Origin of the sequence: Candidatus Rhabdochlamydia oedothoracis, assembly GCF_019453995.1 — a bacterium.
Taxonomy (GTDB): Bacteria; Chlamydiota; Chlamydiia; order Chlamydiales; family Rhabdochlamydiaceae; genus Rhabdochlamydia; species Rhabdochlamydia oedothoracis.
In genome coordinates, this window is the sequence record NZ_CP075587.1 from 916481 (window position 1) to 1031016 (window position 114536).

General features: G+C 35.6%; 110 protein-coding genes, 2 tRNA genes and 16 pseudogenes (3 of these 128 only partly in view). 65 read left to right on the forward strand and 63 right to left on the reverse strand.

Features of this window, described 5'->3' with window-relative positions:
- The 5 genes from rpmI to RHABOEDO_RS05090 all read left to right on the forward strand — a co-directional run.
- Positions 1-108, forward strand: the 3' portion of a protein-coding gene (gene rpmI, locus RHABOEDO_RS05070; RefSeq protein WP_215216445.1) for a 50S ribosomal protein L35. The gene continues 90 nt to the left of window position 1, outside the view; 108 of the gene's 198 nt are visible here — the last part of the coding sequence; the start codon falls outside the window, past its left edge; its stop codon occupies positions 106-108.
- Between the two features lie 39 nt (positions 109-147).
- Positions 148-504 (forward strand): 50S ribosomal protein L20, encoded by a 357-nt coding sequence (rplT, locus tag RHABOEDO_RS05075; RefSeq protein ID WP_215216446.1) that lies wholly within the window; start codon positions 148-150, stop codon positions 502-504.
- A gap of 62 nt (positions 505-566) precedes the next feature.
- Positions 567-1589, forward strand: a complete 1023-nt coding sequence (gene pheS, locus RHABOEDO_RS05080; RefSeq protein WP_215216447.1) for a phenylalanine--tRNA ligase subunit alpha — start codon at positions 567-569, stop codon at positions 1587-1589.
- A gap of 38 nt (positions 1590-1627) precedes the next feature.
- Positions 1628-1712: transfer RNA gene (locus RHABOEDO_RS05085), tRNA-Ser, on the forward strand.
- A 440-nt stretch (positions 1713-2152) separates the two neighbouring features.
- The gene (locus RHABOEDO_RS05090; RefSeq protein ID WP_215216448.1) at positions 2153-2737 is read left to right on the forward strand and encodes a thymidine kinase; all 585 of its coding nucleotides are present in this window, start codon (positions 2153-2155) and stop codon (positions 2735-2737) included.
- Here RHABOEDO_RS05090 and tgt read toward each other — a convergent pair.
- Together tgt and RHABOEDO_RS05100 are read right to left on the reverse strand one after the other, a co-directional pair.
- Entirely contained in the window at positions 2720-3847 is a 1128-nt protein-coding gene (gene tgt / locus RHABOEDO_RS05095; protein WP_215216449.1) for a tRNA guanosine(34) transglycosylase Tgt, read from the reverse strand. The two genes, RHABOEDO_RS05090 and tgt, sit on opposite strands and share 18 nt — an antisense overlap.
- Positions 3831-4478 (reverse strand): queuosine precursor transporter, encoded by a 648-nt coding sequence (locus tag RHABOEDO_RS05100; protein ID WP_220017842.1) that lies wholly within the window; start codon positions 4476-4478, stop codon positions 3831-3833. Before RHABOEDO_RS05100 ends, tgt begins: the two co-directional genes overlap by 17 nt.
- Before the next feature lie 188 nt (positions 4479-4666).
- Between RHABOEDO_RS05100 and RHABOEDO_RS05105 the strand changes: the two genes are divergently transcribed.
- Positions 4667-5296: a MarC family protein gene (locus RHABOEDO_RS05105; RefSeq protein WP_215216451.1), complete on the forward strand. Its 630-nt coding sequence runs from the start codon at positions 4667-4669 to the stop codon at positions 5294-5296.
- Here the strand turns inward: RHABOEDO_RS05105 and RHABOEDO_RS05110 are convergent.
- Together RHABOEDO_RS05110 and RHABOEDO_RS05115 are read right to left on the reverse strand one after the other, a co-directional pair.
- A complete protein-coding gene (locus RHABOEDO_RS05110; RefSeq protein ID WP_220017843.1) occupies positions 5279-6202 on the reverse strand; it encodes a hypothetical protein in 924 nt (307 codons plus the stop codon). The two genes, RHABOEDO_RS05105 and RHABOEDO_RS05110, sit on opposite strands and share 18 nt — an antisense overlap.
- Complete coding sequence (locus RHABOEDO_RS05115) at positions 6174-6998, reverse strand: hypothetical protein (RefSeq protein ID WP_215216453.1); 825 nt, start codon at positions 6996-6998, stop codon at positions 6174-6176. The genes RHABOEDO_RS05110 and RHABOEDO_RS05115 overlap by 29 nt, the downstream gene beginning before the upstream one ends.
- 206 nt (positions 6999-7204) lie before the next feature.
- Between RHABOEDO_RS05115 and RHABOEDO_RS05120 the strand changes: the two genes are divergently transcribed.
- Positions 7205-8188, forward strand: a complete 984-nt coding sequence (locus RHABOEDO_RS05120) for an inorganic phosphate transporter (protein ID WP_215216454.1) — start codon at positions 7205-7207, stop codon at positions 8186-8188.
- A gap of 171 nt (positions 8189-8359) precedes the next feature.
- Here RHABOEDO_RS05120 and RHABOEDO_RS05125 read toward each other — a convergent pair whose 3' ends face one another.
- Positions 8360-8626, reverse strand: a complete 267-nt coding sequence (locus tag RHABOEDO_RS05125) for a hypothetical protein (RefSeq protein WP_215216455.1) — start codon at positions 8624-8626, stop codon at positions 8360-8362.
- A gap of 336 nt (positions 8627-8962) precedes the next feature.
- Between RHABOEDO_RS05125 and RHABOEDO_RS05130 the strand changes: the two genes are divergently transcribed.
- Positions 8963-11011, forward strand: a complete 2049-nt coding sequence (locus RHABOEDO_RS05130; protein WP_215216456.1) for a hypothetical protein — start codon at positions 8963-8965, stop codon at positions 11009-11011.
- On the opposite strand, the gene RHABOEDO_RS05135 is transcribed toward RHABOEDO_RS05130, so the two are convergent.
- The 10 genes from RHABOEDO_RS05135 to RHABOEDO_RS05180 form a co-directional block, all read right to left on the reverse strand.
- Positions 11008-11580 carry a YqgE/AlgH family protein gene (locus RHABOEDO_RS05135; protein WP_215216457.1) on the reverse strand — a complete coding sequence of 191 codons (573 nt, stop codon included), beginning with the start codon at positions 11578-11580 and terminating at the stop codon, positions 11008-11010. The two genes, RHABOEDO_RS05130 and RHABOEDO_RS05135, sit on opposite strands and share 4 nt — an antisense overlap.
- 9 nt (positions 11581-11589) lie before the next feature.
- Positions 11590-12786, reverse strand: coding sequence for an MlaD family protein (locus RHABOEDO_RS05140; RefSeq protein WP_215216458.1), 1197 nt, complete (start codon positions 12784-12786; stop codon positions 11590-11592).
- Positions 12779-13519 carry an ABC transporter ATP-binding protein gene (locus RHABOEDO_RS05145; protein ID WP_245397577.1) on the reverse strand — a complete coding sequence of 247 codons (741 nt, stop codon included), beginning with the start codon at positions 13517-13519 and terminating at the stop codon, positions 12779-12781. The genes RHABOEDO_RS05140 and RHABOEDO_RS05145 overlap by 8 nt, the downstream gene beginning before the upstream one ends.
- Positions 13520-13557: 38 nt before the next feature.
- Positions 13558-14334 carry an MlaE family ABC transporter permease gene (locus RHABOEDO_RS05150; RefSeq protein ID WP_245397578.1) on the reverse strand — a complete coding sequence of 259 codons (777 nt, stop codon included), beginning with the start codon at positions 14332-14334 and terminating at the stop codon, positions 13558-13560.
- A gap of 179 nt (positions 14335-14513) precedes the next feature.
- The gene (locus RHABOEDO_RS05155) at positions 14514-14990 is read right to left on the reverse strand and encodes a hypothetical protein (RefSeq protein ID WP_215216460.1); all 477 of its coding nucleotides are present in this window, start codon (positions 14988-14990) and stop codon (positions 14514-14516) included.
- A 38-nt stretch (positions 14991-15028) separates the two neighbouring features.
- Positions 15029-15703 carry a hypothetical protein gene (locus RHABOEDO_RS05160; RefSeq protein ID WP_215216461.1) on the reverse strand — a complete coding sequence of 225 codons (675 nt, stop codon included), beginning with the start codon at positions 15701-15703 and terminating at the stop codon, positions 15029-15031.
- On the reverse strand, positions 15704-16135 hold the full coding sequence (locus RHABOEDO_RS05165) for a hypothetical protein (protein WP_215216462.1): 432 nt from the start codon (positions 16133-16135) through the stop codon (positions 15704-15706). It lies immediately after the preceding gene.
- A gap of 4 nt (positions 16136-16139) precedes the next feature.
- Entirely contained in the window at positions 16140-16772 is a 633-nt protein-coding gene (locus tag RHABOEDO_RS05170; RefSeq protein ID WP_215216463.1) for a hypothetical protein, read from the reverse strand.
- A gap of 179 nt (positions 16773-16951) precedes the next feature.
- Positions 16952-20419: a translocation/assembly module TamB domain-containing protein gene (locus RHABOEDO_RS05175; RefSeq protein WP_220017844.1), complete on the reverse strand. Its 3468-nt coding sequence runs from the start codon at positions 20417-20419 to the stop codon at positions 16952-16954.
- 70 nt (positions 20420-20489) lie between these two features.
- Positions 20490-22175 carry an autotransporter assembly complex protein TamA gene (locus RHABOEDO_RS05180; RefSeq protein ID WP_220017845.1) on the reverse strand — a complete coding sequence of 562 codons (1686 nt, stop codon included), beginning with the start codon at positions 22173-22175 and terminating at the stop codon, positions 20490-20492.
- Positions 22176-22353: 178 nt separating this feature from the next.
- On the opposite strand from RHABOEDO_RS05180, the gene hemL reads away from it, so the two are divergent.
- Entirely contained in the window at positions 22354-23640 is a 1287-nt protein-coding gene (hemL, locus tag RHABOEDO_RS05185) for a glutamate-1-semialdehyde 2,1-aminomutase (protein WP_215216466.1), read from the forward strand.
- 233 nt (positions 23641-23873) lie between these two features.
- Here hemL and RHABOEDO_RS05190 read toward each other — a convergent pair.
- Positions 23874-24072, reverse strand: a pseudogene (locus RHABOEDO_RS05190) (IS5/IS1182 family transposase); the annotation flags it as partial.
- A gap of 440 nt (positions 24073-24512) precedes the next feature.
- On the opposite strand from RHABOEDO_RS05190, the gene RHABOEDO_RS05195 reads away from it, so the two are divergent.
- The 4 genes from RHABOEDO_RS05195 (at position 24513) to RHABOEDO_RS05210 (ending at position 26915) form a co-directional block, all read left to right on the forward strand.
- Positions 24513-25079 carry a hypothetical protein gene (locus RHABOEDO_RS05195; protein WP_220017403.1) on the forward strand — a complete coding sequence of 189 codons (567 nt, stop codon included), beginning with the start codon at positions 24513-24515 and terminating at the stop codon, positions 25077-25079.
- A gap of 123 nt (positions 25080-25202) precedes the next feature.
- On the forward strand, positions 25203-25670 hold the full coding sequence (locus RHABOEDO_RS05200; protein WP_215216468.1) for an NfeD family protein: 468 nt from the start codon (positions 25203-25205) through the stop codon (positions 25668-25670).
- Positions 25663-26643 (forward strand): flotillin-like protein FloA, encoded by a 981-nt coding sequence (gene floA / locus RHABOEDO_RS05205; protein WP_215216469.1) that lies wholly within the window; start codon positions 25663-25665, stop codon positions 26641-26643. The genes RHABOEDO_RS05200 and floA overlap by 8 nt, the downstream gene beginning before the upstream one ends.
- Positions 26643-26915 (forward strand): hypothetical protein, encoded by a 273-nt coding sequence (locus tag RHABOEDO_RS05210; RefSeq protein WP_215216470.1) that lies wholly within the window; start codon positions 26643-26645, stop codon positions 26913-26915. The genes floA and RHABOEDO_RS05210 overlap by 1 nt, the downstream gene beginning before the upstream one ends.
- Here RHABOEDO_RS05210 and RHABOEDO_RS05215 read toward each other — a convergent pair.
- Positions 26912-27319, reverse strand: coding sequence for a flagellar biosynthetic protein FliO (locus RHABOEDO_RS05215; protein WP_215216471.1), 408 nt, complete (start codon positions 27317-27319; stop codon positions 26912-26914). The two genes, RHABOEDO_RS05210 and RHABOEDO_RS05215, sit on opposite strands and share 4 nt — an antisense overlap.
- A gap of 79 nt (positions 27320-27398) precedes the next feature.
- Here RHABOEDO_RS05215 and RHABOEDO_RS05220 point away from each other — a divergent pair, with 79 nt between their 5' ends.
- Entirely contained in the window at positions 27399-28250 is an 852-nt protein-coding gene (locus RHABOEDO_RS05220; RefSeq protein ID WP_215216472.1) for an HAD-IIB family hydrolase, read from the forward strand.
- Here RHABOEDO_RS05220 and RHABOEDO_RS05225 read toward each other — a convergent pair.
- Complete coding sequence (locus RHABOEDO_RS05225) at positions 28231-29145, reverse strand: enoyl-[acyl-carrier-protein] reductase (protein WP_215216473.1); 915 nt, start codon at positions 29143-29145, stop codon at positions 28231-28233. The genes RHABOEDO_RS05220 and RHABOEDO_RS05225 overlap by 20 nt on opposite strands.
- Positions 29146-29594: 449 nt before the next feature.
- Here RHABOEDO_RS05225 and RHABOEDO_RS05230 point away from each other — a divergent pair.
- From RHABOEDO_RS05230 to RHABOEDO_RS05255, 6 genes and pseudogenes are all read left to right on the forward strand, one after another.
- Positions 29595-30216, forward strand: a pseudogene (locus tag RHABOEDO_RS05230) (integrase core domain-containing protein); the annotation flags it as partial.
- A gap of 166 nt (positions 30217-30382) precedes the next feature.
- Positions 30383-31177: pseudogene (locus tag RHABOEDO_RS05235) on the forward strand (IS5 family transposase).
- A 228-nt stretch (positions 31178-31405) separates the two neighbouring features.
- On the forward strand, positions 31406-31765 hold the full coding sequence (locus RHABOEDO_RS05240; protein WP_215217673.1) for an OsmC family protein: 360 nt from the start codon (positions 31406-31408) through the stop codon (positions 31763-31765).
- A complete protein-coding gene (gene holA, locus RHABOEDO_RS05245) occupies positions 31762-32766 on the forward strand; it encodes a DNA polymerase III subunit delta (protein ID WP_215217674.1) in 1005 nt (334 codons plus the stop codon). The genes RHABOEDO_RS05240 and holA overlap by 4 nt, the downstream gene beginning before the upstream one ends.
- Before the next feature lie 22 nt (positions 32767-32788).
- Positions 32789-33484, forward strand: a complete 696-nt coding sequence (locus RHABOEDO_RS05250; RefSeq protein ID WP_220017404.1) for an SAM-dependent methyltransferase — start codon at positions 32789-32791, stop codon at positions 33482-33484.
- A gap of 472 nt (positions 33485-33956) precedes the next feature.
- Complete coding sequence (locus RHABOEDO_RS05255; RefSeq protein ID WP_220017405.1) at positions 33957-34142, forward strand: hypothetical protein; 186 nt, start codon at positions 33957-33959, stop codon at positions 34140-34142.
- Here the strand turns inward: RHABOEDO_RS05255 and RHABOEDO_RS05260 are convergent.
- Positions 34139-34504, reverse strand: coding sequence for a DUF4277 domain-containing protein (locus RHABOEDO_RS05260; RefSeq protein WP_215217745.1), 366 nt, complete (start codon positions 34502-34504; stop codon positions 34139-34141). The genes RHABOEDO_RS05255 and RHABOEDO_RS05260 overlap by 4 nt on opposite strands.
- Before the next feature lie 401 nt (positions 34505-34905).
- Here RHABOEDO_RS05260 and RHABOEDO_RS05265 point away from each other — a divergent pair, with 401 nt between their 5' ends.
- The 3 genes from RHABOEDO_RS05265 to RHABOEDO_RS05275 all read left to right on the forward strand — a co-directional run bounded on the left by RHABOEDO_RS05265 (position 34906) and on the right by RHABOEDO_RS05275 (position 36047).
- Positions 34906-35097 carry a hypothetical protein gene (locus RHABOEDO_RS05265; protein ID WP_138106279.1) on the forward strand — a complete coding sequence of 64 codons (192 nt, stop codon included), beginning with the start codon at positions 34906-34908 and terminating at the stop codon, positions 35095-35097.
- A 106-nt stretch (positions 35098-35203) separates the two neighbouring features.
- Positions 35204-35467, forward strand: a complete 264-nt coding sequence (locus RHABOEDO_RS05270; protein WP_215217746.1) for a 2Fe-2S iron-sulfur cluster-binding protein — start codon at positions 35204-35206, stop codon at positions 35465-35467.
- A gap of 13 nt (positions 35468-35480) precedes the next feature.
- A complete protein-coding gene (locus RHABOEDO_RS05275; protein WP_215217747.1) occupies positions 35481-36047 on the forward strand; it encodes an iron-sulfur cluster assembly accessory protein in 567 nt (188 codons plus the stop codon).
- 474 nt (positions 36048-36521) lie between these two features.
- Here the strand turns inward: RHABOEDO_RS05275 and RHABOEDO_RS05280 are convergent, their stop codons facing one another.
- Complete coding sequence (locus tag RHABOEDO_RS05280) at positions 36522-37553, reverse strand: IS110 family RNA-guided transposase (RefSeq protein ID WP_220017406.1); 1032 nt, start codon at positions 37551-37553, stop codon at positions 36522-36524.
- Positions 37554-37843: 290 nt separating this feature from the next.
- On the opposite strand from RHABOEDO_RS05280, the pseudogene RHABOEDO_RS05285 reads away from it, so the two are divergent.
- The 7 genes and pseudogenes from RHABOEDO_RS05285 (at position 37844) to RHABOEDO_RS11105 (ending at position 41392) form a co-directional block, all read left to right on the forward strand.
- Positions 37844-38338, forward strand: a pseudogene (locus tag RHABOEDO_RS05285) (transposase).
- 58 nt (positions 38339-38396) lie between these two features.
- Positions 38397-38606: pseudogene (locus RHABOEDO_RS05290) on the forward strand (helix-turn-helix domain-containing protein); the annotation flags it as partial.
- 40 nt (positions 38607-38646) lie between these two features.
- A complete protein-coding gene (locus RHABOEDO_RS05295; RefSeq protein WP_281069573.1) occupies positions 38647-39348 on the forward strand; it encodes an IS630 family transposase in 702 nt (233 codons plus the stop codon).
- 73 nt (positions 39349-39421) lie between these two features.
- Positions 39422-40327, forward strand: coding sequence for an IS630 family transposase (locus RHABOEDO_RS05300; RefSeq protein ID WP_220017409.1), 906 nt, complete (start codon positions 39422-39424; stop codon positions 40325-40327).
- A gap of 45 nt (positions 40328-40372) precedes the next feature.
- Positions 40373-40741: an IS630 transposase-related protein gene (locus tag RHABOEDO_RS05305; protein ID WP_215216866.1), complete on the forward strand. Its 369-nt coding sequence runs from the start codon at positions 40373-40375 to the stop codon at positions 40739-40741.
- A gap of 5 nt (positions 40742-40746) precedes the next feature.
- The gene (locus RHABOEDO_RS05310; RefSeq protein ID WP_245397582.1) at positions 40747-41232 is read left to right on the forward strand and encodes an IS630 family transposase; all 486 of its coding nucleotides are present in this window, start codon (positions 40747-40749) and stop codon (positions 41230-41232) included.
- Between the two features lie 31 nt (positions 41233-41263).
- Entirely contained in the window at positions 41264-41392 is a 129-nt protein-coding gene (locus tag RHABOEDO_RS11105; protein ID WP_256439920.1) for a hypothetical protein, read from the forward strand.
- A 32-nt stretch (positions 41393-41424) separates the two neighbouring features.
- On the opposite strand, the gene lpdA is transcribed toward RHABOEDO_RS11105, so the two are convergent.
- From lpdA to RHABOEDO_RS05330, 4 genes are all read right to left on the reverse strand, one after another.
- Entirely contained in the window at positions 41425-42807 is a 1383-nt protein-coding gene (gene lpdA, locus RHABOEDO_RS05315) for a dihydrolipoyl dehydrogenase (RefSeq protein ID WP_215217432.1), read from the reverse strand.
- A gap of 7 nt (positions 42808-42814) precedes the next feature.
- Positions 42815-43915, reverse strand: a complete 1101-nt coding sequence (sucB, locus tag RHABOEDO_RS05320) for a dihydrolipoyllysine-residue succinyltransferase (protein ID WP_215217431.1) — start codon at positions 43913-43915, stop codon at positions 42815-42817.
- Positions 43916-43934: 19 nt separating this feature from the next.
- Positions 43935-46583, reverse strand: a complete 2649-nt coding sequence (locus RHABOEDO_RS05325) for a 2-oxoglutarate dehydrogenase E1 component (protein ID WP_215217430.1) — start codon at positions 46581-46583, stop codon at positions 43935-43937.
- A 215-nt stretch (positions 46584-46798) separates the two neighbouring features.
- Positions 46799-47890 carry a hypothetical protein gene (locus tag RHABOEDO_RS05330; protein ID WP_215217429.1) on the reverse strand — a complete coding sequence of 364 codons (1092 nt, stop codon included), beginning with the start codon at positions 47888-47890 and terminating at the stop codon, positions 46799-46801.
- 141 nt (positions 47891-48031) lie between these two features.
- Between RHABOEDO_RS05330 and RHABOEDO_RS05335 the strand changes: the two genes are divergently transcribed.
- Complete coding sequence (locus RHABOEDO_RS05335; protein WP_220017411.1) at positions 48032-48871, forward strand: ISAs1 family transposase; 840 nt, start codon at positions 48032-48034, stop codon at positions 48869-48871.
- Between the two features lie 129 nt (positions 48872-49000).
- Here the strand turns inward: RHABOEDO_RS05335 and RHABOEDO_RS05340 are convergent, their stop codons facing one another.
- Complete coding sequence (locus RHABOEDO_RS05340) at positions 49001-49153, reverse strand: hypothetical protein (RefSeq protein ID WP_215217743.1); 153 nt, start codon at positions 49151-49153, stop codon at positions 49001-49003.
- Between the two features lie 247 nt (positions 49154-49400).
- Positions 49401-49682: pseudogene (locus tag RHABOEDO_RS11455) on the reverse strand (hypothetical protein); the annotation flags it as partial.
- 178 nt (positions 49683-49860) lie between these two features.
- Between RHABOEDO_RS11455 and RHABOEDO_RS05350 the strand changes: the two are divergent.
- A pseudogene (locus RHABOEDO_RS05350) lies at positions 49861-50124 on the forward strand (transposase); the annotation flags it as partial.
- Between the two features lie 58 nt (positions 50125-50182).
- Here the strand turns inward: RHABOEDO_RS05350 and RHABOEDO_RS05355 are convergent.
- Complete coding sequence (locus RHABOEDO_RS05355) at positions 50183-50719, reverse strand: hypothetical protein (RefSeq protein WP_215217741.1); 537 nt, start codon at positions 50717-50719, stop codon at positions 50183-50185.
- A gap of 84 nt (positions 50720-50803) precedes the next feature.
- Here RHABOEDO_RS05355 and RHABOEDO_RS05360 point away from each other — a divergent pair, with 84 nt between their 5' ends.
- On the forward strand, positions 50804-51226 hold the full coding sequence (locus RHABOEDO_RS05360; protein ID WP_215217740.1) for a YidH family protein: 423 nt from the start codon (positions 50804-50806) through the stop codon (positions 51224-51226).
- A 2-nt stretch (positions 51227-51228) separates the two neighbouring features.
- Here the strand turns inward: RHABOEDO_RS05360 and RHABOEDO_RS05365 are convergent, their stop codons facing one another.
- The 4 genes from RHABOEDO_RS05365 to RHABOEDO_RS05380 all read right to left on the reverse strand — a co-directional run bounded on the left by RHABOEDO_RS05365 (position 51229) and on the right by RHABOEDO_RS05380 (position 55002).
- Positions 51229-51744 carry a transposase gene (locus RHABOEDO_RS05365; protein WP_220017412.1) on the reverse strand — a complete coding sequence of 172 codons (516 nt, stop codon included), beginning with the start codon at positions 51742-51744 and terminating at the stop codon, positions 51229-51231.
- Positions 51701-52054, reverse strand: a complete 354-nt coding sequence (locus RHABOEDO_RS05370; RefSeq protein ID WP_220017413.1) for a transposase — start codon at positions 52052-52054, stop codon at positions 51701-51703. The genes RHABOEDO_RS05365 and RHABOEDO_RS05370 overlap by 44 nt, the downstream gene beginning before the upstream one ends.
- Before the next feature lie 94 nt (positions 52055-52148).
- Positions 52149-54263 (reverse strand): hypothetical protein, encoded by a 2115-nt coding sequence (locus RHABOEDO_RS05375; RefSeq protein WP_215216582.1) that lies wholly within the window; start codon positions 54261-54263, stop codon positions 52149-52151.
- A gap of 4 nt (positions 54264-54267) precedes the next feature.
- Complete coding sequence (locus tag RHABOEDO_RS05380) at positions 54268-55002, reverse strand: adenylate/guanylate cyclase domain-containing protein (protein ID WP_215216581.1); 735 nt, start codon at positions 55000-55002, stop codon at positions 54268-54270.
- 608 nt (positions 55003-55610) lie between these two features.
- Here RHABOEDO_RS05380 and RHABOEDO_RS05385 point away from each other — a divergent pair.
- Positions 55611-57092 carry a ubiquitin carboxyl-terminal hydrolase gene (locus tag RHABOEDO_RS05385; RefSeq protein WP_215216580.1) on the forward strand — a complete coding sequence of 494 codons (1482 nt, stop codon included), beginning with the start codon at positions 55611-55613 and terminating at the stop codon, positions 57090-57092.
- A gap of 236 nt (positions 57093-57328) precedes the next feature.
- Here RHABOEDO_RS05385 and glmS read toward each other — a convergent pair whose 3' ends face one another.
- Positions 57329-59158, reverse strand: coding sequence for a glutamine--fructose-6-phosphate transaminase (isomerizing) (gene glmS, locus RHABOEDO_RS05390; protein ID WP_215216579.1), 1830 nt, complete (start codon positions 59156-59158; stop codon positions 57329-57331).
- A gap of 99 nt (positions 59159-59257) precedes the next feature.
- On the opposite strand from glmS, the gene RHABOEDO_RS05395 reads away from it, so the two are divergent.
- A complete protein-coding gene (locus tag RHABOEDO_RS05395) occupies positions 59258-59764 on the forward strand; it encodes an acyl-CoA thioesterase (RefSeq protein WP_215216578.1) in 507 nt (168 codons plus the stop codon).
- Here the strand turns inward: RHABOEDO_RS05395 and RHABOEDO_RS05400 are convergent.
- Positions 59761-60528 (reverse strand): class I SAM-dependent methyltransferase, encoded by a 768-nt coding sequence (locus RHABOEDO_RS05400; protein WP_215216577.1) that lies wholly within the window; start codon positions 60526-60528, stop codon positions 59761-59763. The two genes, RHABOEDO_RS05395 and RHABOEDO_RS05400, sit on opposite strands and share 4 nt — an antisense overlap.
- Positions 60515-61936, reverse strand: a complete 1422-nt coding sequence (locus RHABOEDO_RS05405) for an amino acid permease (protein ID WP_215216576.1) — start codon at positions 61934-61936, stop codon at positions 60515-60517. The genes RHABOEDO_RS05400 and RHABOEDO_RS05405 overlap by 14 nt, the downstream gene beginning before the upstream one ends.
- A 76-nt stretch (positions 61937-62012) precedes the next feature.
- Here RHABOEDO_RS05405 and RHABOEDO_RS05410 point away from each other — a divergent pair, with 76 nt between their 5' ends.
- Positions 62013-63284 (forward strand): alkaline phosphatase family protein, encoded by a 1272-nt coding sequence (locus RHABOEDO_RS05410; protein WP_215216575.1) that lies wholly within the window; start codon positions 62013-62015, stop codon positions 63282-63284.
- A gap of 44 nt (positions 63285-63328) precedes the next feature.
- On the opposite strand, the gene RHABOEDO_RS05415 is transcribed toward RHABOEDO_RS05410, so the two are convergent.
- Positions 63329-65149 (reverse strand): hypothetical protein, encoded by a 1821-nt coding sequence (locus tag RHABOEDO_RS05415; protein WP_215216574.1) that lies wholly within the window; start codon positions 65147-65149, stop codon positions 63329-63331.
- Between the two features lie 298 nt (positions 65150-65447).
- Between RHABOEDO_RS05415 and RHABOEDO_RS05420 the strand changes: the two genes are divergently transcribed.
- The 3 genes from RHABOEDO_RS05420 (at position 65448) to RHABOEDO_RS11110 (ending at position 66641) form a co-directional block, all read left to right on the forward strand.
- Entirely contained in the window at positions 65448-66065 is a 618-nt protein-coding gene (locus RHABOEDO_RS05420) for a hypothetical protein (RefSeq protein WP_215216573.1), read from the forward strand.
- Positions 66066-66339: 274 nt separating this feature from the next.
- Positions 66340-66510, forward strand: coding sequence for a helix-turn-helix domain-containing protein (locus RHABOEDO_RS11460; RefSeq protein WP_350339710.1), 171 nt, complete (start codon positions 66340-66342; stop codon positions 66508-66510).
- A complete protein-coding gene (locus RHABOEDO_RS11110) occupies positions 66507-66641 on the forward strand; it encodes a hypothetical protein (protein WP_256439896.1) in 135 nt (44 codons plus the stop codon). Before RHABOEDO_RS11460 ends, RHABOEDO_RS11110 begins: the two co-directional genes overlap by 4 nt.
- A gap of 280 nt (positions 66642-66921) precedes the next feature.
- Here the strand turns inward: RHABOEDO_RS11110 and RHABOEDO_RS05430 are convergent.
- Positions 66922-67002: transfer RNA gene (locus tag RHABOEDO_RS05430), tRNA-Leu, on the reverse strand.
- A 114-nt stretch (positions 67003-67116) separates the two neighbouring features.
- On the opposite strand from RHABOEDO_RS05430, the gene RHABOEDO_RS05435 reads away from it, so the two are divergent.
- The 3 genes from RHABOEDO_RS05435 to RHABOEDO_RS05445 are packed head-to-tail and all read left to right on the forward strand — an operon-like array spanning position 67117 to position 70352.
- The gene (locus tag RHABOEDO_RS05435; protein WP_215216572.1) at positions 67117-68730 is read left to right on the forward strand and encodes a diphosphate--fructose-6-phosphate 1-phosphotransferase; all 1614 of its coding nucleotides are present in this window, start codon (positions 67117-67119) and stop codon (positions 68728-68730) included.
- 1 nt (position 68731) lies between these two features.
- A complete protein-coding gene (locus RHABOEDO_RS05440) occupies positions 68732-69709 on the forward strand; it encodes an MBL fold metallo-hydrolase (protein ID WP_215216571.1) in 978 nt (325 codons plus the stop codon).
- 7 nt (positions 69710-69716) lie between these two features.
- Complete coding sequence (locus RHABOEDO_RS05445; RefSeq protein WP_215216570.1) at positions 69717-70352, forward strand: class I SAM-dependent methyltransferase; 636 nt, start codon at positions 69717-69719, stop codon at positions 70350-70352.
- Between the two features lie 306 nt (positions 70353-70658).
- On the opposite strand, the gene RHABOEDO_RS05450 is transcribed toward RHABOEDO_RS05445, so the two are convergent.
- Complete coding sequence (locus tag RHABOEDO_RS05450) at positions 70659-71930, reverse strand: replication-associated recombination protein A (RefSeq protein WP_215216569.1); 1272 nt, start codon at positions 71928-71930, stop codon at positions 70659-70661.
- A 65-nt stretch (positions 71931-71995) separates the two neighbouring features.
- Complete coding sequence (locus RHABOEDO_RS05455) at positions 71996-73408, reverse strand: amino acid permease (RefSeq protein WP_215216568.1); 1413 nt, start codon at positions 73406-73408, stop codon at positions 71996-71998.
- Between the two features lie 583 nt (positions 73409-73991).
- On the opposite strand from RHABOEDO_RS05455, the gene RHABOEDO_RS05460 reads away from it, so the two are divergent.
- From RHABOEDO_RS05460 to RHABOEDO_RS05470, 3 genes are all read left to right on the forward strand, one after another.
- A complete protein-coding gene (locus RHABOEDO_RS05460; RefSeq protein ID WP_215216567.1) occupies positions 73992-74534 on the forward strand; it encodes a peptidylprolyl isomerase in 543 nt (180 codons plus the stop codon).
- Between the two features lie 110 nt (positions 74535-74644).
- Positions 74645-74845, forward strand: coding sequence for a hypothetical protein (locus RHABOEDO_RS05465; RefSeq protein ID WP_215216566.1), 201 nt, complete (start codon positions 74645-74647; stop codon positions 74843-74845).
- Positions 74846-75792: 947 nt separating this feature from the next.
- The gene (locus RHABOEDO_RS05470; RefSeq protein WP_215216564.1) at positions 75793-75957 is read left to right on the forward strand and encodes a hypothetical protein; all 165 of its coding nucleotides are present in this window, start codon (positions 75793-75795) and stop codon (positions 75955-75957) included.
- A gap of 56 nt (positions 75958-76013) precedes the next feature.
- On the opposite strand, the gene RHABOEDO_RS05475 is transcribed toward RHABOEDO_RS05470, so the two are convergent.
- Complete coding sequence (locus tag RHABOEDO_RS05475; protein ID WP_215216563.1) at positions 76014-76613, reverse strand: nitroreductase family protein; 600 nt, start codon at positions 76611-76613, stop codon at positions 76014-76016.
- Positions 76614-76658: 45 nt separating this feature from the next.
- On the opposite strand from RHABOEDO_RS05475, the pseudogene RHABOEDO_RS10795 reads away from it, so the two are divergent.
- Positions 76659-76861, forward strand: a pseudogene (locus tag RHABOEDO_RS10795) (hypothetical protein); the annotation flags it as partial.
- Here RHABOEDO_RS10795 and RHABOEDO_RS05480 read toward each other — a convergent pair.
- A complete protein-coding gene (locus tag RHABOEDO_RS05480; RefSeq protein WP_215216562.1) occupies positions 76829-77158 on the reverse strand; it encodes a TMEM14 family protein in 330 nt (109 codons plus the stop codon). The pseudogene RHABOEDO_RS10795 and the gene RHABOEDO_RS05480 overlap by 33 nt on opposite strands.
- Before the next feature lie 163 nt (positions 77159-77321).
- Here RHABOEDO_RS05480 and RHABOEDO_RS05485 point away from each other — a divergent pair, with 163 nt between their 5' ends.
- A complete protein-coding gene (locus tag RHABOEDO_RS05485; protein WP_215216561.1) occupies positions 77322-78272 on the forward strand; it encodes an L-threonylcarbamoyladenylate synthase in 951 nt (316 codons plus the stop codon).
- Between the two features lie 62 nt (positions 78273-78334).
- Here RHABOEDO_RS05485 and RHABOEDO_RS05490 read toward each other — a convergent pair.
- From RHABOEDO_RS05490 to RHABOEDO_RS05505, 4 genes and pseudogenes are all read right to left on the reverse strand, one after another.
- A pseudogene (locus RHABOEDO_RS05490) lies at positions 78335-79228 on the reverse strand (IS5 family transposase).
- 383 nt (positions 79229-79611) lie between these two features.
- A complete protein-coding gene (locus RHABOEDO_RS05495) occupies positions 79612-79938 on the reverse strand; it encodes a DMT family transporter (protein ID WP_215217653.1) in 327 nt (108 codons plus the stop codon).
- Between the two features lie 68 nt (positions 79939-80006).
- Complete coding sequence (locus RHABOEDO_RS11465; protein ID WP_215217655.1) at positions 80007-80342, reverse strand: histidine phosphatase family protein; 336 nt, start codon at positions 80340-80342, stop codon at positions 80007-80009.
- On the reverse strand, positions 80257-80586 hold the full coding sequence (locus RHABOEDO_RS05505; RefSeq protein WP_215217652.1) for a histidine phosphatase family protein: 330 nt from the start codon (positions 80584-80586) through the stop codon (positions 80257-80259). The genes RHABOEDO_RS11465 and RHABOEDO_RS05505 overlap by 86 nt, the downstream gene beginning before the upstream one ends.
- Before the next feature lie 197 nt (positions 80587-80783).
- On the opposite strand from RHABOEDO_RS05505, the gene RHABOEDO_RS05510 reads away from it, so the two are divergent.
- Positions 80784-81263, forward strand: a complete 480-nt coding sequence (locus RHABOEDO_RS05510) for an SET domain-containing protein-lysine N-methyltransferase (RefSeq protein WP_220017414.1) — start codon at positions 80784-80786, stop codon at positions 81261-81263.
- Here RHABOEDO_RS05510 and bamJ read toward each other — a convergent pair.
- Positions 81260-81889 carry a BamJ family beta-barrel-assembly machinery protein gene (gene bamJ / locus RHABOEDO_RS05515; RefSeq protein WP_215217650.1) on the reverse strand — a complete coding sequence of 210 codons (630 nt, stop codon included), beginning with the start codon at positions 81887-81889 and terminating at the stop codon, positions 81260-81262. The genes RHABOEDO_RS05510 and bamJ overlap by 4 nt on opposite strands.
- A 188-nt stretch (positions 81890-82077) precedes the next feature.
- Here bamJ and RHABOEDO_RS05520 point away from each other — a divergent pair, with 188 nt between their 5' ends.
- Both RHABOEDO_RS05520 and RHABOEDO_RS11740 read left to right on the forward strand, forming a co-directional pair.
- Positions 82078-82926 carry an RluA family pseudouridine synthase gene (locus RHABOEDO_RS05520; protein WP_215217649.1) on the forward strand — a complete coding sequence of 283 codons (849 nt, stop codon included), beginning with the start codon at positions 82078-82080 and terminating at the stop codon, positions 82924-82926.
- A gap of 41 nt (positions 82927-82967) precedes the next feature.
- Positions 82968-83120: pseudogene (locus tag RHABOEDO_RS11740) on the forward strand (transposase family protein); the annotation flags it as partial.
- On the opposite strand, the pseudogene RHABOEDO_RS05525 reads toward RHABOEDO_RS11740, so the two are convergent.
- A pseudogene (locus RHABOEDO_RS05525) lies at positions 83107-83613 on the reverse strand (IS5 family transposase); the annotation flags it as partial. The pseudogenes RHABOEDO_RS11740 and RHABOEDO_RS05525 sit on opposite strands and share 14 nt — an antisense overlap.
- 154 nt (positions 83614-83767) lie before the next feature.
- Between RHABOEDO_RS05525 and RHABOEDO_RS05530 the strand changes: the two are divergent.
- Entirely contained in the window at positions 83768-84307 is a 540-nt protein-coding gene (locus tag RHABOEDO_RS05530) for a DUF2059 domain-containing protein (RefSeq protein WP_215217774.1), read from the forward strand.
- A gap of 357 nt (positions 84308-84664) precedes the next feature.
- Here the strand turns inward: RHABOEDO_RS05530 and RHABOEDO_RS05535 are convergent, their stop codons facing one another.
- A complete protein-coding gene (locus RHABOEDO_RS05535; protein ID WP_220017415.1) occupies positions 84665-85678 on the reverse strand; it encodes an IS30 family transposase in 1014 nt (337 codons plus the stop codon).
- Positions 85679-85747: 69 nt separating this feature from the next.
- Here RHABOEDO_RS05535 and RHABOEDO_RS05540 point away from each other — a divergent pair.
- Positions 85748-86158: pseudogene (locus RHABOEDO_RS05540) on the forward strand (transposase family protein); the annotation flags it as partial.
- 424 nt (positions 86159-86582) lie between these two features.
- Here the strand turns inward: RHABOEDO_RS05540 and aroC are convergent.
- The 4 genes from aroC to aroB are packed head-to-tail and all read right to left on the reverse strand — an operon-like array spanning position 86583 to position 90522.
- On the reverse strand, positions 86583-87677 hold the full coding sequence (aroC, locus tag RHABOEDO_RS05545) for a chorismate synthase (protein ID WP_215217350.1): 1095 nt from the start codon (positions 87675-87677) through the stop codon (positions 86583-86585).
- Entirely contained in the window at positions 87667-88209 is a 543-nt protein-coding gene (locus RHABOEDO_RS05550) for a shikimate kinase (RefSeq protein ID WP_215217351.1), read from the reverse strand. Before RHABOEDO_RS05550 ends, aroC begins: the two co-directional genes overlap by 11 nt.
- The gene (gene aroA / locus RHABOEDO_RS05555; RefSeq protein WP_215217352.1) at positions 88206-89486 is read right to left on the reverse strand and encodes a 3-phosphoshikimate 1-carboxyvinyltransferase; all 1281 of its coding nucleotides are present in this window, start codon (positions 89484-89486) and stop codon (positions 88206-88208) included. Before aroA ends, RHABOEDO_RS05550 begins: the two co-directional genes overlap by 4 nt.
- Positions 89461-90522 (reverse strand): 3-dehydroquinate synthase, encoded by a 1062-nt coding sequence (gene aroB, locus RHABOEDO_RS05560; RefSeq protein WP_220017416.1) that lies wholly within the window; start codon positions 90520-90522, stop codon positions 89461-89463. The genes aroA and aroB overlap by 26 nt, the downstream gene beginning before the upstream one ends.
- A 93-nt stretch (positions 90523-90615) precedes the next feature.
- Here aroB and RHABOEDO_RS05565 point away from each other — a divergent pair, with 93 nt between their 5' ends.
- The 6 genes and pseudogenes from RHABOEDO_RS05565 (at position 90616) to RHABOEDO_RS05590 (ending at position 94109) form a co-directional block, all read left to right on the forward strand.
- Positions 90616-92055 (forward strand): type I 3-dehydroquinate dehydratase, encoded by a 1440-nt coding sequence (locus tag RHABOEDO_RS05565; RefSeq protein WP_215217354.1) that lies wholly within the window; start codon positions 90616-90618, stop codon positions 92053-92055.
- 85 nt (positions 92056-92140) lie between these two features.
- Complete coding sequence (locus RHABOEDO_RS05570) at positions 92141-92374, forward strand: hypothetical protein (protein ID WP_215217355.1); 234 nt, start codon at positions 92141-92143, stop codon at positions 92372-92374.
- Positions 92371-92784, forward strand: a complete 414-nt coding sequence (locus tag RHABOEDO_RS05575; protein WP_215217356.1) for a type II toxin-antitoxin system death-on-curing family toxin — start codon at positions 92371-92373, stop codon at positions 92782-92784. Before RHABOEDO_RS05570 ends, RHABOEDO_RS05575 begins: the two co-directional genes overlap by 4 nt.
- Before the next feature lie 519 nt (positions 92785-93303).
- Positions 93304-93558, forward strand: a complete 255-nt coding sequence (locus RHABOEDO_RS11745) for a helix-turn-helix domain-containing protein (protein ID WP_220017417.1) — start codon at positions 93304-93306, stop codon at positions 93556-93558.
- Positions 93559-93798 (forward strand): annotated as a pseudogene (locus RHABOEDO_RS05585) (IS5/IS1182 family transposase); the annotation flags it as partial.
- 134 nt (positions 93799-93932) lie between these two features.
- Entirely contained in the window at positions 93933-94109 is a 177-nt protein-coding gene (locus RHABOEDO_RS05590) for a hypothetical protein (RefSeq protein ID WP_220017418.1), read from the forward strand.
- A 711-nt stretch (positions 94110-94820) separates the two neighbouring features.
- On the opposite strand, the pseudogene RHABOEDO_RS11750 reads toward RHABOEDO_RS05590, so the two are convergent.
- Positions 94821-94928, reverse strand: a pseudogene (locus RHABOEDO_RS11750) (transposase); the annotation flags it as partial.
- 227 nt (positions 94929-95155) lie between these two features.
- A complete protein-coding gene (locus RHABOEDO_RS05600) occupies positions 95156-95521 on the reverse strand; it encodes an IS110 family transposase (protein WP_220017420.1) in 366 nt (121 codons plus the stop codon).
- A 607-nt stretch (positions 95522-96128) separates the two neighbouring features.
- On the opposite strand from RHABOEDO_RS05600, the gene RHABOEDO_RS05605 reads away from it, so the two are divergent.
- Positions 96129-96584, forward strand: a complete 456-nt coding sequence (locus RHABOEDO_RS05605; RefSeq protein WP_350339711.1) for a hypothetical protein — start codon at positions 96129-96131, stop codon at positions 96582-96584.
- Positions 96574-97710, forward strand: a complete 1137-nt coding sequence (gene hemW, locus RHABOEDO_RS05610) for a radical SAM family heme chaperone HemW (RefSeq protein ID WP_220017421.1) — start codon at positions 96574-96576, stop codon at positions 97708-97710. Before RHABOEDO_RS05605 ends, hemW begins: the two co-directional genes overlap by 11 nt.
- Positions 97711-97978: 268 nt before the next feature.
- Here the strand turns inward: hemW and RHABOEDO_RS05615 are convergent, their stop codons facing one another.
- Entirely contained in the window at positions 97979-99985 is a 2007-nt protein-coding gene (locus RHABOEDO_RS05615) for a glycogen debranching protein (protein WP_215217239.1), read from the reverse strand.
- A 308-nt stretch (positions 99986-100293) separates the two neighbouring features.
- Here RHABOEDO_RS05615 and RHABOEDO_RS05620 point away from each other — a divergent pair, with 308 nt between their 5' ends.
- Positions 100294-100788 carry a CesT family type III secretion system chaperone gene (locus RHABOEDO_RS05620; protein WP_215217240.1) on the forward strand — a complete coding sequence of 165 codons (495 nt, stop codon included), beginning with the start codon at positions 100294-100296 and terminating at the stop codon, positions 100786-100788.
- Here RHABOEDO_RS05620 and RHABOEDO_RS05625 read toward each other — a convergent pair.
- From RHABOEDO_RS05625 to RHABOEDO_RS05640, 4 genes and pseudogenes are all read right to left on the reverse strand, one after another.
- The gene (locus RHABOEDO_RS05625) at positions 100778-102205 is read right to left on the reverse strand and encodes a DnaA ATPase domain-containing protein (RefSeq protein ID WP_245397595.1); all 1428 of its coding nucleotides are present in this window, start codon (positions 102203-102205) and stop codon (positions 100778-100780) included. The genes RHABOEDO_RS05620 and RHABOEDO_RS05625 overlap by 11 nt on opposite strands.
- Before the next feature lie 68 nt (positions 102206-102273).
- Positions 102274-103980: pseudogene (yidC, locus tag RHABOEDO_RS05630) on the reverse strand (membrane protein insertase YidC); the annotation flags it as partial.
- Between the two features lie 417 nt (positions 103981-104397).
- Positions 104398-105411, reverse strand: coding sequence for an IS30 family transposase (locus RHABOEDO_RS05635; RefSeq protein ID WP_215216525.1), 1014 nt, complete (start codon positions 105409-105411; stop codon positions 104398-104400).
- A 303-nt stretch (positions 105412-105714) separates the two neighbouring features.
- Positions 105715-107736 (reverse strand): TPR end-of-group domain-containing protein, encoded by a 2022-nt coding sequence (locus RHABOEDO_RS05640; RefSeq protein WP_215217307.1) that lies wholly within the window; start codon positions 107734-107736, stop codon positions 105715-105717.
- 260 nt (positions 107737-107996) lie between these two features.
- On the opposite strand from RHABOEDO_RS05640, the gene RHABOEDO_RS05645 reads away from it, so the two are divergent.
- Entirely contained in the window at positions 107997-108422 is a 426-nt protein-coding gene (locus RHABOEDO_RS05645; protein WP_215217306.1) for an acyl-CoA thioesterase, read from the forward strand.
- On the opposite strand, the gene RHABOEDO_RS05650 is transcribed toward RHABOEDO_RS05645, so the two are convergent.
- Genes RHABOEDO_RS05650 through menB form a run of 4 tightly spaced genes read right to left on the reverse strand, consistent with a single transcriptional unit; the run spans position 108334 to position 112350 of the window.
- Entirely contained in the window at positions 108334-109731 is a 1398-nt protein-coding gene (locus RHABOEDO_RS05650) for an AMP-binding protein (RefSeq protein ID WP_215217305.1), read from the reverse strand. The genes RHABOEDO_RS05645 and RHABOEDO_RS05650 overlap by 89 nt on opposite strands.
- Before the next feature lies 1 nt (position 109732).
- A complete protein-coding gene (locus RHABOEDO_RS05655; protein WP_220017423.1) occupies positions 109733-110656 on the reverse strand; it encodes an enolase C-terminal domain-like protein in 924 nt (307 codons plus the stop codon).
- Positions 110644-111513: a 1,4-dihydroxy-2-naphthoate octaprenyltransferase gene (menA, locus tag RHABOEDO_RS05660; RefSeq protein WP_215217303.1), complete on the reverse strand. Its 870-nt coding sequence runs from the start codon at positions 111511-111513 to the stop codon at positions 110644-110646. The genes RHABOEDO_RS05655 and menA overlap by 13 nt, the downstream gene beginning before the upstream one ends.
- A 3-nt stretch (positions 111514-111516) precedes the next feature.
- Positions 111517-112350, reverse strand: a complete 834-nt coding sequence (gene menB, locus RHABOEDO_RS05665; RefSeq protein WP_215217302.1) for a 1,4-dihydroxy-2-naphthoyl-CoA synthase — start codon at positions 112348-112350, stop codon at positions 111517-111519.
- A gap of 246 nt (positions 112351-112596) precedes the next feature.
- Between menB and RHABOEDO_RS10805 the strand changes: the two are divergent.
- Positions 112597-112758: pseudogene (locus RHABOEDO_RS10805) on the forward strand (IS481 family transposase); the annotation flags it as partial.
- 122 nt (positions 112759-112880) lie between these two features.
- Positions 112881-113258, forward strand: a complete 378-nt coding sequence (locus tag RHABOEDO_RS05670; protein ID WP_215217300.1) for a helix-turn-helix domain-containing protein — start codon at positions 112881-112883, stop codon at positions 113256-113258.
- A gap of 275 nt (positions 113259-113533) precedes the next feature.
- Here the strand turns inward: RHABOEDO_RS05670 and RHABOEDO_RS05675 are convergent, their stop codons facing one another.
- Positions 113534-114536, reverse strand: partial view of an IS30 family transposase gene (locus RHABOEDO_RS05675; protein WP_215216525.1) — the 3' portion only. Its footprint extends 11 nt past the window's final position; 1003 of the gene's 1014 nt are visible here — the last part of the coding sequence; the start codon falls outside the window, past its right edge; its stop codon occupies positions 113534-113536.
- A protein-coding gene (locus RHABOEDO_RS05680) for a hypothetical protein (protein WP_215216524.1) crosses the window boundary here: on the forward strand, positions 114534-114536 show its 5' end (the start). It continues 678 nt past the right edge of the window; 3 of the gene's 681 nt are visible here — the first part of the coding sequence; it begins with the start codon at positions 114534-114536; the stop codon falls past the right edge of the window. The two genes, RHABOEDO_RS05675 and RHABOEDO_RS05680, sit on opposite strands and share 14 nt — an antisense overlap.

The window sequence follows — 114536 nt, forward strand, 5'->3', positions numbered from 1 at the left end:
CATATACTGACAAAGAAATCTTCCAAACGCAAACGCAAATTACACCGCCCTACATTAGTAGATCAAGGGCAGGTAAAAATGTATGCTCGTTTAATGGGAGTGGGGTGAGTTACCCTTTAGAATTTAAAAAAATAATGGAGAATCTATATGGTTAGAGTCACAAACTCTGTGGCTTCCAAGCGTTCCCGCAAGAGACTATTCAAGCGTGCTAAGGGATTTGTTGGAGACCGCAAAAATCACCTTCGTTTGACAAAGGACGCCGTATTATCAGCAGAGGCTTTTAATTATCGTCATCGTAAGCTGAAGAAAAGAGAATTCCGCAGCTTATGGATTACTCGTATTAGTGCAGGGGCAAAGATAAACGGGATTTCTTACAGTAAGCTCGTTCATGGCATGTCACTGGCTAATTGTCGGATTAACCGCAAAAGACTTGCTGAAATGGCAGAAAGCGATCCTAAAGGATTTACTGCGATTGCAAATGTTGCTAAGCTTGCATGTTGTTAGGTTTTTATTTTTTCTTAAAAGCGCTTGTTTATAAACAAGCGCTTATTTAGAAGGATTTTTTTGTGCGCGATACAATTTCTTCTATTCAAAAGCAATTTCAATCTGATTTATCACAAATTAAAAATAGCAAAGATGTTGAGCTGCTGAAGGTAAAATACCTTGGAAAAAAGGGTTTGATCCAACACATAATGCAACAACTGAAAGAGGTTTCTAAAGATCTTCGACCTCAAATAGGAAAAGAGATTAATGATCTTAAAGAAGAAATCTTACAACTTTGTCAAAACGGACTTGAAAGCTTTCTAAACGTAGAACAAACCAAACGTTTATCTGAAGAAAAAATAGATGTGACAATTCCTGGAAGAAGGAGATTCATCGGCAGACGACATCCACTGCAATTAACCTTAAATAAGGTTATAGATTTGTTCTGTAATATGGGTTTTTCTGTACAATATGGTCCTGATATAGATAGTGATTACTACAACTACGAAGGATTAAATTTTCCTCCAGATCATCCAGCTCGAGATACGCAGGATACTTTCTACATTACAAAAGATCTATTATTGCGCTCACATACCTCTAATACGCAGCTACGTGTAATGCAAGAAAAAACACCGCCTATTCGAATTATTGCTCCAGGAACCGTTTATCGCAATGAAACAATTAGCAGTAGATCACATGTGTTTTTTCATCAAATAGAAGGTTTGTATATTGATCGCAAAGTCACATTTGCAGATCTATTAGCTACGATGGACGAATTTTGGAAAAAGCTCTTTGGTCCATCTGTTCAAACACGCTTTCGCCCTAGTTATTTTCCCTTTGTAGAACCAGGCCTTGAAGTAGATATTGCTTGTACTTCCTGCAAAGCGCAAGGGTGTAGATTGTGTAAACATACAGGCTGGTTAGAAGTTGCAGGAGCCGGTATGGTGCACCCACAAGTTCTTAGGAATGCGAATATTGATCCAGAAGAATATTCCGGATATGCCTGGGGAATGGGTATTGAAAGAGTCGCTATGCTGCTTTACGGGGTTAAGGATATTCGATTGTTTACCGAAAACAATTTGCGGTTTTTAAATCAGTTTGCTTGAAAATTAAAACCTATTCGTTATACTTTTTAAATCCTTAAGGAGGAGTGGCAGAGTGGCCGATCGCGGCTGTCTTGAAAACAGCAGTCGGGCAACCGACCGTGGGTTCGAATCCTACCTCCTCCGTTTTTATAAAGCGTTAATAGTCTATGAACATATATTAAATTTATTATTTAAAAAATGTACGCCGACTTAAAAAATTCATTCAATAGCCCAGCAATCCAAACAGTAACAGTCCATTCCAATATGTTACCTTTCTTTCCCAGCGCACTGTATGGCGTTGCAAGCATGTCTTTAACTAAGAAATTGTTCTTTCCAATATCCAGCGCTGCTTTTTAAGGTGAGAGATACCTTGTTGTATTTTATATCCCTTGTTTTGGCGCACCCATGTAATATTTATTTCATAATGTTTTCTTTGATGCTAAATGTTCATAGCATATAGTGGTTCCGATTCAATATATGGAATTCATTTGTTGTTTCTAGGGTTTTTATTCTAAAAAAATAGAGCGGAAATTCTCTAAAATCCTGTAAATTATGGAATCAGGAAACTTAAAAGAGAGTTCAAAATGGCAAAGCTGTATTTTCGCTATGGTACTGTAGGGAGTGCAAAGACATTAAATTTATTAGCCGTGGCTCATAATTATAGAAGCCAAGAAAAAAAAGTTTTGCTGATTAAGCCAAGGATTGATGATCGATTTGGTCAAGAGCAGATTAAATCGCGAGCTGGTCTTGAAATGAAAGCAGATATTTTATTAGATGAAAATACAGCGCTTTTAAAGTATAACTGGGAAGGTACTAGTTGTATTTTAGTAGACGAGGCTCAATTTCTCTCTGCTTTACATATTGAAGAGCTAAGACACTTAACCGTTACACAAAATATTCCTGTGATTTGTTACGGATTGAGAACAGATTTTCGCGCACAGTTGTTTGAAGGGTCTTTGCGTTTAATGGAATTAGCAGATCGCATTGAAGAAGTAAAGGCAACTTGTCACTATTGTCATTCTAAATCCATCATGAATTTAAGACATGTAAATGGACAAGCTTGTCTAGATGGTCCTAGTATTCAACTAGGAGCGGAAGAATCTTTTTATCCCACTTGCTATGCTTGTTATATCGAGCAATTATCCTTTATTTCAAATGTCGTTGTGTAAAATTTTAGTACGATAATTCTGCATAAGTTGAACCATGAAGTGCAAATTGTGGATGGTGGCTAAAATCATACAGGTAGCTTCTTTTGCCTTAAATAAATGATGTAGATAAGCTAAACTGAATCTAGTACATGTAGAGCAAGAGCAGTTTTTTTCAGGTGGAGAAAACATGTGAGCATGAGAGTTTCTGCCAATTTTTACATGCCCTTCTTGAGTTAATAAAATGCCGTGACGAGCAGCCCTTGTGGGATAAGAAGAGTCAAAAGTATCAATTCCCATGGGTACGCACATTTCAATAGAGGTTAAATCTCCAATTCCTAATAAATGATTGGGCTTTTCAAGCGGCAGGTGTGACATAGTAGAGCGTAGAACCTCAAACATTTCTTGTTTGGTTCTGCCCATACTTCCTCCAATAGCAAAACCATCAAAGGGGAGCTTTGTTAAGTAACAGCAGCTTTTTTCTCTTAAAATAGCATCAATGCCACCGTGAATCACAGCGTATATCGCTTGGTTATTAGGGTTTTTTAAATGTGTATGTAAAGAGCGCTCTTCCCATCTATGCGTACGCGCTAAGGAAGCCTCCAAGGCATTTTTCTCGATATGATAAGGAGGGAGTTCATCGAGGGGAATAATAATATCAGCACCTAGGTCTTTTTGCGCTTCAATCGAGCTCTCTGGAGTGAGTAAGACTTTTTGTCCATCGCGATAGGAACGAAAAATTACACCTTCTTCAGAAATTTTTAATACATGCCCTGCTTGTTTTTTAGTCCCTTTGCCTTTTAATTCATCTGCGATAGAGCCATAGGCTAAGCTAAACACTTGAAATCCACCTGAGTCGGTGATAATGGGTAAACTGCGATTGATAAAACTATGCAACCCTCCAGCTTGTTTAACGATAGAAGTTCCTGGTTGAAGCAATAAATGGTAGGTATTGCAAAACATGAGCTGCAGACCTATCTCATGGACTGCTTGATTGTCAAGAGCCTTAATAGTCCCATTTGTACCCACTCCTACAAAGTTAGGGGTATCAATGATTCCATGAGGAGTATAGATTTTTCCTATTCTAGCTTTAGATGTAGTAGAGGTATGAATGAGTTCAAAGCGAAATGTCATGAGAGTCTCTTGGGGTTTGAGGAATCAACCATTTTATACAAGCCGTTAGAGGAGCTAATAAGGCAATGATGATAATCTTTACAAAATAACTGACTAAGATAATATCGGTTAAACAGGCAACAATACAAAAGAGACCTAAAAAAGAAAATAAAACGGTATCAAGCAGTTGTGCAATTGTTACGCAAATAGCATTGCGCATCCAAAAATGAATAGAGAGTTGCTTTTTTAAAAAGCCAAATAATCTTATGTCTAATTGCTGAACAATCATAAGAGTGGTTAGTGAAGCCAATAGCAGCCTGGGCGTTGGTGTTAAGATTTGAAGGAAAGCAGAGTGTGTGGTATCAAATGCAGAGGGTAGATAAAATAGGTGTATTTGAGACATTAGAGTAAAAAAAATCATAGCAAAGAAAGATACCCAAATGGCTTTTTTCGCCAGTTCTAAACCAAAATATTCCCTTAATAAATTTAAAGAAAAAATGCTGCCAATAGCAAAAACATCGCTGCATGTGATTTCCCATCCAAACCAAGAAATTTGTTTGATAACAAATAGATTAGCAAGAACTGCTTGCATAGCAATCGATGCAATTACTGCTTCTTTACCTAATTTTAAAGAAATTAGGACAAATAGCATTACAATCAAAAGGTGTGAAAAGAAAAGAATTTCGTTCATTAAAACTAAAAAAGTTAAAGAAAATAGAATACCATATTTTGGTAAATAAATAAAAGCCTTGTGCTTATTAAAAATAGAAACACTGATATTTTATTGCTAAATTTAGATTTTTTAGATATATCTGACCTATTTTTTATTATTGGAGGATTATGAACTTTACACAGATTGTTAACTATTTTATTTCTTTACTTGTCATCTGTAGTCCTTTTGCAGCTCTTCCTGCTTTGTTAAATTTGACGCAAGGAATGACATTAAAGGAAAAAAAAAATACAGGTCTAATTGCCGCTTTAGCAGTGGGGATAATTCTTATTTCCATAACTTGGATTGGGAGCTCTTTTTTAAGTTTTTTAGGAATTACTATACCTGCTTTTCAAATAACAGGTGGAATAGTGGTATTTTTGTTGGCTTTTTCTATGCTAAACGCACAGGTTAGCCGTATGAAGCAAACTATAGAAGATCAAAAAGAAGCGCAAAAAAAAGATTCAGTGGCTATTGTGCCTTTAGCTATTCCTATTACAGCAGGCCCCGGAGCTATCAGCACGGTAATTATAGCTAATGCTACTCATCCAGGCGTGACCAACCAGGTATACATGACGATCTGTGCAGCTTTAGTGGCTTTAGTGATAGGAGTTACCTTATATTTTGCTGGAAATATTGAGAAATTTTTAGGACAAACAGGCATTAATATTTTTAATCGAGTTGCTGGACTAATTTTAGCGGCAATGGCTATACAAATGCTGGCACAAGGAGCCATAGGTCTTTTAACAATCTTTTGGTAAACGCTGGTTTAAATAAACCGCAAGAGAGGGGTGGTGTATATTTAACCATTCCTGCAAAGGGGTAATTATTCTTTTGATTTCTTGATGTATGATCTTAGGATTTCTTTGATTAGAATCCCGGCAGAGACGCCCTAAATCAATCTGCATAGCTTGAGAGCCTACCAACCCAAGATTTTTATTGATTTTAGGATCTAAATCAAGAATGCCTTTTTTGCCCCTTTGTATAAAAAACTCGATTAAATTATCAATGACCACCTGAGCTCCTTTTTCTCCTTCTGTCTGAATGATCTGAGAAAGGCCTGGATAAATAAGTGAGGCTTTTTTTTGTACAATGCACACAACTTGATCTAAGAAAACCCAGTGGGCCATACCTATTTTATCGATTACTGTGACATAGCGGCTTAGGGGATAATTTTTTTGCAGCCTAGCAAAGATTAATCCACTTTCTTTAGAGAGATCTTCGCAAGCGATTTGATAGCTTTTACATTCTTTTTCAATCCGTTTTCTTAAACGTAATAGTTTTTTAAGGTATTGTTTTTGGAAACAAGGAAGCATAGAAAGCAGCTTTAGAGAAAAAGAAGGGTTAATTTTTCTAAATTTTAAAAATTTAATAACGTAATTTTTGTCTTTTGAGATAAAGGCATATGCTTGTCCTCCTTTTTCTAAGAAATAGAAAGGCTGGTCTAAGCAAGAGAGATCTGCATTTTGAAATAAAGCATCTATCTTCCATTCTTCTGTATCTGGGATAGAGCCTTGAATTTTTTCTACGCGAAAACCAGAGGTTTGATTATCGCAAAATGTTTTAATCAGAAAAAAACAGAAAGTAATAAGCCCCATGTTTAATAGCATTTCGCTTAATTTTAGTAATTTCATCCATTTATTGAATGTTAAATCTGCGCTCGACATTATTAAATATTCCAGGAACTAATTGATTGTTAGAATCTAAAAGCTGTAATCGAATATGATGAGCTCCTCTCTTAAGACCATATATATAATAAGGTTGCCACGAGGTAAGGATCTCTTTTGTAGCGTGATCGATTTCTACAGATACTTTATAGCCATCTCGGGATAGCTGGCAGTTGGTAATATAGAAGTCTAGTAAAATGGGTTGTGGATTACAGCCTTGTTGGCCACAACCTTGCTGAAAATACGTTCCTTGAGGTTCATTGTAAGTTAAGTAGGGTTTACATAAATCTACAAAAAAGCGCTGGTCGTGGTTTTGATGGTAAAAGGTTCTTACTGCAAAGCAACCTTTATCTTTTAGGCTTTCTTTAAAGGAACGAGCAGGAAAAACACGCATAACATGCATGCCAGGACGAAGCGCAAAAGGTATATCGAATAAAGCAATTTCATTGCTATTTTCATCAATTCCTCTCCATGCGTCCATATCCGATTCAGTAATGGTAAAATAAGGTTGATTATCAATGATCATATGGAGGGTTTGTCCTTTTGGATCATTGAAAATCTCTTTTTTGCGTGGAAATTCACTATCTACTCCCAGAGCAAGTCCTGTAATGCGAATTTGTCCTCTACTATCAGAACGACATAGCTTCTTTTCTGAAGGATAAATCACTTTTAAATTTACATGATCGGGTTCTGGAGTGGCAGACACAGGTACAATTCGCATAGAGGATTCAGAACAAAGATCTAAAGAAGAGCAAAGGGCTAAAGCAAATACAGTAGATATAAATAGTCTTTTCATATATCCCTCTTAAATTATAGGTTATAATTAATTTTTTTGTATATAAATGTCTAGATTATAACAAGGTCAAAATTGTTATATAGTAGTGCCAATTCAAACGGCTAGCTTAATGGGATTCAAGTCAAAGACTTGAAACTTGTCGTTAATCCTATATTTTTCTATACGATTGAATCGGAACCACTATATATTTAAGAATTGGGATTGATATGGATTTTGTTCTTGTTATTTGCATTGTAATTTTGGGGCTTATTTTTGATTATACCAATGGTTTTCACGATGCAGCAAATGTAGTCTCTACTGTCATAGCAACCCGTGTATTAACACCACTTGTAGCCATTTGTATGGCCTCGGCATTAAATGTGGTAGGAGCGACGCAAATTAGTGGTGTTGCTCAGACGATTGCATCTGGATTAGTAGATCCAAATTATACCTCTTCTATCACAATCATTGCTGCTTTATTAGGAGCCATCATTTGGAATGTTTTAACTTGGTTTTTAGGGATCCCCAGTAGTTCTTCTTATGCTTTGATCGGAGGTTTAATCGGCGCTGTCTGGGCACAAACCGGAGTACAAGCTATTTATTGGTATCCCTTAATAAAAAAGGTAATCATTCCGATGGTTCTTTCACCTTTAATTGGTTGCTTGTTTAGTTTTTCTTTTCTAAAGATATTACAATTTTTCCTAAAGCGTTTCGATAAATTTACTCGTTTATTTGCTTGCTTACAAATTGCTTCTTCTGCTCTTGTGGCTTTAGCTCATGGTTTAAATGATGCACAAAAAAGCATGGGAATCATTACCCTTGGACTTTTTAGTGCAGGCGTTATTTCCACAAATACTATCCCTCTTTGGGTGATTTTATCTTGTGCTTTGGTTATTGGGATTGGAACTGCCTCTGGAGGTTTTAGGATTATTCATACAGTAGGGTTTCGGATTACAAACCTTAAGTCTTATCAAGGATTTGCAGCAGAAAGCAGCTCTTCTTTCATTATTTTATTTGCTAGTTTTTTAGGAATGCCCATTAGTTCAACGCAGATGATTGTAGGTAGTATAACAGGAGTTGGTTTAGCAAAAGAGAAGCCTAGCGTGGAGTGGAAAACAGCCCGCAGGCTTGTTTTAACATGGGTTCTAACTCTGCCGCTTGCCGCTGGTTTTTCCTATCTGATTTTTATGTTATTTAAAGTTTTTATTTAAAAAAAGTAATAAGAATCGACCTCTTCATTTTTTTTAGGTCTTATAATACTCCAATGCAAATGAATACCATCTGATTTAAGATACATTTTTCCTATGTAAGTATCTCTTCCACATATATGAGGCTGTAAAGAGGTTAGCAGGTGATTGCTCAATCGATCCCATGATGGGCTTTTACGCGCTTTTTTTACGTTTCATCTGCTCTTCAAGAATCGCATCTTCGAGCTTTTTACCCGTTGCTAACCAAAACATACGCTCTTCAAGTTTATTTACTCTAGCATCAAGGCGCTCTTCGAGCTTATCCATTCTAGTTTCTAATCTATCGATGTGGTTATTGATGTCTACTTTGATTTCCGCTTTAAAGTTTTGTAAGAAGCCATAAATAACACCAATAACGGTTGCAGTAGCAGCTAACGATGTTAGAATCATGGATAGATCCATTTGATTTACCTTTAATTTTATGCTTAAGATTCCAATTAAGTACTTCAAGATAGGATGATTCCTGCTTTTAAGTGTAGCAGATTAAAATCTAAGAATGCAAGCTGATGTTAAATCTGAGACACTTATCAAAAGCAATTTCTTAGAAGTTAAAACCAAAGCCCTCTTATCTTGAACAGTTAGCACTAAGTCTTCCATTCTTAAGCATTTATTTATAATAAATAGATATTTTTGAAATTAAATTATTATTAAAATGATATATTTTATACTAATTGAATTATAATTGGATTATTATTAATAATAAGGCTATATTTAATAATACTATAAATAGGTGTTTGTATGGCTTCTAAAGCTGTTTCTGAATCTGAATTTATTGAAGCGGTAAATTATTTATCGCATCTTATTGAATTAAAGCCTTTTGAAAAAGAAGCTGCAATGAAACATGGTTTTAACGAACAAGATGATTTGTTAAAAAGAGAAAAGGTTCAGCAAATTTTCCGTACGATTTTAAATTATTTACGAAAAGTATATGAATCAGACCGAGAGTATTTCCATCCTCAGCAAATGGAAAAATCGGTTTATGCTGTTATGGCTCTAGCAGATGAAGCTGTGAAAAAATGGGATAGATATACTTTGCTTTTTAAGAAAACACAAGACAGGGAAAGCGTACAGCTTTTAAAAGAATACCGAGATCTAAAGCAGTTTTTTAAATCAAAGATCGTTCGTTTTAATAAAAAAGCTCTAGAAGTAGGGGTAGAGGAGCAGCGCATTACAAATAATGGTTTCTTAATCAAGGATTTAGAAACCATACGCTCAGATGTTGATTATGAGCTATTATTGCTACGTAAAGAAGAGGGGGGGTATTTTGCACCTTCTGCTTTATTAAGACATATCCTATTAGTAGGACAAAGCGATGAGCTTTTATTGCATTCTGAATATCAAGAACTTGTTTCTCATTTAAAAGCTACAAAAGATCTGCAAGCTCATATGATAGCTCAAAAGATGTTGAAACAGAGCCTATCTTCTATAGATGATTTTTTTAAACAGGTAAAAGAGTTTAAAACAGAAGAGAGTGTGATTTGTATGAGTAAAGCGTTAATTGCTTTAATGCTAGCTGCAAATCCTTATAATTTAATGAGAAATGATGCAGATAAAGTCTGTGAACAATACTTGGTGGATTTTTGTGTATTTTTACGTCAAGCTATCTCTCAGCCAAGATCTGGTCTTTTAACGGCTTTAATCGATCCTTTATATCACAAGCTTTCTTATCTATTATTTAAGCAAGCTTGCAATTATGAAAAAGCTCTTGAGTTAATTGGGCGGTTGATTGTTATGGGGCATAGTAGAAATGAACTGCTTTCAGCGCAAAGAATTCAATTGGATAGTGTAATTCTTTATCAAGATATAGCCATTCGTGCAGCTCTTAAAGCCTATCCAAGCGGTCCCTTAATGCAGGCTTTAGCTCTGGTAAGAGAACAACGCTTAGGACAGGGCTTAGATCTATGTACTCAAAAGAATTGGCCAATACAAATCTATACAATTCTAATGGAACAATTGAAGATTAGCTGTATGAAAATTGCTTCTATGACAACGCAAACAACTCTAACAGACGTAGAGCTTATTCCTGAATTTATAGGCTTTATGCAGGTTTTAGCAAGCAAAAATCAGAAATATTTAGTGGTTAACTTGCAAAATAGAGCCTCTTGGCAAGAAAAGGCAAGATGTATCTGCTTGGAGAAGTCTCAATACAAGCAAGAATTCTCAGACCACTTAAGTGTCATTACTTTTGATAGGGATAGTAATTTTTATCATCAAAGAGAAGGTAGTTCAAAGGCGAGTGATTTTTTATCAAAATGTGCACAAGAAGTGTTAAGTGGACAGGAATATGGGTTCTACTTTCCTCCGACAATGAATAGCAGTCGATTAACCTTTTTTGTAAATAAAGCTCTTTTATTGATTCACGAGCTCTTTTTTGATGGGAAAGAGGAATTTTCTCATCAAGATAGATTAGATTATATTGAGATTTTTCATTTCTTTTTGTTTTTGTATATAATAGATCAACTAGCACCAGATATTTTGAGCTTTACTTGCAAAGATGGTGTAGATACAAGTTCTACATTTAGTGCAGAGGTTTTTGCTTGGTTACATGTGATGAATCATCCAGAAGGTCTGCCTAAATCAAAAAGAGACTTTTTACTCTACTTACTATATGCCCCTGCAATGACATTAAGAGCGCGTAGCATAGATAAAGATCGCATTCAAAGAATGGCTAGTGCGATGCAGGTCTTTGTTGAAAAGCTCAACCATAATGGATTTGTCATGCAAGAAGCTTTTTCTCAGCTATATCAAATGAGCTTTTTTAAGAAGGCAGGTGTGCAAGAGGGCTAATTTAGGCTTAAATCTTCTGGAATCATGGATAGGGTGGCATATTTGCCACCCATCTCTCTTAAGAGAGTTTGCCAGATCTTTTCTTCTGGCGTATTAAAAATAAACAAAGAGGAAGCAGGATGAATGAACCAATTTCCTCTAATGCACTCTCTTTCTAACTGTCCTGGCCCCCAACCGCAATATCCAAAACATAGGCGAATGGCGGGTCCTTGAGAATTTGCAGAGGCTTCTTGTAAAAATTGCAAATCTCCTCCTAGGTAAATCTCTTCACAAAGATTTAGCGTTTGTTCTGGCAGCTTTTGTGACGAGTGAAGCAGCATCATTTGATTGGGTTGAATGGGTCCTCCTGCGCAAATATGCACATTGTCATTGTGCAGATCGTTTTGATTGAAGATTTCTTCTGGTAAATCTATTTCCAAACGTTTATTTACAATGAGCCCAAACGAACCAATGGAGCTATGTTCACAAAGGATAATCACACTCCGAAAGTAAATGCCAGCATCTATATTGGGACTTGCAATGAGAAAAAATCCCTTATTTAAACGTTTATAAGAAAGAGGATCTGCCATAGGGCTCCTTTATTGTGCTTGTATAAGTTCTTCGTTGTAAAGGCGCAAGTCATTTGTTAGATCTTCTACCTGTCGCATCAATTCCATAAATTCTTCCTGAAATTGGGAATTATCTAAGATGTCTTGTTTTTGAGGATTGTATTTGGCTTTATTGATTAACATGGAAATCCTTGCCATTGCGGTGTTTATCAGATCAATTTCAGTAGCAAAATATTCCTTAAAACCCAGAGGGGTATCTAAAGAGTTCATAAGACAAATGCGTTGAGCTCTTTGCCTTTGCCAGCTTTTATTAGAATTAAATAGAAGGCCGTAATGATTAATATCATTCATCATGGTATCTGCTTTACCCAAGATAGTTGTTAGGCGCCAATACACATCGTCTTGTTTGATTAATTTTCCAAGGGTCCCTGTTCCACACTCAAGATCGTAACTTAAGTGATCAAAGGACTCTGCTGTATTTCTCATATGAGCAATAGCTAATCCTGCATTACCAAAAGAGTTATAGGCATTTAGCTGATCGATGGCATCAGAAATTTGACTTGCTACACAAGAGAAATTATTAAGAGCCGTTTTTGTTTCATCTATGATTTCTTTATCTTGAAATTCCTGCAAAGTGAATTTGGCTTGAGCCATAGCATCTGCAAAGGAATCAGCCGCATTGATGAAAGATTGCTGATTAGCAAAAAACCAGTTGTTAAAAGCATCTGCTTTTTTTTGTAGATCCGCAAAAGCGTCTTTTAATTCTATGAAAGCACTTTCAATTGGATCTACCGAATCTGCGTAAATCGGTTGCCCCGAAATCAGTTTAGGGGTTGTGCCTTTAGGAGGAGCTTTAGGGATAATAGCAATAGATCTTTCTCCTAAAAGTCCTGCTGTTTGAACCATAACTTCATCTGTATCATATACTTTGACTTTGGAGTCGATCTTAAGCACAAGCTGATAGTAGTATAAGCGCTGTAGAAGATCGGATAGAGGCTTTTGCCTGGCATTTTGAATTTCCTCAATGGATGTCACTTCTCCAACGGGCTTACCTGCAAAAAGCACCCGAGTACCTACATTAATGCGATCAATATTAGAAAAACGTATGTATAGAGTTTGTTTACCATCTCCTACGCTAGGTTTTAAGAAGGCAACCATCCAAATAAGAAGAGCACATGCAACAATGACAAAAACACCAATTAACACACTTTTTGTTTGCTCACCCATGGTTTACTCTCTCCCTTAGCTTTCTCGGATCTTGTGAAATGCTGTTGTATAAAGATTTAATTAGAGGGTCATCAATTTCTAGAAATTGATCCCGAGGTGCTATATGTGCGATTTTACCATCTCGAATTAACGCTAGACGATCTCCGATGTATAACGCTGAAAACATATCGTGTGTAACAACAATACTTGTCGCTTTGAGCTCCTGTTGTGTTTTTACAATGAGTTTATTAATTTCCATAGCAATAATAGGATCTAATCCAGTAGTTGGTTCATCATATAAAATAATTTCCGGTCTATAAACAATTAAGCGGGCTAAGGCTGCTCGTTTACGCATACCCCCAGATAATTCAGAAGGCATTTTTTTCTGAGTACCTTTTAATCCTACAAGCTCTAGAGCCTGATCTACTTTAGCTGTAATTTCTTCAGGGGTATATTTTTTTTTAGTTAAGGGGTTTACGTGCTGGCTTAAGTAAAAACCTACGTTTTTTTCTACATTCATAGAGTCAAATAAGGCAGCTCCTTGAAACAACATACCCATATTGGCAACGGCCTTAGATAACTCTTCCTCTTTTAAATCGGTGATACATATCCCATTAACATCCACCATGCCCTTATCTGGTTTTATTAAACCAATTAGGTGTTTGAGTAAAACGCTTTTTCCAATCCCTGAAGGCCCCAAAATGACAAGGGTTTCTCCTTGGTTTACATCTAGATTTAAATCAGAAAAAACCACAAGGTCCTTAAAGCTTTTAGATAAATTGTGCACAGAAATCATAACGAGGTCTCAAAAAGTTCTAAGTGGATTAAATTTAAAACAATAGTCAGAAGAAAATTAACCAATAAAATAGCGCAATAAGTAATAACCACGCTATTAGTTGTATTTTCTCCTACCCCCGCTGCACCACCAGATGTGCGCATTCCCTTAAAACAAGAGATCGTCATAATCAGAGAGCCAAAAACAAAAGCCTTGGTGATTCCAACCACTAAATCAAAATAGGTCACATGAACAGGAATGGGATCTAAATAAGCCATAGGGGGCATATGAAAATAGTAAATAGAGAGCAAATAGCCACCAAAGATTCCCATAAAGATACTAAAAATGGTCAAAAGGGGCATCATAGAGATTACCGCTATCCAACGAGGAGCTATCAGATAACGGTTAGGGTTAACAGCCATAGTCTTTAAAGCATCCACTTGTTCTGTAATACACATGGTTCCTAATTCGGCACACATAGCAGCTCCCACTCTTCCTGTAACCATAAAAGAGGTGAGAACAGGTCCTAGCTCTGTTAACATAGCTTTTGATACCATTAACCCCGTAACAGAAGCTAGACCCTTATCCGATAATTGATAAAAGGATTGCGCCGCTAGTACAAGTCCTGTAGAAAATCCAGTAATTGCTACTACCGGTAAAGAGGCTACCCCAATATCGTACAGCTGTTTCAAAATCAGCGAAAGATTCGGCGGTCTCTTTAGCGTTGCTTTAATCACCGCTAAAATCAAAAGGACATAGTCGCCAACAGAGGAAAACATTGTCAATTTAGGCAAAAGATTTTGCCATCTAGCATTCATAAAAAGTCTATTCTTGAAGTTCAAGAGGTCGATTTTTGCAAGTTTACCCATGAACTGGACTATAAGTAAAAGCGGATTTGGGGTCAAATAAAGATACGATTAAAAGCTGCAAGCAAGAATAGATTGCAGCTTAAGAGGATAGAATTTTAAAATGTTTAATTATACTGTTGTCTTAGGCGTCTTTGAGCCTCTGTTAATACATCTAGATATTCTTGGATGTGCGAGCGAGAAGATTCTTGTTGTAAGTTAGATAAACGAGTTTTCAATTTTTCAATTTTATGCTGTATTTGAGTGATCTTACCTTGTGATAGATGACTGTGCACTTTTTGTGACCCATCAGCAATACTAGGCATTGCACTTACTAGACCTTTTAAAATTTTTAATGAACCAGAAAGCTCAGCATTATTTGTAGCATGATAATCCAGGAATGTATTAAAAAGTGTTGCTATTGCAATAATAGTAGTAGTTAAAACTGTTGTATTAGCTTGGGAGTTGTATTCATTAACTATTAGGCCAACTTGTTCATTTAGCGCGTTTACGGTTTTTTCAGAATGTGCATAATTTTGTTGTTTATTTTCTAAATCTGCAATCTGTGCGGTATGTGATAAATGATTGATTGTGGATAAACTCATAAAATCCTCTATTGTACTTTTTTTAAATATAGCTAATGCTATGAACTCATGTTCTGTAAAACTCTTGAGAGCTCTTTAATATTATCTGTAAAAATATCTTGGTCTCCAATGCTTTTCACCAGAGATCCCTGTCGATATTTTTCAGTATCAATGTCTTGTTTTTTTTTGGTTTCTTCTGCTTTGAGAATAGCTAAGTTGGCTTCTCTAATATTTTTCTGTGAATGTATTGTTGTTTTAATTGTTCCAATTAGAAAAGCATTAAATAGACTTGGCAATGCACTAGGGCAATAGAACAGTGCTATAGGGATTGTAGCTGTAGCTACAGCTGTTATTACATGTGCTACCATCCATTGTTTACAGTTGTATTCTTGTTCTTCTGCACTATTTGTTATTTTAAAATGTTCAAAGGAGAGGGTTTTTATTTTATGAACACTTTCATCTATATGTTTTTCATTGGAATAGCTTACATTTTGTTTAACGTGCTCAATTACTGAGACGAAATTAGCTAATAAAAAAAGATAAGAGCTATTAAGAGAAAAAGAGGGGAGTTGAGGATTAAGAGAGGTATTCTCTTCTTTTTTGATACAGGAGCTTAAAGTGTCTATTTGATGAACTTGGGATAATGTTTTAAATCCTTTGTCCGTTTCTTTTTTTTGTATAGAAAGCGTTGATTGCTTGTCTATAGAAGGCATTTGAGATGAAATAAGAGTCATTTAACTACCATGAATGGATTTAAGTAATTGGATTCTATTTAATAAGGAAGCATCTTTACATAATTGTTCTGCTTTATCAAGATTTTGTAAAGCTTGTTTTTTGTTCTCAATAGAGAGATAACATTCTGCTGCATGAAAATAACCCAAAGGATCTTTTGGATGCAACGAGCAAACCGCCTTCCATGCCTCAATGGCAGTTTCATATTCTTTTAAAAGCTGCTTGCAACTTGCAAGTCCATGCCAAAAACAGTCAATCAAAGGGTCTGCTATAACTAAATGAGCGAATACATAAGAGGCTTTCATATATTCCCCAGAAGAATAAAGAACATGGCCCAATTTATAAGCTTCTTTTTTTTCTTCTATAGGTAAATTTTTAAATCTTTTTAGGTTGATTTTATCGCTTTTTAACAAATCTATTTTATGAAAAATCATAGATTTAAACTTTTCCTAAAATATGTTTCATAAATTGATCGCGTCTTCTTTCCGTTTCATTGCAAGTTTTTAATAATAAAGTTACCTCTTCTGTCATTTGATGGGATTCAGAGACCGTCTGGGATAATTTAGTAGAAGTACTTTTTTCTATGTAAATTAACATGTATTTAATTTTAGAGAACTGAGTAGCATCAAAACTATATACTTGCGGGTCAACATTATTTAGTTTCTCGTCTAAAGATTTTTTCCTATTCTCAAGTTCATATTTATCTTGAGAGGAATTCGCAAGTAACTGTTGAAGTTGGCTCACTTCTTTAAAGTGATCTCTAATATTCTGAAGCTCAGATTCATTAAATTTATTTTGGTGAAAGTCAGCAATCCATTCAGGATTATATATAAATAATTGGTTGAGTTGATCTCGTATTTCTTTATTATTAGAGAAATCTACTTTATTTTTTTCGGGTTTTTCACTAAATATAGAGTTAAGGTTTATTGCAATGTTGAGCACTGCATGTAGTTGATCTACTTCTGTAGATTTTTTTTTAATTCTCTCTTGAACTTGATTTTCTGATTTAGTAATAAGGCTCATAAGCGCTCTTTCGGGATCTAATTGTAGATTAGAAATAACTTCTGCCATATTTTCCTCTTGATTCTTGTAATTAAATGCTGAAAATCTTCATAAATTATTTTAAATTATAATAATCATAATTTGATATTTAAATCGATTGATTAATAAGAAATAAATTTACTCCTCATCAAGTATAGATAGAGGAAAGATTTTTTAGAAGATCTTTTATTTTTTTAAAAGCATAGCCTCTAATAACTTTTGGTCCATTTGAGCGAAAACTTGCCTTCTTGTTCTTCTTGGGTTTCTGCTTGAAACACAAATCCGTAGGGAAGTTCTATTTCCACGATGACATGGCTACTTTTGGTGCTTTGAGAGAGAGTAATCAGGACACCTTTTGTTAGGTATTTGCCGATTTGTAGAGCAACTTCTTCTGTTGAACCAGAAGAGCTAGAGACGAGGTTCAAACGATCCACTCCAATGGTTTTACGAATCGTATCGAGTATGTCAGGACCTGCGCTGCTAGATATGGCCATCAAAGCACTAGCGAGTTTACTGGCTTCTGACTGGGAAATATCGCTGATGTCTTTATCAAATAAGACTCGAGATAAGATAGAGCTAGTTGGGAGTTGAGGGTTGGATTGAAAGGTGAGTTGGGGAGATTGTAATGGGCCTCTTAGTTGCGCGGTGATCACAACATCGGGAAGGGTAAGTTGCCCGCTTAAGCTTAAATAACTGCTAAATTTAGCTGTGTCATTAAATACGATTTGTCCTTCTGTGAGTTTAAATATTTTTCCTGAGAAAAGGTACTCTCCTTTAATCAGTGATAAAGAACCATCGGCGATAAAGTGCGCATTATCTCCTTTGAGCTTTACTTTTCCCTTCCATTCAGAATTGACCCCTTTACCGCGAACAAAAATTTTATCGTTTGCTGTTAGATCAAAATCGAATTTTATCGGAAAAAGGGGTTTAGCATCAAAAGTATAGGAAGTAACAGAAGGGGGGATGTGTATAAATTTAATCGGTAAAAGTGGCAAATCTGTAGAGAGCTTATCGGGGATTTCAATGCTAGCTTCATCTACATAAAGAGCGCCTGTCGCAAGCCCTCCTAAACGATTTCCACTTAAAATGACAGATCCAGTAAATATCGAATCAAAAACAGGAAATTTTAAGAGATGTGTATGTCTTAAAGTGGTTTCAAACAGAAAGGGGAAATGTTGATGGACGTTTAAGAGGATATTTCCTTTTGCGGTAAGAGTGCCTTCTTCTTGATCATGAGCAGTAAAAGAAGTGAGATGTAGTTTATCATTTTCTGCTACAAGCTTTGCTTGAATATCTCTTAAAGAGGTTCCTGTATAGTAATTGTCATAACTGCCTGATTGCCACTCTAAATCCCCTTGCAAACGGGGGGAAAGAAGGGTTTGAGAGAAAAAAAGCCGAGTGGAAATCAGGCCTGTAGCGTAATGAGAGCCTAGTTGTACAAAATCAAAGAGGTTTTCTAATTTTCCTTCCGCAATGATCTCAGCTGAAAAAAGAGTATTTTCATCGATTTGTACTCCAAAAGGAAAGAAGCTGTATTCGATAGGGATAAAGCCTGAAAAATCGATCATTTCCGCTTCTTTTGTGCGCACTTCTACAAAAAATTGTACTCTCTTTTGATGTAAACGCGCTTGCAGGGATCCTTTAGCTAGGATAGGTGTATCTTCATCCTCTTGCAATAAGCGTGCTGTTTCAATGACTATGTTACAAGCTCCTTCTGCGTTTTCCAAATTAGCATCAACAGAGCTTTGCATGGAAAGATTTCCTCTTAAAGAAAGATTACGAGTAATGGGTCGAACAAATTCTAAGGGAAAATGGGCTATATCGCATTTACCTAGCAAGTGGGTTTCACTGATTTCACCAGTTGCATAGAAATCTCCTTCACCAACCGATAGAGAAAAAGGGGAAAGGGTATAAAGAGAAGGTTGTATTTCTAATTCAAAGGGATAGTGCAATACAAAAGGAATATTGAGCAATTGTCCTTTTGCAGAAGTGCATTCAAAGGCAAGGAAATTGGGCTCAAATCGATAAGATCCTTGTATTTCGCAGAAAAATTCTCCTTCTATATCACCGGTTGCTTCTAAACTAAAAGGCCAAACATGATCTTCAGAACGAGTTTTGATTTCTAAAATATCAACGGTGCCTAATGAGGTACGTCCTTGATGTGCAATTAGGTGCATATTGCCTTGCATGTTTGCAAAAGGATCATATAGCTGGGCGCTATACAGAAGCTCATTTGCATAGTGATTTTGAAAACGGAAGCGATTTAAAGAACCTGAAATAGTGGCTATTTGCGCTTGGTCTATTTGTGATAACGTGCATTCTAATGCGCAACTTCCATCTAAATCATAGGAGGTAAAAAAGGGAAGTCGAGAGAGTTGATTCACATTTGCAAAAATAGACCCTTCCAAAATATTTCTAGTTAGATCCCAGCTACAAAAACCTTCCATTTTTGCAGAAGCTCCTGTAAAAATGGCTTTATCGATAAAAAGTTCTTGAGAAGGAATATATTCTAAAGATGCTTCTGCTCTAAAAGGCAACTCTTCTATTTGTAGAAAAAGATCTGTATCTGCAAAAAAAATTCCTTGGTGTCTTTTTCCTTGAATAGATCCTTTTAAATTAGCTAATTCCACCTTATTAAACGATCCTTCAGGTACTATGTATTTAGCTTGAAAAACACCAGAATCAAAAGCAGCATGTGCTTGCAAAGATCCTTCCACTGGATATTTACAATAAGAGCTAAATAACGATAAATCCTGAGAGTTCAGATCGAATTTAAACCAAGAGGTGTCTACGGTAGGATGCACAATTGCCTCGCCACGGATCTCCATAGGAGGGCTATAGATATGTAGGTTATAAATAGAGAGAGTATCAAATTTAGGGATAGAAAAAGAACAAGCGCATTTCCAATTCCATTGAAATGGTTCAAAGCATTTTTCTACTGGCGGAGTTTGTGACAAAAGATGCGCTTTTAAAAATCCTTGAACAGGTAAAGTACTTGGAAGAGTATCATATAAAAGAGAAGCCCAACTCGACCAGAGTCCCTTTAAGGAAATTTCGCTTAAAAGCTCTTGTTCAAAGACGGGACTCTGGATTTTTATATATGCATTGATCTGGTTGCGTTTCTTATTACCAGCAAAAGTCAAATGGAGGATTTCTTTGTTGTTTAATTTAGAAAGCACAAATGCATCAAAAAAAAACCTTCGTGTATTTTTAAGCATTCCTTGTGCTTGGATCACTAAATGCAGGGGATATAAAGAGGGACAAAAAAAATCGGAAACATAGGCGTGTTTAACGCGAATAGGTATAGGGAACGAGAACTTGTCTAAAGCTTTACGTACATGTATTCTTGTCTCATCGATAGATAAGCTAGCAGTAGGTGGGGGAACCCCCTCTATGAAAGTACATTCCACTTGCTCTATATGCAAATAATCAATCACAAGCTGCCCTCTGATAAGAGGAGTAATAGCAAAACGCAACTTGATTGCTTGTAAATTCCAAGATTCGTAAGATTTGGTAAATAGAGTTGCTTGGTCAACTTGCCAGCTAAAAGGTAATGTTCCGCTTAGGCCTTTTAATCTGATTTCTAGCCCCATTTCATCTAATAGATGGGTGATTTTTTTTTGAATGATTTCTTGAACCCACTTTGTTTGGATCAATGCAAAAAATAAGCAAACCAAAAAGATCAATAAAAAAAGCAACCTAATTATCCAATGCAGCGGGGAAAGAAGTAATTTAAGCATAATTTCTCTAAAATGTTTGACCAATACTTACTAAGATCTTATATACAGAATCTATGTGTTTTCGGCGATCTAAAGGAAAAGCCACATCTAAACGAAAGGGGCCTACAAAAGTAAAATAGCGAAATCCAAGTCCAATAGATTTAAACCATTTTCCGTGCAAGCTCAAGTGTTCAAAGGTTTGTACATTACCTAAATCTAAAAAGGGGACTAATCCAATGGATTTAGTGATTTGAAAACGAAGTTCAAAGTTCAAATAAATAGCAGCTCTACCACCGATGGGTTTTCTGTCTTTAAGAGGACTAACAGTGCGGTAGCGGTATCCTCTTAAATCTTCATCTGTTCCACCCAAAACCCTTTTAGGCACAGGAACCTCAGATAGATTATGGCTTAAGATCGAGCCAACTTTTATTTTTTGTGCAAAAACTACTTTATTTTTTTTATCTAGTGGCCAATAAGTGCTTTCGCTAATCTGTTGGTACAAATATTTTTCATTTGTGTCTTTCATGTTAAATGTAGGAACTGCAACATATTCTAAGGTGATTCCTTTTGTGGGATTTAATAAAGAATTAGTTGTAGTATACCTTAAATACAAAAGAAATTCCAATAGCCAAAACTTTCTATTTTCTATGCTTTCTGATACATAAAGCAGTTCTGGACGAATTCCATAAGAAAAGCTTACATGCTCATTAAATTTTCTTTCCATTCTTGCTTGTGCATTATAGGATCTAGAGGAGTAAGCATATAACGAATCCCGTTCTACTTCTGCTTGTGAGATAAAATCTTGGCCTACTTTATAAAAATCAGGATGCCAGTATTTAGCTATCCCCGTTTGGATCATATGGGTAAGATCTCCTTGCAGGCTTAAACGTCTTCCCATGCGAGCGATGTTGCGATTTTCCCATCCAAAAGTAACGCCAGGGCCAAATACTGTTTGATAGCTTAATCCCATGTTGATTGTGCGATGTTTCGCTTCGCTTGTATCGATTTGCATAGGAAGCGAACCATCTGCCTCAATTTTTCCTTTGTACCTGACTAATACGGAACTAAACAATTCAGAATCAATCAACTTACTTTGTGTTTTTTCCACTAAACGGCTGTCATAGATATCTCCTTCTCTCCAGGCCACTTTATTGCGAAAAAATCGGGATTTCACACCAGGTGCACCTGTATTATTAAGAGGTCCAAATAGAGCCAATTGCCCCGTTTTAATGTATAAATCAACGGTTACTTCTTTTGTACTACCGTCAGCGACAATTTCTCTGCTGCTGATTTCAGCTAGGGGAAATCCATGCTCTGCTAACAATCTAAGGGTTTTTAATTCAGCATTTAACACATCACGCGTGTGTATAGGTTTATTCAGTTCAATTCCTAGATGATTTAATCGCATAAAAGCACAAGTGTCTTCTATATCTGTGTCCAAATGAATATCAAAGGTTTTTAATCGATATCTGGCACCGGGGTAGATAAGTATAGAAACCAAATTACGATCCAGAGAAGAATGAATTTGAATGTCTACTTTTGCTTCATAATATCCATAGGAATGCATAACATTCAGGATGGAAGGAACATCTTCTTCTGCGCGGTAGCTCAGGGCATGAATGGAATTAGGAGAGCGTCTTTTTTGCGAGCAGAGTTGAGAAGCGGATTTCACCGCTTTTAAAAGACGAATGTCTTGTATTCCTTCAAATTCCACATTATAACTAATCGCTGCAGAGATAGCTATGGGTAAAAGGCAAAAAAAAGTAGTTAATTTTTTAAGGAACATATTTTAAATTAGCTTAAGCTATGATTTTTCAGGTTAGAGATCGATCTATTTCCGTTGCAACTTTTTAAGCAAAGAATCCCAAAAAATTTAATAAAAAAGGACTTTTATGGTACTCATGCGACCTCATACGAAAAAAATCTATACAGAGCTCTGTCTGGTTACACCAGGCGGCGTAAATTCTCCCGTTCGTTCTTTTCAAGCAGTAGATCTAGTCCCTTTAATTGTTCAAAAGGGAAGCTCTGATCAAATCTGGGATATCGATGGTCATAGCTGGGTTGACTTTTGCATGAGCTGGGGAGCTCTTATTTTAGGCCATGCACCAGCTAATATTGTCTCGGTTGCAACCAAGCAAATCGCTTGTGGATCTAGTTTTGGCATAACAAACATTTATGAAAACCAATTAGCCACAGAGATTATAAATTGTATGCCATCTATCCAGAAAATACGTTTTGTCTCGTCTGGAACAGAATCTGTCATGAGTGCGATTCGTTTAGCAAGAGGCTATACAGGCCGAAATAAAATCATTAAATTTAACGGTCATTATCATGGCCATAGCGATGCATTGCTTGTCCAAGCTGGATCAGGTGTTCTACACATGCCCTCCTCCTCTTCTTTAGGTGTTCCTAATGAAGTCATTTCTCATACCATTTCTCTTCCTTTTAACGATATAAAGACCGCTCGTTGTTTTCTGCAAAAAACTGCAGATATTGCTGCTGTGATCATTGAACCCATAGCGGCTAATATGGGACTTATCCCTGCTAAAGAAGAATTTCTTCTTATGCTAAGAGAAGAAACTCAAAAAAAACAAATCGTACTAATTTTTGATGAAGTAGTCACTGGATTTCGCATAGGGCTCAATGGAGCTCAAGACTATTACGGAATTAAACCAGATCTTACCTGTTTAGGAAAAATCATAGGAGGCGGTTTTCCCGCTGCTGCCTTTGGAGGAAAAAAAGAGATTATGGATTGCTTAAGCCCGCTTGGCTTAGTGTATCAAGCAGGAACTCTTTCAGGTAACCCTGTTGCTATGTGTGCTGGCTTAGAAACGCTGCTTACCTTAAAACAACCTCAAATCTATTCTCATCTTGAAACATTGACAAACGATTTTTTAAGACCTATTAAAGATCTAATCATTAAAAAAAGTTTACCTATTACTCTGCACCATTTAGGTTCGATGTTTAGCTTTTTTTTTGGGATAACCCAAGTAGAAAACCAAGAAGACCTAAAAAACTTAAATACAGATAGATTCAAAGATTTTTTTCAATATCTGTTTCACCGTGGGATCTATTTATCTCCCTCTGCCTATGAGGTGAATTTCTTATCGCTTGGTCACAGCCAAAAAAATCTAAAGAAAACACAAGAAGTAATTTTAGAATATTTAAAAAAATTCTAAATACTTAGACAAGAAATTTATTTGAAATTAGTTATTAGTATGCTACTTTATATTTTTTAAGTTATAAAACCTAAAAGAGGAGGAATTTATGTCTACAATTAGTTTTCGTGAAACCCAAGAAACCCCATATTCTATTTCGAGAGATACGCCCCATATTTAGATAGATTCCCAAAAGATAGGGAGGGGAAGAGATTTCCAAAAAAATACAATAGATCTCTTGCATAACCTGAATTTTAAAGCTCCCAATTATAGTTCCTGCTATAAGATTAAATCTTAGGCAAAAGCGTTTCCGTCGATTTCTATATCGATCTGCTATGATTTTAAAACGCTTAAGCATCCTGATTACATTTTCATTAATTACACGTGCTTTGGCAAGGGATTAATTATTTTTTTATCTTGTTTTGTTAAAGGGTTTTTCTTGTTTTTTCTTTTAGAGTCCGTTTAAAATCTTTTCAAAAGTAGCAGGCTCTTAGAAGAGATACCGAAACTAACAGATGTTTTGAAATGTAGGATTAACCACAAGTTTCAAGTCGTTGACTTGAACCCCATTAAGCTAGCCGCTTGAATCGGCACTACTATAGATCAATTAAAAGGTGGGCTGCGCTTTGTTAAAGTTTGCCAAAAAGCAGACCAAAAAAACTAGATAACACACAGGAGATAATTTACTTAAAAAAACCTTGATTTTTGAAATAAAAGGTTAAAAATTAAATCATAACAGGTTATTATAAGTACTGCTAAGTAGTTATTAATCGGATTATTAAACAAGAGGCGGTTTTATGTCCCATTGTATTGCAAATAAGTTGCCTAGAATAGTTGATGCACCTCTTGCAGAAAGTAGAGTGGAATGCAATGCTGGTGTATACACTATTTTCTTGAATAAAAAGCTAGAAGAAATTGCTTTTAATAGTTATAAATTCCTTTCTTTTTTTGGAAAAAAAAGTATTGCTATCGCTCAAAAGGGTGTTAATGAAGAAAATAGAAAGCTGATGCAGAAAAATGTTATAAAACAAATAGCCGTTGATTTGACTGCTTTTGCATTGAGTTTAAGCTATTGTTCTATGAATTATCTTCCTGCAGGCTTGATTTTTCTTCCTGTGTGGTTCTTAGCCTCTAAGCTTAAAAATTGTGCCAATGAGCAGATACAAACAAAAGAAATAGATACAAGCTTAGTAGAAGATTCCACAATAAAATCAGAAGTATTAAAAGGAGGAATCCTTTTCTATAAAGCTTGGCAAAACGTAAATCAAAAAAAAGATCGAATTTTTTTTACAAGTTCTGGAGAGAGTCGATTCTCTGTTTTTGAGTCAACGCCTGCTTTAGAAGGGCGCATTACTCAGCTTGAAGAAAAATTAAAAAATCTTGGAAAGCAATGGGAGTGCACAGAAACCGATCAAGAAACAATTGAGAAGATAGAAGAACTTTTTTATTCTAATGTTTAACGTTCTGTATAAAAAATAATTCTTAAAAAGAAGGTTTTTTATTCTTGATTAGTATAATATCTTATCTTGTGTTATAAATTCATTACTAAATAACTATCCTGAACTTATTTAAAAGAATAAATTATGTTGATTAGCTTATTTACGATATTGGGACTGATTTTCATTTTCTTCGAATTTTTCCTAATTGGTGCTGTATTTGCCATATTGGGTTCTTTGTTTATTATGCTAAGTCTGGTTTTGTTTTTTCTAAGCAATCCCATTATTTTATCTCTTACCTATTTAGCGGTAACTATTCTTGCTATCATAGGAACATGCAAAGGCGCTCTTTGGTGGATCCAAAGCTCTAAGAGACGAGGAGAGTTTTATTTAAAAGATGATCAGGAAGGGTATAGCGCTTCTTTTTTTGATCAAAATTTAGTGGATAAAGAAGGTGTGGCTATCACTGAATTAAAAACAGCGGGCCATGTATTGATTGAACAAAAACGCTATCAAGCTGTATCAGAGGGTGGATTTATTACAAAAGATGCCTCTATTATCGTTGTAGGTGGAAGAGGTGCATATTTAATTGTAAAGGAGATAACTAATGGATAGTTTTGATTTAGGTGGATTTCTACTTGTTTTCTGTCTGGGAATAGGTATTGTTGGATTGATTGTTTTTTTTATGATCTTCCGCTATGTAGGGTTGTGGTTTCAGGCTTTTGTATCAGGAGCTCCTATTTCTTTATTTAACATTGTTGGAATGAGTTTACGCAAAATCCCTTTACGCATCATGGTAAGTGCTCGCATTACTTCTTATAAAGCTGGATTAAAATCGATTACCGTCTCCGATCTAGAAACCCATTATTTAGCTGGTGGTAACGTATTTAATATCGTTAGAGCCATGATTGCAGCTGATAAAGCAAACATTCCTTTAACCTGGAGACAAGCAACAGCTATTGATTTAGCGGGAAGGGATTTATTAGAAGCGGTAAAGACCTCGGTTAATCCCAAAGTAATCGATTGTCCAGAGCGTGAGCATGGAGAATATATCACAGCTGTTGCTAAAGATGGAATCCAGTTAAAATGTAGAGCGCGAGTTACAGTGCGTACCAATATTCTGCAACTGGTTGGTGGAGCTACAGAGGAAACAATTATTGCCAGAGTAGGAGAGGGGATTGTAAGCGCAATTGGTGAAGCGCCCACGCATGCAGATGTTCTAGGCTCACCTCAACGCATATCCCGTCTTGTACTAGACCGAGGATTGGATGCACAGACCGCTTTTGAGATTTTATCCATTGACATTGCAGACATTAGCGTGGGAGAAAATATCGGTGCTATTTTGCGTACAGATACAGCAAAAGCAGATACAAAGATTGCACAAGCAGAAGCGGAAAAACGTCGCGCTATGGCAGTTGCTATGGAAGGCGAAATGAGGGTTAAATTAGTAGAAGCAGAAGCTCAGATCCCAATGGCCATTGCTCACGCATTTCGCGAAGGGCGTTTAGGGGTTATGGATTATTATCGGTTGAATAATATGCAGGCAGATACGCTGATGCGTAAATCTTTAGCTAAAGAGGAGATTTGATGAGTCAAGATACCATTTTGATACTTCTACTTATTTTAGTAGCCTATATTATTAGTGGCATGCGCAAATCCCATAAGCACGAAATTAAACCCATGCAGCCCCCTAAAATTCCTGCCAGTAGCGCACATGTAAAGCCAACTCCTATCAAACCACAAGAAGCAGTTGTTGCTTGGGAAAAAAAAGATTCTAGCAGTCGGGGTAAAAGGATATTGAACCGGTCCCGTTTAAGGCAATCGATTCTCACAAGTGAGATTTTAGGCAAAAAATACTAATTTTTTTCTAAGCTACTCATATCTTCACTTGCTAAAGTTCTCACTTCTACTTGTGATTCAGAGATAAGCAAGCGCTTATTGTTTATCTCTACTATGTAAAGCATGGTTTTTGGGCTCAATGTTTTTCTTTCTAAAATAGCAAATGCAGAAGAGCTTTCTCCCATTTTTTTAAAATGTCCTGTTTTAAAACGTCGCAGTAGCCATAAAGTCACAAAAAGCAATACAAGCGCTGCAGCAATGGTAATCCACATTCGCGTAAATGAAGTGCTATCTGGGAAGGGCATTAACTCTTTAGAAATAGAGTAGGGGAGATCGTCCTGAGAAGGTGTATTTTCCATTTGAGCAAAAAGAGAAGCACTAGATACACTAAACACAATGAATAGATATTTGATCGAGCAAAGCATGTTACTCCTTTCATGTTGAAGATTTATTCTAGAGATTTTCTTAATTTTCAGGTATGATTTTGTTTTTTGAGGTTCTTTTATGACAGAGCATTGTGGTTGGTTAGCGCTAGATATTGATGGAACTCTAACCAATCAAACACACATTGTGCCAAAAGAAGTGGCTTGTTACTTAAAAGAGCTGCATGCTAAAGGATGGAAAGTATTTATTATCACAGGACGCACACTATCCTTTGCTTCTCTAGCATTAAATCTCTTGGACTTTCCTTTTTATTTAGCGGTTCAAAATGGAGCAGATGTTCTTTATACCCCTAATCGAGAATTGGTTATTCGTCATTATTTAAGCCCTAATATTATTCCTATTTTAGAAGCTTTGTGTTCTAAATGTGCGGAAGATTTTCTTGTTTATGCAGGCTGGGAAAAAGGAGATTTTTGTTATTACCGGCCTCATCTATTTTCTCAGAAAATCCAAACCCATGTAGATATGATGAAACAACTTTCTTTAGAGCCTTGGCAAGCTGTTAAGAGCTTTTCTTTTGCTGATCATTTACGTTTTCCTTTAATTAAATGTTTGGGAACTAAAAAAGAAATGTCTCTTGTATACGATAGTCTAAAAAATGATAAACACGTATCTATTACTTTGATCCGCGATCCTCTTGCTGAAGGTGTGTATTTAAATTTAATCACACATCCAGAAGCGACAAAAGGAAATGCTTTAAAGAATGTAATACAACAAACAGGCAAAGCAGGAAAGGTGATTGCAGCAGGAGATGACTTAAATGATACAAGCATGCTAGAAAGAGCCGATGTCAAGATTGTCATGCACTCAGCGCCTTTAGAAATGCATGATTTGGCAGACATTATTGCCAAACCTTCTTATCAATATGGAATTATTGAAGCTCTGCAAAAAGCGCTTAGCGAACTGCACCCATAGGATGCAGTGCTTGACTATCAACAGCTATTCCCATAGCATGCATTCCATTGTCCACATAAAGAGTGACACCTGTAATACCAGAGGCTAAAGAAGATAAAAGAAAAGCAGAGCTATTGCCTATTTCTTCTGCGGATAAATCTTTAATTAAAGGAGCATTCGCTTGAGAATAAGCAATCATATCATCGATAAACCCAATAGCTCGAGCAGCTCTGCTAGCTAAGGGCCCTGCAGAAATTGCATTAACGCGGATTCCCCACTTTCTTCCTGCCTCCCATGCTAGTGTGCGTGTATCGCTCTCAAGTGCTGCTTTGGCAGAGCTCATCCCACCACCATAACCTGGCACAACACGCTCAGATGCTAAATAGGTTAAAGTCAAAGCTGCGCTATCTGCACTCATAATGGGCCCAAAATACGCAAGCAAGCTGATAAAAGAATAACTAGAAGCGCTCAAAGCTGCTAAATACCCTTTTCTAGATGTTTCTAAAAGAGGTTTTTTCACTTCAGGTGCATTAGCTAACGCATGCACTAAAATATCAATGGTTCCAAAATCATCTGCTACATTAGAAGCTACTTCAGAAATGGTATATCCAGAAGCATCTTGATAGCGTTTATTTAGGCGGATTTCTTCAGGTACATCTTCTGGTTTATCAAAAGACGCATCTAAAGGGTATACTTTTAGATATTGCATAAGGCTCCCATCGGAGAGCATACGGGAAGCATCAAATTTTCCTGCATTCCAAGCAGAGTTGAAAATCTTTAAAAGAGGAGTCCAAGTACCGATGATAATCTCAGCACCTGCTTCAGCAAGCGCTTTAGCAATTGCCCAGCCAAAACCTTGGTCATCTCCAATTCCTGCAATAAAAGCCTTCTTGCCTTTTAGGTTGATCGGAAGCATAAGGAAGTTCCTTTTACGGTTAATTTTTTAACTAAAAAGAAAAGTGTAACAAACTAAGAAAAATTACTCAATCTTTTAAAAAGGAAAAATTGCTCAAAATACTATAAGAAGAGGATTTTAGCTCTTAAAATAGCTTGTAAATATATTTTTCAATTAAAATAATTCAGGAGTTTAATTTTTTTACATTAAATTTTTTTCATAAAAAAACTATAATTTTTTTAAAAATACATGCTTTATTTAAGTTGATTTAAATGCTAAATTATTACTATGCTGAAATAAATTAGAAAAAAGACTTTTCAAACACTAAATTCATTGAAATTTTCTAATGAACTGAGATATAAATTTTGCTCATATGCAACTAAAAGCGAACTTTTTAACAAGAAACCAAAAAGACATCCTCAAGGGTCGTTAATCCTATATTTTTCTATACGATTGAATCGAAACCACTATATATTGATATTGCTGAATTGCGTACCCAAGAAGGAAAACTTTATCTCATTGTAGCTATTGATAGGATCTCCAAATTTGCTTACGTAGAGGCTCATCCTCAAACTAGTAAGGCTCTTGCCGCCCAATTTTTGCGGAATCTCATCCAAATTCTTCCCTATAAAATCCATACTATACGGCATCCAATTTACCCATAGGCAACAAGATTTATATGCTTTTACACACATTTTCGATCGAGTATGTGATGAAAACCAGATAGAGCATCGGTTAATAAAAGTAAACCACCCATGGACAAATGGCCAAGTTGAACGGATGAACAGAACCCTTAAAGAGGCTACCGTGAAAAGATACCGCTACCAAACCCATCAGCAGTTAAAAGAGCATTTATATAATTTTTTAAAAGCCTATAACTTTGCGAAAAGATTGAAAGCTCTAAAGGGATTGATACCATTTGAGCATATTATCAAAAGTTGGCAAAAAAAACCAAAAAGTTTTAGAATTAACCCACTCCATCACACTTTGGGACTAAACATCTTAAAACTTCTAAAGACTTATGATTTTCTTTTAAGATTTTTTCATCTTTTTAGGACGCATCATAAGTCTTTTCCATCCTTCAGCTGTTAAAATTTTCTTAGTGGATTTTTTGACACTTTCCTTAAGGTGTGTGTGTTTTTTTTTTGCTGGCAGAAGGCTGCTTTTTTTTACCAAGGGTTTTTTGAGTCTAAGAGCCTGTTTAAAATCTTTTCATTAAGGTATAATGATAGTTTTCATAAAACCTTTGGAGGTAGTTATGACCCGCTCTCATCCAAGCGATATTTCTCGTAAACAATTTAGCAAAATCCATCTAATACTTGAGTCTACACGCAAAAAAACACGTCCACGAAGAGTTGATCTATATGATATTTTTTGTGGAATTTTGTACATTTTAAAAAGTGGTTGCCAGTGGCGTATGTTACCCATAGAATATCCTAAATGGGAATTATGTTATTATTATTTCCATCTTTGGAATAAAAAAGATGATAAAAGTTCTAAGAGTATTCTTGAAATAGTTTTAAAAAAAATTGGTTGGCGAGGTCAGAAAAAGCAGTGGTCGGAAAGAGAAAACAAGCTTTGTAATTATTGATGCTCAAAGTGTTAAAAATACTGATACAGCGGAAAAGATAAGGATATGATGCAGGGGAAAAAATATCAGGAATAAAAAGACATATAGCAGTCGATACCCAAGGGCTCCCTCATGCGATTCACATTACCAATGCTAATATCACTGACAGAAATGGGTGTATAGAAGCATTTTCACTACATAAAAACAATTTGTTCTGTGTAAAAAATGTTTTAGCAGATGGAGGATATTCTGGAGAAAAATTTGCAAAGAGTGTGCAGGAGATATTTAGGATGTATAGTAGAAATAGCTAAAAGAAATACACTTCATACTTTTACAGTTATTCCCAAAAGATGGGTTGTAGAGCGTTCTTTTGCGTGGATGGAAAAATGTCGCAGGCTATGGAAAAATTGCGAAAGAAAACTACATACAAGCCTGAATATGGTGGTTCTTGCTTTTATTGCTCTACTTTTGAAAAGATTTTAAACAGGCTCTAAATAAGTTGCGGATCATAAATCAACCCCTTTTTTATTAAAATCAAAGGGCCCCTTAAATCTAGACTACCCTGATTTTTAGAGATTGTCAAATAAAAAATTTACATCCTTGATTTTTAGAAGGATATGAGATAAAAAGGAGCTTTTTAATAAAGGAGATCTATGAAAAAAGTTAAAATCCTCTTGGGAAAAAACTTAAGAATCCACTTGGTTTCTAAAGATGCCAGAGGCATCGTTAGTTACGGATGCTCCCAAAGCTATTTCAGGATTGGGTGAGTTTTTTTCTCCAATAGATTTAATGGCAATTAGTGTGGCATCCTGTATGCTAACTATGATGGGATATAAAGCTAAAGAGCTGAAAATTGATTTAGAAGGAAGTTATTTGCGGTTAACAAAAGAGATGCAAGTAGCGCCTCTTCGTAGGCTTAAACTCATTGATATGGAATTTTTTTGTCCAAGGGTTTTTTCTAAAATAGTTACAGATCAGCTCATCCAAGCAGCAGAGAGATGTCCTGTAATTCATAGCTTGCATCTAGAAATACAAAAAAAAGCGATCTACCATTGGGGGGATAACAAGTGAAGTTCAGTCGGGCAACCGCATTTGAAAAACACCTATTAGAAGCTAAAAAAGAGCATTTAGCGCCTGTATATTTATTGGCTATTCCTGATGCTTATGAAAGAAAACGCATGGCAGAACAAGTGGCTGCGAGGATAGATTTTTTTTATCCCGATAGTACATTTACCACAAAAGAAAATCTACCAGTAATGCATTTACTAGATGAGCTTAATACCATTTCTCTTTTCGAAAAAAATCGTATTATTTTTTACGATTCTATTCAATCTATTAAGAAAGAGGATTTAAACAGCTTAACTCGCTATTTTGCAAATCCTACAAGCTCTACGTATATATTACTAGGAATCTCTCATGCAAAGATGGCACAGGAAATATATATGGAAGGGAAAAAGCACCTTATTTCCTGCGACTTTACAGAAGAAAAACCCTGGGATCGTAAAGAGAGACTAAAAAATTACCTAAGGCGGTTTGTTACATCTCGGAAAAAGAAATGTTCTTTGTCCTTAATAGAGCAGTTATTGGAAAAAAGAGGGATGGATCTTGCTATTTTAGAACAGGACCTTGAAAAGATCATTACTTTTATTGGAGAGCGTTTAAACATCGAAGAGCTGGATTTAGCAGCTATTTGCAATGATCAAAAATTAGCAAATCTATGGCAACTCTCAGATGCAATCCTATTTTCTAAGCAAAAAATCTCTCTGGATTCTGAAATAGATATCTCATGTTTGCTCTCTTTAATCGGACAGATGCGTCTTCAACTACAACGTAGTTTAGAAATACGCATTTTGTTAGAAAAAAAAATGTCTCATGCAGAGATTTGCTTGAAGTTTCCCACGATAAAAAAAAATCCACTAGAAAAGTTATTTTCCTTTGCACAAGAAAGACAGGAAAAATGGCTGATACAAGCTTTGCATCATCTCTTTCAGATAGAGATGTTGGCAAAAAATAGCGCTGCTACCCCTGCTGTTTTATTGCATATGTTAAACTGCCAATTATCTAATTTTTAAAATTATGCCTACTTTGTATCTTTTGCCTAATTTATTAGATCACTCCCAAGATCACCATGTTTTTTTCTCGAGTACAGTTGACACTATCGTACCAACTCTTGGCGGGCTTATTGCAGAAACAGAAAAAGAAGCAAGGCGTTATTTAAAAAGATTTTTATTTCCAGAGCCTAAAACTTTTTGCGATGTTCCTATCCTGCTTTTAAATGAACACACTACAGCTCTGCAAAAAGAGGAGCTTATTGAAACCGTTGCAAAAAGCCATGCTCCCTGGGGGCTTATTTCAGATTGCGGGCTTGCTTGTCTTGCAGACCCTGGTGCAGATATAGTCCTGCTAGCAAAGCAAAGGGGGATTCAAATACAGGCATGTGTTGGTCCTTCAAGCATAGTTTTAGCTTTGATGCTATCAGGACTTGGGGGGCAGAGATTTATTTTCCATGGCTATCTGCCAAGAGAAGAAAAGTTGCTTGAGGAAAAGTTAAAGCAAATGACTGCAAATCCTCAAAAAGACTATACCCATCTGTTTATTGAAACCCCTTATCGCAATCAAAAACTTTTTAACCAACTCTGTACAACGCTTTCTAATCAAAGCTGGTTGTCAATTGCTTGTGGGCTTACTTCTGATCAAGAATGGGTGAAAACAAAGAGAATTGCCCAATGGAAAAAAGAGCAGCCTGTGTTTGATAAACTTCTGGCTGTCTTTGTTGTAAAAAATAATTAGTTAAAGGAAGGAGGGTTTATTTTTTTTATATATTGGTTCCGATTCAATCGCATAGAAAAATATAGGATTAACGACAAGTTTCAAGTCGTTGACTTGAACCCCATTAAGCTAGCCGTTTGAATTGGCACTACTATATACTCTAGAAAGTTGAAGCCTGGAGTGGATTGAGCTCGATTTTTTGAAAGTTATCATTAAAATAACACAAACGCGATTCCTTTTATTAACATCTCTTGTCTTTCTGACAAGCATTTCCAAATATTGTCTCTGCTCTTTACCCTTATTTCCTAGCCATTCTCCTGCAGATAATCAGAAGATTTTAAACAGGCTCTAAAACACTTCTGTATACATGCCATAATTGCACACAAGGAAGGGGTTGCTCCTTAAACGGAGTAGGATAAACTCTCCAATATAAACGAGATTTTTTCAAATCTCAAAACCGCTCATTAAAGAGCAAAAAAATGAGGAGCAACCCATGAAGCATTATATTGGATTAGATGTATCAATGAAAAGAACTTTTATCTGTGTATTAAATGAACAAGGTAAGATTGTCCATGAAGGTTCAGAAAAAACAGATCCTGATTTACTAGCAGATTATTTTTCCAAAAGAGATTTTCAAGAAATCGTTGTTGGCTTTGAAAGTGGATGTTTATCTCATTAACCTAGCAGTAAAGAAACCATAGCTGATGGCGTGTAATATATTCCAAAGCGGTCTTTGGCAAAATTAATCACTTGTTTAGCCGAATGGGGTGCTTCTTCTTTTACATAGATTTTTAGTTGCTCAAGCTGTTTTTGACTGAGCCAGCAAACCTTTCCTGTATAGTTCAAAGTTCTATTCGTAAAGCCCAGACCATTGATGATCATAGCCACCGCTGCTATTCCTGGACTAACTTTCCTTTGAGGGCCTGATGGCAGACGATTATCAATCCTTTCAGCAATTTTTAAGTCCTGACAAATGGCAACCACTAAGCCATGATGGCCCATTACTGTCGTTTGAATTTCTCCTTCTGAAACCTCTACCATACCGCATCTCTTTTTCCAAAAATATACGCTAGGGGTAGGAATGTAGGAGAGATCTATTCAAATTAAGAGTTTTAGTATATAAATATTTTTATAAAAAGAATAACCCCTTCTTGCAAGATAGAGCAGTTTTTTCAAAAAAACCCAGTTATGCAATTTTTAATTTGAAATCAAACCAATATAGCTGTTTTTTAATTAGATTGATTTTGTAATATATAATAATAATTTTATTTGAGTATTAATGTAATATTAACAATTCTTGTCTAAATAAAATGTTTTAATAGTATGTTTTATTATTATTATGTATAATAAAGTCAGATGTCTAATTTCTTGTTAATGTTTGAATTGTCTATAAAAATATAAAAAAACATTTAATCTTCCTTAGAAGGAAGGGGTAATACAAAATGGACAAGACAGATCATCAACTCAGAGCTCGATTGGCAAGATTAGAAAGTCAGGTTGATCAGCTTGAAACAGAGTATACTCAAATTAATGAGATGCTTATACGTTGCGGATTTCTAGAAGGAATAAGCACTTTAAAATTTGCTATGGAAGAACTTTTAGTAGAATATCCAGACGAGAGTTCTTTAAATTAAGCTTTTTTATTTACTTCATTTTAAGGGAAGATTTCTCTTCCCTTAATTTCTTTACAAACTTTTAGTGCCTATGCTATACTTTTTTTCTTAACAGTGAAAGGAAAAAATGGCTAAATTGCTTTTGGAAAATACAAACGAGGAAAAAATTCTTGAAGATGGGTCATCTATTCAAGAAGCATGCGAGGACGCAGGAGTTCCTTTTGCTTGTACTGAAGGCGTATGCGGAACTTGTGTGATTGAGGTAACAGAAGGTATGGAAAATTTATCGGAGTTTACTCAAGAAGAGCAAGATTTCTTAGGAGAATTGCATTGCGAGCGCCTGGCTTGTCAGTGTAAGATAATAAGTGGTTCTGTAAAAATTAAACATTAAAAAAAGTGTACGTATGTCTCAAGAAAAAAAGATTGCAAAAGAAATGACGATTGAAGAAATTTTATCTTCTTTTCCTCATAAAAGTCAAAAGTTAGCTCAAGAAATGACTAATATTGGTTTGCATTGCGTTGGATGTGGCGCTGCTACATGGGAAACCCTTGAGGGTGGAATGCTAGGTCATGGTTTCGTACAAGAACAGATTGAACAGTTAGTCGAGAGATTAAATAGCGTTTTAGCAGAAAAAATCGACCCTACAACAATTACGCTTACCAAGCGTGCTGCTGAGAAGTTTTGCCAGATTTTACAAGAAGAAGGCAAGGATAATTGGGGTTTGCGTTTCGCGGATCGCGCAGCGGGATGTAATGGATTTGAGTACGTTTTAGACTATTCTCAAACAGCGGAAGAAGATGATCAAGTATTTGAATCTCATGGTGTGCAAATTCACGTAAAAAAAACCATCGTGGACCGTTTAATCGGCTCTGAAATTGATTATACAGAAGGTTTAAACGGTGCTGGATTTAAAATCAGTAACCCCAATGCAAAAACATCTTGTGGTTGCGGCAAGTCGCAAAGTTATTAATGTATACTAGTTTGATTTCAAATTAAGAATTGCATAACTAGGTTTTTTTGAAAAAACTGCTCCATCTTGCAAGAAGATGTTATCTTTTGTATAAAAATGTTTATATATTCAAACTCTTAATTTGAATGCAAACGAGTTCTCTAATTGCACACAAGGGGAATATAAATTCTCTTAATTCTTCATAAGCTCTCCGAGCCGATATTTTGCTTGCAAAATAAAAGGCGTTTTTAAGATCTTAGGACAGCAAAGTTTAATGCGGGAGATAAGTCCAGGGTTCTCTGCGGAGTCTTTTTGAAGAAAACTATTTTAGATTCTTCGCTCCATTATGCTATCCGAAATGAAATGGGCAAGACAATGTATATTACGGCTTCTAAGAGCCAACTCATTTGTCGTCTTTACCTATTTCTTCGTTTTTCTCCTGCAAAAAATTTTAGTCACTTTTCCTAATGTTTTTATTTCTAAAAAAATGCGTTTTTAAGCTGCCTTTGGCTCACCGTAAATAAATTCTTTTTGTTCAATCAGCATCTTATGCATAATTACGGATAACTTTCTACCTACTGCTAAGGCGGCTTTCTTCATTCCTTTTTTTCTCATGATTTTTAATCCCCAAGCTTTTAGCTTGCTCCATTTCTTACTTCGTGTCAGCATTACTATTCCGGCTTCAACTAATAGAGATCTAAGTTCACTGGATCCACATTTTGAAATTCTTCCCTGTCTTTGCACCTCTCCGGAGGCATACTGTTTAGGCGTCATACCAAGATAGGCTCCTACTGATTTAGAATCGTTAAAACGAGTGGGATCAAAAATTTCTGTTTTATAGGTTAATGCTGTTACAGGTCCTACGCCAGGGATTGTCATAAGCCGTTGTACTTCTTTATCTTGACTGACCAGCTTAAGCATTTCTTTATCCAGTTTTTCTACTTCCTCAACTACCTTATCAAAGGTATTTAATAGAGAGGTTATGCTCAGAACAATACTTTTTTCCTGTTTTTCTATCTGCTTTACAACCACAGACGAAAATCTTTTGGATCCCACAGATCCCAATCGTATTCCGTAACTTTTAAGCAAGCCCCTTACAGTATTTTTTAACTGCGTTTGCTGTTTAATTAGCGCTCTTCTGGAAACTAACAAAATGCTTTTTTCTACTGAATCTTGGGGCTTACAGTGTACTCGTGTATACATACCTGATCGAAGAGCTTCTGCGATTCCTCGTGCATCATTTTTGTCTGTCTTATTTATTTTCAAAGCAAGAATCGTACTCAGCTTCCTTGCATCCATACATAGGGGATCTATAGCTCTTTTTCTAAATCCTGTGACTAGGTAATGAGATAAACATCCACTTTCAAAGCCAACAACGATTTCTTGAAAATCTCTTTTGGAAAAATAATCTGCTAGTAAATCAGGATCTGTTTTTTCTGAACCTTCATGGACAATCTTACCTTGTTCATTTAATACACAGATAAAAGTTCTTTTCATTGATACATCTAATCCAATATAATGCTTCATGGGTTGCTCCTCATTTTTTTGCTCTTTAATGAGCGGTTTTGAGATTTGAAAAAATCTCGTTTATATTGGAGAGTTTAACCTACTCCGTTTAAGGAGCAACCCCTTCTTTGTGTGCAATTATGGCATGTATATAGTGGTTCCGATTCAATCTTATAGAAAAATATTTTGTTTTGTGTTAAGCTATTGAGTATGAAAAAACTGACCCCTAGCCAGAGAGCTGACTTAGAGCCTGTTTAAAATCTTTTCAGTAAGGCATAATGATAGTTTTCATAAAACCTTTGGAGGTCATTATGACCCGCTCTTATCCAAGAGATATTTCTCGTAAACAATTTAGCAAAATCCATCTAATACTTGAGTCTACACGCAAAAAAACACGTCCACGAAGAGTTGATCTATATGATATTTTTTGTGGAATTTTGTACATTTTAAAAAGTGGTTGCCAGTGGCGTATGTTACCCATAGAATATCCTAAATGGGAATTATGTTATTATTATTTCCCTCTTTGGAATAAAAAAGATGATAAAAATTCTAAGAGTATTCTTGAAATAGTTTTAAAAAAAAATTAGTTGGCGAGGTCAGAAAAAGCAGTGGTCGGAAAGAGAAAACAAGCTTTGTAATTATTGATGCTCAAAGTGTTAAAAATACTGATACAATGGGTTGTAGAGCGTTCTTTTGCGTGGATAGAAAAATGTCGCAGGCTATGGAAAAATTGCGAAAGAAAACTAAATACAAGCCTGAATATGGTGGTTCTCGCTTTTATTGCTCTACTTTTGAAAAGATTTTAAACAGGCTCTTAGAACACAAGTTAAAGCATCCAAAAGACTATTCTGATCTGAACGGAATAGGCTTTGTGTAATTTTGGGCTATGATGAGGGTATCTCAACAAAAAATCTTGCTAAAGCACTTCGGATAAGCCCTATCACTGTTCAGGAATACCTCAGAGAATATGATTCCGAAAATAAAACTGGAAGTAGCCCTCGAGGCGGTAGCAAATCAAAACTTTCACAAGACCAAACAGAGTCTCTAACACCTACAGGAAAAGACCTGTCTTAAAGTCAAAGGGATCATAGCTTATGTGCATGAGCAATAGGGGATAAAATATTCCCGAAGTGGCATGACAGATTGGCTCATACAGCACGGATTTGTTTATAAACGTCCTAAAAAGATTCCTGGGAAATTAGATCCTGAAAAACAACGAATTTTCATAGAACAATATAGGGCTTTAAAGGAGACCTTAAACCCTGATGAAGAGATCTATTTCATAGATGCTGTGCATCCTGAACATCAGTCCCAAGCCGTATGTGGATGGATCAAAAAAGGCGTTCAAAAGACTTTGCAGACATCCGGGAAACAATTGCGATTGCATTTTGCTGGAGCTCTTTGCCTGACAGGAATGAAGATTTTTACAGAGGAATATAAGACAGTTGATGCCGATGCAATGCTCGATTTTTTCAAGAAGCTAGAAAAACAGACAGAGGCTCGAATTATTCATGTAATTTTGGATAATGCAAGATCAAACAAAAATAAGAAACTAGAAGAGTTTCTGATGTCTTCTAGGATTAAAGTGCACTATCTCCCTCCTTATTCGCCGAATTTGAATCCTATTGAACGCTTGTGGAAGATCTTAAAGGAAAAGACGGTATACAATCGATATTACGAAACGTCGGTGACTTTTTTTCAGGCAATTAGAGGATTCTTCTTAGAAGAGATACCGAAAATAACAGATATTTTGAAATGTAGGATAAACGACAAGTTTCAAGTCGTTGACTTAAATCCCATTAAGCTAGCCGTTTGAATCGGCACTAGTATATAGTGGTTCCGATTCAATCGTATAGAAAAATATTTTGTTTTGTGTTAAGCTATTGAGTATGAAAAAACTGATCCCTAGCCAGAGAGCTGACTTAGAACACAAGTTAAAGCATCCAAAAGACTATTCTGAACGGAATAGGCTTTGTGTAATTTTGGGCTATGATGAGGGTATCTCAACAAAAAATCTTGCTAAAACACTCCGGATAAGCCCTATCACTGTTCAGAAATACCTCAGAGAATATGATTCCGAAAATAAAACTGGAAGTAGCCCTCGAGGCGGTAGCAAATCAAAACTTTCACAAGACCAAAAAGAGTCTCTACTAAAACACCTACATGAAAAGACCTATCTTAAAGTCAAAGGGATCATAGCTTATGTGCATGAGCAATATGGGATAAAATATTCCCGAAGTGGCATGACAGATTGGCTCATACAGCACGGATTTGTTTATAAACGTCCTAAAAAGATTCCTGGGAAATTAGATCCTGAAAAACAACGAATTTTCATAGAACAATATAGGGCTTTAAAGGAGACCTTAAACCCTGATGAAGAGATCTATTTCATAGATGCTGTGCATCCTGAACATCAGTCCCAAGCCGTATGTGGATGGATCAAAAAAGGCGTTCAAAAGACTTTGCAGACATCCGGGAAACAATTGCGATTGCATTTTGCTGGAGCTCTTTGCCTGACAGGAATGAAGATTTTTACAGAGGAATATAAGACAGTTGATGCCGATGCAATGCTCGATTTTTTCAAGAAGCTAGAAAAACAGACAGAGGCTCGAATTATTCATGTAATTTTGGATAATGCAAGATCAAACAAAAATAAGAAACTAGAAGAGTTTCTGATGTCTTCTAGGATTAAAGTGCACTATCTCCCTCCTTATTCGCCGAATTTGAATCCTATTGAACGCTTGTGGAAGATCTTAAAGGAAAAGAAGGTATATAGTTATTTAAAATATTATTGATAAAGTTGTATATTTTTCTCCAACAAAATATATGGAGGTAGAGAAATGCCTAAACCTTATTCAATGGATCTAAGAAAACGAGTGCTTCAATACCTAGAAGAAAATAACGACAAAATGAAGGCCAGCCAGCTATTTCAAGTTGGGATTGCAACTGTCTACCGATGGGTAAAGCGTAAGAAACAAAGAGGAAACGTAGAACCTCTAAAAAAGAAAAGCACTTATAAGAAAATTGATGATCAGAGATTAATCGCTTATGTAGAAAAAAACCCCGATCATTTTTTATCAGAGATTGCAAAGCATTTTGGTTTGACTTTGCAAGCAATCTTTTACGCTTTGAAAAGACTCAAGATCACAAGAAAAAAAAGATTGCGTTTTATAAGGAAAGGAATGCGGAAGCAAGAGCGGAATATCTAAAAAAGATAGAAGCAATTTCTCCTGAAAAAAGGGTCTATTTGGATCAGAGCGGAATCAGTCAATATGTGCATAGGCAATATGCGAGGAGCGCGAGGGGAAAACAAATATTTGGAGGAATTTCAGGAAAACGATTTGGTAGACAGAGTGTAATTTCGGCACTACAAGGGAAGAAATTGCTGGCACCGATGTGTTTTGAAGGAACTTGCAATACGGATCTATTTAATGTATGGCTAAAACAGGAATTGATTCCAAATTTGACTCATGGCCAAGTTTTGATTCTCGATAACGCGAGCTTTCATAAATCAAAGACAACTAGAACATTGATAGAGGAAAGTGGATACGAAATGCTCTTTCTCCCGCCTTATTCACCGGACTTAAATCCTATCGAAAAATATTGGGCCAATATGAAAACGAAAATCCGAGAACTTTTACCTACTGTAGCTAATTTATCCGAAGCCTTAGATCAAGCTGTTTTATCAATGTCGATTTAAATAACTATACAATCGATATTACGAAACGTCGGTGACTTTTTTTCAGGCAATTAGAGGATTCTTCTTAGAAGAGATACCGAAAATAACAGATATTTTGAAATGTAGGATAAACGACAAGTTTCAAGTCGTTGACTTAAATCCCATTAAGCTAGCCGTTTGAATCGGCACTAGTATATAAGATGAGCGCTTAGCTTATTTGTGAAGTGCTCTTTTTTCTACATCTAAAGCAGCTTCTCTTATTGCCTCTGATAGAGTAGGATGAGCATAAGGAGTGTTAATCAAGTCTTTTATACATAAACTTTTTTGTATAGCAATAGCTGCTTCTGCAATTAACTCAGAGGCATGTGTTCCTATAATATGCACCCCTATAATCCTTTTGCTTTTCTCTTCCGTAACAATCTTTACAAATCCTTGTGTTTCTCCTGTGCACTTTGCCCTTGAGTTGGCTTTGAAGGGAAAGCTCCCTATTTTTGGTATAAGGTGATATTTTTTAGCTTCTTCTTCTGTTAATCCCACTGATGCCATTTCTGGATGGGTATAGACAACATTGGGAATAGCCATGTAGTTAAGTTGAGGCCTATGGCCTGCCATAATTTCAACAGCTGCAATGCCTTCTTCAGATGCTTTATGTGCAAGCATAGGACCTTCAACGACGTCTCCAATAGCAAAAATATTTGGGATATTGCTGCGAAAGATTCCATCGGTTTCAATGAATCCTTTAGGAGATATTTTTACTCCTATCTTTTCAAGACCAAGCCCTTGGGTATAAGGCCGTCTTCCAATGGCGACCAAAACTTTTTCCGCTGAAAAAGATTTTTGTTCTACTTGTAAAGAAATTTGATTGGACGCAATTTTTGCACCCATGACTTTAGAAGAGAGATAAAAGTTAATGCCTTGTTTTTCCAGATCTTTTTTAAGCTCCAAGATAAGTTGATGATCAAATCCTGTACAAATTTGATCAAGAAATTCAATGATTTGTACTTTCGTTCCTAGTCTATTGTAGACAGATCCTAGTTCTACTCCAATTACACCTGCGCCTATTATGAGTAGATCTTTAGGGATTTCTTTAAGAGAGAGTGCCCCGGTAGAGGAGAGAATTTGTTTTTCATCAAAGGGTAAAAAGGGAAGCTCAATAGGCTTTGAGCCTGTAGCGATAAGAATAAATCGCGCTTGTAGTTGGGTTGCTTGACTTGCATTTTTAACTAAAACTTCAGTAGAGGATAGAAAACTAGCTTCTCCTACATAAGAACTAATCTTGTGTTTTTTAAATAAGCTTGTAATTCCTTGGCTAAAAGATTGGATAATTTGTGTTTTACGAGTCATCATTTTCGTAAAATTAATCGATGGTTGAGCAATAATAATTCCATTTGCAGCGCTTATTTCTTTTATATTCCATAGTAGTTCAGAGGAAGATAAAAGTGATTTAGAAGGGATACAACCTACATGTAGACACGTTCCTCCTAATTCTTTTCGTTTATCGATACACGCCGTTTTTAATCCCAGTTGAGCAGCTCTTATTGCAGCTACATACCCGCCAGGCCCAGCACCTATGATAATTAGATCAAATGCATCCATAGGTTCCTTATAAGTCGAGAAGTAAGCGAGAAGGTTCTTCTAATGTTTGCTTAATGTGCTTTAAAAAAAGCACAGCTTGTTTGCCATCAATTAAACGATGATCATAGCTGAGCGCTAGATACATCATAGGACGGATAACAATTTCGTCATCGATGACAACAGGACGTTTAACAATAGAGTGCATTCCTAAAATGGCACTTTGAGGGGGGTTAAGAATAGGGGTTGATAAAAGAGATCCAAAAACACCTCCATTGGTAATTGTAAAGCTGCCTCCTTTTAAGTCATCTACGCTGATGGAACCATCGCGTGCTTTTTGAGCAAAAGCGCTCAGTTGCATTTCAATTTCTCCAAAATTATGCTGTTCACAAGATCTAATGACAGGAACCATTAGACCACGATCTGTAGAAACTGCAACACAGATATCATAGCTTTGAACAAAGACTATATCTTCCTTATCAATATAGGCATTAATTTCGGGAATCTCTTTTAAAGCTGCAACACAAGCTTTGATAAAAAAAGACATAAAACCCAGTTTAATCCCATATTTTTTTTGAAAAGATTCCTGCTCTTTCTGTCTGATAGCAATTACACTGCTCATATCCACTTCGTTAAAGGTGGTTAACATAGCTGTTGTGTTCTTAACTTCTACAAGCCTTTGCGCAATGATTTTGCGTAAAGAACTCATTTGTTTACGAGAAGTGTTCGCTTCTTTTTCTACAATAGGAGTGGGTTGAGGAGAAACTGTGGATTGTTGCAAGCTAGAAACAAAATCAGATGTAGTAAATTTGGCTTTTCCATTTGAAGGAGGAGGAAAAGCAGGCTCTATTGGTTTAGGTGGTTTTTTATCAGAAGATTTAAGTGTTTGCTCTACAGTTGGAGGATTAATCGTCCCAATTACTTGTCCTATCTTAACGATATCTCCTTTTTTAACCTGTAAGGTTAATTCTCCGCTTTCAGGAGCATACAAAACTTGATTTACCTTATCTGTTTCTAATTCTAAAATTTCTTCATCTTGTTTAACAAAACTACCAGATGATTTAAGGATGTTGCTAATGGTTGCTTCGGAAACAGATTCACCCATATTAGGGATTTTAATCTCGCTTGCCATGGATTACCTTATCTTAAATTTAAGCAAAAGCTTTTTTAAGCAGCTCTTCTAATTGTTGTTTATGTACGGCATACGAGCCTACAGCAGGCGATGCGCTTCTTTGTCTTCCGATATACTCGATTGCGCTTTTTGTTCCAAGTAGCTCGTCAAATGCAAAGCGCAAAGACTCCCAAGCACCCATATTGCTGGGCTCTTCCTGCACAAAACGACAGCTAGCATTAGGATGTTTAGCTAAAATTTTTTGGACGATATTTTTAGGGAAAGGGTATAGCTGTTCTAAACGTATGATTGCGCATTGTTGATTTTGTTTTTCTCTCTCTAGAATGAGCTCGTAATAGACTTTTCCACTGCAAAACAGCAGTAACTTCGCATCTTTTTCTAGGAGGGGATCTTCTAGAACTTCATAAAATCTTCCTGCTGCAAGATCATTTAAACTGGATCTACATGCAGCATTACGCAATAAAGCTTTAGGCGTAAAAAGAACTAAAGGTTTTTTTATAGGACATAGAGCCTGTGCTCGCAGAAGATGAAAAAGCTGTGCAGGGGTAGAGCAATTAGCAACTCTTAAATTATCTTGAGCAGCTAATTGCAAAAAACGCTCTATACGCGCAGAGGAGTGTTCTGGTCCTTGTCCCTCATAACCATGAGGAAGCATCAGAACTACATTGGATACTATTCCCCATTTTTGTTCTGAAGGAGCTAAATACTGATCGAGAATAATCTGAGCACCATTTGCGAAATCACCAAACTGTGCCTCCCAAATAACTAAGGCCTTAGAAGAGGCTAAACTAAATCCAAACTCAAATCCTAGAACAGCGTATTCTGATAAAGGGGAGTTAAAAAATGCACATTCAGCTTGAGACTCTGTAATATGATTGAGTGGAAAATAACGTTTTTCATTGAGTTGATCAATAAGTACAGCATGTCTATGAGAAAATGTTCCTCGGCAAACATCTTGACCAGAAAATCGCAAAGCGATTTTCTGAGATAGTAAGCTTGCATAGGCGAGCTGTTCCGCTGTTCCCCAATCTAAAGAGACTAATTTAGGGTCGCTTTGTAACATTTGCTCTCTTTCTTGGAGAAGTCGTTTAATTTTAGGATTAAGATTTAGATCGCTTGGATAGGTATAAAGTCCTTTAGCGATCTCTCCTAATACTTTTAAAGAAATTTTAGTATCCATTTCTGATAAAGGAATAAACTCTTGTGGTTTTTTCCTAGCAACAGGAGGAGATGTTGTTTGCAAAGCTTCTTGAAGCTGCTTTTTAAAGTTTTCTTCTAAGTTCTTTATGTCCTTTTCTTGAATGATATTTTCTCGAAGCAAGTTATGAAAAAATACAGTGCGAATGGATTTTCTCTCTTTAATTTTAGCATAGAGAAGTGGTTGCGAAAAAAGAGGTTCATCGCTTTCGTTATGACCGTACTTACGATAACAATTAAGATCGATAAACACATCGCATCCAAATTTAAGTCGTATTTCCATGCTAAGAATAATAGCCCTTATACATCCTTCGGGATCTTCTGCATTTACATGAAAAACAGGACAATTAAATGTTTTTGCAAGATCTGAGCAATAAGGGGTAGAGCGTGCTTCTTCAGGGTTTGTGGTAAAGCCGATTTGATTATTGATAATAAGATGAATAGTACCTCTTGTCTGGTAGCCGTTTAATTTACAAAGTTGCATGGTTTCATAGACCACACCCTGGCCACTAAAAGAGGCATCTCCGTGAATAAGAACGGGGATCACATCTTTTTTACTAATCTCTGCTTTAGCGTAGCTCATTCCTTCTACTACCGGATCTATCGATTCAAGATGGCTGGGGTTTGCAGCAAGGGTAATCGAGATATTTTTCCCCAAAGAGGTAGTAAAGGTCCCTTGTGCGCCTTGATGATATTTTACATCCCTAGAGCCTTCAAATTCCTCATTAATATAATTTTCATCAAACTCTCTAAAAATAGAGAAATAGTCTTTGTGAATAATATTGGCTAGTACATTGAGCCTACCTCTATGCGCCATGCCAAGGACTACTTCATCTATACCACTTAAAGACGCTTGCTCCATTAAAAAAGATAACATGGGAATCAGAGTTTCTGCTCCTTCTAAAGAAAATCGCTTTTGTCCTACGTATTTTGTATTCAGAAAAGATTCAAATAACTCGGCTTTGTTTAAATCTTTTAAAATAAGTATCTTTTGCTGTTTACGCAGTGTAAATGAAGATTCAAATCTATTTTGGATCCATATTTCTAGTTCATGGTTTCTAAGATCCATATATTCTATACCGATCTTAGAACAATAGATTTTTTTGAGCTCATCAAGAATGTCTTTTAAAGGGGCTTGTTCTTCTTTCAAAAGGTTGCAGGTAGGAAAGGGCACATTTAGCTCATTTGTCGTAAATCCAAGTGTCTTGAGGTCCAATGCATAGATAATATCAGGAGGGGGCTTAAGAGGATTAAAACAGGCTAATAAATAGCCATATTTGCGATAAGCGTCTATGAGATGCTGAATCCTTTGTTCCTGGTCTAATCCTCTAATGGATTGGCTTAATCCTAGGTGCATTCCTTGAAAAAAAGCACGCCAAGAAGGTTCCATTTGGAAGGGATCGTCTATGAATTTTTGATAAAGATCATCTATAAAGCATAGGTTGGGAATAGAAAGGGAAGAAAAAGTCATATAAGATCCTGAAAAAATCAAAACAGTTTATAAGCTTATTCATAGCAAATCAGTAATTTAATTTAACTAATATCAATTTTTTTATTTTTATTATTAATAAAATAATAGGTTAAAAATCCGTAATAGAACTCTAAAGAATGAATGTTAAAATATTGAGAGATTAAAAAAAGAAGGCGCACATAGTCTGTGCACCACAGTCTTAAATGGGTTTCTCTTTAAAGTTGAGCCTTTAAGCGATAGTTTACAGGAATACCCTTTAAAAAGTACTTCTCTGAGAGATTACTTAGAGCTATCCTATTATCCTTAAGATGTTCTGAGATAAACTTCTTCGTTGAAAGAGGGCTCTGATCGTGTTCTAAGAAAAATATCCATGGGGTACTATTTTCTTTTAAGATAAGAAGCATTGGAGTGCCGTGCACATTTTTTGGAGTATTTTCTAGATATTGAAGTTCTGTAGTATTCTCTGAAAGAAGGCTTGCCAGAGCATTTTTTAGAAGTTGAAACTCTGGTGTTTTCTTTAAAAAAAGGTTTGCTAGAGTATTTGTAAAATTTTGAAGCTTTGTAGGGTCCTTTAAAAGATTTTGTTTAGCACTTTTTAAGCTTTGAAGCTCTAGCTCTCTATTATTCTCTAAAAGAAAGTTTTCTAGCTTATTAAAAAGACTTGCTGGAATGCCTCTTAAAAAAAATCCTTCTTGAATAATAAATCGAGAATCACAATAAGGCAGCTCTGGTTTAGATGGAGCTAAATCTTCTGCAATATTTGATTTTTCCTCGATAGTTTTCTCTTGAATTTCAACAATAGGTTCCTTACTTTCAATCACACGAGGAGCTACAGGTAAAGGGCAATCAAATTTTCTAAAACTAAAAGAGTAAATACTATTTCTCATCAAATGATATGAGGACATGGCAAAGGACGTAAAACTTGCACAGACTCTTTTGAAAATAGCATTAATAACGTCTGCAACTTGCATAAAAGGACTTGCTGCTTTTTGAGCTGTTATCTGTACAATTGTTTTTGCATTGTTTAAAGTTGTCTTAATAGCGGTCTTGGCATAATTCAACGTAGATATAAAGCTTTTAGCTACTACTAAAGCAAGAAGAATAGGAAATGATGTGCCCAATGAAATGCCGCAAGCTTTAAGAGCTAGTGATCCACTAATCGTTTGTGCTCCAATAGAAAAGATATAGCTTTCGGTAAGCTCTTTAACCGTTTGAGTTAAGACATTTTTATTTTGTTCATTAATTACATTAAAAGGCACTTTTTCTCTGAGATTATTATAATATTGATAAACATCTTCTTTAATCATTGTTTCCTTGTTTGTTAATTAAATGTAAATTATACATTAATGTTATATTAATTTATATAATAAAATATAATTTAATTCTAAAAAATAGAAGAAAACATTTGTAAATTTTAACTATTAATACTATTGAATTAGGGCCAACGCATGAAGATTTTGCTTGATAACAGTATTGCCATTGACGGCAAGACATTATGCGGTTCTGGTAATAAGACAATAGATCCTATCCATATGGTAAGCGCTTTTGCTTCTGAGCAAAGTCTTGTGTTAGGACATCTTAAATGTTCTGGAAAAGGAAAGGAACTAGAGACCATTCAAAGCCTTCTTACTATATTAAATATTAAAGGAGTTGTTGTAACAATCGATGCAGCCGGTTGTCACAAAATAGTAGTAGAACAGATTTGTTCCCAGGGAGGAGATTATGTTATTGCTCTTAAAGGCAATCAAGACCACTTACATGCAGAAGCTCATAACTTTTTTGAACAAGCGCAGGACGTTATACCGGAAGAAGCTAGCTGTGATTATTGGCGGTCTGAAAAATGTACTCGAGGACGTAGTGAGATAAGAGAAGTATGGGCGACTGAGAAATTAGATTGGTTACCTCAGCGTCAGATTTGGAAGAAGCTGCATAGCTTGATATGCGTAAAAGTACAGAAGAAATCGCAAGAGAGGAATAGCTGTGAAATTCGGTATTTTATTTCAAGTCTACCTACTAACACAGAACGTCTTGCAAAGGAAGTGCGTAATCACTGGAGCATCGAAAACAAATTGCATTGGCAACTTGATGTTAATTTCCGAGAGGATTTAAGTCGTGTTAGAAAAGGAAATGGAGCTGAAAATCTATCTATAGCCCGACGGGCTACTTTGAATCTTTTACAAAAAGATAAGACAAGCAAGGTCAGTTTACGTAAACGGCGCTTCATTGCATCATGTCGTAAAGATTATTTATTAGATCTAGTAGGTGCAAAGGAAATTCTTCATGCGTAAGCCCTGACTATTGAATAGTGAAATTTAGTTATTTTAGGACTTAAATTATTATAAAATACAGAGTTAGAGTTTTTAATTTTTTAAATTAAAAACTTTGTAAAATAAAAAAGAGACAAATTTAAAAAAAATTTAATCGATTTTCTCTTGTTTATTTAGCATAGAGATAGTTTTTTTGTTTTCTTGGAATCGCATGGGAAAAGAGGATTGGGTATGTATCAGTCCTTTTACTCTTTTAAACCAATTTTTTGGTTTGTTTTCTTCAGTTTTTAGATCCATAAACATGTCTTGCACCTTTAAAGCAGCCTCCAGTTTATATCCAGCAGCATTGGTTAAGAAAATTCCATATTTATCGGGCTCTAGTTTATGAGATTAGCTATAGTGTATATCAAAGAGCAAGTGGATCATTTGATCTTGCTACAATAAATTGGACATGAAGAACCCGAATAAATTAAAACAAATTTATTAAAGAGGCTCTTATGCGAAAGCAAAAAAAATATGATCGAGAATTTAAGTTAAATATAGTAAAGCACTATAGAGAAAGCGGGAAATCCATGACAGAACTTGAGTTGACAGGCAGCACTTCATTGACAGTGTCAACTTGGTATAATGTATCTAGCATTTTCATTTGTGCTAGATGCTTTGCATACTGAAATGTTTGCCATGGTGTCTTCCCATAACAATATTTCACAGAATGGACTCGCTCTTCATTGTACTCTTTTAGCCATTTATCCACATCCATTTGCAGTTCTTCTAGACTATGATAAACTTTTTGCCTAAATGCTGATGCATAAAATTCATTTTGAATCGTCCTAATAATTGAGTCTACTGGTGTATGTTACCCATAGATTATCCTAAATGGGAATTATGTGATTATTATTTCCCTCTTTGAAATAAAAAAGATGATAAAAATTCTAAGAGTACTCTTGAAATAGTTTTAAAAAAAATGGGTGTATAGAAGCATTTTCACTACATAAAACCATTTGTTCGGTGTAAAAAATATTTTAGCAGATAGAGGATCTTCTGGAGAAAGATTTGCAAAAAGTGTCCAGGAAATATTAGGATGTATGGTAGAAATAGCCAAAAGAAATACACTTCATACTTTTACAGTTATTCCCAAAAGATGGGTTGTAGAGCGTTCTTTTGCGTGGATAGAAAAACGTCGCAGGCTATGGAAAAATTGCGAAAGAAAACTACATACAAGCCTGAATATGGTGGTTCTCGCTTTTATTGTTCTACTTTTGAAAAGATTTTAAACAAGCTCTAAGTTTTAGAGTTGTTAATTTGTTAGCGAAAGGCTATAAATCGAAAATATCAGGCAAGGAACTCACTCCTAGCCCAAGAAAGCTCCAAAGTAGGCTCAGCATCATAGTAAGATCTCAAGAGGCTAAGTGTTGCATAATTGCGGCTATCTCTTTCATTTGGGTCTCCTTCTTCCACCCATTTGTTTATTTTATAAATTAGTGTACTAAAAATATTAAACCCTTCAGGACAGAGCCATTTAGGAAATAGTTTAGAACTGCGTGCTTTGGAAAAAGAGCGATAGAAAACGCAAGCAACGACATAAATAACATGCTGTAAGGGAGATGCAATTATTTTCTTATAGGCAATCATCGTAATTCGATGATCTGGATCACCTTTAAATATAGCAGAATAGGTAGCATAGAAAGCTTCACAAATTCCCTTGGCTATATCAGCTACAGCTGTAAAAGGTGTCAAAGCTAGCATCATAATGCTATTTATAAAAACAGATCTATCATTGCAGTGATCTATTCCAACCCAGTCATAAACTATTCTTTTTTCAACGAGCGTGAAAACAGAAAGATTAGTGTCCTTGTAATTAATAATCATCGTGCTGCATAAGAGTACTTGGTCTGTAGAAAATAAGGCTGACCGATGCTTTTCTTGCAACGGTCCTTTATAAAGAAGGAATATATGATAGAAAAATATCCTGAAAAACCTGCAAAGAGTTTCAATCGTGCAGATCATTTGGCTAATGAAAGAACTTTCTTGGCATGGATTAGAACTAATCTTGGCCTAATGGCTTTTGGATTTGTTGTTGAAAAGTTTTCCTTTTTCATGCAACAAATAACACCTTTTTTAGGGCAATCAGGCTTGCCAGAATCAAGATTACCACATTCCATGTATTCTTCCATATTCGGTATATCTTTGGTAAGTTTTGGAACTATACTTTGTATTTTCGCATTTTTTAAGTTTAAAAAAACAGAAAGACAAATTAATCGTGACATCTATCAATCTTTAACTTGGCTTGATGCTCTGCTTGCACTGTTCGTCTTTTTTATAGGTGTCTTTTTAGTCATTTATTTACTTCATTCACATGAACCTATCTTGAATTAAATTTACTGTTTTAAAGATACTTGCCGACTTAAGAAATTCATCCAATATCCCAGTAGTCCAAACATTAATAGTCCGTTCCAATATATTGCCTTTCTTTCCCAGCGCACTGTAAGACGACGGAAGCATGCCTTTAACCAAGAAATCGTTCTCTCAACGACCCAACGTTGCTTTTCAAGGTAGCAAATGCCTTTTATCTTATATCCCTTAGTGTTTCTTTTCCGAGCTATCAGAGGAAAAACCTCATGGGAAAGAACATCGATACGTGTTTGCTCTGAGTCATAACCTTTATCTGCTTCAAGTATGGGTACTTTTCCCTGATTCCATGCTTTTTTAATGAAGGGAATGACTTTCCTAAGCAGAGGGATCACTTGTTTTTTCTCATCCCCGGATGCTGATGTAAAAGTGATTGCAAGAGGCTTTCCTGATTTTTCTACCAGTAAATGCGATGTCACGCCTTTACCTTTGTAGCCATAATCAACTTGCTCTCCTCCTCCGCGTCCGCTGGAAAAAAAAACCATCTACAGAGAGTCTCTGGACATCAATACACTCCAGTTGTTCGGCAAGCTTAAGCAGCTCTTCTAAAAATTGATCTAAAAATCCAGCAGATTGCATTCTTCCAAGCCATGCGTGTGCTGTTGAGGGATGAGAAAACTCCTTGTTTCTAGGTGCATCTTTCCAAGGAGCTCCTGTCCGAAGCACCCAGAAAATAGTATTCACTACAGGTCTCCATGGCGCTAATTTTCTTCCATAATGGTTACGATTTACCCATTTTTCCATTTGAGGTTCGAGTATTTTAAACTGTTCTTCATTTAATCCTTGCTTGCTCATGTCATCTGTCTTTAGTTAAAAAATAAAAAGATCTGGTATCATAGCGAAAATTTATATTCAATTCAAGATAGGTTCATGGAGCTTAAATAACTCCTTAACGCATCACTTTTAGTAGTTGTTCTAATGGTTTATCATCCGGCTTAAACCTTTTGCTATTTTTATCTTTTGCAAATGAGATTCTCTGTTCCCAAGGAAAAGGGTGTTTAGCTGGAGGGATTGGAGTTTTCTGCAAAGATTTACATAGAGGAAAAAGGATATTCAATGGGTTTTTATTTTGCTGACAAATGAATAACGCTGCAATTTTGGCAGCGGCTTTTTTTAAATTGATTTGTGGATTTTCTAAACTACCTTCTAATGTAAGAGCTAAAACGTAATCATCAGGAAGATTAGGGATTTGAAAGGCTTTGGTTAACGTGGAAGCAGGTAGACCAACTTTCATTTTAAGTGAGTGATCTTTTATTTTTCCCCAAATGGCTATTTCGTATATATCAGCTAATAATAGCTCTACTCTTTCCACTGTAATTAGAGATTTGTCTATGTGCATTGTAATAGGTGCTATCCAAAGATTGCATGTAATAGTTGCATCAAATTGATGGATTTTTAGTAAATTAAACAAAGAAGAAGTGAAATTTTGCTTATGGCAAAGTACTTTGCCCATTTCTATTTCTAGACTGGGAATAACCCACTGCATAGAGAGAAATGGATAGGAAAAAGAGAGGGTTTCTCCAGCTGCAATCTTGATAGAAATAGGATTTTTAGGTTGTAAACTAGGAAAAATTTCTTGTAATACGTAAACACCCGCTTCTTTACTTAGTTGACAATAGAGGGGTTTATCTAATGTAATTGCTTCTTTTTGTAACTGCCCTTGTAAAGAAAAAGAAGAGTAAGGAGAGAGCACTTCAACAGATAGGGGGCCATTTCTAGCAAGTAACTTTGCATGTAAAGTGAGATCTATGCTAGGACCCCATAGTCTTTGCAAAGATATTTGAGGAAATATTCCTTCGATTAAGTAGGTAGGTAGTTCTGAAGCTCTTATCTCTGCATGTAAAGTCTCTATTTGTTTTTCCCAGGATATATCTGAAGAAAACCATCCCTGTTTTTTAGCAGAAATAACAGCTTGTATTTGAGAAGAAATACGTTCTTCTGAAACCTTTGCCTGGATTTGCAAGGAGGAGATATGAGAAACTCCCAATGGGGAAGCTAAGAGTAATTTTTCACTTGTCAGTTCAGTATGAAAAACTAGAGAAGATTGATTAAGCGAAGGGAAAAATCCTTTAGCTTTTGTATTTAAGGATAATTGATGAATCATACCGTGAAATACACTCGGTTCTGCAAGAGTTAATGCAGGTAGCTTCATTAGAGATTTAATAAAAGCATAATCACCTTGTGTAAGGGTAAAAGATATAGGGATAGAAGAGGCTGTCAATTGCTCTTTCTTTTTATCCCAATGAGCTAGGCCTTGTGTTTTTACTAAAGGGCTCGATAGGTCAAAAGTATAAAGCTGTTCTTTTACATCCAATTTAAGATCAAATACATCGCCTAGTAAAGATCTTACGGGGAAATCTTGAGTAAAAAGATGTAAAAATTCGGTAGATAGATTTGTGCAAGTCGCTTTAAGAGTCAAGGGTAAGGGGTGTGTTTTTTTAGAAACAAGAAAACTGCCTTGCAGATGAATAGAGCCTTTACTTTGATTTTGTAGACTGTTAGCTAGTAGAATTAAATGACCTAAACCTTGCTGCCTGGTCCATTTAAGATCGATATGATCGAATTGCATAGCAGGGCAATCTAAGGGAACAATCTTAAAAGAGCCATTTGTTATTCGTAAAGCTTGAATACAGTTAAAGAGATCAAAAGAATTCTTTGGTTTTGTATGACTTTGAAGAGAGGCAGAAGAAGCCTGTGATTTTTCTTCCCAGAATAGTTTAGGTTCCCTAACTTCTATTTTAAGCTTATACAATAACAGAAGGGAAATAAGAGAGTTATCTATGGTAACTTCAGGACTGCTAAACCAATGCTGGTTCTGTTTGATGATTTCAAGTTGTAGGATTTTTTGTCTGCCAAACCAGCTTAAATGAAGTTTGGTTAATTGGATTTTTTTTCCCAAAAAAGAAATAAGCAATTGCGTTCCTAATTGGGTAGATAAGAAATTAGGTAGAAAAAGCAAAAAAATGATAAAAGCCAGGAGTATTTCATAACATATTTTTCGCATAGGACTAGTTTTTTTCTATTGCATAGACTCTAATGGGCTCTTGTCTGCCAGGCAGTGTAATAGGACCTAGGCTTTCAGCAGGAAATTCTTCTTTTATAGCTTGGTAGGTATCTTCACTAATTAAAATGGATCTTTTAGTAAATTTTGTCATTTGTTCTAATCTAGAGGCGATGTTTACGGTATCTCCAATCGCTGTATATTCCATTCGTTTCTCAGAACCCACATTGCCTACAATAGCAAAGCCTGTATGAATGCCGATGCCTATTTGAATAGCTGGCTGTTTCCATGTTGTATTGAGTTTTTCCAGTGCTTTTTGCATAGCAATAGCTGCTGTAACGGCATTCTTTTCTTGGATTTCATCATCTAAAGGAGCTCCAAACTCCACCATTAATCCATCCCCAATAAATTTATCCAAAGTGCCTTTATGTTCAAAAATAATATCCAACATAACCTTAAAATACTCGTTGAGTAAGGCTACAACCTGCTCGGGGGGCAGACTCTCTGATAGATGGGTAAATTGACGAATATCAGAAAAAAGCACCGTGATTTTCCTTCTCTCTCCTTCTAAATTGGTGGGTTTACTAGAGGATAAAATCTTTTGCAGGACGTGGTCTGATACATATCTTGAAAAGTTTACCTTTAGACGCTCTCTTTCTTGCAGAAGAACACCAAACCCAAAAATTAAATAAACTATAGAAGTAATTACAAAGGCAAAATAGAGCTTTGTACGGTAATTCATAGCATCTCTTAATAAGAGCATCTTAAATGCAATGTAAGCGCTTATTCATTTTTTGACAATTCTTTGGTTTTTAAAAATTAGTATTTATAATACTTAAAAAAGTTTATGTTGTTATTAATAAGTTGGAATATTATTTGGTTTATTCGGTAGTCCTAAACATGTGATGCTCGCAACTGACAGTTATATAGGCTCCATTTTAAATAAACCCTGAGATTATATGTGTACCCAAAGATTTTTTAAATCTTAAGCATTAGATTTCTAAAATGATTAAAATTTTAAAAGATATTTGTCATGAAATACGATTGTTTATAAATTCTTAATTTGAAATCAAACTAGTATACACGGCAATTCAAATCTATAGGCTAATTCCAAAAATATACGCTAGGGGGTGGGAATGTAGGATCTTAACGAAAATTTATATTCAATTCAAGATAGGTTCATGATTAAGATTTAATTAAAAAACAATTTATTAGATCTTAACTATAAATATAAGACAATCTTGTTGTTATTGATTTAAATTCAAATTAATTGAATTTTTATTCTGTTTATTGTATAATATAGTAATAATAAACTAAATAAAATGTGATAATATGGCTGAAGCCCATTCTATGAGCTCTGTAAGATCTTACTATACAGCACAGTCTTCTTTTTATTCTGCAGCTGAGTTGAGTCCTTTTATCAACTTAAATGGAAAGTCCTATCATCTTACGGTGTATCATAAAAAAACAGGCTCAGAGTGGGAAGAGATTACTCACAGCTATTTAGAGCAGTCAAAAGATATCAATTTGCAAGAAATGCTTCAAAAACACATCAAACTTTCACATAAAGACATTGAAATAACAACTTCTGTCGATTTAAAAGAAGGCTTTATTTGTAAAGCTAAAGATACAGACGGAATTATGAGAAAGGTAGCAGGCTTTAGTTTAACAGAATCTCAACATTCTAAGATTTTTGCAGTTCTTAAAAAAATAAAAACTCCCAAATATATGGTAAATAGCTCTTCGTTACTAGATTCTTCATTTATTAAAATCTCGCTAGAGGAAGTCAAAGCAGAAAGGGTAAACGACTATTTAAAACAAGTAAATGTGAACAACAAACCAGTAGGTTTTAAAAATAAATTGAATAATTGTGGATTTAATTCTTGTTTGCAAATGATCATAAATGAACCAGCACTGCTCCATATTTATACTACAGTTGCTAGCCACTATGCTAAAAGCACAAAAGCAAAGGATCAAGAATGTGGAAATAGGATGCTTTCTGTTCTAGATTCCTATGATCAGGCAATTGAAGAACAAAAATCTATTCCAGAAGAAGTGTCTAATAAGCTGCGTTTGGCAATGAATTATTTAAGTCCTAAGGAAATTAAATTAGATCATTACATCCAAGAAGACGCAAGTGAGATTTTAACAATTCTTTTTGCTAAAAACGATGAGATTCTTAAAAAGCAAAATTTAACAAATACCTCTTCAATAAACTATAAATTCGAAAAAGTGACCCACCACCTCAAAGTTCTTACAGAAACACCGAATAAAGATTGTTCATTTTTAAATCCAGATAATATATATAGAGAAGAGGGGACTAGTTATGGTATTAGCATTAATTTTGATTCAGAGCAAAAGGATTTTACGTTAAGATCGCTTCTAAAAAAATACTTTTGCAATAAGGATGTCATAGGTTCAGAAATGCGTCGATACATGGTAGATGGAAATGATACCTGGGTATCTCCAGTTAAAGAAGAAATAGAATTTAGTACACTACCTAAAGATTTATTCATTAATTTTGCACGATTTAAGCCAGATTGGACTAAGCTTACCAATCCTATTGAAATTCCTGAACAACTAGATGCAAAACTACTTAAAATTAAAAATGCTCCTTCTGGATCCTATGAGTTGAGCTCCTTTATTGTTCATTTAGGAGACTCTCTAAATAATGGTCATTATATGGCATATAGAAAAGTCCAAGATCAATGGATGCAATGTAATGATGGAAGCGTTTCTCTTGTTAGCAAAAAGCAGGCGCTAGAAGATGCAAAAGACAGCTACATTTGCTTTTATAGGTTAAAAACCTCAGTTTTGGGTTTTAGTCAATAAATAATCCCCAATTACTCTACACAAGAAATATTTCTAAGTTAATAATTATAAACAACTAATACTATATGTATCTATCTATAAGTCACCTGTTTCTTTGTATTTCATTTTCATAAAACCAGTGTATTTTTTCTTATTCGATTCAATCCTTATAGCTTTTAGGATTTTCACCGAGAAAAATCCGTTTATCTACTTGAAAAACAAAGAGATAAACCCAACATTGAGGTTAAAAGAGCTGCCTATTCCACAGTTACCGATTTAGCAAGATTACGTGGCTGATCGATATCAGTGCCTTTTTCCAGTGCTATAGAATAGGCAAAAAGCTGGGTAGCTACTGAATAGAGAATACAAGAGAGTGGATCTGGCGAGGAAGGAAGCCAGATCACCTGATTGGTAATCAAAGAAACATCTAAACAGCTTTTAGGAGCAAATGCTAAAATAGGTGCATTTCGGGCTTGAATTTCCATTAAATTACTCAACATTTTTTTTATGGTGTGTTTGTTACCGCATAAGGCAATGACAGCTAAAGAGGGGTCAACAAGGGCAATGGGACCGTGTTTCATCTCTCCTGCTGGATAGGCCTGTGCATTGATATAGCTAATTTCTTTGAGCTTCAAAGCAGCTTCTAAGCTGGTGGGATACATATAGCTGCGTCCTAAAAAGAAGAAATGTTTTAGGTGTGCATATTGTTTAGCAAAATAGGAGATGGTGTCTTTTTGTTGCAAGATGGTCTCTATATGTTTAGGAATAGCCTCTATTTCATGGATCCAATACTGCCCTGTTTTTATATCCATTTGTCGCAATCTTGCCATTTGAAGACTAAATAAAAAAAGAACGATGAGTTGATTGATAAAGGCTTTTGTTGAGCAGACACTAATTTCTGCTCCTGCCTTTAAAAACAATGTGGAGTCTGCTTCCCTTACTAGGGTGGAATGAGCTACATTGCAAATTCCTAAAACCTTTGCCCCCATTTTTTTCACTTCTCTAACAGCGGCTAGGGTGTCTAGGGTTTCTCCTGACTGACTAATTGCGATCACTAATGTTTCTTTAGAGAGGATGGGATGGCTATAGCGAAATTCTGAAGCAATATGAGCTTGAGTGGGGATTCGCGCTTTTTCTTGAAAAAAAGCAGCAGCAAGTAATCCTGCATGCCAAGAAGAGCCACAAGCAATAATTAAGATTTGACGCACTTCTATTAAATCTTCTGTTGTAAAGAGAAGCTCTTCAAAAAAAACAGTCCCTTGCACATGTAAAAGCCGGTTGTGAAAAGCTTGTTGAATCGTTTTATGTTGCTCAAAGATTTCTTTGAGCATGAAATGGGGATAGCCATTTTTAGAAACAAGTGTTTTTTCTATTTCAAAATACTCTGTTGGCTTGTTAATTTGTGTATGTGTGTTATCGAATACTTGGATTTTTTGAGAAGAAATACAGGCTATTTCCTTGCTATGCAAGAACATTATCTCTAAATCTGGTTCACAAAAAGCATTTACATCTGAGGATATAAAAACCTCCTCATGAGCACAACCGATAGCAATGGAGTTCTGATAGGCAGCTACAATGATTTGATCTGGATGATCTTTATGAATGATAGCAAGAGCCCAAAAGCCTTTAAGCAAAGAAGTAGCATCTTTTACCGCGGCGAGTAAATCATTTCGGTAAAAATGAGAGATAAGCTGCGCTATCACCTCTGTATCTGTGTCTGAGTAAAAGTGCCTGCCTTTTTCTTGCAGCATAGAGCGAAGAGCAAAATGGTTTTCAATGATGCCGTTATGCACCACAGCTAAGGACTGGGTTTGATCAAAATGAGGGTGGGCGTTTTCCTCTGTTGGTTTACCATGAGTAGCCCAACGAGTATGAGCAATAGCAAGATGTAGTTGATGATTTTGACACCGCTCAATTACCTGTTCTAAAGCGCTTAGCTTACCTACAGCTTTGTAGGTGATTAACATCCCTTTTTCCACGCCAGCCACTCCTGCAGAATCATACCCACGGTACTCGAGTTGTTTTAATCCTTTTAAGCAGGTTTTTGCAGGATTACGCGGACCAATATATGCAAATATACCACACATAATCATTCTCTTTTTTTGTTTTCAAACTTAAGGTTAGCAGATTAGAGTACTTTCTAAAAGCGGATTCGATATACTAAGCATAAGTAAAGGGGGGGGGGTATGTCTTTTGTTCCTAAAAAAGTTTCTGAATCTGCTATTAATGATCAAACCTATAAAGTGTTTCCCAACGATCTTAATTCTAATGATACTGTATTCGGTGGGTTAGTGATGTCTATTTTAGACCGTGTTGCTTCAGTAGTAGCAGAAAGACACAGTGAGCGTACCTGCGTAACAGCATCGGTTGATTCTATGCATTTTTTAGGACCAGCTCGTAGAGGAGATATTTTGGTCTTCAAGGCAGCAATTAATCGTAGTTGGAGAACCTCTATGGAAATTGGCGTAAAAGTAGTAGCTGAGCAATATACTACAGGACGTAGTAAGCACATTTTATCTGCCTATTTTACTTTTGTAGCACTAGATGACGCAGGAGCTCCTGTAGAGGTTCCACAAGTGCTCCCAGAAAGCGCCTTGGAAAAAAGACGTTATCAGGAAGCGGATGATCGCAGACAAAGACGTAAAAAAGAAAAAAAAGAACGAGAGAAAAAACGTCAAGAGATGAACTTTTAAATCTTACGTGCAATAAGGGTCATAAAGAGAGGAAACTCTTTGCGTGAACGATTTTCCATACTAGCCATTTTTCCTTGACTTTTCTTATTCGAGCACCACTCTTGAATGAGATCTATCACAAAGCCAGCGTCTTTTAAAAGAGCGCTATAAGTAGATAGTGGGTAATGAAATGACCAGATTGTTTCAGATTGGTTTTTAAGGCTAGGGTGTGTTTGGATAGGGATTTTCAAAGGAGTCATATAACAGTCCATTCGGCGATACTGTAGTTTTTTTGCTAGATCTATGCCCCAACTCGATTGTCTAGGGATGCGAAAACTTGGGTGGTTTAAAACTAAAATTAGCGGGGCATTTTTTTTAAGATGCTTCCAGGCGCTTTGAAGTAATGAGTTAACAGAGGATATATTTTGCAATGCGAGAATACAACATGCATGGCTGCACAGGATTTTTGGGATAGATAAATCATGGGTAAAATCATGCACAAAAAATCGATGATTGCTGGATGCATTTTTTTGAGCGGATTGAATCAAAGAAGGAGAAGCATCGATTCCGATGTATTTCATTTGTCTAGGTAAATGACGAGCTAATACTCCTTGTCCACAGGCAAGATCTAATAAGAATCCATCGGGATCCGGATATTGTTCTAGCAGAGCTAAAATCCCAGGAATAATGATTTCTTGATGATAGTAATGTCCTTCAATGCTAACTAACTTATCATACCAAGCGGAAGAGGATTCCCACGAAGTGTCTTGCTTATTCTTTTTCATGAGATAAAAGACGTTTCCAATGTGGTTTTTGAAAAAAAAGTATTAAAGAAGGAGCAAAGCAACCAGCTAACACACCTACAATTAAAAAGCCCTCGTAAAATAAAAAACTACCCGTTTCTAATTGAGAAGGAGGAACAAAGCCAATTGCTATAGCAAAAAAAGAACTTAAGATTCCTAAACCTGAAATGAGCCAAATGCCTAATTTTCTGCCAGGGACTAAATAAGAGCGTTCGATATGAGGTTTAGTATAGCGCAGTTTAATAGCAGAGGCAAATAACAAGATATACATGATCAGGTATAACTGAGCTACGATCACAGTCAGAATCCAAAAGGCACTGCTCACACTGGGCATACAGACAAATACAAGTGATAGAAAGGTGACAATAATAGCTTGTAAAATAAGCAAGTTGATAGGGACCGCTTTTCGATTCACTAAGCGAAATATAGGAGGTAAATCCCCTAATTTTGCTGCAGCTAATAGGCCTTTGGTTGGCCCTACAATCCACGTGCTCATAGATCCAAAGGCTCCAATGGCAACGAGCGCTGCAATATAGGGTGTAAGCCAGTTTAAATGATATCTGTCAAAAAAATATACAAAAGCCTGCATAGAGCCCGCAACTAGACTTATTTCTTTTTGTGGAACAACGCTTGCAATAGATAATACGCCTAAAACCGACATGCTCAAAATGATAACCACAGAGAATAGAATCGCCCTTGGATAATTTCTTTGTGGGTTTTTCACATCTCTAGCATGGGCTGCAGACATCTCTATTCCGCAAAAAGACAGAATGACCCCTGTAAAAAATACCATGCTATCAATAGAGGTGATATTTGGGATTAAATGCTGTAAATCTAAAACAATCCCTAAAGGATTCCCTTGAAAGAACCAGAAAAGACCAAGGCCGATAATAAAGATTCCAGGAATGAAAGATCCAAGCATTACACTAATAGTGCTAATTAAGCTCGAGGCTTGCATGCCCATTAAATTTAATAAAGTAGCTGACCAGAAGGAAATAAGAACCACAGCTAAGGTATACATATTATTACCAGCTAGTTCTGGTTTAAAAAGATAAGCTAATGTAGCTGCGATAAACGAAAGAATAGTAGGATACCAGATCACATTTTCAATCCATTGAAGCCAGATAGCTAAAAATCCTATTTTTGCACCAAAAGCTTCTTTTACCCATACAAATACTCCCCCTGTTTGAGGCCAGCCGGTAGCAAGTTCCGCAGATACAAGCGATAAGGGTAAAAAAAAGACCAAAGCTGCTAATAAAAGATAAAAAATAGATGCAAAACCATATTCTGCTGTAATGGGCCAGTTTTTCACACTCCCAATAGCAGCTAAATTAATCATAGCTAAAGCAAAAACGCTAATACAACGCTTTGGAGAAAAATTTTTCTTCATAATCAGATTTCTTATATTAAAAGGAATATATATTATCTAAAAAATAGAATAAAGTACAGTTATTAGGAGATTTTTTTTGATTAATCAAGAATCTTTAGATGCATTGAAATTAGCCCAATACACTTCTTGTTTTAAGAAGCCTCTTTATCAAGGTTATGCATTCTCTCAATTTCCTCAAACCATTATGCGTTTGCTATCTAAGCAGCCTAAAGGAGGCTTGCCAAAATCTGCAATAGCAGATAGCTATGGAGACTATGATGGTGTGGTGCTTTTTCTTATCGATGGTTTTGGATGGGAATTTTTTGAAAAATATTTACCCTCTTGTCCTTTTCTAAAACGAGTGGTAGAAGAGGGAGTGGTTTCTAAGATCTCTTCTCAATTCCCATCTACAACAGCGGCTCATGTAACTACAATACACACTGGCCTAAATGTGGGAGAGACAGGAATTTATGAATGGTTTTACTACGAGCCCCTTATAGAGAAAATCATTACTCCTTTGCTTTTTTCTTATGCGGGAGATAAATCTGCTAATCAGTTAATTCCAAAGTACGATCCCAAACAGATTTTTCCCTTTAAGACATTTTATCAAAAATTGCTTACCCAGAATATTGCGAGTTATGTATTCCAAAGCGATAAGATTGCTCATTCCTCTTATTCTAAGGCTTTATGTGAAGCAGCAACGATGGTTCCTTACGTAACATTTTCTTCTGCTTTAAACTCATTAGTAGATCTATGTTGCAATCCTAAACAAACTCCTTTTTATTGTTTTATCTACCTTGCAGATATCGATTCAATGGGACATCGACATGGTATTACATCCGATTTTTTCTCTAATGCTGTATTGAATTGTTGGAATCTTATTGAAACGAACTTTTGGACACCCCTTCGCAAGTCTGGAAAGCGTATTGCGACTTTATTTACAGCGGATCATGGAATGAGCCCTGTAGATCCCGATAAAACAATTTATTTAAATCGGTTTGTTCCTTCTATTCTTCTTGCCATGAAAAAAGACAGCCAAGGCAGGATATTAGCTCCTGCTGGTTCTTGTAGAGATTTATTTTTACATGTCCAAGAGGAAAAACTGTTAGAAACCGCAAGCTTTTTAGAAAAAAAGTTAAAAGGCATAGCTGATGTTGTTTTGACCAAAAAAATGGTGAAAGAAAAATTTTTTGGTGGAGCTTCAGAAAGATTGCAACAAAGATTAGCCAATCTAGTGATTCTACCTTATTTTAGCGAAGCTGTTTGGTGGTTTGAAAAAAATCGTTTTGAACAACATTTTTTTGCAGCTCATGGGGGATTAACTCCCCAAGAAATGGAATCTATCTGTCTCTTTTTGCCACATAGATAGAAAAAAAAGCCTTATTTCTAAAAAAAATAAGGCTTTTTTTTCTTTTATTTTTTTAAAGAAACCCAAGTTTTCTTATTTCCTCTTGTTTTATTAATTAATTCATGAGGGTTATTTGCATCGATAACAGATCCAGATCTTTGTAAAATTACAACATCTTTAATATGCCATTCTTTCAATTCTCCGTCTTGTACAAATAAGCAGGGTCCATTTTTAAGAACTACAATATTTTCGAGATAATCTATCGATAGTATGGTGTATGTATTCTTATTTGAGCTCTTACAAATGAAATTGGCTCGTACGGATTTTTTATGATTAGTAAGAGTGTAATCGAGTTTTTCTCCACGCATGGTGTATTTAGAGAAGATATTGGTATTATCGATAGTAATGGGATCCTGTTCTTTCCAATCTTTTACAAGATTAATATCGGCCGGCCGGATTTTCCATGTTGTTGTATAGGGCTCTGCATATTCTCCATCTTCTGATAATTCTGTGTGTTGTATTTCCATTAACCCTTCAGCTTTGTTAAAATAAAGTAACTGATTTTCGATAGTGCTTTCAGTCTTAGAGCTTGTTAAAAGGTTAGATATATTGGCTTTTTGGCTATTTATAATATATTCATATTGCGGATAAATTAAAGAATTTTCTTCTTCACAGCTATTTAATAATGCTTGAATTTTATCTAGTGAGCTTAATTCTACTTTATCGATATTTTCCTCTTGAAGCGAGTTTTGTCTTATAAAATTGCAGGAAAAATTATGGAGCTCTTCTAATTGATCTCTTAAAAAAGCTTTCTCTTCTTTGGATAAAAATTCTTTTTTTGAATTATAAATCATATAAATGGTATTCAAGCAGCGCTTAATCTGATCAAGTTGAATATCTAATTTAAGCCTACTCTCTTCACCTAGCCCTTCCCTAGGTTCATGTTGAGAACAAATTGCTAAAGATTTATAAAGTTGGATGAATTGATTTTCTAAAATTTCTTTGCTAACTTCTTCTAAGCTCTCATCATAGGGTATTTCTACATCTCTATGATGGGATATAAGACTTTGTAATAGTTCAGATTGATGGATTGTATTTATCTCATCTAAACAATCCCAAATTTGATTAAATTGATTATCTAATTCTACCTTTGTTGGGGAGGACTCGTCTGGGAAAGGTTTAGATGTTGCATCTGTGTCTTTCTTAACAAGATACAGGGTTTCATTGCTTAATGCAGTTGTATTACTTGAAATGGATGAATCTTCTGCTAGAAAGCTTTGAGAAAAGACGAGAAGTTCTTTTAATTGATGGCTTAAAAAAAGTTGATCGCTTTTTGATAGAGCTTTCTCTTTATAAAGGTCATGAACTCTATTTACGCACTTGCAAATTTCCGCGAATTGTATTTTTAATACGACTTGAAGATTTTCATCTAGCTCTTCTTTAAATTGATACTTTGAAAGTGCTTCCAAGTCATCATAAAAGTCGATGAATTGAACAAGTATATCGTGTGTTAAATCTTGTTGAGATTTGCTTGCATCGTATGGAATAGGATTTTCAAGGTTTTCTTGATGTTGTAATAGAGCTCTTTGTAATAATTCAGATGGATAGATTTTATTTATTTTCTCCAAACGGTGCCAAATGTGATAGAATTGGTTGCTTAATTCAACTGATGGATCAAAGTTTGGATCCTGATCCTGACTCGTTATCTCAGGATACTTCCGATCATGTTCCTCGTTTGCCCAATAGGTATCGGATGCTTTGCTTATTTCGTGGTCTGGAACCACAACAAAACTATCATTACTACTGGCATCTGAGCCTGTAGCAGTTGCTACTGCAGTTAAGCAAATATTAATAGATAAGAGCAGTTGTGTGTATTTTTTTGGCATAAAGCACCCATATTTCGATGATTGGAAAAATTATTTCTCATTTTTCTTAAGAAAGTAATTTGTCAAACTAGCAAATTGTTCTTTTCGCGCAAATAAAAAAGCTCTATTTTTTTTATTTTTTTATTTTAATTAGTATTTTTTACAATTAAAAACATATTAATTTATACAATCTAGTTAATTGACAAATTAAAAATATAAATATATTATTAAGTTAACGGAGCTTGAGCTAAAGACTCATATAAAAGCTTTCCGTAAACAATTTTATAGTAAACATGTCTTAATATAAGGAAGGTGTCACATGTCAACTAAGCAATTAGGTGGCCAATCCACTTCAAGAACCAAACAATTAGGAAGTCCTAAGATAAATAAACAGTTAAATGTTCGAGATACTTCAAATAAAGAGCTTGAAATCCCAACAAGCATCCCTGTCATCTCTTCTATTGCTGAAGAGAAAATAGATAAGCCTCAAACTGTTAATTCTAAGCAGGATTTGAGTAATCGCTTTGAGTTTTATGTTGGTAAAGAACGAATGACATTGCGCAATGAAGATTTGCAAAGAATTAGAGAATTACAAGATTCTAACGATCAATTACAACGCCAAGTTGCCATGCAAAAACAAGAGCTATTCCAGGTAGCAGATAGCCTTAAGTTATCGGCTGAAATTGAACAAGCTATGTGCATGATTGCGCGCAATGCTGGAGAGGTGTTAAGCCTTTATTCAGATAATGAATCACGTTTACGTCGTATTAGTGCATTGGAAAACAAGAACATTAATTTACAACAAGATATGTCAGATTTGCTTGGTAAGGTTGCTACTTGCCATGAGATGCATCAAAAAACACAGTTTGCAAAAGAGTATTTTCTTAAAAAAGCAGAATATGATAGAAATACAGCGGAGATTCAGAGACTAAAATAGAAAACCCTTTTCAAGACATGTATGCTATAAGAACCTCAATTGAGGTTCTTAAGTTTCTATCTTTGAAGAAATTTATGAGTTAAAGCAACTTTTTCGCAAAGTTATAGGCATTTAAAAAATTATATTTTCAAGTTTGAAGTGCACAGAAGAATTAAAAAAAGAATAGGCAGGCGATGAAAGGAGCTCTATTGTGATTTTTAACAATCAAACACAAAAAGAGACCTTGCCTAAAGGCTACCATCACCTAACCTATGACTAAAGATTTCAGATTTATATTTTACAAGCTAGAGGAGATACATCTAGCTCAGTAGCAACCATTCTAAAAGTTCATCATAGCACTATTAGTAGGGAGCTTAAGAGAAATAAAGGACAACGAGGATACCGTCATCAGCAAGCTCAAGAAAAAGCATTTCTTAGAAAAAATTCTCAGCCCAATAAAAAATGATTCCTCGAATAGTTACCAGTATTGAAGAAAAAATCAAGTTGCAATGGAGCCCTATACAGATATCCGGATGGTTTAAAAGACATGGTAAAGAACATGTTAGTCATGAGACCATCTATAATCTCACATCTTAAGGGAGGATAGCTTTATAGAGAGCTCCTTTCATCGAGGGAAAAAATATTATACTAAATAACAGACCTAGAAAGGCTCTTAACTTCGAAACTCCAATAGAAGCGTTTAGGAGATTATCTACAAACATGCTATGCTCGGGTGCACAATAGATGTTTTTTTAAGTATTTATATGTTCTTTTTCGTGCACTTCGAGGTTGAAAGGGCCCTTTAGGGACTAAACACGAAAACCATTTAAGATGATAAAAGACGCGCTTGCCTTTCGGGAAGGCGTCCTGAGGGGTATGCCCAGAATAGGACTCGAACCTACATGCCGTGAGGCACCAGAACCTAAATCTGGCGTGTCTGCCATTCCACCATCTGGGCAAAGAAGTAATTTAGAGAAAATAAGCTCTTTTCGTCAACTGATTTTTAAATAGTTGTTATTTTAACCTTTTTAAGCTCATACTTAAGCGAAAAAAAAGCAAAAGAGCGATCCTTATGTTGCCTGAAAACCCTTTACGTAAAGCTCGTGAAAAATATCTTCCTATATTGCCTAGTGTATTGCAACAAATAGATAACGTTGAATGGGTAAAAGATAAAAATACTTCTTTAGAAAATGAAGAAATTCGTGCGCTTTTTCCCTTGACATTTGGCCAACCTATTTTAAAACTTCAAAAAAACAGGAACAACAAAAATCGTTTATTGCGGGTCGGAGTTGTATTCTCCGGTGGACAGGCTGCTGGAGGGCATAATGTCATCACAGGTCTTTTGGATGCTCTAATTTTACTGACTCCAGAATCAAGACTGTTTGGCTTTTTAGAAGGCCCTGAAGGGATTATAAAAGGTAAATATAAGGAATTGACCAAAGAGCTGGTTCAATCGTATCGGAACCAGGGAGGATTTGATTTAATCGGATCGGGAAGGACTAAAATAGAGACCTTAGAGCATTTAGCCTTTGCTTTACATACAGTTGAATTCATGGAATTAGATGGTTTGGTTATCGTTGGAGGGGATGATTCCAACACCAATGCCGCTATTTTGTCAGAGTATTTTATAAGCAAAAACTCTCAAACAGTGGTAATTGGGGTCCCAAAAACAATTGATGGGGACTTAAAAAATACCTACGTTGCTACCTCCTTTGGGTTTGATACGGCCTGTAAAACTTTTTCAGAGGCTATTGGTAACATTACCAGGGATTGTCTATCGGCTAAAAAATACTACCACTTTATTAAACTAATGGGGCGTTCTGCTTCGCATATTGCTTTAGAATGCGGCTTAAGCACGCATCCAAATATGGTATTAATTGCAGAGGAAATTGCAGAGAGCAAAAAAACTTTGCAACAAATTACGCATCAAATAGCAGATTTAGTCTGTGAACGTGCAGAGATAGGAAAAAATTTTGGAGTGATTCTCATTCCGGAAGGATTAATAGAGTTCATTCCAGAAATCGGTGTTTTGATTCAAGAGTTAAATCACTTATTAGCAGATTTTTCTATAGATAATAAAGAGATTGTTGGCAGACTGACTGAAGATTCTCAGAAATCTTTTATCTCTTTACCGGAGAGAATTCAACAGCAACTTCTTTTAAATAGAGACCCTCATGGTAATGTGCAAGTCTCTTTTATTGAGACAGAAAAATTATTGATAGAAACAGTTACCCAAGAATTAAAAAGACGACTAAAAGACGGCAAATATAGGGGTGCTTTTTCTGCTTTACATCATTTTTTAGGTTATGAAGGAAGAGCTGGATTTCCGTCTAATTTTGATTGTAATTATTGTTATTCCTTGGGATATGCAGCAGCTTTATTAATTACCCATAATGCAACAGGGTATATGTGTTGTATAACAGGATTAACGCAAAATCCTATAGATTGGCAGGTGTTAGGAATTCCGCTCACTTCCCTGATGAACTTAGAATGGCGCAAAGGCAAAAAAAAGCCGGTGATAAAAAAAGCTCTGGTGGATCTTTGCTCCAAGTCTTTTGCCTTTTATAAGCAACATAGAAATGCGTGGAGGTTAAATGACCATTACTTATACCCAGGACCTATACAGTTTTTCGGAGAAAAACAACTAACCGACACAACCTCTTATTCCTTATCCATTGATGTATAATATGTATAAGCAAAAAAAATTCACTAACCCTCATGAAAAAAATATTCGTCCTGATCTCAAAGATATATTATTATGGAAGTTAGGGTATTGCGATGATGAAAAGCTAGGAAATTGCGCTTTCTTTAATCCTCCTATTTATCAAAGACAAGCGAGCTTTAGTAATCTTTTTGCGGTTTGGATTAACCACAGCACTTTTCTTATTGAAATAGATGGCCTGCGGATTTTAACCGACCCTATTTGGAGCAAACGTTGTTCTCCTTTATCTTTTCTAGGACCTAAGCGTCGCCATCCTCCCAGCATTTCTTTTGATCAACTCCCGATAATTCACTTAATTCTCATTAGCCACAATCACTATGATCATTTAGATAAGGCCACAGTATTGGTTTTAGCTAAGCACTTTCCACAAGCTACTTGGATGGTACCTCAGCGCGTAAAAACTTGGTTTGATGCCCAAGAGATTTTTCCGGTGTATCAATGTCAATGGTGGCAAGAAAGAGTGCTTGGTTTCTCTAATAGGGATTCTAAACGAGTAAAAATTACTGCTGTACCCACACAACATTTTTCAGGTAGGAAGCATTGGTCTTTAAACGATACTCTATGGGTAGGCTGGGTTTTGGAATTCTATGATAAAGATCAGTTGGTTAAAAGAATCTACTTTGTAGGGGATACAGGGTATAATCCGGTTGACTTTAAGAAAATTGGAAAACGTTTTTCTCCCATAGATCTATCATTGATTCCCATTGGATCTTATTCCCCTCGTTCCTTTATGAGACCTGTTCATATTAATCCCGAAGAAGCTGTGATGATCCACAAAAAGGTTGGTTCCAAATTAAGCATTGGGATGCATTGGAAAACATTTTGTCTATCTGATGAACCGATGAATCGTCCGCCTTATGATTTATACGTGAGTTTAAAAAAGCATCAAATAGACCATTCTTCTTTTCTTACCCTACCTCCTGGATATGCGATCAATTTTTAGCCTTTTTATGGTTTATCTACGTTCCAAGATCTATTTTCTTCAGGAAGAAAAAAGGGTATTTCAATTATTTTACAGCTGTGAGTTGTTTCAAAAGTGCGACCTTGCTCTTAAAAAGAAGTATCGCTTCCTCAATCCCTTTACTATTTCAAAAAGATTCTTAAAAAAAAGAGAGGGGGAAGAAATAGATATTTATGGAGAAATCCCTTTAACATCGCTTTTAGTTATTGCTAAAGAATGTGAAATAGCACCCTACGATCATGTATTTGAACTGGGTTGTGGTAGAGGAAGAGCAGCTTTTTTCTTACGTAGTGTGTTGCTCTGTAGCGTTACTGCAGTGGATTTTATTCCTTTTTTCGTGTTAAACGCACAAAAAATTGTAGAAGCGCTTAATATAAAACGCTTAACATTTATATGCGATGATATTCAACATGTAGCTTTAAACCAAGCTACGTGTATTTATCTTTATGGAACATGTTTATCGGATAATGTGATTACACAGCTATGTGCATCCTTGCCTGCAAAAATCAAAATTATTACACTCAGCTACTCTTTAAAGGATTATCATAAAGGGTTTAAGACAATCAAACAGTTTACTGTTCCTGTGCCATGGGGAAAAATTGAAGTATTCTTAAATCAGAAGTAGTATAGCTTTTGTTTCTTTTATATAAAAAACTATAATTAGATCTTTTAAATTAATAAAAATGTTGTTAAATTAAAATTAACAAAGATAATTAATTAATGTCTTTTTTATAAAGAGGGCTTCCTTGGCACCTATGTTCTGAAATAAGAACTTTTTCAACCAAGATTCTCGGGTTAACAGGTCATCGACTAGATGGCAAAGACCATAAGTATAAGTGTCATTCACTACTTACCATCCACCCAGTCTGAGAAAACAGGCTCTCTTGACCTTCCCTTTTTCATTCTACTTATGAAGATAAGTAAATGGCTTCTAAGAGGGAGGGTTTTTTTTTCGAAGCTGTTCAAAATAGCTTACCCGTTTTTGCATCTCTCTTTCAAAACCATAAGGCTTAGGTTGATAAAACTTGCATCTTATCAACTCCTGCGGAAAATAATTTTGCCCTGAAAAAGCAAAAGGCAGATCATGATCGTATTGATAGCCTTCTCCATGTCCTAATTCAGAATCGAGTTTTGTAACAGAATTGATAAGAAAAGCAGGCGGTGGGAGGTGAGAGGTTGCTTTAGCTTGTTCTTTAGCTTGGTTAAAAGCGACATAAAGTGCATTGCTTTTAGGGCTTAGCGCTAAATAAACAGCGGCTTGAGCTAAAGCTAGCTCTGCTTCTGCGGCCCCAAGCTGTGCAAATGCTTCCCAAGCGTGCAGGGAAAGTCCAAGCGCTTGTGGGTCAGCAAGGCCTATGTCTTCTACAGCCATACGAATAAGTCGACGGGCTAAAAACTGCGGATCTTCTCCTGCATTTAGCATGCGGGCAAGCCAATAGAGAGCTGCATCAGGATCAGAGCCCCGAATGGATTTGTGCAATGCAGAAATTAACTGATAGTGTTGATCTGATTGTCTATCATACAAAGGAGATTTTTTTTGCAGTAATAAAAGCAGATCTTCTTCCTCAAGTATCTGCTTTTTTATGAGAAGGGGTTCTAGATTTTCAATCAGGTTAATCAGGTGTCGCCCATCTCCTTGAGCTGCTGTAATTAGAATTTCTTTTGCTTTTGGACTAAGTGAAAGTTTTGTGTATTTTTCTTCATATCTATTGATGATCTTATGTAAAGAAGAAGAATTTAAAGAATACAGCTGAAGCACTCTAAACCGAGATAAAAGAGCGTTATTTAAAGCAAAGGAAGGGTTTTCTGTAGTTGCTCCAATGAGTATAAATAAACCCGCTTCTAAGTAAGGGAGGAATAAGTCTTGCTGAGCCTTATTCCATCGATGGATTTCATCTACAAAAAGAATGGTTATCTGTTTTTGTAACAGGGGATGAATTTGCATATCTTGAATGATATTTTTCACATCAGACGTTGCGTGAGAAACAGCGCTCATAGAAATAAAACGTGCATCGAATGCTTTAGAATAAGCAAGGGCGAGAGTGGTTTTTCCCGAACCGGGAGGTCCCCAAAGCAGTAAGGAAACCGGTTTTTTTTGTGAAAGGGTGGTTTTTATCAATCCCTTTTCTGATAAAAGGTGCTCTTGGCCTGCGATTTCATCTAATTGAGTGGGGCGTAAACGCTCTGCAAGGGGAATTATCATAATTTTCTCTATATTTTTACCTAATTATAGATAAAAGCTTACATATTCAGATACAAAGCTGTTTTTTAATGCTTTTTTTTCACCCAACTAGGTTTACGGCGTGCATAAATCAAAAAAGGTATTCCACACATAAATATAAGACCGCTTAATAAGAAAGTGCAATAAACCCAAGGATTTCCTGTGTTTAATTGAGCTGGTGGAACAAATGCTAGAATAATTACAAATAAAGAAGTAAGAATTCCTAAAGAGCCAAATAACCAAATCCCTTTATTTTTAAAAGGAGCTTTATAAGCTCTAGGAACATGCGGCTTAGAATAACGAAGGATAATGGCCGAGAGAAACATTAAAATATACATGATTAAATAGCTTTGAGCACTTAAGGCGGTAAGAATCCAAAAAGCGCCGCTTACATTAGGCATATATAAAAAAATAAATCCTACTATAGAAACAATCATTGCCTGGAATAATAATAATCGAGTAGGAACGTTGCGTTTATTTACCTTTTGAAAAAAAAGAGGTAAATTTCCATGTGTAGATGTAGTATATAAGCCTTTAACAGGTCCAATTAACCAAGAATTAACCTCAGCTATAGCTCCAATTACTAATAGAAAAGCCAAAATGGGTAAAATCCAAGTTAACTGGTAGTATTGAAAAAAGATCGCGCACGCATCCATTAAACCAGAAACAAAGCTAATATTTGTTTTAGGGATCACAGCTCCAATGGCAAGAGAGCCTAATATAAATAAGCTGAAGGTGATAATGGCGGCTAATACAATAGCTATGGGATAATTTTTTCTAGGGTTTTTTACATCAGAGGCATAGCCAGCAGAAACCTCTAAACCTGCAAATGCAAGAAACAATCCTGCCAAGAAAACTAAGTCGCTAATGCCCTTAAATTCTGGAATTAAAGCATTCCAACTTAATTCCATTTGCACGGGACGCTCTCCTAGAATCCAGATCATACCTAATGAAATGATTAATATTCCTGGAGCAATAGTTCCTGCAATTACTCCAATAGTACTAAACCAACTTGAAGTTTTAATTCCAAAATAGTTGAAAAAAGTCATTCCCCAAAATCCCAGTAAAATCACAGATAAGATAAAAAATTTATTTTGAGAGAGATTAGGAGAGATTAAATAGGCTAAAGTACCAGCTACAAAAGATAAAATGACAGGGTACCAAGCAACATTATGTATCCACTGCATCCAAATAGCAAAAAAACCCCAACGATCGCCTAGGGCTTCTCTAACCCAAATATAAACGCCTCCTGATTTTGGCCAGCCAGTAGCTAATTCAGCGGAGATTAAAGCACAAGGAATGAGAAAAAAAAGAGCAACAACAAGGAAAAAGAAAATAGCGCTTAATCCAAACTCAGCAACTAAGGGCAAATTACGTAAGCTTGCCATAATGGATACGTTTAACATTGCAAGTACAAATACGCTTAAGACCCGTCTAGATTTATCAGAAGAGCTTTTCATTATTACTCCTTAATTTTTTTTCAATAGGTAATTTACATTATTAGCTAAATAGTTAAAAACTAAAATCATTTTGTTTCATTATTTCTTAATGTTTTAATAATTAAATTGTTATGTTTATTTGTGTTTTTTTATAGCAAGAGCGGGTTTTCATTTTAATAAAAAAATGGTAATTAATAATTAAGAGCTATGAAAAACAAACGTGTTTTCATTTTAAGTTGTACTTTTAGGTTGTATTGTAGCTTTTAATATAACCGCTTTAAACCCATATGGAGAAATCATGAAAGAGCATAACAAACCAAATCATCATCACCATCAGCCAAACAAACCTCATTGTCCTCCGAAACAAAATCCTTGTGATCCTTGTAAGCCAAATAATCCACATCACAAACCTGGCTGCGGTTGTTAACAACCCTCTATTTTGAGTTGAGCGAATCTTAAAGCTCAACTCATCTTAAAAACTCTTCAATCTCAAGATATAAAACATGATAATAATCTATTGAACTTTTATAATGTTTTTTAGTTTAAGAAAAAATTCGTTCATTTAGTATATCAACAATCGTATCTTTTTGACCAAGAGGCATTAATGAGTAAATTTCTGCTATATTTATACATGGTTCTATGTACTATATCTATTATTAGGGCGCAAGAAAAGAATAAAGAATATTCTCAAATAGCTGCTTTTGAAGCAAAAGAAGATGGAATAATTATTCATACTTCTAAGGGAAATATAACCTGTCGCCTCTATCATAAAGAGGCTCCTGTTTCCGCGGGGTTCTTTATAGAATTAGCAAAAGGTGGTTTCTATAATGGTTTAACTTTTTATCGCATTGTGCCTAAATATGTTGTAGAAGCCGGTGATCCTGATGGACGCGATTTTAGAATTGCTGCAGAAATAGGACAATCTCATCAAAGAGGCGCTTTAGCTTGGCTTAGGCTTCCTAATTATCAAAATCCTGAGAAGTTATCTAGTGGTTCTCAGTTCTATATTACCTTAGAAAACCTTTCTAACTTGGACCAAGAATATTCTGTTTTTGGACAAATAACTGATGGAATGGATATTTTGGATCTCCTTGAAGAAGGAGATGTAATTAAAAACATGGAAGTCTTTTCTCTAGATGAGAACTAAAAACATAAGAAAAATCTATAATTAATGATTTTTTTTAATATTAAATAGTTAACCTACATTCCTACAGGGCCAACGCATGAAGATTTTGCTTGATAATTGAGAGATAAAAAATGATTCTGGCTCCTTCTAATGATACCTATGAGAGGTTTTTTGCCTTTTTAAATCCTCATTCGTTCCGTACATGTTTTATGCAGTGGACTCAGTCCATAGCTCAGGCATTTGGAGGAGACAGTATTGCCATTGACGGCAAGACATTATGCGGTTCTGGTAATAAGACAATAGATCCTATCCATATGGTATTTTGCTTCTGAGCAAAGTCTTGTGTTAGGACATCTTAAATTTAGAGTGTGGATGCGAGAAACTGTTCGAGACATATCTAGAGATATGTTATTACATAACCAGTCTGCTCGATATAGATAAATTTGCTAAGAGCGTACGGAAACACTGGGGAATAGAAAATGGCCTTCATTTATCTCTAGATGTTATTTTTGAAGAGGATAAACATCGCTATCAAGATAAAATAGGCGCTGCAAATCTGTCTTTGCTAAGGAAAGTCACACTTGCGGTATTAGCCGTGGAAAACCCGCTAGGCAAATGCGAGCTGCTACGTCTCCTACATACAGAGACCCTTTAGTCAAAAATTGCTTTTAATGGTCGGTCAACTGGTGCTCTCGATAATATTGCAGAGTATGGTGCAAGCAAATTATTTTCTGAAGTAGCTTTTGGGATCGCTTTGGATAATCATTTATTGGATGGAATACATCACATAGACACGACAGGTTTATTGGTTCATGGAGCCTATGCGGTTGACGATGATCCCAAAATTATAGAGGTTACACATGGATTTTCCAAGGACTACAGGCCAGATTTGAAGCAGGTCGTTTTATCGTTGATTGTAAATGGGCCGAGTTCTATTCCTTTGTGGATAGATCCTTAGCAACATTAATGCAATTCGAAAGAAAGTCATTTGCTTGTTTGGAGAAACGGCAATTCAAATCTATGGGCTAATTCCAAAAAAGTGCCCTAGGGGGGTGGGAATGTAGGAGTTAAGTAAAGTTTTTTTGTTTAACTATTTTAAAAAAAATCACTTTAAAAACCCTTTCTGAAAGGTTTTTCTTTTTTTTATTTTCTAATTGAAGTCAACTATTTTTAAATTTTTTTTATTTTTATTTCTTTTTTATGTATATTAATAATTATAGGGTATAAAAGATTGTTATGAGTTAGTTTTACAATCGTAATACCTAAATTTGGAGGATATATGGTTAGAAAACGGACAACTAAAAAAGCTGGTACTAGAAAAACAGCTAAAAGAACAGCTAGAAAAGCTGGTACTAGAAAAACAACAGCTAAAAGAACTATTAGAAAAACAGCTCGTAAGACAGCTCGTCGAACTACTAGAAGAACTACGGCTCGCCGCAAGTAAGCACTGGTTGTTTTTTCAGTTATCGAGCAAGCTTAAATAATCTTGCTCGATTTTTGTTAAGAGAATTTGCCTTCTTGTGCAATTTCTGAAATGGGCTTTCTTGTACTAGGTTTTTCTTTTTGTTGCAATTCTTCTGAAAGTAAGGTGAAAGGAGCTCTTTTTCCAATAGCAACAAGTTCTTCTACTTGATAGTTATCCGGAATATTTAAGGATACTTGAGCTTGTTCATAGTCAAAACCTTCCATGCCATGTACAACCAATCCGCGCCAAGCTCCTTCTAATGCCATGCACATCCAAGCAGCACCTGTGTCAAAACTATGTGTGCGACATGGTTTACGATTATGTTTAAAATACTTATCAGAAATCATTAAAAGCAGTACGGAAGCATTTTTTGTCCAAGATTGATTGAAGGGGATCATTAGGTCAAAAAATAAAGACCAATCTGGATGATTTCTTTTAGCGTATAAAAAGCGCCAAGGTTGATTGTTATAGGAAGAAGGAGCCCATCTAACTGCTTCAAATAAGGGAAATAGTTCCTCATCTGTAATTTCTTCTGCTGTCATCGATCTAGGAGACCAGCGGTTAAGAATCAGCCCATGAATAGGATATTCTGCTTTTCTAATCTTTTGGACCTCTTCTTCAAAAGGATGACGCATGACGATACTCCTGTGTAAGATCATTATAAATATATTATTTTTTTTAAGCAGTTAAAAGAGCATTTATTTAATTTTTTAAATGCCTATAACTTTGCGAAAAGCTTGTAAAGCTCTAAAGGGATTGACACCAATTGAGCATATTATCAATAAGTTGGCAAAAAAAACCAAAAATTTTTAGAATTAACCCACTCCATCACACTTTGGGACTAAACATCTTAGCGAGCTTTAACCGTTTTGCGAATTTTTAAAGCAACAACGATTAATACGATTAAACTTAAAAGACTCATCATTCCAGCAGGGAAAAAATGCAGGCTTTTTGCAAAGCGATGAGTAAAAAAGGCATCTAGGGTAAATATGAAGGCTAAAGCTATGTATTGTGCCAGCAATTTACCTCGAGCAATTGCATAAGAGAGCAGGAGCAATACAGACCCACATAATAATCCGGAGATAAGAGAAGCTGTACTAGAGGCTTTCCAGTGACCGACTAGCCCTCCAATCAAAATTAATAAGCCATATATACTTAAAATCGATGCAGTGATTTTCATAAGTTATCTCCTTCTCTAATGAAAAAAGAGTATACGAAATGGATTAATTTGCGCGCTACCTTGTTAATAAATATTTACTAATAATAATTAGAAAAAAATACAGGATTGCTTTCTTGATTTTGTTCACTAAATGAGATAAAATAAGGTAAATTTTTTTATTTCCATGAAAACAAAAATACTAACCTCTAATCAGTTACATAAAGCAGCAATGCTTCTTTATCACGGACAGCTTGTAGCTATTCCTACAGAAACGGTCTATGGTCTGGCTGCTCTTATTTCTTCTGAATCAGCGCTCTCTTCTATTTTTGCAGTTAAAAAAAGACCTATGGACAATCCGCTTATTGTACACATTGCAAGTCTTAAGCAAATAGATCAGATAGCCCTGCCTCCTTCTAAATTATTTCTTCAATTAGCAGAAGCGTTCTTTCCAGGACCTTTAACAATGATCATTCCACGTCACCGCGATTTATCACCTTTGATTTCAGCGGGATTAGACTCTGTTGCTATTCGTATGCCGTCTCATCCGATGACAATAGATCTTATACACATGTTGAAAGCTCCTATTGTAGCTCCTTCTGCCAACCTCTCAGGTAGACCTAGTGCAACCACTGTGCAGCATGTATTAGATGATTTTGATCGGAAAATACCTGCTATTGTTGATGGAGGAAAAACCACTCTTGGAGTTGAATCGACTGTAATTAGCCTGCTATCTAATCCACCTGTGATTTTACGCCCTGGAAGTATTACAAAACAAGAGATTGAGAATGTATTAGGTATAACTATAGATGTACAAATATCTCTGCAAAAAGGCCCCGTCTATTCTCCTGGGCTGAAGTATCGGCATTATGCCCCCTGCATTCCTGTTAAACTCTTTTACAAGAAAGAACAGATAGATTCCTATTGTAAAAAAGCAGCTTCTAATAAACGGATGTTACTTTCTACATCCTCTCTTTTTATAGCAAACTGTGACTATTATAAACTGAGCACACAAGATCTATATGCATGTTTTCGTCATGCAGAGAAAAATGGCTATAGCGAAATTTTAATTTTTTGCGATTCTATGGCCCAAAGTAATGTAGCCTTGATGAACCGTTTAACAAAAGCTTCAGATTAAGCATTCACCAGTTAATTTAAAACCAAATTGGTTTAAGAATTCCATCTTATCTAAGAGCCTGTTTAAAATCTTTTCAAAAGTAGAGCAATAAAAGCAAGAACCACCATATTCAGGCTTGTATGTAGTTTTCTTTTGCAATTTTTCCATAGCCTGCGACATTTTTCTATCCACGCAAAAGAACGCTCTACAACCCATCTTTTGGGAATAACTGTAAAAGTATGAAGTGTATTTCTTTTGGGTATTTCTAATATACATCCTAATATCTCCTGCACACTCTTTGCAAATTTTTCTCCAGAATATCCTACATCTGCTAAAACATTTTTTACACCGAACAAATGGTTTTTATGTAGTGAAAATGCTTCTATGTTCCGATTCAATCGCATAGAAAAATATAGGATTAACGACAAGTTTCAAGTCGTTGACTTGAACCCCATTAAGCTAGCTGTTTGAATTGGCACTACTATATACACCCATTTCTGTCAGTGATATTAGCGGTGGTAATGTGAATCGCATGAGGAAGCCCTTGGGTATCGACTGCTATATGTCTTTTTATTCCTGATATTTTTTCCCCTGCATCATATCCTTTCTTCTCCGCTGTATCAGTATTTTTAACACTTTGAGCATCAATAATTACAAAGCTTGTTTTCTCTTTCCGACCACTGCTTTTTCTGACCTCGCCAACCCATTTTTTTTAAAACTATTTCAAGAATACTCTTAGAATTTTTATCATCTTTTTTATTCCAAAGAGGGAAATAATAATCACATAATTCCCATTTAGGATATTCTATGGGTAACATACGCCACTGGCAACCACTTTTTAAAATGTACAAAATTCCACAAAAAATATCATATAGATCAACTCTTCGTGGACGTGTTTTTTTGCGTGTAGACTCAAGTATTAGATGGATTTTGCTAAATTGTTTACGAGAAATATCGCTTGGATAAGAGCGGGTCATAACTACCTCCAAAGGTTTTATGAAAACTATCATTATACCTTAATGAGAAGATTTTAAACAGGCTCTTAAGCAATTTAGTTAAGTTATTTTGTAAATCTTGGATGCAATTGCGAAAAGCATGACTATATGCCGCTTGTTTAACATCTAGCGTATATTGAAAAATTACTGATTCTAGTTCTATTTGCTCGCTAGAAGCATAAATCTGTTTTTTATAAGAGGCAGTCTTTGTTTTATTTTTTAATTTATTTGTACGAACTTTTTTGTTTATAAATATCATCTATTAATCCTCAAATGTATTTTTACTGTATTACAGATACATAATTATTTGTTAAATTACATGCAATGTTTTTTTAAATTAATGAAATTTTAAAAGTCTAGCAAGGCTAATCTATATGAGCCAACTTTAAGCCTACAATCCCAATAATGATCAGAGATAGAGAGATCAAGCGTATGATATGATAGGAATCACCAAAAAAGATGATTCCGCAAATTACTGTACCAGCGGCACCAATTCCTGCCCACACAGCATATGCCGTACCAATGGGAATGGTCTTCATTGCTTGAGATACACAAAAGAAACTAAGAAAAATAAAGATAATGGTGACTAAAGTTGGGATTAGACGAGTAAACCCTTGACTGAACTTCAATGCAATTGTAAAACAAATTTCAAAGAAACCGGCTAATAGTAGAAAAAACCAAGCGAGTGACATGTCAAGACCTTAAAAAATTAAATTTTAAGAATAGCAGTTATATAAAAAATAGCAAGAGATCTTAAAATTTAAACTTGTAAATCACATACATCATTCCAAGTTTTTATTATTCGAGAGCTCCCATCAGAGCTTAAAATGGAAATAGAGGCTGTGGTTAACATAAAAAGGTTTGCTTGATTAGAAGGGACTTGCAGCCATTGTGTAATAAATAAACGTAAAAAATGACCATGAGAAAAAATTAAGACATTTCCCCGAGTGGATTGAATTTTATGTAGAATAGCCTGGGCTCGATTTTTTACATCTGTAACAGATTCTCCATTAGGAGCGCCATATACAAAGATATTCCACTGAGGAGCTTTTATAAGAATTTGTTGTTTTGTCCATCCATTCGTAGAGACCGTAATTCCATTCCTTTAAATGAGTATCTATAATTGCAACTTTAGAAAAACCCGCTAATTCGCAAGTCTCTAAAGACCGCTTAAGTGGGCTTGTTAAAATAAGCTCAAAAGGTATTTTAGATAAGCGTTTTTTAAGAAACCCAGCTTGCTTAACACCTTGAGTTGTTAAAGAAAGATCGGTAGAACTAGTATGTTGACCTGTTATAGACCATTTTGTTTGCCCATGACGAACAAGATATAGAGAATTCATAAAAAGGTGCCTTTTGCTAAAAAAATATCTTCTATTAATGATTTTTGAGGTATAATATTTGCCAGATTATGAAATTAACAGTGGTTTTGCAAGAACATAAAGAAATATCTATTACTAACCCAGCGTGCTTTGGGCAAGTATTTGCTATTAAATATGTGAATTATTTAGTTTTTCATTCGCTAGATCTAGAAAAGAAAGTGCAAAAGAAATTAGCTAGACGGTTTCTAAGTCAAAGAGAGAAGTGGTTAGGGTGCTTGTATGCTAAAGATATGCTTTTGGGTTGCCAAATACCATTAACCATTGCTTGGATTAATCAAAAAACGGGATATGGAGTATTTGCAAATCAGAAAATTGCTAGGAATACTTGTATCGGAGAATATACTGGTTTGATTCGCAAACGCTCTTGGTTTGAAGGAGATAATAATATTTACTGTTTTGAATACCCCATTTTAGAATACAAAAGAAGTTCTTATGTAGTTGATGCGCGGTTAATGGGAAACCATACGCGTTTTATCAATCATAGCGCAGAGCCAAATATAAACTCTGTTTTAGCTTATTACCAAGGAAAGCGGCATATCATGCTCTATGCAAACAAAGATATACATAAGGGCTCACAATTATGTTATGATTATGGCCCTAATTTTTGGAAAAACAGGGGACCTTTTATACGGTTTTAATCGTTAATGCCCAATAACTGCATTTCGAAGATTAAAGCGACATTAGGGCCGATATGAGGCTCAAAGCCTCTTTCCCCATAAGCCAAATAAGAAGGAATAAATACTTGCCATTTATCACCGACTTGCATTTTTTGTAAAATTTCCGACCAGCCTAGAATGACTTGATTTAAACCAATGACTAAAGGCTCTTCTCTTTGATAAGAAGAGTCAAATACTTTACCATCGATATAGGAACCTCGATAATGAATTTTTACCGTATCCAATGCAGTTGGATGAGGACCTTTTTTTGGAGCCTTTTCTAGTATTTTATATTGAAGTCCGCTATTAAATGTTACTACGCCTTCTTTATTTTTATTTTCTAATAAAAAGGCTTCGCTTCTTTTTTTATTTTCCTCAGAGAGCTGAGTAAAAAATTCTTTTTGCTTAGATTGAATTTGCTGTTTAAGAGCTTCTATAATCGAAGTAATTTCTTCTTGAGGTAATTGAGGTTCTGTACCCGAGGTGCCATGTTGGATCCCTTCTAAGACATGTTTAAAGTCCATTTCTCCAAATTGCTGTATTAAATTTCTTCCCGTCTCTAACCCAATGACATAGCTTACTTTTTCTTTAGTCGTCTGCATTGTCATATCTCCAGTTTTTGCTTTTAGATAAGCGACTATATATAACGGATTTTGAATTGGGGAACAAGGGCTTTTTCTTTCAGGTTTAAGGAACAAGGAATTTTCTCTTATTAATTTAATATAAACTTTTGATTGTAAATTGTTTTTTTTTAATCTAATTATTGATAAACTTTTTAAAAAGTCTAAAGGAAAGTATGAAGTTTATTATCGTTCAAAATATTTGTTTACAAGATATCCTAAAAAAACATTTTCCTAAAAGCTCAAAAACCACTCTGCGTTCTTGGATTCATTCTGGACGGATTTTGATAGATGGTCGTTATGCAGCAGATCTTGGTGTAGAATTACAACAAGGGCAATGTGTTACTATTCGAGACAAGTTTGTCATCTTAGCTGAAGGTATTAAGGTTCTCTATGAAGATGATGCGGTAATTGTTGTAGAAAAACCAGAGGAAATGCTTAGTGTAGCAACTGATTTTGAAACGCAAAATACACTCCAAAATATCTTAAAAGTAAGATTGCGTCGCAAAAATGTCTTTGCTGTTCATCGTCTGGATCGCGAAACCTCTGGTATTATGATGTTTGCTTGTAATGAGTCTGCTAAACAATCTCTTAAAACCCAATTTGAAGAGCGTCAAATACAAAAAACTTATTACGCTCTAGTAGAAGGAAAACTTGTGACTCAACAAGGGTGCTGGCAAAGCTATTTAAAAGAAGACGAGAAGTATTTTGTTCGTAGTACTTCTGTAGAAAATGGTAAATTAGCCATTACTGAATTTAATCAAGTATGGAGTAATAAACAGTTTGCACTTTTACGCTTGAAGTTATTGACCGGTAAAAAAAATCAATTACGCGTACATTGTTCAGAAGCAGGCCATCCTATTGTAGGGGATAAAAAGTATCGAGCGAATTCAAATCCGCTTCGGCGGATGGCTTTGCATGCTTATTCTCTAACTTTTTTACATCCTGTAAAGCAAAAAAAAATGACTTTTGTTGCACCTTTACCCACTAGTTTTGATAAAATCGCACCTATCAAAACCCTTTAAAAATTCTAATGAGCAACTTAAATTTTAATAAAAACTTATAAAAGATTCATTCCCATACAAATATGCCTAAGAGAAGAAGCAAGAAAAACCCTTTAACAAAACAAGATAAAAAAAATAATTAATCCCTTGCCAAAGAATGCGTAATTAATGAAAATGTAATCGAGATGCTTAAGAGCCTGTTTAAAATCTTTTCAAAAGTAGAGCAATAAAAGCAAGAACCACCATATTCAGGCTTGTATGTAGTTTTCTTTCGCAATTTTTCCATAGCCTGCGACATTTTTCTATCCACGCAAAAGAACGCTCTACAACCCATCTTTTGGGAATAACTGTAAAAGTATGAAGTGTATTTCTTTCTAATATCTCCTGCACACTCTTTGCAAATTTTTCTTCAGAATATCCTCCATCTGCTAAAACATTTTTTACACCGAACAAATGGTTTTTATGTAGTGAAAATGCTGCTATACACCCATTTCTGTCAGTGATATTAGCAGTGGTAATGTGAATCGCATGAGGGAGCCCTTGGGTATCGACTGCTATATGTCTTTTTATTCCTGATATTTTTTTCCCTGCATCATATCCTTTCTTCTCCGCTGTATCAGTATTTTTAACACTTTGAGCATCAATAATTACAAAGCTTGTTTTCTCTTTCCTACCACTGCTTTTTCTGACTTCGCCAACCAATTTTTTTTAAAACTATTTCAAGAATACTCTTAGAATTTTTATCATCATTTCAGAAGCCTTAAAAAATTTTGCTCTCAGGGAATGTTCCGTGCAAAGAAAAAGTAGAAACGATTAACTAATATAGAGAGGATATGTTTAAAGAGATTTTTTTATACTGATTGTGGTAGGTAATATTAACGCAGGAACAGAAATGAAGACTGATACCAATGTACAGAACATTACAGAAATGAAAACAGATACAAAGATGCAAGATGCTATGGAACTAGTACGTTTATCTGTTTTGCAACAAGATCAAATGGATGCAATGCTGCCCTCGCTAGCTCAACAGACGATTACTTCTGCAAAGAATAATATGGATGTTAAGAAGGTTGTTGCCAATACAAAAGAAAAGCTTCTGAGCAAAGCTTATCTAAAAAGATTTGCAGAACCTTTCAATAAGATATTTACTTATGATGAAATCCAATTACTTCTTAGCTTTTATAGAACAGATGCGGTAAAAAAGCTGTTTAAAACAGGATCTGAAACATTTCTTCCAGTTTATACAGCTATGCAAGAGATCATTGCAGATATCGTCAAACCTCCTCTTTTAGAAGATAACATTGCCACCGTTACTGCTTTAAACTTTCAGAAAGAAGTAAAAGAGTTTAAGGGCAATATTCTTTTAAAAGTTTATTCTATGATGTGCGGACCATGTCAATAGGCAATATTTTCCTAAAACACAAAGCTTTTTAGATACGACTTCCAAGGATATAAACTTTACTAAATAACAGACCTAGAAAGGCTCTCAACTTCGAAACTCCACTAGAAGTGTTTAGGAGATTATCTACAAACATGCTATGCTCGGGTGCACAATAGATGTTTTTTCAAGTATTTATATGTTCTTTTTTGTGCACTTCGAGGTTGAAAGGGCCCTTTCATTTATAGATTCCTATCTTAACAAAAGCATTTCCAGCTATATCGCTTAAACAATTTGGTTATGCAAGAGATCTATTTTTATTCAGGGCCCTTTCAACCTTGAAGTGCACAAAAAAGAACATATAAATACTTGAAAAAACATCTATTGTGCACCCGAGCATAGCATGTTTGTAGATAATCTCCTAAACACTTCTAGTGGAGTTTCGAAGTTGAGAGCCTTTCTAGGTCTGTTATTTAGTAAAGTTTCCACCCTTTCTATATCCTTGGAAGTCGTATCTAAAAAGCTTTGTGTTTTAGGAAAATATTGCCTAACTAGTCCGTTTGTATGCTCATTTAAGCCTCTTTCCCAAGAATGGTAGGGCGTTGCAAAGTAGAAGTCTGTCTCTAGCTCGAAACTAACCATTTGGTGATAGGCAAATTCTTTTCCGTTGTCTGCTGTTAATGTGTGTACAAAATCTTTGATAGGTTTAAGTTGTTCAATTAACGCTTGACTTACTTCCTCTGCAGTTTTATGAGAAACTTTGGCGAGCTTAGTTAGCTTGGAAGTTCTTTCTACCATTGATACAATTACGCCTTTATGTCCTGCCCCTATGACTGTATCTAGTTCCCAGTCTCCTAAACGAGTCTTTTTTTCTACAATACAAGGCCGTTGCTTAATATCTATACGACCAGGCATGTTCCCTCTTCCAGAAGCTCCCTTTCTCTGCTTGTTATATTTTTTCCCTCGATGACGGAGCTCTCTATAAAGCTGTCCTCCCTGTCGTTTATCTTTCCAGATATGATTATAGATGGTCTCATGACTAACATGTTCTTTACCATGTCTTTTAAGCCATCCGGATATTTGTATAGGGCTCCATTGCAACTTGATTTTTTCTTCAATACGGGTAACTATTTGAGGAGTCATTTTTTTATTGGGCTGAGAATTTTTTCTAAGAAATGCTTTTTCTTGAGCTTGCTGATGACGGTATCCTCGTTGCCCTTTATTTCTCTTAAGTTCCCTACTAATAGTGCTATGATGAACTTTTAGAATGTTTGCTATTGAGCTAGATGTATCTCCTCTAGCTTTTAAAATATAAATCTGACATCTTTGGTCATAGGTTAGGTGATGGTAGCCTTTAGGCAAGGTCTCTCCTTGTGTTTGATTGTTAAAAATCACAATAGAGATTCTTTCATCGCCTGCCTATTCTTTTTTTAATTCTTCTGTGCACTTCAAACTTGAAAAGACTCAGGAAAAAAGAAAAGGCATACGTTAAAAAGTCAGGTGATAGTAGACAAAAAGAGCTAGAAGGTTATTTGCACTGCATTTAGTAATGTTAAGCGTCATGACTTTCGATTATTTAAAGAATCTAAAACGAAAATCCATCCAAAGACCAAGGTAATTACGGATACAGGATATCAAGGGCTGCAAAAGATTCATTCCCATGCAAATATGCCTAAAAGAAAAAACAAGAAAAACCCTTTAACAAAACAAGATAAAAAAAATAATCAATCCCTTGCCAAAGCAAGTGTAATTAATGAAAATGTAATCGGAATGCTTAAGCGTTTTAAAATCATAGCAGATCGATATAAAAATCGACGGAAACGCTTTTGCCTAAGATTTAATCTTATAGCAGGAATCTATAATTGGGAGCTTTAAAATTCAGGTTATGCAAGAGATCTAATGAATTGAAACTTGTCGTTAATCCTATATTTTTCTATACGATTGAATCGGAACCACTATATACCTTAAGCAACAATCAGACTGCATTAAATACAGCTAGTTATTATTTGGGGAAACAGCTGCTCGAATGTATGGATTAATTCAAAAAAATTGCGCTGTACGCCTAGGAATGTAGGCATCAAGATTTCGAACGGATAAAAAAGCTAACAGATAGTTTACGTGCTTTATCTTACGATCGATTCTGCATGATCGTTCATCAAATGCTTTCAAAAGATAATCCTCGTCAGCTAGCTATTCTATTAGAAGGAGAGGTTTTTATAAAGGATGAGGATCCCTATAATGAGCTTTCATGTAGAGAAGATGCACAAATGCTAGGGGAATTTGTTTCTAATTTTTAGGGCTAGAGTCGTACGCCTCTATTAATTAGATAGGCGTCAGCCAGTACCAATGCTGTCATAGCTTCAACTACAGGTGCTGCTCTGATTGCTACACAAGGGTCGTGTCTTGATTTTTCCGAGGGAGTGAATTCCTCTTTATTCCCATCTAGGTTAACGGTCTGTTGTGTGCGAGCAATACTAGAGGTGGGTTTAAATGCTGTGCGAGTAATTAAGTAGGCTCCATTAGTAATCCCAGCTAATGTTCCTCCTGCATGGTTTGTTTGTGTGACAATCTGCCCTTTTTCAAGAGTAAATAAGTCATTGTGATCAGAGCCCCTCATTTGGGCTGCTTTAAAGCCAGAGCCGAATTCAAAACCTTTACTAGCTGGAATGGAAAGCATGGCTTTTGCTAAATTAGCTTCTAACTTTTCATAAATAGGATCGCCTAGGCCAATTGGCAGAGAAGAGGTTACACATTCAATAACTCCTCCCAATGAATCTTTATCTATTTTTACCTGATCGATTAAGGCAGACATTTTCGTGGATATTGTAAGATCGGGGCAAAATAGGGGACTAGAGTCTACTATTTTTCGTAACTGACTAAAAGAACTAGGTGTATAAGGAGAAATAGAGATTCCGCCTATTTCACAAACATAAGCAACTATTTCAATATCGATCTCTTTAAGAATTTTTTTAGCTACTGCGCCAGCTGCTACTCGACAAGCTGTTTCTCTAGCAGAAGCTCTTCCTCCTCCGCGATAGTCAAAAGCACCGTACTTTTGTAGATACGTAAAGTTTGCATGTCCAGGGCGCAATAGAAGTTTATTTGATTCATAGGGTTTAGAGTCGTGGTCTTGATTAAAAATCACTATCGAAATAGGAGAGCCTGTAGTTTTACCTTCAAAAAGACCAGAGTAGATTTCAGCACAATCCGGCTCTTTGCGGGGAGAAATATAAGGATTTTTTCCAGGGGCTCTTTTTTTAAGCTCTAAATTAATATCTTCATTGTTTAAAGGCAGCCCTGCGGGACAACCATCTATAACAACGCCAATAGCCTTACCATGAGACTCACCCCAAGTTGTAATACGTAAAAGTGTGCCAAAAGAATTACTTGCCATATTTTATCCATAGGTTTTCTAATTCACTAAAAATCTCGCTATCTTCTTTCTGATCTTCCATAATAAGCTTATAGGCGAGGATCTGTTCATAGATTAAACTCCTTTTTTTGAAAAGCAGCTCAAAAGATTCTTCTGGCTGGTTTACATCCAAAAAAATGGGCCAACAGTGTCGTTCAGCGGAAAATATTCTTTCTTGTATAATTTTTCTTTTCACCTTGAGATACACCAATTTCCCTATTTTCTTAAGAAATTGTCTATTAAAAGGATCTAAAACCAAACCTCCTCCTACTGCAATAATGCTATTTTTTACATGGGTAAGTAGAGGTAAGGTTTGCTTTTCTAATCTTCGAAAATAAACCTCTCCTTCACTCTTAAAAATTTCTCTAACAGAAATGTATTGACCTGTTTTTAATTGATATAAAGATGCAACTAGGTTATCCGTGTCGTAAAAAGCACAATGCATCCATTTAGAGAAATTTTGACCTAGGGTTGTTTTACCACAACTTTTAAATCCGTATAAGATCAGATTCATAGCTCTATTTTTGCTCCTAAGCACCTAAAATCATCGATAAAGCTAGGATAGGTTTTTGCAATGCATTCCACATCATCTATTAAACTAGTTCCTTTAGCTACCAATGCTGCAACGGATAGAGCCATAGCAATCCGATGATCTTTATGGCTATATAATTTTGCAGCTTTAAGAGAAGAGGGGTAAATGATAAGGCCATCTTCTTGTTCTTCTATGTTAGCGCCCATTTTCTTCAGTTCTTGAGTAATTGCAGAAATCCGATCTGATTCTTTATGCCTTGCAATTTGTGCATTGTATAAACGGGTTTTTCCTTCTGCAAAGCATCCAATGACAGCTAAAATTGCAATTGCATCAACAAAGTTATTCACATCAATATCTATCCCTTTTAGGTGTTTGGTTTTTTTTATAATAACCTTTTTTTTAGAAGAGTCGATTTCTATATGAGCTCCCATGGAAAGCAAGCAGTGAATAATCTGTTTATCTCCTTGATGGTCTGTTACATCAAGGTTATCTAATACAATTTCTGAAGAGGTAAGCAGCGCTGCTACGATTGGAAAAGCAGCTGAGCTCCAGTCACCAGGTACTGTATATTCAAATCCTTCATATTGAGTTTTACCTGATACCCAGTACTCTTCATGGTTGCGATGCTCAACTTTAGCCCCTAATTTCTTAAGCCAATGTAAAGTTAGGTCTACCCAGGGTTTTTCGCCAGGATTTGTTACTTGAAGATGGCTTTGTCCTTCTAGAAAACATGTGGTCATCAGTAGAGCAGAAACGGGTTGAGAGTCTCTTCCGCATAATTTTGCACTACCTGGCAATAAAGGTCCTTTTATAGAAATGGGTGCAAATCCATTTAAATACACAGAATGCGCATCTGCTTGTAAATATTGAAGAGCTGATAATAAAGCCTGAATAGGCCTTAAACAGCGGATAGAATGATCACCTGTAATCACCGTATGAGTAGGTAAAAGAGAAACAAGAGCACCGATAAAACGCAGCACTAGTCCAGAATTTCCTGCATCGATTACATTTTTTGGGGATTTAAGTTTGCGGTTAGTTCCTTCAATCCATAAAGTGGTATCTGTTTTTTGGATTTTAATACCGAGCATTTCTACAGCTTTTAGCATGGCGTATGTATCTGGGGAGGGTAAATATTTATGAATTCGGCTTATTCCTTTTCCCATTAAAGCAAAAAAAATAGCTCGCAAGGTCTGTGATTTAGAAGAGGGGATTGTAATCGATCCTTGTAGTATGCTAGGACTGATATGAAATTTTGCCATATTCAACCTCTAACCAGTTAAGTCCTTCTATTATGTGTTCCATCGGGATGGGTATAGTTGATGGAGTAACCAAGCCGATTTCTTGTAATAAAATCAAATGGTTTATACCGTTCTTTACTTTTTTATCTTTTTTTATCACCTCTAAACATAGTTCTTTCTGAAAGTCGTAAATGGCAAGAGGAAATTCATAAGAGCAAATAAGAGCTTGTATTTTAGTAAGGGAAGTATAGGAAAGAAATCCCCTTTTCCAACTCATATAACTTTCTACTAGCATTCCCATGGCCACAGCTTCTCCATGAGTCATTTGAAAATCTGTGATTTTTTCTAAAGCATGCCCTATTGTATGACCAAAGTTAAGAATAGAGCGGGTGCCTATTTGCTCTGTAAAATCACAGTTTACAATTTGGTGCTTTAGACGAATACACGTTTTAACAAGCTCCATTATCTTGCTTAAATCCTTTTGATCCAAACTATTTTCTAGTTGTAAAAACAAATCATAGGACAAGGTAACCGCATATTTAATGATTTCAGCAGTTGCATTGATCCACTCTTTTTTAGGTAAATAGCGCAGCCATTGAAAATCATAATAGATCTTACGTGGAAAATAAAAGGTACCCAAAAGATTTTTTCCGTAAGCGGTATTTATGGCATTTTTCCCACCAATTGCTGCATCTACCATAGCTAATAAAGTAGTAGGAATACAAAGTAAAGTAACACCGCGCATGTAGGTTGCTCCAATGAATCCAATAAGATCTAAGGTGACTCCACCGCCTAAGGCAATAAAGCAACTATCACGTCCAAATTCTTGTTCAAAAAGTTGATTTTCCAGCAGTTCTTTGATCTTGTGGTTCTTATTTTTCTCTCCAGATTCAAATACAAATAACTCTATAATTATTCCTTTTTGTCTTAAAAAGGATTGCCAGTTATAACCAATTAGGTTTGCTATGTTCTTATCGCAAAAAAGAGCAAATTTACCGTTAATTTGTCGAAGATCTTCTACAATTTGGCTTGAAAAGAGATTACAATCTAAAAACACCTCTGTGGTATCTTGACGCTGCAAAGATAAAGTGAAGGTTTCTAACATAATTTATTACCTTTTTTATACAGAGATTGCAATACAGAAGCTTTAATGAAAAGTAAAGAAAGTACCCTGTTATTTGGTGTAGTTACTGGACCTAAGTTAGAAATTGCAGAAGAAGAAATCCTCTCTCATTTAGATTGGATTGATGCTGTGGAATTTCGACTTGATCTATTTATAGATTTAGATTTGAGGCAACTAAGATCTCTTTTAAAGAAATTGCCTATTCCTATTTTATTTACTTTAAGAAGACAAGACCAAGGTGGGGGCTTTACCCGGTCAGAAAAAATTCGATTACAGTTCATAGAAGAGCTTTGTCAATTGCAACCAGACTTTCTCGATTTAGAATACGACGTACCAACAAGTTTTCGTAAAAAGCTCTTTTTCAATTATCCAAAGATCCATTTTATTGCTTCCTATCACAATTTTGAAAAATTTCCCAAACTAGATCCTGTATTATCTTCTCTTTTTACCCCTTATGCGCATTTTTACAAAATAGCCATTCACTGCTCTTCTTGTATAGAAGCACTTCAACTGCTTCTCTTATCTAAAAAACACACGAACCTAGCAACTATTGGATTAGGAGAAAGAGCTCAATTTACAAGGCTGATTGCACCTATTTTAGGTATGCCCCTTAGCTATGTGGCTCTTAAGCTTCAAACAGCAGCTGGGCAACTTACGTTAAAAGATTTGCAACTTTATCGTTTTTCAACCCTTAACTCTACAACTGTTATTTATGCACTCCTTGGAGATCCCATCGATATAAGTTTAAGTCCAGTTGTTCACAATACGGCCTTTGCTGCTCAAAAAAAAAATGCCCTCTATTGTAAGATTCCTTGTGATAAAAATGAGCTAACTGAGTGTTTAAGCTTGATTCAACAGCTTCCCTTTAAAGGTTTGAGTATCACAATGCCTTTAAAAGAAATAACAGCAGCAATAACCCATTCCTTACAAAAGGCTGTAAACACACTGGTTATAGATTCTGAAATAACAAGTTTTAATACCGATGGTATAGGTGCTGTACAAGCTCTAGAAAAAAAAACCGCGCTCTTTAAAAAAAAGATCGTTTTGTTTGGTGCTGGGGGCGTTGCTCAAGCTATTGCACAAAAAGCTATAGATAAAGGAGCTTTTATTACTTTTATCAATCGCACAAGAGAAAAAGCCATTCAATTAGCAAAAATATATCGATGTAGGGGAGGGGGAATAGATCTTTTCCCTCTTCATTACGATATAATTATCAATTGCACACCTAATCCTGATTGTATTCAATCGGAATGGATTTGTTCCAACTCTATAGCAATGGATACGGTTTACCAACCTCATTGGACAGGATTCTTAAAGAAAGCCTCTTTGAAAAACTGCAAGCTCATCTTTGGAAAGGAATTATTCGTTAATCAAGCGGTTCAACAGCAGAAGCTTTGGGATTCAAGCTTTTCAAAAGAAGAGCTTGAACAAGTGATTACTCAAGCAATTCATAAATCATTCATTTAGAATTATTTGAAGTTTATGGTATATATTTTGTATTGACATAAAAAGAATAATTTGCTTACAATTATGGTTTATATGGAAGGGCTCTATGATAAAAAAACTTATTCGCCATGGAAATAGCAAAGTGCTTGTCATTGACAAGGCCCTTTTACAAGCAGCTGGCCTTGATGAAGATACAGCTTTGTTTCAAATTACTATAGATCCAAGTGGTGGGCTTGTGATTCAATCAATGAAAACCGATAACGATTCTCTACACAAAAAAGCATTCAGAGAAGTCTTAGAAGAGAATGATGTTCTTATGAAAAGATTAGCAGAACGATGATTTTTATAACTCTGCAGGAAGTTATCGATGATCATGCGGAAATCATTTGTAGGTATGGAGGATTAGAAGGAATTAGGGATATGGGCTTACTAATTTCAGCGCTTGAAATGCCAAAAGCTGCAATGCTCAAAAAATACCTTCATCCAACGATCTTTGATAAAGCTGCGGCTTATTTATTTCATATCATTTGCAATCACCCATTTACAGACGGAAACAAAAGGACTGGAACCGCTACTGCATTAGCTTTTTTAAAAATCAATGGTATTTGTATTGAAATTGTAGGGAAACAGCAAATATTAGCTTTAGAAGAACTTGTCGTGCATACGGCAGAAGGTAAAACATCAAAAAAGCAAATAGCCAGTTTCTTTAAAGAGCATAGCCAAAAGAAAAATAGGCTATTAGCAAAATAGAGAATCACTCTATTTTTATGTTTTTTTACAAAAAATTTTACGAAAAACAATCATTCCTATAAGAGTTTATAGAACCAGAAAAAAGAGGGCTAAGAATTAATGCTGCTGCATTAGAAGTAAAAAAACAAACAAAAAACATCACAAAAAAAAGCCAACCTGCGGATTTTAAAAAGGGCATGCTAAGGATAACAAGTGCTGATAAAAACATTCCTAATATAAAAAGAATTTCTGGTTTAAACCGATTGATAAAGGGACGAATGAGTAGGCCTGCGCTAAGAGCGTAATAGCCTCCTGCAGCTCCAAAAAAATAGGACCAGGCAAATATATTAAGAAAAGAACATAGGAAAATGACCCTAAGTCCTTTGAAACTAAATGCCTTCTTTAATTGAGATATTCCCATTCCCCAACTAAGTTTTCTTTTAAACGTAAAATGATGGGTTTCTTTAAAAGTCTTTTCAAGTTTGAAGTGCACAGAAGAATTAAAAAAAAGAATAGGCAGGCGATGAAAGAATCTCTATTGTGATTTTTAACAATCAAATACAAAAAGAGACCTTGCCTAAAGGCTACCATCACCTAACCTATGACCAAAGATGTCAGATTTATATTTTACAAGCTAGAGGAGATACATCTAGCTCAATAGCAACCATTCTAAAAGTTCATCATAGCACTATTAGTAGGGAACTTAAGAGAAATAAAGGGCAACGAGGATACCGTCATCAGCAAGCTCAAGAAAAAGCATTTCTTAGAGCCTGTTTAAAATCTTTTCAAAATTGAGGATATTCTGGAGAAAGATTTGCAAAGAGTGTACAGGAAATATTAGAATATATAGTAGAAATAGCAAAAAGAAATGCACTTCATACTTTTACAGTCATTTCTAGAAGATGGATTGTAAATTGTTCTTTTGCGTGGATAGAAAAATGTCGCAGGCTATGGAAAAATTGCGAAAGAAAACTACATACAAGCCTGAATATGGTGGTTCTCGCTTTTATTGCTCTACTTTTGAAAAGATTTTAAACAGGCTCTTAGAAAAAATTCTCAGCCCAATAAAAAAATGACTCCTCAAATAGTTACCCGTATTGAAGAAAAAATCAAGTTGCAATGGAGCCCTATACAAATATCCGGATGGCTTAAAAGACATGGTAAAGAACATGTTAGTCATGAGACCATCTAATTATATCTGGAAAGATAAACGACAGGGAGGACAGCTTTATAGAGAGCTCCGTCATCGAGGGAAAAAATATAACAAGCAGAGAAAGGGAACTTCTGGAAGAGGGAACATCCCTGGTCGTATAGATATTAAGCAACGGCCTTGTAGACTCGTTTAGGAGACTGGGAACTAGATACAGTCATAGGGGCAGGACATAAAAGGCGTAATTGTATCAATGGTAGAAAGAACTTCCAAGCTAAATTAAGCTCGCCAAAGTTTCTCATAAAACTGCAGAGGAAGTAAGTCAAGCGTTAATTGAACAACTTAAACCTATCAAAGATTTTGTACACACATTAACAGCAGACAACGGAAAAGAATTTGCCTATCACCAAATGGTTAGTTTTGAGCTAGAGCAGACTTCTACTTTGCAATGCCCTACCATTCTTGGGAAAGAGGCTTAAATGAGTTCTCTAATTGCACACAAGGGGAATATAAATTCTCTTAATTCTTCATAAGCTCTCCGAGCCGATATTTTGATTGCAAAATAAAAGGCGTTTTTTAAGATCTTAGGACAGCAAAGTTTAATGCGGGAGATAAGTCCAGGGTTCTCTGCGGAGTCTTTTTGAAGAAAACTATTTTAGATTCTTCGCTCCATTATGCTATCCGAAATGAAATGGGCAAGACAATGTATATTACGGCTTCTAAGAGCCAACTCATTTGTCGTCTTTACCTATTTCTTCGGTTTTCTCCTGCAAAAAATTTTAGTCACTTTTCCTAATGTTTTTATTTCTAAAAAAATGCGTTTTTAAGCTGCCTTTGGCTCACCGTAAATAAATTCTTTTTGTTCAATCAGCATCTTATGCATAATTACGGATAACTTTCTACCTTAGGCTCCTACTGATTTAGAATCGTTAAAACGAGTGGGATCAAAAATTTCTGTTTTATAGGTTAATGCTGTTACAGGTCCTACGCCAGGGATTGTCATAAGCCGTTGTACTTCTTTATCTTGACTGACCAGCTTAAGCATTTCTTTATCCAGTTTTTCTACTTCCTCAACTACCTTATCAAAGGTATTTAATAGAGAGGTTATGCTCAGAACAATACTTTTTTCCTGTTTTTCTATCTGCTTTACAACCACAGACGAAAATCTTTTGGATCCCACAGATCCCAATCGTATTCCGTAACTTTTAAGCAAGCCCCTTACAGTATTTCTGCGTTTGCTGTTTAAACTGAATCTTGGGGCTTACAGTGTACTCGTGTATACATACCTGATCGAAGGGCTTCTGCGATTCCTCGTGCATCATTTTTGTCTGTCTTATTTATTTTCAAAGCAAGAATCGTACTCAGCTTCCTTGCATCCATACATAGGGGATCTATAGCTCTTTTTCTAAATCCTGTGACTAGGTAATGAGATAAACATCCACTTTCAAAGCCAACAACGATTTCTTGAAAATCTCTTTTGGAAAAATCATCTGCTAGTAAATCAGGATCTGTTTTTTCTGAACCTTCATGGACAATCTTACCTTGTTCATTTAATACACAGATAAAAGTTCTTTTCATTGATACATCTAATCCAATATAATGCTTCATGGGTTGCTCCTCATTTTTTTGCTCTTTAATGAGCGGTTTTGAGATTTGAAAAAATCTCGTTTATATTGGAGAGTTTATCCTACTCCGTTTAAGGAGCAACCCCTTCTTTGTGTGCAATTATGGCATGTATACAAAAAGATTCTCAACAAACATGCTATGCTCGGGTGCGCAATAGATGGTTTTTCAAGTATTTATATGTTCTTTTTTGTGCACTTCGAGGTTGAAAGGGCCGCTAATAAAAGCGTTCTTAAGGTGCTTTTTCTTATAAACCGCTAAAAGCTTCTTTCAAAGTATTACACTTTTAGTATTTGGAGCTTTTTGAGCTGCTTTTATGCTTTTAATAAACAAAATTTGTTAATAAGAATTGCATTTAAGTATCTAAATCTTTTACACTGCGATCGGCTTAAAGATTGGATTTTTCCAAGAAATGAGTTTTCTATATTTCCATGCATTAAATTTTTGTGTTTTAGCTCGTATTTTTAAAATTTTTGCAAATGTTCTTGCAAGACCGTTGCATTAAAAAAAGAGCTAAAGTAAATAGTCATTCTATAACCGGATAGAGTGAAATAGGTATGATTCCCGGCTATAATGAGGAAAGAACATGAATATTAAAAGTGAGCGATTAAAAAAACTGGAAACGGAACTTCACGATTTGGAGCATTGGCTAAAGCTGGGTTTAGTTCCTAAAAAAGACTTAGACAAGCATAAAGAAGAAATTAAAATGCTCCAAGATAAGGTTAAGGAAGAAAAACAAAGGCTGCGCTTTCTTAAAGAAAGTGGAGAAATGGAAGAATTTACTCTACCAAAACGCCAAACCGGACGTCAAAATGCACATGAGCCTCATAGCTTGCCTGATGTAGATATTGGAGATGAAGGGTTCACCGAAACAGGTTTTGATATGGAAACAGAACCTTTTGATCTTGATACTACCGCATCTGGAGAAGATGCCAGTAGTGCAGATGAATATGGTGATGATGCCGGAGTAGAAGAAGAAGACCCGTTTTCTGACCGCAATCGTTGGAAAAGAGGGGTTTTTGAAGATCCCGATGCTAATGACTGGTAATCAGATTAGTCTTTATATACATATTCCTTTTTGTTCTAAGAAATGTCCTTATTGTCATTTTTTTGTTATTCCGGATAAGGAATCCTTTCAAAGGAAATTTTTGGTCGCCTTCTTGCAAGAATGGCAGCTTAAAAGCCCTCTTCTAAAAGATAAACAGATTATTTCTATTTATTTTGGAGGAGGAACGCCTACTCGGCTATCTTTAGCTTATTTAACCAAAATGGTCGCGGTTATTTTATCTAGTAAAGTAGCTGCTAATTGTGAAATGACCATCGAAGCGAATCCAGAGGATATAAATCCGGAACTTTTGCAAACGCTCAAAGATTTATCCTTTAATCGAATCAGTTTTGGAGCGCAGTCTTTTAATGACAATGAATTGATTTCCTTAGGTAGAGGTCATACAGCAAAGCAATCAATTAATGCGATTCAAGCGGCCTATTTAGCGGGTTTTGATAATCTTTCGATTGATTTGATGTTTGAGCTGCCTAATCAAACACCGTCTTCTTGGAGAAAAACTTTAAACCAATTACGTGATTTGCCTATCAAACATCTATCTCTTTATAATCTTACCTTTGAGCAACACACGGTTTTTCATCAAAAAAAACAACAATTACAAAAATTAGTTCCTTCTCCAGAAGAATGCCTTCCTATGCTACAAGAAGCTGTAGAGAGTTTAAAAGAAATGGGTTTTGAGCGTTATGAGATCTCTGCTTTTGCAAAATCCAAGGCTTATTCTTTACATAATACCGGCTATTGGCTTGGGCGCCCTTTTTTAGGTTATGGGCCTTCTGCTTTTAACTATTGGGAAAAAAGACGGTTTTCAAACCTTTCTCATTTCAATCAATATTGTAATTTTCTTGAGGCTCAGCAAGATCCGGTTGGTTTTTCTGAGCAGCTAGCTTTCCCTCATAATCTCTATGAGCTTTTTGTGATTCAACTGCGTCTTTGTGAAGGGGTAAATATAGTTGCTTTTGAACAAATGCACGGACCTTTACCCGGTGATTTTTTAGAAATTTGTGAAAGGTTAATAGTAAAAGAAAAATGGTTATCTCGTGATAAAGACCGTTTATTTTTAACAGACAAAGGGATGTTATTCTACGACAGTGTTGCCGCAGAGCTTATTTAGTTTATGTTTCTAGGTAACAGCTTATCTCTTAAGATAAACTGTTACCAGAAAGCATGCAGAATTTTCTTAAAAATTGTTAAAACACGAGGTCATTACTTTTTTAAATTATTATTCTTTCGTGTTTATCAAACTTTAAAAAAATTTTCCGTTGTCTGCAATTTAAGCAATAAAGCAGCTTAAACTACTTCTGATAGCATTTTAAGAGCCTTTTAATCAACTATGATATTTCAAGGGAATGTAAATTAATTATTTAGAAACTATTTTTCATTTAAAGACTTTTAGCTATAAAAGCAGAATGAGAGCTCATTGTATAAGGTGAAGAAATTTGTTCCGGATGCTCGGAAAACTCTTTAGGGGAGATCAGAGAGGTATCGATGATACGATGCCAATTTTTACCTTGAGGAGCCAAAGGTAGCTCGATGGAAACGGGCTCAAAATACGCATTAAAAGCAATATAGAGATCTTCGCTATTTTGACTTTTTAACGTATAAGCAATAAATCGGCTTTCTGAGCTCCAGTTGGGTTGTAGAGGTTGATGACCGTGCCACTTAATGTCATCCGAGGTTAAAAAAGAGCTGCTTTGTAAAAGAGAAGCATGAGCTTTACGAAAAGCGATCATGAGTTTGTAAAAACGATAGAACTCTTGATTTTCTATCAACTTATCCCATAAGAACCAGTTCAGTTCATTATCTTGGCAATAAGCATTATTGTTGCCGAAACGATTATGAGCGTATTCGTCACCCATTAGAAGCATAGGGGTGCCAAGGGAGATAAGAAGAGCTGTAATTAAATTACGCATTTGTTTTAGACGCAAGAAAAGAATTTCCGGATTATCGGTTGCTCCTTCTACACCACAGTTCCAACTATCATTGTTAGAGTTCCCATCACGGTTTTCTTCCCTATTATCTAGATTGTGTTTTTCTTGATAACTGACCAAATCGTGCAGAGTAAAGCCATCGTGTGAAGTGATAAAATTGATGCTGCGGTAAGGATTTTTAGAGTTTTCATATAAATCTTCAGATCCACAGATGGCGTTAGCGAATTCTCCAGCTACATCATCGGTTCCTTTAATAAAGCGTCTAATGACATCGCGATACTTTCCATTCCATTCAGCCCAGCTATTGGGAAAAGCTCCTAATTGGTATAACCCACCTGCATCCCAAGGTTCTGCAATCAGTTTTACATGTGAGAGAATAGGATCTTTTGTAATAGCACGAATAGATAAAGGATCTGTAAGAAGAGATCCTTCTTCATCTCGGTTAAAACAAGAGGCTAAATCAAATCTAAAGCCGTCGACATGCATTTCTATTACGAAATAACGCAATGAATCAATGATAAACTCCATGACAACAGGGTTGTTTACATTGAATGTGTTACCCGTACCTGAAAAATTTAAGTATTCAGCATTTGGCGTTAACATGTAATAAGTGTTATTGTCGATTCCTGCAAAAGAAAAGCAAGGATCTTTTGCACCTCCTTCTGCTGTATGATTATATACCACATCTAAAATCACTTCGATTCCTTCCTTGTGAAGTGCTTTTACCAGATCCTTAAACTCATTGGAGGATTGGCTTGCTTCTTTGCTATAGCGATTCATGAGGGAGAAAAAACTACAGGTAGAATAACCCCAAACATTATAAAGAGGTTTTTCTGCTGCGGGTTGCTTTCGATGTAGTTCACACTCATCAAATTCAAAGATAGGCATTAATTCAACAGCATTGATTCCTAATTCTTTGAAATGTTGGATTTTCTCTTTGACAGCTGAAAAAGTGCCAGGTGCTTTACTAGAGCTTGAAGAATGTCTTGTAAAAGAGCGAACATGCATTTCATAAATGATCAATTGTTCCATGGGAATTTTAGGAGGGGTGTCTTGCTCCCAATCAAAAGAAGAATAAGGATAGAGTTTGCCTCTTAAAGGTTTTTGTTTTACTCCCCATTGATTATTCGTATTCAAATATTTACTATAAGGATCTAATAAAATTATATCGGGGCAAAAGTGATTTTTCGGATCTTGATTATCTCCATCTAATTGATAACCGTATTCCCATTCTATATCTTCTGCTAGATTTTTAATAAGTACATGCCAAATAGATCCGGTTTTATTTTTTTGAGGATCAAATGTAATTTGATAAGTAGAATCTGATGCATTTGGACGAAATATGTGTAAAATGACTTGATTAGCTGTTGATGAAAAAAGAGAGAAATTTATCCCTTCTATGCATCGACTTGCACCCAGGGGATAAGCAGAGCCTTTTTCAAGTACAAGGTGTTTCATCTTATAATCCCACTTAAATTTGTAGATTAGCTTAAAAATTCTTTCGAAGCAATTCGTTAATTTAATTTTTTAATTGCCCTTTTTAAGGGAATTTGCAAAAACTAGGTGATTTTTTATAAACAGACAACTCTTGACGTAAAAGATCTATTGTCAATAAATTAAGGTTATAGATCTTGTGCTGTCATTTTTTCCAAAATAGTAGTATTATTTTTTAAGGTTGTGCTCGTTTTTAAGGTTGTGCTCGTTTTAAAAGCGAAAGCGATTTATAATTAAGGATGAACATTAGAGAACTGTAGGAGGACGATTCAATGTCATTGGAAAATGCCAAGGCAAATTTAAAGGAATTCGGGAAAGAACTCAATCTAGAGTTGGCATTTGATGAAAATCACACATGTATACTTGGGATTGATAATACTTTTTCTCTTCATCTTACATACGAGCCAAATTCTGATCGTTTGTATTTATACTCACCGATCTTAGATGGTCTACCTAAGGATCCTGCGATCCGATCAAGCCTATACGAAGCTCTTCTTGAAGGGGCTATGTTAGGAGGTCAAATGGCAGGAGGAGGAGTAGGAGTTGCTGTTCCTGAAGAATTGATTTTAATGCATGCTGTTATAGAAATGGGTATAGGGGCTGATGCATCTGCATTATGCCGTTATGCTCCTTTATTTGTTGAGTCTGTAGAGAAGTGGAGAACCCGTGCAAAAGATATTTGCGAGGGTCGAGATACTAAAAAAGATCTTTCACCTCCAACAAATCCTTTAGGGGGAAAGCCTGGAGAAAGATTTATTAAGATTTAATAAAGTAATGGTCACTATTCCGATCGTTTGTTAAAACGCCCGGAATAGCGACTTCTTTATCTAAAGACGCCACAATTTGTTTTAAAGCCTCTTGTAATTCTTTATCTCTATTTTCCAATTTTGTTTTAATTTGCTTTACTGCTGTGACTGCTGTTGAATGATCGCGGGAAAATATCTTTCCAATCTGTGTAAAAGACAATTTAAGAATGGTTCTACATAAGTATATAGAAATTTGCCGAGGAAAGGTATGCCGGTGAATTTGCGATTTTCCTATAATTTCTGTAGAGGTTATATCAAAGTAAGAAGCTACTGCAGATAGAATAGTGTCTTTATTTAAGGTTTTTTGCTGCTCAAATTGAATGAGGTCAGAAAGAATGGTTTCTACTTGTCCTGACTGCAATTTATCCGGCTTAAAATTTTTATCCTTTAAATATATACGTAATAATAAAGCTTCAAAGGCGCGCAATAAAGAATGATTATTGGAAAACGTCTGAACTAGGAAAAAACATACTTTTTCTGTTAGAGGAAAATTTCTTACTTTACAACAATGGGTAAGTAACTTCTTACGCTCTATTTCTGTAAGTTCGCTTAATTGTAATACAATACCCCACTCAAATCTTGAAATAAGCCGCGGCTCGATTTCTTCTAGCTGAGAAGGGGGAGTATTAGAGCTTAAAATAATTTGTTTGTTAGATAAGTGCAGAGTATTAAAGAGGTGAAAAAGTTCTTCCTGTGTTGCATCTTTACGCATAAAAAGATGAACATCATCTATTAATAAGGCATCCAAATGACGATAGATCTCTCTAAACTTTTGCATTTCTGAAGAACGAATAGCAGAAATGACATGTTCGGTAAATGTTTCAGCTCGGACAAATAAGGCTTTAAGACCTCTTTGGCAAAAAAGATGAGTTAGAGCCATTAACAAATGGGTTTTACCTGTACCGGCTTTCCCCCAAAGAAAAATCGGATTGCAGGCAGCTAGGTTAGGAGGAGCAGAGGTAAAGCATAAAGAAATAGGATCTACTCCTGTTAGCTCACAGCATAGACGCATAACTACTTCATTGGCTTTAGCTGGAACAAAATTTGCTAGAGTAGCTATAGGATCTAATCTATCTGCAATAGGAGAAAACACAGCGGGTTGCTGAGTTTTATCCTTTTTTTTATTCATACCACCATCTGGAACATGAAGATGAACTTTAATGGTTCGAGAGTTATTATTCAGCAAGTGTGTTTTAATCAAAGGGCGCATATGTTCTTCAAACCACAACATATGAAAAGCATCAGCTGCCTCTAGATAGAGGTTAGTTGCATCAAAATGTAAGATTTTAAGTGATCGCAGCCATTGATTTACTGTTTGTTTCCCTAATAGGTCTTCTTGCTTTTTTAAAAACTCTTCCCAAGCTTGCATGGATACCACATGTGACAACAGGTGAAACTTAAAAGTAGCAGGTGGCTTAATTTTTGGCTTACTGCTGCCTAAAGCTTTTACGCCTTTTTCATTTTACGCATTATAAACCATTGCTGCAATATGCCAAGACCCATTGAAGATAGCCAGTAAAGATTTAATCCCGAAGGGAAATGATAAAACATTACAGTAAAAACAACAGTCATAATATTACCCATCATTTTTTGTTGTTTTTGTTGGTCTGTAAGAGTAGCGGTGGTTTTTGTATTCATAGAGGTAAAACGTTGTTGTACCCACATGATGAAACCTAGTAAAAAAGGTAAAAGATGGAAACTAGAACCAAAAAAAGGAATAGGATAGCCCCAGCTAAAAAGCACATCTGGTGCTGTTAGGTTATCAATCCATCCAGGGATGAAACTTGCACCTCTTAATTCAAAAGTAGATTTTAATAAGTCAAACATTCCAATTAAAAAAGGCAATTGAATTAATAGAGGAAAGCAACCCATTAATGGATTAACCCCTTTTTCTCGATAGAGGCTCATGACCTCCATTTGAGCACGCTTGGGGTCTTTTTTGTATTTCTCTTGAATAGCGGTTACTTGAGGAGCTATTTGGGTCATCTTTAAAGAAGAATTAATAGACCAAGCATTGAGCGGATAGAGCATAATACGCAATACGAGGGTCAATAAAATAATCGAAATTCCCCAAGATGAGGTCATTCGATAAAAAAACTTCATGACTAAAAATAAAAATTTAGCAAAAGGTTCTGAAATGAATGTAAACCATCCATGAAAGCTTAAAGCTCCAATATAACCCGGATTATACCCTTTAGCAGGGTTAGCATATGTTTGATCTACTTTATTCAAGAGGTCATCTTCGAAAGGACCTGCATATAAGCGGAAATGACTTGTTTGTTCATGCAGAGGTATCTGCATTTCATAACCTGGATATTTTTCAGGAGGATAAGGTTGATACTCTGGATTAATCAAAGAAAGACGGGTAGGAATTTGCATCCCAGAAATCATCTGCGCGCGAAATGAACTCCCTTCTGCTGTTAAAGGATCGAGAATCAGTCCCAAAAATCCGTTAGAGTTACAAATCCAATCCGCTGGTATAGCATTCATCGTTCCATTTTTAGGCAGAGATAGCTGTTCTATTTGTGCTTTTTGAGAACCTCTAAGCATCCGATATTTTAAAGTAGGGGCAGCATTTCCTGAGATAAGCTCTACCTCTGGTACTCCTGTCGTTAGCCATAAACCCCGTGTATCTCCATCTATTTTGATTATTACTTCAATGCAGTAAGGGGATAAGCTCGGATCTTTAGAAAAGGAAAACACCTTTGTGATCCTACGGTTGGGTTGAATGAGTTCAAATTCAATAAGATCATTTTCTAATTTTTTTAAACGATAGGGCTGTGTAGCTAAATTCGTATCTGAAGATACAATATTCAAAGCATAAAATTTAGGATCCACAAAAGAAATAGGGACGTCTTGTGCATTGAACAGAGTGCGTCTTAATAAAGGATAATAGCCACCCGTGGTTGGCTGGTTTTTTTCTCCAGCTCTCTCATTGCTGGTAAAATAAGGAAAGCTAGGAAAATGACTATTTTGCGGAAAGTCTTTTTCAATAATCCGATCAAAAGCAATGGGACGCACAGGTGTTTGAGAATCTTTTTTATTATACAGAGCCAAATTAATCTCAGAAATGGCTCCACCTATATTAGAAAAAACCAACTGCTGGTAAGCATTTTCTAGAACAAAGAACTGCTGTTGTTGTTGGTTAAGCGTATCGGTTGTAATTGGTTTTGCTTCAATTACCTTCTCTATATAAACCTTGTGAGTCTCAGTAGTGGTTATTGAAGGTTTTTTAGGTGGAAAAAGCCATTGATTAAGGAAAAAAAATCCTACTGTTAAAAGCAATACAAAAAGAAAAGAACGTTTATTCATGAAGCAATAACCTTAATTTGCATAGGAATGAGTGTTTACTAACCAGTTAGAGTTGGCCTGAAGAGAATCCTAACACAGAAAAAGATTTAAACTAAAGATAAACTAAGATCAGGCCCTTTCAATCTCGAAGTGCACAAAAAAGAACATATACTAGTGCCGATAATTGCCTGAAAAAAAGTCACCGACGTTTCGTAATATCGATGGCCCTTTCAACCTTGAAGTGCACAAAAAAGAACATATAAATACTTGAAAAAACATCTATTGTGCACCCGAGCATAGCATGTTTGTAGATAATCTCGTAAACACTTCTAGTGGAGTTTCGAAGTTGAGAGCCTTTCTAGGTCTGTTATTTAGTAAAGTTTCCACCCTTTCTATATCCTTGGAAGTCGTATCTAAAAAGCTTTGTGTTTTAGGAAAATATTGCCTAACTAGTCCGTTTGTATGCTCATTTAAGCCTCTTTCCCAAGAATGGTAGGGCGTTGCAAAGTAGAAGTCTGTCTCTAGCTCGAAACTAACCATTTGGTGATAGGCAAATTCTTTTCCGTTGTCTGCTGTTAATGTGTGTACAAAATCTTTGATAGGTTTAAGTTGTTCAATTAACGCTTGACTTACTTCCTCTGCAGTTTTATGAGAAACTTTGGCGAGCTTAGTTAGCTTGGAAGTTCTTTCTACCATTGATACAATTACGCCTTTATGTCCTGCCCCTATGACTGTATCTAGTTCCCAGTCTCCTAAACGAGTCTTTTTTTCTACAATACAAGGCCGTTGCTTAATATCTATACGACCAGGCATGTTCCCTCTTCCAGAAGCTCCCTTTCTCTGCTTGTTATATTTTTTCCCTCGATGACGGAGCTCTCTATAAAGCTGTCCTCCCTGTCGTTTATCTTTCCAGATATGATTATAGATGGTCTCATGACTAACATGTTCTTTACCATGTCTTTTAAGCCATCCGGATATTTGTATAGGGCTCCATTGCAACTTGATTTTTTCTTCAATACGGGTAACTATTTGAGGAGTCATTTTTTTATTGGGCTGAGAATTTTTTCTAAGAAATGCTTTTTCTTGAGCTTGCTGATGACGGTATCCTCGTTGCCCTTTATTTCTCTTAAGTTCCCTACTAATAGTGCTATGATGAACTTTTAGAATGTTTGCTATTGAGCTAGATGTATCTCCTCTAGCTTTTAAAATATAAATCTGACATCTTTGGTCATAGGTTAGGTGATGGTAGCCTTTAGGCAAGGTCTCTCCTTGTGTTTGATTGTTAAAAATCACAATAGAGATTCTTTCATCGCCTGCCTATTCTTTTTTTAATTCTTCTGTGCACTTCAAACTTGAAAAGACTTAATATATAGTGATTCCGATTCAATCGTATATAGTAGTGCCAGTTCAAAAGTCTAGCTTAATAAGTTTCAAGTCAATGACTTGAAACTTATTATTAATCCTATATTTTTCTATACGATTGAATCGAAACCACTATATGAGATTATCTACAAACATGCTATGCTCGGGTGCACAATAGATGTTTTTTCAAGTATTTATATGTTCTTTTTTGTGCACTTCGAGGTTGAAAGGGCCTTAATATTCTTCTAGATTACGACTGTTTTCTAGACGGGATAAAAATTCGTGAAAATTCTGTGTTGTGCGTATGTTGTCAAGCCAGTCATCTTGGAGCATTTCCTCTATAGGTGGTAGAGAATCCGCTTTAACCGCTTTTTCTAGAAAACGCATGCTAAGCTCAATCTGATTGGAGAGGGAATAAAGACAAGCGAGGTGATAGTAGGCTTGAGTATTACCTAAACGACTTGCGGTAAATAGTTTTTGTTCTGCATCGCGATAAAGCTGCTCAATTTCAGCAGAATCATATAAATGTTGGCTTAAATTGATTAAGGTTAAGGCAAAGTCTAAGAGCACTGTATCATTTTCATTTTCTTGTTTAACAGCAAGCCTATAATGATGGATAGCGCGATAGAGATATTCTCTAGCAGAAGTAAGTTCCCCTAAATGTGAAAGTGCTAATGCTAAGTGATGATGTACATCGTATAAATTAGGATCAATCATTAAAATTTGTGAAAAAATCTCAATAGATCTTAAGTAATAACTTTCTTCTTCGAAAAAATCTCCAAGAGTATCTAGTGCACATGCGTAGTGAAATAGCCATTCTGGATATAAAAAGATGGCGTTTTTTTGTATAATTAATGCTTTTTCAAATAAGTCGATAGATTTTTCTAAAAAGCATCTTTCATGCTTCATTTCTCCAAGCTTAGCTAAAGCCACTGCATAATCAAATAAGTAAAAATGAGATTTTTTCAAATAAAGAGCTTTTTTATAAAATTTAAAAGAGGAATAGAGAATATCGGCATCTTGCTCAAGATCTCCGATTGCTGTATAAATCTTTGCAATTGCATGCCAGTTACGATGATAGGTGCGATTAATAGATAATCCTATTTGGAATTTTTCAATCGCTTGATAATAAAAATCGATATCTTTGAAATAAGTGCCCAGACACTGTAAACAAGACCCATAGCAGTGCCAAATATCAGGACTGTCTTCTTTTTGTTCAATAATCTGACTCATTTTTTCATTGGCTTCGTGAATGAGATCAAGGCGTTCTAAATTCATTCCTAGTAAGCTAAGAGCTTCAGCACAGATTGCTTGGGTAAGAAAATGATCAGGATCAACATTAAGTGCCTCATTACACTTTTCAATACATAGGCGTAATTTTTTGACATCAGAAAGATTTTTACCTGTTTCACATAGGAATAAAGACCAGTTTAACCAGATATCTAAGGATTTTGGCGATCTTTGAGCAGCTGAAGCAAAATATTCATTGGCTTTGATGAAATGATCTTCATCATGTGTTTGTGTGTATAATTGACAAAAAGTTTGAGCCAATAAATGCCATAAAGAGGCTGATTCTGGCTCTAAAGAAAGAGCATTCTTAAAATATTGGTTTGCTTTAAAATAAAAACGCGCTTCATTTACAAAACTAGCAAATCTATAACAAGCCAGACCAAAGTCTCTCCAAACATCAGTAAGTAATGTTTTATTTAAATTAACCGCGTTTTCAAAGGCCTGTATAGCATTATGCAAATCATTGGGTTCTTGCGAATAACTAGCTATATGTAGAAAAATAGACCCCAAATCAGCGTATAAATCAGCAAGAGTATCTATTTTTTGTAGAGGGCAAAGATCGATTGCTTGAGTTGTTTTCTCATGAGCCTCTAAAAAATATTTTGGATTTTTATAAGTAAATCCTAGAGCAGAGAGCACACTGCTCCAAGCTTGCCAGATATCTAAATGGTTGGGATTGAGTTGAGCTGCTGTTTTTAGCCGTTTATTTGCTAATAGAAGTGGTTTTTTCTGCTGTTTTTCCTGTGCAAATTGAAAAAGGGATAGTCCTTGGGAAAAATACAGCTTAAAATTAGTAGGTTCAAGAGAAAGAGCTTTATTAAAGTAATTTAAACCTTTATCAAAATATTTCTTAAGCAATGCAAGTTCGCCCTTTGCTTGTAAAGACGTTGCAGCGCTTTGCTCTGGTAAATTTTGTAAATGATTTTGGTTTAATAAGACGGAAGATTGTAAATTACGTGGATTCATTTTATATTTTACTCTTTTAAATCTACTTAACTAGGATATCTGCTTTTGGAAGTGATAGCAATCATAAAAATAGCTTTTTTTTTAGACAATCCTATAACCTAAATTTTAAATCGGTTTTAAAGGGCCTTTATTTGTATCTGATCACTAATAATAAGGCTTTTAGCTGAAAAAAATTAATCTTAAGATTTTTTTAGTTTATACCGATATCTTAAAGCTTTTTATGGAAAAAATGCATTCAAATTTTTACTATAGAGAAAAATATGTTTGAGTATCGAACACAGATTCGTATGAAGAATACAGACGCAACAGGACATTTATTTTTTTCTGAACAATTCAATCTAGCTCTAGAGGCATTTGAAGAGTTTTTATTTAATAGAGCAATGGACTTAGACCAGATGGAAATGCCCATTGTTCATGCAGAAGCTGATTATAAAAAACCTCTACAATTAAGAGATTCATTAAAAATTACATTAGGTATTAAGCACTTGGGAAATGCCTCTTTCAGCGTATCCTATCTTTTATTTAATCTTAAAACCCAGGAAGAAGTAGGTAGCGTTATTATTGTACATGTATGTATAGATTCCATGACAAAAAAGTCTATACCTCTTCCATTGAAGTTAAGGGAGTATCTCGAAAGACATCTTTGGGAAAAAGACTTTTTAAATGCTGCTCTAGAAGAGGAATAGGGGTTTTTACAGAGGTATTTTTTAGATGCTTAGGATAAGGCCAAATGCTTACAGGGCATTTAAAAGAAGGAAGGATTTTGTGCAATTCAAAAAAAACTTGAGCAAAGGATCTTTGCTCAATATCTTCAATAAAAGCAACGGGACGATTCCCAAATTCTTCATCTGGCTTAGGTAATACCGTAGCACAGATAATTCCTCTGATAGAGCATAGTGCTTGTTCAATTTCTTCTGGTTGTATATTTTCTCCTCCCGAAATAAATAAGCGATCTTTTCTTCCTGTTATATGAAGATGATTATGTAAACAGATTTTACCTAAATCTTTTGTAGCAAACCAACAAGGAGGTGGGTGTATTTGAAAGCCGTCCCAATAACCTTGAAATAGGTTTTTGCCTTTAACTAAAATCTCACAATCGTTTGCTATTTTGATTTCACAACAACTTATTGGATAGCCCATGCTTAAATTTTTTAGTCGCAGATCTTCTTTGGTTGCTAGGGTAATCATTGAAGTTGTTTCTGTCATGCCGTAGGTAAAAAAAATAGGAAGTTCTTTTACAGATTGGAATAAAGAAAGGCTCGTGTGTGCTCCTCCAACTAAGACACATTGTAACTGCTTGCTTAAAAGAGGTAAGCTGCATTTTTGATCTTTTAAGCGAAATAGTTGAGTGGGAACACAAGATAGATGGGTAATTCTATGGGGAATGATCTCTTCCCAGATGGATTTTAAATCTGTTAGCACAACGCATAACCCTATTGTCATACAACGTATTAAAATGGATAAACCACTAACGTGATATAGAGGTAGTGATAACAGCCAACGAGAACTCTTAGATAGTTGAAGCGGTAGATGCGTGGCTAAAGCACTGGTTAGATAGTTTTCAAAGGTATGGCAAGCGATTTTGCTTTTACCTGAAGATCCAGAAGTGGCTAAAAAGGTAAACAATTGCTCTGTATCAATTATAGGGTCTATTTGATAAGAGCTAGCAGTAAAAACAAGGGTATCTAGATTGATAAAATGAGAAGGCTTGAGTCTTTGGATTAAGTCCTCAATCTGCACTTGAGGAAATTTAGGATTTATCGGACAAGCAATTGCGCCCATACGCAAAAGAGCCAGTAATAAAATAACCGTTTTGAACGAAGTGGGTGCAACAAAAGCAATCCTTGTTCCTTTACTTACTCCTAAAGAGAGTAGGTGCTTTACTAATTGAGATAAAAGCTTATCTAATTCTTGATAAGATAAGCTATCCAAAGTTGTCTCAATAGCTAAAGCTGTTGGGTTTTCTTTTGCTTGTAGCGCAATAGGGCAAAGCATTTTAACCACAATAGATCTCTTGTAATAGATGTGTTTGTATCTGCGCTGGGAAAGGGCAAGAACAGATAGGGGAAGAAAAAATAGGAAAGGGGGTTAAGATATCTTCAGTAAATAAAGATTGTGTATTCAGACCAAGTGGGTAGAGCTTTGTTTGCATGGCCAAGTGAGCAATTTGCATCAACCCTAAACCGCTCTCATAGGAGCTGCTAAAAATCAATTTTGTTCTTTTTTTCTCTAAATGTTGCATGAGTTTTTTGGTAGTGAAAAATCCTTGAATCATGGGTTTTACGACGACTGCCTTGCAATTAGCTAGATTCTCAAACCTAAAATCAGGGTTTTTCTCTAGAGTTTCATCTAACCCAAAAGGATGGGAAAAATCAGCTAATCGAGAGGTTTCCCAAGTGGGCTCTTCAATAAAGTCAAATGCTAAGGAAGGAAATTGGCCAAAAAAATACAGGGCTTCTTGAAAACTAAAGCGCTGGTTTGCATCTACTCGTAGAGAAAATGTTTTGCGCAAGCTATCAAGGACAGCAAAAGCATCTTCTAAAGAAAGTTGCGAAATCTTAACTTTAACAGAAGAAAATCCTTTGTGTGCTACCAGCAGTGCCTGCTGCATCATTTCTTGCTTAGAGCCCGATAAGAGAGCGCATAGAGGAATAGGGGGGAAACTGAATTGCTTAAGAGCTGTTGCCAGTGCAAAAGAAACAGAAGAGTAAAGATGAGAGGTTTTTTTCCCTTTTAATACATTTATTAATTGTAAAAGAGCTTCATCTATTGTCTCTTTACTACGACCTGGTAAAGGAGAGATTTCAGCCCATGCTTCTTGCTGATTGCTATCTTTGAGACAAACAAGATGGCTTGAGCGAATCGATTTGTCTTTTTTTGTAAGTTGAAAACGAAAAATGCGCCAACTTATAACATCCAACCTATGCAAAAAAGAGCTGTAAATAGGCATAGCAATTGACCTGTTTTTATCAACAAAAGATTCAGTTCCATGGGATTTTTATATGTAAACATTGTTTTTATAAGCATGCCTGCTGGTAGAAGGCATAAAAGCGTACAAAGAGCAAACGGATGGGAATCGTGGAAAAAAAATAAAGATCCAAAAGCTGCTAATAAACAAAAAAGATATTCCCATTTACCAAATGATTTACCAAAACAAGAGACTAAAGTTTTTTTATGAGCTAATAGATCTTCATCGATATCTCTTACATTATTTACCGTTAAGATTGCAGTAGAGATTGCTCCAGGAGCAATACCAGCTAGTAATGCCTCTAAAGATAGAGAGCCTATTTGCAAATAATACGCTCCGCTGACTGCAATCGGACCAAAAAAAAACCATACAAAAAGATCGCCGAGCCCAAGATAAGCTAGAGGATAAGGCCCTGCTGTATATAAAATAGATAAACATAAAGAAACAATGAGTAAGCAAGCGATAAGAGCTTTTCCAATGATCACTAAATATATACCGCTTAAAAGCGTTAACAACATACTTATGATTATGGCTTGGCGCATTGTCTTATGGGATACGAGCTTTGCTTGAGTAACACGTATAAATCCTTTGCGCTGATGAGTATCAGCTCCTTTGAGATAATCAAAATAGTCATTTGCTAAATTGGTTGTAATTTGAATCCCTAAAGCAGTGCACATGGTGCAGAGGAAAATTAACCAATCAAAGCTGCCAATTTTAATAGCCATCGTTGTTGCAATCAGAACAGGGCTTATACTAGCAATTAAAGTTTTCAGTCGAATCGCTAGTGTCCAGATTTGAATAGCATGCATATTTTAAGGCCGTTTAGGAAATTGTGAGAAATTAGGGCTGCGTTTTTGCAGAAAAGCACTACGCCCCTCTTGCGCTTCTTCTGTCATATAATAGAGTAAAGTAGCATTCCCTGCTAACTCCTGCAGTCCTGCTTGCCCATCACAATCAGCATTAAAAGCAGATTTTATACAGCGAAGAGCTAAAGGAGAATGCTGAAGAATTTCATAACACCACTGCAAAGTAGTTCCTTCTAATTCTTCATAAGGGACCACGCAGTTAATAAGACCCATTTCTAAAGCTTCTTTTGCGGTGTATTTTCTGCATAAAAACCAGATCTCTTTCGCTTTTTTTTGTCCTACTATCCGTGCTAGATAACTAGAGCCGAACCCTCCATCAAAAGAGCCTACTTTAGGACCCACTTGTCCAAAAATGGAATGATCTGCTGCAATTGTCAAATCACAGACCAAATGCAAAACATGTCCGCCACCAATGGCAAAGCCTGACACCATGGCAATGACCGGTTTTGGTAGCCCACGGATTTCTTTTTGTAAATCTAATACGTTTAGACGGTCTGTGCCTTCTAAATCTGTATATCCAGCATTACCGCGAACTTTTTGATCCCCACCGGAACAAAATGCTTCTTTACCTTTTCCTGTTAAAACAACCACTCCTATGTTGAGATCGCTACGAGCATCTTGTAGAGCATGTGATATCTCAGAAATGGTTAAAGGGCGAAAAGCATTTCTCACCTCAGGACGATTAATGGTAATTTTAGCAATACCGCTGTGTTTATGATATAAAATATCTTGATAACTACCCGCTATTTCCCAGATTACATGTTCTTCAACTGTTTGCATAAAACACCCCCAATATGTGGTTTATGTTACAAAACGTTGTTTTCGTTGGCAATTCAAAATTAAGCCATTTGTTTTTTTTCATTTATCCTATTTGATCCTAGGAAGGTTCCTATAACATCATTCGTCTGCCCCATAGAGTATTCTAAAAAGGTAAGTTCGGTCTTATGATATAAAGGGATTAGGGGTATGTTTAGTCCCAAAGTATAATGGTGTATACTATGAACATTTAGCATCAAAGGAAACATTATGGGACAAATAGTACATGGGTGCGCCAAAACAACTGAGGCGATACGTCGGAAAATACAAAATAGTCAAAAGAGCATAGCCAAATTAGCAGATGAGTTGAGTCTCAACCCTAAAACTGTTCTTAAGTGGAGGAAGAGAGGGTTTCAGCACGATGCTCCTATGGTCATTCTAATATCCTAAGCAATGAAGAAGAGGCTATATACTGAAATGCATTAGAAAAAAGACTTGTCAAACACTAAATTCATTGAAATTTTCTAATGGATTGAGATATAAATTGTTCTCATATGCAACTAAAAGCGAACTTTTTAACAAGAAACCAAAAAGACATCCTCAAGGCTCGTCATCGCCATGAACGGGATAAAAGGCTATGCGATAGAATCAAATCTATTTTATTGTTAGATGAAGGGTGGACATGCCCACAAGTAGCACATGCTTTACTCCTAGATGACGATACGATAAGACGTTATTATATCTATTCAGAAGACGGAAAAGAAGCCTTACTAAATTTGAACTATACAGGAAAGGTTTGCTGGCTCAGTCAAAATCAGCTTGAGCAACTAAAAATCTATGTAAAAGAAGAAGCACTCCATTCGGCTAAACAAGTCATTAATTTTGCCAAAGACCGCTTTGGAATATATATTAGTGCCAATTCAAACGGCTAGCTTAATGGGATTTAAGTCAACGACTTGAAACTTGTCGTTTATCCTAATATATCCTGCACGCTCTTTGCAAATCTTTCTCCAGAATATCCTCACTTTTGAAAAGATTTTAAACAGGATCTTAAAAAAAAGAAAGTTAAGAGATTTTTTAGAAAGTCCTTTATTTAAAATAAAAAATTTAAATTTATACAACTTATTGATTTTAAGTATTTTTTTATTATTGGCCCTTTCAACCTTGAAGTGCACAAAAAAGAACATATAAATACTTGAAAAAACATCTATTGTGCACCCGAGCATAGCATGTTTGTAGATAATCTCGTAAACACTTCTAGTGGAGTTTCGAAGTTGAGAGCCTTTCTAGGTCTGTTATTTAGTAAAGTTTCCACCCTTTCTATATCCTTGGAAGTCGTATCTAAAAAGCTTTGTGTTTTAGGAAAATATTGCCTAACTAGTCCGTTTGTATGCTCATTTAAGCCTCTTTCCCAAGAATGGTAGGGCGTTGCAAAGTAGAAGTCTGTCTCTAGCTCGAAACTAACCATTTGGTGATAGGCAAATTCTTTTCCGTTGTCTGCTGTTAATGTGTGTACAAAATCTTTGATAGGTTTAAGTTGTTCAATTAACGCTTGACTTACTTCCTCTGCAGTTTTATGAGAAACTTTGGCGAGCTTAGTTAGCTTGGAAGTTCTTTCTACCATTGATACAATTACGCCTTTATGTCCTGCCCCTATGACTGTATCTAGTTCCCAGTCTCCTAAACGAGTCTTTTTTTCTACAATACAAGGCCGTTGCTTAATATCTATACGACCAGGCATGTTCCCTCTTCCAGAAGCTCCCTTTCTCTGCTTGTTATATTTTTTCCCTCGATGACGGAGCTCTCTATAAAGCTGTCCTCCCTGTCGTTTATCTTTCCAGATATGATTATAGATGGTCTCATGACTAACATGTTCTTTACCATGTCTTTTAAGCCATCCGGATATTTGTATAGGGCTCCATTGCAACTTGATTTTTTCTTCAATACGGGTAACTATTTGAGGAGTCATTTTTTTATTGGGCTGAGAATTTTTTCTAAGAAATGCTTTTTCTTGAGCTTGCTGATGACGGTATCCTCGTTGCCCTTTATTTCTCTTAAGTTCCCTACTAATAGTGCTATGATGAACTTTTAGAATGTTTGCTATTGAGCTAGATGTATCTCCTCTAGCTTTTAAAATATAAATCTGACATCTTTGGTCATAGGTTAGGTGATGGTAGCCTTTAGGCAAGGTCTCTCCTTGTGTTTGATTG

Excerpts from the sequence above, each read along its gene's own strand:
- RHABOEDO_RS05565 (WP_215217354.1), top strand. The coding sequence starts at position 90,616 with ATGAAAAGTAAAGAAAGTACCCTGTTATTTGGTGTAGTTACTGGACCT.
- RHABOEDO_RS05590 (WP_220017418.1), top strand. The coding sequence starts at position 93,933 with ATGTTAGTCATGAGACCATCTAATTATATCTGGAAAGATAAACGACAG.
- RHABOEDO_RS05125 (WP_215216455.1), bottom strand. The coding sequence starts at position 8,626 with ATGGATCTATCCATGATTCTAACATCGTTAGCTGCTACTGCAACCGTT.
- RHABOEDO_RS05160 (WP_215216461.1), bottom strand. The coding sequence starts at position 15,703 with ATGACTCTTATTTCATCTCAAATGCCTTCTATAGACAAGCAATCAACG.
- RHABOEDO_RS05240 (WP_215217673.1), top strand. The coding sequence starts at position 31,406 with ATGCCAGAGGCATCGTTAGTTACGGATGCTCCCAAAGCTATTTCAGGA.
- floA (WP_215216469.1), top strand. The coding sequence starts at position 25,663 with ATGGATAGTTTTGATTTAGGTGGATTTCTACTTGTTTTCTGTCTGGGA.
- RHABOEDO_RS05140 (WP_215216458.1), bottom strand. The coding sequence starts at position 12,786 with ATGGGTGAGCAAACAAAAAGTGTGTTAATTGGTGTTTTTGTCATTGTT.
- RHABOEDO_RS05650 (WP_215217305.1), bottom strand. The coding sequence starts at position 109,731 with ATGCTTTGCCCTATTGCGCTACAAGCAAAAGAAAACCCAACAGCTTTA.
- RHABOEDO_RS05455 (WP_215216568.1), bottom strand. The coding sequence starts at position 73,408 with ATGAAAAGCTCTTCTGATAAATCTAGACGGGTCTTAAGCGTATTTGTA.
- RHABOEDO_RS05615 (WP_215217239.1), bottom strand. The coding sequence starts at position 99,985 with ATGAAACACCTTGTACTTGAAAAAGGCTCTGCTTATCCCCTGGGTGCA.
- RHABOEDO_RS05105 (WP_215216451.1), top strand. The coding sequence starts at position 4,667 with ATGAACTTTACACAGATTGTTAACTATTTTATTTCTTTACTTGTCATC.
- RHABOEDO_RS05460 (WP_215216567.1), top strand. The coding sequence starts at position 73,992 with ATGAGTAAATTTCTGCTATATTTATACATGGTTCTATGTACTATATCT.
- RHABOEDO_RS05475 (WP_215216563.1), bottom strand. The coding sequence starts at position 76,613 with ATGCGTCATCCTTTTGAAGAAGAGGTCCAAAAGATTAGAAAAGCAGAA.
- aroC (WP_215217350.1), bottom strand. The coding sequence starts at position 87,677 with ATGGCAAGTAATTCTTTTGGCACACTTTTACGTATTACAACTTGGGGT.
- RHABOEDO_RS05275 (WP_215217747.1), top strand. The coding sequence starts at position 35,481 with ATGTCTCAAGAAAAAAAGATTGCAAAAGAAATGACGATTGAAGAAATT.
- RHABOEDO_RS05670 (WP_215217300.1), top strand. The coding sequence starts at position 112,881 with ATGCAACTAAAAGCGAACTTTTTAACAAGAAACCAAAAAGACATCCTC.
- menB (WP_215217302.1), bottom strand. The coding sequence starts at position 112,350 with ATGCAAACAGTTGAAGAACATGTAATCTGGGAAATAGCGGGTAGTTAT.
- aroA (WP_215217352.1), bottom strand. The coding sequence starts at position 89,486 with ATGGCAAAATTTCATATCAGTCCTAGCATACTACAAGGATCGATTACA.
- RHABOEDO_RS05265 (WP_138106279.1), top strand. The coding sequence starts at position 34,906 with ATGGACAAGACAGATCATCAACTCAGAGCTCGATTGGCAAGATTAGAA.
- RHABOEDO_RS05365 (WP_220017412.1), bottom strand. The coding sequence starts at position 51,744 with ATGGTTTTTTTTTCCAGCGGACGCGGAGGAGGAGAGCAAGTTGATTAT.
- RHABOEDO_RS05415 (WP_215216574.1), bottom strand. The coding sequence starts at position 65,149 with ATGCCAAAAAAATACACACAACTGCTCTTATCTATTAATATTTGCTTA.
- RHABOEDO_RS05155 (WP_215216460.1), bottom strand. The coding sequence starts at position 14,990 with ATGAGTTTATCCACAATCAATCATTTATCACATACCGCACAGATTGCA.
- RHABOEDO_RS05470 (WP_215216564.1), top strand. The coding sequence starts at position 75,793 with ATGGTTAGAAAACGGACAACTAAAAAAGCTGGTACTAGAAAAACAGCT.
- RHABOEDO_RS05355 (WP_215217741.1), bottom strand. The coding sequence starts at position 50,719 with ATGATTATTAATTACAAGGACACTAATCTTTCTGTTTTCACGCTCGTT.
- sucB (WP_215217431.1), bottom strand. The coding sequence starts at position 43,915 with ATGGCAAGCGAGATTAAAATCCCTAATATGGGTGAATCTGTTTCCGAA.
- RHABOEDO_RS05520 (WP_215217649.1), top strand. The coding sequence starts at position 82,078 with ATGAAGTTTATTATCGTTCAAAATATTTGTTTACAAGATATCCTAAAA.
- RHABOEDO_RS05270 (WP_215217746.1), top strand. The coding sequence starts at position 35,204 with ATGGCTAAATTGCTTTTGGAAAATACAAACGAGGAAAAAATTCTTGAA.
- RHABOEDO_RS05200 (WP_215216468.1), top strand. The coding sequence starts at position 25,203 with ATGTTGATTAGCTTATTTACGATATTGGGACTGATTTTCATTTTCTTC.
- RHABOEDO_RS05370 (WP_220017413.1), bottom strand. The coding sequence starts at position 52,054 with ATGAGCAAGCAAGGATTAAATGAAGAACAGTTTAAAATACTCGAACCT.
- RHABOEDO_RS05130 (WP_215216456.1), top strand. The coding sequence starts at position 8,963 with ATGGCTTCTAAAGCTGTTTCTGAATCTGAATTTATTGAAGCGGTAAAT.
- RHABOEDO_RS05570 (WP_215217355.1), top strand. The coding sequence starts at position 92,141 with ATGATAAAAAAACTTATTCGCCATGGAAATAGCAAAGTGCTTGTCATT.
- RHABOEDO_RS05465 (WP_215216566.1), top strand. The coding sequence starts at position 74,645 with ATGATTCTGGCTCCTTCTAATGATACCTATGAGAGGTTTTTTGCCTTT.
- tgt (WP_215216449.1), bottom strand. The coding sequence starts at position 3,847 with ATGACATTTCGCTTTGAACTCATTCATACCTCTACTACATCTAAAGCT.
- RHABOEDO_RS05480 (WP_215216562.1), bottom strand. The coding sequence starts at position 77,158 with ATGAAAATCACTGCATCGATTTTAAGTATATATGGCTTATTAATTTTG.
- RHABOEDO_RS05380 (WP_215216581.1), bottom strand. The coding sequence starts at position 55,002 with ATGAATTACCGTACAAAGCTCTATTTTGCCTTTGTAATTACTTCTATA.
- RHABOEDO_RS05645 (WP_215217306.1), top strand. The coding sequence starts at position 107,997 with ATGTTTGAGTATCGAACACAGATTCGTATGAAGAATACAGACGCAACA.
- RHABOEDO_RS05375 (WP_215216582.1), bottom strand. The coding sequence starts at position 54,263 with ATGCGAAAAATATGTTATGAAATACTCCTGGCTTTTATCATTTTTTTG.
- RHABOEDO_RS05405 (WP_215216576.1), bottom strand. The coding sequence starts at position 61,936 with ATGAAGAAAAATTTTTCTCCAAAGCGTTGTATTAGCGTTTTTGCTTTA.
- RHABOEDO_RS05120 (WP_215216454.1), top strand. The coding sequence starts at position 7,205 with ATGGATTTTGTTCTTGTTATTTGCATTGTAATTTTGGGGCTTATTTTT.
- RHABOEDO_RS05210 (WP_215216470.1), top strand. The coding sequence starts at position 26,643 with ATGAGTCAAGATACCATTTTGATACTTCTACTTATTTTAGTAGCCTAT.
- RHABOEDO_RS05260 (WP_215217745.1), bottom strand. The coding sequence starts at position 34,504 with ATGGTAGAGGTTTCAGAAGGAGAAATTCAAACGACAGTAATGGGCCAT.
- hemW (WP_220017421.1), top strand. The coding sequence starts at position 96,574 with ATGACTGGTAATCAGATTAGTCTTTATATACATATTCCTTTTTGTTCT.
- lpdA (WP_215217432.1), bottom strand. The coding sequence starts at position 42,807 with ATGGATGCATTTGATCTAATTATCATAGGTGCTGGGCCTGGCGGGTAT.
- RHABOEDO_RS05170 (WP_215216463.1), bottom strand. The coding sequence starts at position 16,772 with ATGGCAGAAGTTATTTCTAATCTACAATTAGATCCCGAAAGAGCGCTT.
- RHABOEDO_RS05330 (WP_215217429.1), bottom strand. The coding sequence starts at position 47,890 with ATGATTAAAGAAGATGTTTATCAATATTATAATAATCTCAGAGAAAAA.
- RHABOEDO_RS05335 (WP_220017411.1), top strand. The coding sequence starts at position 48,032 with ATGAAGATTTTGCTTGATAACAGTATTGCCATTGACGGCAAGACATTA.
- RHABOEDO_RS05135 (WP_215216457.1), bottom strand. The coding sequence starts at position 11,580 with ATGGCAGATCCTCTTTCTTATAAACGTTTAAATAAGGGATTTTTTCTC.
- hemL (WP_215216466.1), top strand. The coding sequence starts at position 22,354 with ATGGTACTCATGCGACCTCATACGAAAAAAATCTATACAGAGCTCTGT.
- menA (WP_215217303.1), bottom strand. The coding sequence starts at position 111,513 with ATGCATGCTATTCAAATCTGGACACTAGCGATTCGACTGAAAACTTTA.
- RHABOEDO_RS05450 (WP_215216569.1), bottom strand. The coding sequence starts at position 71,930 with ATGATAATTCCCCTTGCAGAGCGTTTACGCCCCACTCAATTAGATGAA.
- RHABOEDO_RS05090 (WP_215216448.1), top strand. The coding sequence starts at position 2,153 with ATGGCAAAGCTGTATTTTCGCTATGGTACTGTAGGGAGTGCAAAGACA.
- RHABOEDO_RS05110 (WP_220017843.1), bottom strand. The coding sequence starts at position 6,202 with ATGTCGAGCGCAGATTTAACATTCAATAAATGGATGAAATTACTAAAA.
- RHABOEDO_RS11110 (WP_256439896.1), top strand. The coding sequence starts at position 66,507 with ATGATTCCTCGAATAGTTACCAGTATTGAAGAAAAAATCAAGTTGCAA.
- bamJ (WP_215217650.1), bottom strand. The coding sequence starts at position 81,889 with ATGACAATGCAGACGACTAAAGAAAAAGTAAGCTATGTCATTGGGTTA.
- RHABOEDO_RS05445 (WP_215216570.1), top strand. The coding sequence starts at position 69,717 with ATGGTTTATCTACGTTCCAAGATCTATTTTCTTCAGGAAGAAAAAAGG.
- RHABOEDO_RS05165 (WP_215216462.1), bottom strand. The coding sequence starts at position 16,135 with ATGATTTTTCATAAAATAGATTTGTTAAAAAGCGATAAAATCAACCTA.
- RHABOEDO_RS05340 (WP_215217743.1), bottom strand. The coding sequence starts at position 49,153 with ATGTTTATGGATCTAAAAACTGAAGAAAACAAACCAAAAAATTGGTTT.
- RHABOEDO_RS05435 (WP_215216572.1), top strand. The coding sequence starts at position 67,117 with ATGTTGCCTGAAAACCCTTTACGTAAAGCTCGTGAAAAATATCTTCCT.
- RHABOEDO_RS05255 (WP_220017405.1), top strand. The coding sequence starts at position 33,957 with ATGAAGCATTATATTGGATTAGATGTATCAATGAAAAGAACTTTTATC.
- RHABOEDO_RS05640 (WP_215217307.1), bottom strand. The coding sequence starts at position 107,736 with ATGAATCCACGTAATTTACAATCTTCCGTCTTATTAAACCAAAATCAT.
- RHABOEDO_RS05280 (WP_220017406.1), bottom strand. The coding sequence starts at position 37,553 with ATGAAGCATTATATTGGATTAGATGTATCAATGAAAAGAACTTTTATC.
- RHABOEDO_RS05385 (WP_215216580.1), top strand. The coding sequence starts at position 55,611 with ATGAGCTCTGTAAGATCTTACTATACAGCACAGTCTTCTTTTTATTCT.
- RHABOEDO_RS05505 (WP_215217652.1), bottom strand. The coding sequence starts at position 80,586 with ATGAATTCTCTATATCTTGTTCGTCATGGGCAAACAAAATGGTCTATA.
- RHABOEDO_RS05220 (WP_215216472.1), top strand. The coding sequence starts at position 27,399 with ATGACAGAGCATTGTGGTTGGTTAGCGCTAGATATTGATGGAACTCTA.
- RHABOEDO_RS05550 (WP_215217351.1), bottom strand. The coding sequence starts at position 88,209 with ATGAATCTGATCTTATACGGATTTAAAAGTTGTGGTAAAACAACCCTA.
- RHABOEDO_RS05325 (WP_215217430.1), bottom strand. The coding sequence starts at position 46,583 with ATGACTTTTTCTTCCCTTTCTATTCCCAACCTATGCTTTATAGATGAT.
- RHABOEDO_RS05620 (WP_215217240.1), top strand. The coding sequence starts at position 100,294 with ATGTCATTGGAAAATGCCAAGGCAAATTTAAAGGAATTCGGGAAAGAA.
- RHABOEDO_RS05395 (WP_215216578.1), top strand. The coding sequence starts at position 59,258 with ATGTCTTTTGTTCCTAAAAAAGTTTCTGAATCTGCTATTAATGATCAA.
- RHABOEDO_RS05485 (WP_215216561.1), top strand. The coding sequence starts at position 77,322 with ATGAAAACAAAAATACTAACCTCTAATCAGTTACATAAAGCAGCAATG.
- RHABOEDO_RS05115 (WP_215216453.1), bottom strand. The coding sequence starts at position 6,998 with ATGAAAAGACTATTTATATCTACTGTATTTGCTTTAGCCCTTTGCTCT.
- RHABOEDO_RS05305 (WP_215216866.1), top strand. The coding sequence starts at position 40,373 with ATGCCTAAACCTTATTCAATGGATCTAAGAAAACGAGTGCTTCAATAC.
- RHABOEDO_RS05420 (WP_215216573.1), top strand. The coding sequence starts at position 65,448 with ATGTCAACTAAGCAATTAGGTGGCCAATCCACTTCAAGAACCAAACAA.
- RHABOEDO_RS05100 (WP_220017842.1), bottom strand. The coding sequence starts at position 4,478 with ATGCTATTTGTCCTAATTTCTTTAAAATTAGGTAAAGAAGCAGTAATT.
- RHABOEDO_RS05440 (WP_215216571.1), top strand. The coding sequence starts at position 68,732 with ATGTATAAGCAAAAAAAATTCACTAACCCTCATGAAAAAAATATTCGT.
- RHABOEDO_RS05300 (WP_220017409.1), top strand. The coding sequence starts at position 39,422 with ATGAAAAAACTGATCCCTAGCCAGAGAGCTGACTTAGAACACAAGTTA.
- RHABOEDO_RS05600 (WP_220017420.1), bottom strand. The coding sequence starts at position 95,521 with ATGAAGCATTATATTGGATTAGATGTATCAATGAAAAGAACTTTTATC.
- rplT (WP_215216446.1), top strand. The coding sequence starts at position 148 with ATGGTTAGAGTCACAAACTCTGTGGCTTCCAAGCGTTCCCGCAAGAGA.
- RHABOEDO_RS05400 (WP_215216577.1), bottom strand. The coding sequence starts at position 60,528 with ATGAAAAAGAATAAGCAAGACACTTCGTGGGAATCCTCTTCCGCTTGG.
- RHABOEDO_RS05575 (WP_215217356.1), top strand. The coding sequence starts at position 92,371 with ATGATTTTTATAACTCTGCAGGAAGTTATCGATGATCATGCGGAAATC.
- RHABOEDO_RS05360 (WP_215217740.1), top strand. The coding sequence starts at position 50,804 with ATGATAGAAAAATATCCTGAAAAACCTGCAAAGAGTTTCAATCGTGCA.
- RHABOEDO_RS05215 (WP_215216471.1), bottom strand. The coding sequence starts at position 27,319 with ATGCTTTGCTCGATCAAATATCTATTCATTGTGTTTAGTGTATCTAGT.
- glmS (WP_215216579.1), bottom strand. The coding sequence starts at position 59,158 with ATGTGTGGTATATTTGCATATATTGGTCCGCGTAATCCTGCAAAAACC.
- RHABOEDO_RS05495 (WP_215217653.1), bottom strand. The coding sequence starts at position 79,938 with ATGTCACTCGCTTGGTTTTTTCTACTATTAGCCGGTTTCTTTGAAATT.
- RHABOEDO_RS05225 (WP_215216473.1), bottom strand. The coding sequence starts at position 29,145 with ATGCTTCCGATCAACCTAAAAGGCAAGAAGGCTTTTATTGCAGGAATT.